The organism is Halolamina pelagica, assembly GCF_900115675.1.
In the GTDB taxonomy this organism is placed as follows: domain Archaea; phylum Halobacteriota; class Halobacteria; order Halobacteriales; family Haloferacaceae; genus Halolamina; species Halolamina pelagica.
In genome coordinates this window covers 1-104,570 of the sequence record NZ_FOXI01000006.1, presented here as the reverse complement: position 1 = coordinate 104,570, position 104,570 = coordinate 1, and the positions used below count along the sequence as shown (strand labels likewise).

The 104,570-nt window shown below is 69.8% G+C and carries 124 protein-coding genes, 2 tRNA genes and 1 pseudogene; 65 read left to right on the top strand and 62 right to left on the bottom strand.

All coding sequences use genetic code 11. The features are described 5' to 3' along the window. Positions 1 to 2 precede the first annotated feature (2 nt). The 7 genes from BMZ83_RS09950 to BMZ83_RS09920 all read left to right on the top strand — a co-directional run bounded on the left by BMZ83_RS09950 (position 3) and on the right by BMZ83_RS09920 (position 5,015). Positions 3 to 944 carry an RNA-guided pseudouridylation complex pseudouridine synthase subunit Cbf5 gene (locus BMZ83_RS09950; RefSeq protein ID WP_074878185.1) on the top strand — a complete coding sequence of 314 codons (942 nt, stop codon included), beginning with the start codon at positions 3 to 5 and terminating at the stop codon, positions 942 to 944. A 59-nt stretch (positions 945 to 1,003) separates the two neighbouring features. Then, positions 1,004 to 2,077, top strand: a complete 1,074-nt coding sequence (locus tag BMZ83_RS09945) for a succinylglutamate desuccinylase/aspartoacylase family protein (protein WP_074878183.1) — start codon at positions 1,004 to 1,006, stop codon at positions 2,075 to 2,077. A 102-nt stretch (positions 2,078 to 2,179) separates the two neighbouring features. Then, positions 2,180 to 2,250: transfer RNA gene (locus BMZ83_RS09940), tRNA-Pro, on the top strand. 594 nt (positions 2,251 to 2,844) lie between these two features. Continuing rightward, complete coding sequence (locus tag BMZ83_RS09935) at positions 2,845 to 3,309, top strand: type IV pilin (RefSeq protein ID WP_074878181.1); 465 nt, start codon at positions 2,845 to 2,847, stop codon at positions 3,307 to 3,309. A gap of 82 nt (positions 3,310 to 3,391) precedes the next feature. Further along, the gene (locus tag BMZ83_RS09930) at positions 3,392 to 3,739 is read left to right on the top strand and encodes a type IV pilin (RefSeq protein ID WP_394327197.1); all 348 of its coding nucleotides are present in this window, start codon (positions 3,392 to 3,394) and stop codon (positions 3,737 to 3,739) included. A 4-nt stretch (positions 3,740 to 3,743) separates the two neighbouring features. Beyond that, positions 3,744 to 4,139 (top strand): type IV pilin, encoded by a 396-nt coding sequence (locus BMZ83_RS09925; RefSeq protein ID WP_074878179.1) that lies wholly within the window; start codon positions 3,744 to 3,746, stop codon positions 4,137 to 4,139. 75 nt (positions 4,140 to 4,214) lie between these two features. After that, on the top strand, positions 4,215 to 5,015 hold the full coding sequence (locus tag BMZ83_RS09920) for a hypothetical protein (protein WP_074878176.1): 801 nt from the start codon (positions 4,215 to 4,217) through the stop codon (positions 5,013 to 5,015). Positions 5,016 to 5,073: 58 nt separating this feature from the next. On the opposite strand, the gene BMZ83_RS09915 is transcribed toward BMZ83_RS09920, so the two are convergent. Both BMZ83_RS09915 and BMZ83_RS09910 read right to left on the bottom strand, forming a co-directional pair. After that, positions 5,074 to 5,580, bottom strand: a complete 507-nt coding sequence (locus BMZ83_RS09915) for a universal stress protein (RefSeq protein ID WP_074878174.1) — start codon at positions 5,578 to 5,580, stop codon at positions 5,074 to 5,076. 89 nt (positions 5,581 to 5,669) lie between these two features. Further along, entirely contained in the window at positions 5,670 to 6,044 is a 375-nt protein-coding gene (locus tag BMZ83_RS09910) for a DUF192 domain-containing protein (protein ID WP_074878172.1), read from the bottom strand. Positions 6,045 to 6,117: 73 nt separating this feature from the next. Here BMZ83_RS09910 and BMZ83_RS09905 point away from each other — a divergent pair, with 73 nt between their 5' ends. The 3 genes from BMZ83_RS09905 (at position 6,118) to BMZ83_RS09895 (ending at position 9,310) form a co-directional block, all read left to right on the top strand. Continuing rightward, on the top strand, positions 6,118 to 6,699 hold the full coding sequence (locus tag BMZ83_RS09905) for a DUF7097 family protein (RefSeq protein WP_074878170.1): 582 nt from the start codon (positions 6,118 to 6,120) through the stop codon (positions 6,697 to 6,699). An 82-nt stretch (positions 6,700 to 6,781) separates the two neighbouring features. After that, the gene (locus tag BMZ83_RS09900; protein ID WP_074878167.1) at positions 6,782 to 7,336 is read left to right on the top strand and encodes a GMP synthase subunit A; all 555 of its coding nucleotides are present in this window, start codon (positions 6,782 to 6,784) and stop codon (positions 7,334 to 7,336) included. Between the two features lie 69 nt (positions 7,337 to 7,405). Then, positions 7,406 to 9,310 carry a DUF2070 family protein gene (locus BMZ83_RS09895; protein ID WP_074878165.1) on the top strand — a complete coding sequence of 635 codons (1,905 nt, stop codon included), beginning with the start codon at positions 7,406 to 7,408 and terminating at the stop codon, positions 9,308 to 9,310. 119 nt (positions 9,311 to 9,429) lie between these two features. Here the strand turns inward: BMZ83_RS09895 and BMZ83_RS09890 are convergent, their stop codons facing one another. Together BMZ83_RS09890 and BMZ83_RS09885 are read right to left on the bottom strand one after the other, a co-directional pair. Further along, positions 9,430 to 9,672, bottom strand: coding sequence for a DUF3194 domain-containing protein (locus BMZ83_RS09890; protein ID WP_074878163.1), 243 nt, complete (start codon positions 9,670 to 9,672; stop codon positions 9,430 to 9,432). After that, a complete protein-coding gene (locus BMZ83_RS09885; protein ID WP_174955847.1) occupies positions 9,673 to 10,065 on the bottom strand; it encodes a prefoldin subunit beta in 393 nt (130 codons plus the stop codon). Positions 10,066 to 10,275: 210 nt separating this feature from the next. Between BMZ83_RS09885 and BMZ83_RS09880 the strand changes: the two genes are divergently transcribed. From BMZ83_RS09880 to BMZ83_RS09855, 6 genes are all read left to right on the top strand, one after another. Next, positions 10,276 to 10,815 (top strand): CDP-2,3-bis-(O-geranylgeranyl)-sn-glycerol synthase, encoded by a 540-nt coding sequence (locus BMZ83_RS09880; protein ID WP_074878161.1) that lies wholly within the window; start codon positions 10,276 to 10,278, stop codon positions 10,813 to 10,815. 46 nt (positions 10,816 to 10,861) lie between these two features. Next, positions 10,862 to 11,380, top strand: a complete 519-nt coding sequence (gene pyrE, locus BMZ83_RS09875; RefSeq protein WP_074878159.1) for an orotate phosphoribosyltransferase — start codon at positions 10,862 to 10,864, stop codon at positions 11,378 to 11,380. 91 nt (positions 11,381 to 11,471) lie between these two features. Then, the gene (locus BMZ83_RS09870) at positions 11,472 to 12,191 is read left to right on the top strand and encodes a phosphoribosyltransferase family protein (RefSeq protein WP_074878157.1); all 720 of its coding nucleotides are present in this window, start codon (positions 11,472 to 11,474) and stop codon (positions 12,189 to 12,191) included. Positions 12,192 to 12,344: 153 nt separating this feature from the next. Further along, positions 12,345 to 13,772 (top strand): NCS2 family permease, encoded by a 1,428-nt coding sequence (locus tag BMZ83_RS09865; protein WP_074878152.1) that lies wholly within the window; start codon positions 12,345 to 12,347, stop codon positions 13,770 to 13,772. A 47-nt stretch (positions 13,773 to 13,819) separates the two neighbouring features. After that, on the top strand, positions 13,820 to 15,226 hold the full coding sequence (locus tag BMZ83_RS09860) for an aryl-sulfate sulfotransferase (protein ID WP_074878150.1): 1,407 nt from the start codon (positions 13,820 to 13,822) through the stop codon (positions 15,224 to 15,226). A gap of 76 nt (positions 15,227 to 15,302) precedes the next feature. Next, entirely contained in the window at positions 15,303 to 15,560 is a 258-nt protein-coding gene (locus BMZ83_RS09855) for a glutaredoxin family protein (RefSeq protein WP_074878148.1), read from the top strand. 37 nt (positions 15,561 to 15,597) lie between these two features. Here the strand turns inward: BMZ83_RS09855 and BMZ83_RS09850 are convergent, their stop codons facing one another. Next, the gene (locus BMZ83_RS09850) at positions 15,598 to 16,578 is read right to left on the bottom strand and encodes a transcriptional regulator (RefSeq protein ID WP_074878146.1); all 981 of its coding nucleotides are present in this window, start codon (positions 16,576 to 16,578) and stop codon (positions 15,598 to 15,600) included. A gap of 147 nt (positions 16,579 to 16,725) precedes the next feature. On the opposite strand from BMZ83_RS09850, the gene BMZ83_RS09845 reads away from it, so the two are divergent. After that, entirely contained in the window at positions 16,726 to 18,006 is a 1,281-nt protein-coding gene (locus tag BMZ83_RS09845) for a tRNA(Ile)(2)-agmatinylcytidine synthase (RefSeq protein WP_074878144.1), read from the top strand. A gap of 317 nt (positions 18,007 to 18,323) precedes the next feature. After that, positions 18,324 to 19,604, top strand: coding sequence for a hypothetical protein (locus tag BMZ83_RS09840; protein ID WP_074878142.1), 1,281 nt, complete (start codon positions 18,324 to 18,326; stop codon positions 19,602 to 19,604). 160 nt (positions 19,605 to 19,764) lie between these two features. Here the strand turns inward: BMZ83_RS09840 and BMZ83_RS09835 are convergent, their stop codons facing one another. The 3 genes from BMZ83_RS09835 to BMZ83_RS09825 form a co-directional block, all read right to left on the bottom strand. Further along, positions 19,765 to 20,889 carry a pyridoxal-phosphate dependent enzyme gene (locus BMZ83_RS09835; RefSeq protein WP_143076924.1) on the bottom strand — a complete coding sequence of 375 codons (1,125 nt, stop codon included), beginning with the start codon at positions 20,887 to 20,889 and terminating at the stop codon, positions 19,765 to 19,767. Positions 20,890 to 20,891: 2 nt separating this feature from the next. After that, complete coding sequence (locus tag BMZ83_RS09830) at positions 20,892 to 21,851, bottom strand: succinylglutamate desuccinylase/aspartoacylase family protein (protein ID WP_074878140.1); 960 nt, start codon at positions 21,849 to 21,851, stop codon at positions 20,892 to 20,894. A gap of 288 nt (positions 21,852 to 22,139) precedes the next feature. Beyond that, positions 22,140 to 23,327: a M24 family metallopeptidase gene (locus BMZ83_RS09825; protein WP_074878138.1), complete on the bottom strand. Its 1,188-nt coding sequence runs from the start codon at positions 23,325 to 23,327 to the stop codon at positions 22,140 to 22,142. A 291-nt stretch (positions 23,328 to 23,618) separates the two neighbouring features. On the opposite strand from BMZ83_RS09825, the gene BMZ83_RS09820 reads away from it, so the two are divergent. Further along, positions 23,619 to 23,876 (top strand): hypothetical protein, encoded by a 258-nt coding sequence (locus BMZ83_RS09820; protein ID WP_074878136.1) that lies wholly within the window; start codon positions 23,619 to 23,621, stop codon positions 23,874 to 23,876. A gap of 103 nt (positions 23,877 to 23,979) precedes the next feature. On the opposite strand, the gene BMZ83_RS09815 is transcribed toward BMZ83_RS09820, so the two are convergent. The 3 genes from BMZ83_RS09815 to BMZ83_RS09805 are packed head-to-tail and all read right to left on the bottom strand — an operon-like array spanning position 23,980 to position 26,411. After that, positions 23,980 to 24,579, bottom strand: coding sequence for a hypothetical protein (locus BMZ83_RS09815; protein ID WP_074878134.1), 600 nt, complete (start codon positions 24,577 to 24,579; stop codon positions 23,980 to 23,982). After that, complete coding sequence (locus BMZ83_RS09810) at positions 24,576 to 25,349, bottom strand: nucleotide-binding protein (protein ID WP_074878133.1); 774 nt, start codon at positions 25,347 to 25,349, stop codon at positions 24,576 to 24,578. Before BMZ83_RS09810 ends, BMZ83_RS09815 begins: the two co-directional genes overlap by 4 nt. A gap of 48 nt (positions 25,350 to 25,397) precedes the next feature. Beyond that, positions 25,398 to 26,411: a dipeptidase gene (locus BMZ83_RS09805; RefSeq protein WP_074878131.1), complete on the bottom strand. Its 1,014-nt coding sequence runs from the start codon at positions 26,409 to 26,411 to the stop codon at positions 25,398 to 25,400. Positions 26,412 to 26,493: 82 nt separating this feature from the next. On the opposite strand from BMZ83_RS09805, the gene BMZ83_RS09800 reads away from it, so the two are divergent. Together BMZ83_RS09800 and hisH are read left to right on the top strand one after the other, a co-directional pair. After that, positions 26,494 to 27,090 carry a uracil-DNA glycosylase gene (locus BMZ83_RS09800; RefSeq protein ID WP_074878129.1) on the top strand — a complete coding sequence of 199 codons (597 nt, stop codon included), beginning with the start codon at positions 26,494 to 26,496 and terminating at the stop codon, positions 27,088 to 27,090. A gap of 207 nt (positions 27,091 to 27,297) precedes the next feature. Further along, positions 27,298 to 27,951, top strand: a complete 654-nt coding sequence (hisH, locus tag BMZ83_RS09795) for an imidazole glycerol phosphate synthase subunit HisH (protein WP_074878127.1) — start codon at positions 27,298 to 27,300, stop codon at positions 27,949 to 27,951. 230 nt (positions 27,952 to 28,181) lie between these two features. On the opposite strand, the gene BMZ83_RS09790 is transcribed toward hisH, so the two are convergent. Continuing rightward, complete coding sequence (locus BMZ83_RS09790; protein ID WP_049981878.1) at positions 28,182 to 28,376, bottom strand: cold-shock protein; 195 nt, start codon at positions 28,374 to 28,376, stop codon at positions 28,182 to 28,184. A 122-nt stretch (positions 28,377 to 28,498) separates the two neighbouring features. On the opposite strand from BMZ83_RS09790, the gene BMZ83_RS09785 reads away from it, so the two are divergent. The 4 genes from BMZ83_RS09785 (at position 28,499) to BMZ83_RS09775 (ending at position 30,883) form a co-directional block, all read left to right on the top strand. Beyond that, a complete protein-coding gene (locus tag BMZ83_RS09785) occupies positions 28,499 to 29,179 on the top strand; it encodes a TOBE domain-containing protein (protein ID WP_074878125.1) in 681 nt (226 codons plus the stop codon). A gap of 159 nt (positions 29,180 to 29,338) precedes the next feature. Further along, positions 29,339 to 29,482, top strand: a complete 144-nt coding sequence (locus tag BMZ83_RS16875) for a hypothetical protein (RefSeq protein WP_166623264.1) — start codon at positions 29,339 to 29,341, stop codon at positions 29,480 to 29,482. Between the two features lie 41 nt (positions 29,483 to 29,523). Then, positions 29,524 to 30,372 carry a prephenate dehydratase gene (gene pheA, locus BMZ83_RS09780; protein ID WP_074878124.1) on the top strand — a complete coding sequence of 283 codons (849 nt, stop codon included), beginning with the start codon at positions 29,524 to 29,526 and terminating at the stop codon, positions 30,370 to 30,372. Between the two features lie 73 nt (positions 30,373 to 30,445). After that, positions 30,446 to 30,883: an Hsp20/alpha crystallin family protein gene (locus BMZ83_RS09775; RefSeq protein WP_074878122.1), complete on the top strand. Its 438-nt coding sequence runs from the start codon at positions 30,446 to 30,448 to the stop codon at positions 30,881 to 30,883. A 30-nt stretch (positions 30,884 to 30,913) separates the two neighbouring features. On the opposite strand, the gene BMZ83_RS09770 is transcribed toward BMZ83_RS09775, so the two are convergent. Continuing rightward, a complete protein-coding gene (locus tag BMZ83_RS09770) occupies positions 30,914 to 31,102 on the bottom strand; it encodes a hypothetical protein (RefSeq protein WP_074878121.1) in 189 nt (62 codons plus the stop codon). Between the two features lie 116 nt (positions 31,103 to 31,218). Between BMZ83_RS09770 and BMZ83_RS09765 the strand changes: the two genes are divergently transcribed. Beyond that, complete coding sequence (locus tag BMZ83_RS09765; protein WP_074878118.1) at positions 31,219 to 31,626, top strand: hypothetical protein; 408 nt, start codon at positions 31,219 to 31,221, stop codon at positions 31,624 to 31,626. On the opposite strand, the gene BMZ83_RS09760 is transcribed toward BMZ83_RS09765, so the two are convergent. Then, positions 31,609 to 31,806 carry a hypothetical protein gene (locus BMZ83_RS09760; protein ID WP_074878115.1) on the bottom strand — a complete coding sequence of 66 codons (198 nt, stop codon included), beginning with the start codon at positions 31,804 to 31,806 and terminating at the stop codon, positions 31,609 to 31,611. The two genes, BMZ83_RS09765 and BMZ83_RS09760, sit on opposite strands and share 18 nt — an antisense overlap. A 166-nt stretch (positions 31,807 to 31,972) precedes the next feature. On the opposite strand from BMZ83_RS09760, the gene leuS reads away from it, so the two are divergent. After that, complete coding sequence (gene leuS, locus BMZ83_RS09755) at positions 31,973 to 34,840, top strand: leucine--tRNA ligase (RefSeq protein ID WP_074878113.1); 2,868 nt, start codon at positions 31,973 to 31,975, stop codon at positions 34,838 to 34,840. Between the two features lie 517 nt (positions 34,841 to 35,357). Here leuS and BMZ83_RS09750 read toward each other — a convergent pair. From BMZ83_RS09750 to trpC, 5 genes are all read right to left on the bottom strand, one after another. Continuing rightward, positions 35,358 to 36,347 carry an ornithine cyclodeaminase family protein gene (locus tag BMZ83_RS09750; protein ID WP_074878111.1) on the bottom strand — a complete coding sequence of 330 codons (990 nt, stop codon included), beginning with the start codon at positions 36,345 to 36,347 and terminating at the stop codon, positions 35,358 to 35,360. Positions 36,348 to 36,425: 78 nt separating this feature from the next. Next, positions 36,426 to 37,232, bottom strand: a complete 807-nt coding sequence (locus tag BMZ83_RS09745) for a 2-amino-3,7-dideoxy-D-threo-hept-6-ulosonate synthase (protein WP_074878109.1) — start codon at positions 37,230 to 37,232, stop codon at positions 36,426 to 36,428. Between the two features lie 82 nt (positions 37,233 to 37,314). Continuing rightward, positions 37,315 to 38,187 (bottom strand): tryptophan synthase subunit alpha, encoded by an 873-nt coding sequence (gene trpA, locus BMZ83_RS09740; RefSeq protein ID WP_074878107.1) that lies wholly within the window; start codon positions 38,185 to 38,187, stop codon positions 37,315 to 37,317. After that, positions 38,184 to 39,521, bottom strand: a complete 1,338-nt coding sequence (gene trpB / locus BMZ83_RS09735) for a tryptophan synthase subunit beta (RefSeq protein WP_074878105.1) — start codon at positions 39,519 to 39,521, stop codon at positions 38,184 to 38,186. Before trpB ends, trpA begins: the two co-directional genes overlap by 4 nt. Continuing rightward, the gene (trpC, locus tag BMZ83_RS09730; RefSeq protein WP_074878104.1) at positions 39,518 to 40,276 is read right to left on the bottom strand and encodes an indole-3-glycerol phosphate synthase; all 759 of its coding nucleotides are present in this window, start codon (positions 40,274 to 40,276) and stop codon (positions 39,518 to 39,520) included. The genes trpB and trpC overlap by 4 nt, the downstream gene beginning before the upstream one ends. A gap of 104 nt (positions 40,277 to 40,380) precedes the next feature. Here trpC and BMZ83_RS09725 point away from each other — a divergent pair, with 104 nt between their 5' ends. Then, on the top strand, positions 40,381 to 40,848 hold the full coding sequence (locus BMZ83_RS09725) for an MGMT family protein (protein WP_074878102.1): 468 nt from the start codon (positions 40,381 to 40,383) through the stop codon (positions 40,846 to 40,848). A gap of 118 nt (positions 40,849 to 40,966) precedes the next feature. Here the strand turns inward: BMZ83_RS09725 and BMZ83_RS09720 are convergent, their stop codons facing one another. Then, the gene (locus tag BMZ83_RS09720; RefSeq protein ID WP_074878100.1) at positions 40,967 to 41,299 is read right to left on the bottom strand and encodes a hypothetical protein; all 333 of its coding nucleotides are present in this window, start codon (positions 41,297 to 41,299) and stop codon (positions 40,967 to 40,969) included. 63 nt (positions 41,300 to 41,362) lie between these two features. Continuing rightward, complete coding sequence (gene larE, locus BMZ83_RS09715; RefSeq protein ID WP_074878099.1) at positions 41,363 to 42,229, bottom strand: ATP-dependent sacrificial sulfur transferase LarE; 867 nt, start codon at positions 42,227 to 42,229, stop codon at positions 41,363 to 41,365. Between the two features lie 92 nt (positions 42,230 to 42,321). Between larE and BMZ83_RS09710 the strand changes: the two genes are divergently transcribed. Further along, the gene (locus BMZ83_RS09710; protein WP_074878097.1) at positions 42,322 to 44,292 is read left to right on the top strand and encodes a MutS-related protein; all 1,971 of its coding nucleotides are present in this window, start codon (positions 42,322 to 42,324) and stop codon (positions 44,290 to 44,292) included. A 115-nt stretch (positions 44,293 to 44,407) separates the two neighbouring features. Here BMZ83_RS09710 and BMZ83_RS09705 read toward each other — a convergent pair whose 3' ends face one another. Beyond that, the gene (locus BMZ83_RS09705; RefSeq protein WP_074878095.1) at positions 44,408 to 44,920 is read right to left on the bottom strand and encodes a metallophosphoesterase; all 513 of its coding nucleotides are present in this window, start codon (positions 44,918 to 44,920) and stop codon (positions 44,408 to 44,410) included. A 127-nt stretch (positions 44,921 to 45,047) separates the two neighbouring features. Between BMZ83_RS09705 and BMZ83_RS09700 the strand changes: the two genes are divergently transcribed. Next, entirely contained in the window at positions 45,048 to 45,998 is a 951-nt protein-coding gene (locus tag BMZ83_RS09700) for a cation diffusion facilitator family transporter (protein WP_074878093.1), read from the top strand. Between the two features lie 44 nt (positions 45,999 to 46,042). Continuing rightward, a complete protein-coding gene (locus BMZ83_RS09695) occupies positions 46,043 to 46,630 on the top strand; it encodes a DUF7474 family protein (protein WP_074878092.1) in 588 nt (195 codons plus the stop codon). Between the two features lie 12 nt (positions 46,631 to 46,642). Here BMZ83_RS09695 and BMZ83_RS09690 read toward each other — a convergent pair whose 3' ends face one another. Then, complete coding sequence (locus BMZ83_RS09690; protein ID WP_074878090.1) at positions 46,643 to 47,293, bottom strand: HAD family hydrolase; 651 nt, start codon at positions 47,291 to 47,293, stop codon at positions 46,643 to 46,645. A gap of 137 nt (positions 47,294 to 47,430) precedes the next feature. Next, positions 47,431 to 48,174 (bottom strand): DNA polymerase sliding clamp, encoded by a 744-nt coding sequence (locus BMZ83_RS09685; protein WP_074878088.1) that lies wholly within the window; start codon positions 48,172 to 48,174, stop codon positions 47,431 to 47,433. A gap of 145 nt (positions 48,175 to 48,319) precedes the next feature. Between BMZ83_RS09685 and BMZ83_RS09680 the strand changes: the two genes are divergently transcribed. Further along, positions 48,320 to 49,390 (top strand): aminopeptidase, encoded by a 1,071-nt coding sequence (locus BMZ83_RS09680; RefSeq protein WP_074878086.1) that lies wholly within the window; start codon positions 48,320 to 48,322, stop codon positions 49,388 to 49,390. A gap of 60 nt (positions 49,391 to 49,450) precedes the next feature. Here BMZ83_RS09680 and BMZ83_RS09675 read toward each other — a convergent pair whose 3' ends face one another. From BMZ83_RS09675 to lrp, 3 genes are read right to left on the bottom strand one after another with little or no spacing between them, the layout of a single operon-like run. After that, complete coding sequence (locus tag BMZ83_RS09675; protein ID WP_074878084.1) at positions 49,451 to 49,912, bottom strand: type II toxin-antitoxin system VapC family toxin; 462 nt, start codon at positions 49,910 to 49,912, stop codon at positions 49,451 to 49,453. Next, entirely contained in the window at positions 49,905 to 50,177 is a 273-nt protein-coding gene (locus BMZ83_RS09670) for an AbrB/MazE/SpoVT family DNA-binding domain-containing protein (RefSeq protein WP_074878082.1), read from the bottom strand. The genes BMZ83_RS09675 and BMZ83_RS09670 overlap by 8 nt, the downstream gene beginning before the upstream one ends. A gap of 38 nt (positions 50,178 to 50,215) precedes the next feature. Beyond that, positions 50,216 to 50,683, bottom strand: a complete 468-nt coding sequence (gene lrp / locus BMZ83_RS09665) for an HTH-type transcriptional regulator Lrp (RefSeq protein WP_074878080.1) — start codon at positions 50,681 to 50,683, stop codon at positions 50,216 to 50,218. A gap of 126 nt (positions 50,684 to 50,809) precedes the next feature. On the opposite strand from lrp, the gene glnA reads away from it, so the two are divergent. Beyond that, positions 50,810 to 52,168, top strand: coding sequence for a type I glutamate--ammonia ligase (gene glnA / locus BMZ83_RS09660; protein ID WP_074878078.1), 1,359 nt, complete (start codon positions 50,810 to 50,812; stop codon positions 52,166 to 52,168). Between the two features lie 49 nt (positions 52,169 to 52,217). Then, on the top strand, positions 52,218 to 52,655 hold the full coding sequence (locus BMZ83_RS09655) for a universal stress protein (RefSeq protein WP_074878076.1): 438 nt from the start codon (positions 52,218 to 52,220) through the stop codon (positions 52,653 to 52,655). 234 nt (positions 52,656 to 52,889) lie between these two features. Here BMZ83_RS09655 and BMZ83_RS09650 read toward each other — a convergent pair whose 3' ends face one another. Both BMZ83_RS09650 and BMZ83_RS09645 read right to left on the bottom strand, forming a co-directional pair. Next, positions 52,890 to 53,789: a phosphatase PAP2 family protein gene (locus BMZ83_RS09650; protein WP_074878074.1), complete on the bottom strand. Its 900-nt coding sequence runs from the start codon at positions 53,787 to 53,789 to the stop codon at positions 52,890 to 52,892. After that, on the bottom strand, positions 53,790 to 55,076 hold the full coding sequence (locus BMZ83_RS09645) for a YihY/virulence factor BrkB family protein (protein ID WP_074878072.1): 1,287 nt from the start codon (positions 55,074 to 55,076) through the stop codon (positions 53,790 to 53,792). A 101-nt stretch (positions 55,077 to 55,177) separates the two neighbouring features. On the opposite strand from BMZ83_RS09645, the gene BMZ83_RS09640 reads away from it, so the two are divergent. Continuing rightward, positions 55,178 to 56,344 carry a lycopene cyclase domain-containing protein gene (locus BMZ83_RS09640; protein WP_074878070.1) on the top strand — a complete coding sequence of 389 codons (1,167 nt, stop codon included), beginning with the start codon at positions 55,178 to 55,180 and terminating at the stop codon, positions 56,342 to 56,344. A gap of 3 nt (positions 56,345 to 56,347) precedes the next feature. Here BMZ83_RS09640 and BMZ83_RS09635 read toward each other — a convergent pair whose 3' ends face one another. Continuing rightward, positions 56,348 to 57,520 carry a tRNA (guanine(26)-N(2))-dimethyltransferase gene (locus BMZ83_RS09635; RefSeq protein ID WP_074878067.1) on the bottom strand — a complete coding sequence of 391 codons (1,173 nt, stop codon included), beginning with the start codon at positions 57,518 to 57,520 and terminating at the stop codon, positions 56,348 to 56,350. 121 nt (positions 57,521 to 57,641) lie between these two features. Between BMZ83_RS09635 and BMZ83_RS09630 the strand changes: the two genes are divergently transcribed. Together BMZ83_RS09630 and ilvA are read left to right on the top strand one after the other, a co-directional pair. Further along, positions 57,642 to 58,082 carry a gamma-glutamylcyclotransferase family protein gene (locus BMZ83_RS09630; protein ID WP_074878065.1) on the top strand — a complete coding sequence of 147 codons (441 nt, stop codon included), beginning with the start codon at positions 57,642 to 57,644 and terminating at the stop codon, positions 58,080 to 58,082. Positions 58,083 to 58,316: 234 nt separating this feature from the next. Beyond that, on the top strand, positions 58,317 to 59,528 hold the full coding sequence (ilvA, locus tag BMZ83_RS09625) for a threonine ammonia-lyase (protein WP_074878063.1): 1,212 nt from the start codon (positions 58,317 to 58,319) through the stop codon (positions 59,526 to 59,528). Here ilvA and BMZ83_RS09620 read toward each other — a convergent pair. Continuing rightward, positions 59,525 to 60,430 carry a hypothetical protein gene (locus BMZ83_RS09620; RefSeq protein ID WP_074878061.1) on the bottom strand — a complete coding sequence of 302 codons (906 nt, stop codon included), beginning with the start codon at positions 60,428 to 60,430 and terminating at the stop codon, positions 59,525 to 59,527. The two genes, ilvA and BMZ83_RS09620, sit on opposite strands and share 4 nt — an antisense overlap. Positions 60,431 to 60,517: 87 nt before the next feature. Between BMZ83_RS09620 and BMZ83_RS09615 the strand changes: the two genes are divergently transcribed. From BMZ83_RS09615 to BMZ83_RS09600, 4 genes are all read left to right on the top strand, one after another. Next, positions 60,518 to 60,898, top strand: a complete 381-nt coding sequence (locus BMZ83_RS09615) for a Rid family detoxifying hydrolase (RefSeq protein WP_074878059.1) — start codon at positions 60,518 to 60,520, stop codon at positions 60,896 to 60,898. Position 60,899: 1 nt separating this feature from the next. Next, positions 60,900 to 61,106, top strand: coding sequence for a hypothetical protein (locus BMZ83_RS09610; protein ID WP_074878057.1), 207 nt, complete (start codon positions 60,900 to 60,902; stop codon positions 61,104 to 61,106). 27 nt (positions 61,107 to 61,133) lie between these two features. Beyond that, positions 61,134 to 61,215, top strand: a tRNA-Ser gene (locus BMZ83_RS09605). A 73-nt stretch (positions 61,216 to 61,288) separates the two neighbouring features. Continuing rightward, positions 61,289 to 61,759 (top strand): hypothetical protein, encoded by a 471-nt coding sequence (locus BMZ83_RS09600; RefSeq protein WP_074878055.1) that lies wholly within the window; start codon positions 61,289 to 61,291, stop codon positions 61,757 to 61,759. 44 nt (positions 61,760 to 61,803) lie between these two features. Here the strand turns inward: BMZ83_RS09600 and BMZ83_RS09595 are convergent, their stop codons facing one another. From BMZ83_RS09595 to BMZ83_RS09580, 4 genes are all read right to left on the bottom strand, one after another. Then, positions 61,804 to 62,052: a hypothetical protein gene (locus BMZ83_RS09595; RefSeq protein ID WP_074878053.1), complete on the bottom strand. Its 249-nt coding sequence runs from the start codon at positions 62,050 to 62,052 to the stop codon at positions 61,804 to 61,806. A 98-nt stretch (positions 62,053 to 62,150) separates the two neighbouring features. Next, the gene (locus tag BMZ83_RS09590) at positions 62,151 to 62,477 is read right to left on the bottom strand and encodes a hypothetical protein (RefSeq protein WP_074878051.1); all 327 of its coding nucleotides are present in this window, start codon (positions 62,475 to 62,477) and stop codon (positions 62,151 to 62,153) included. Between the two features lie 45 nt (positions 62,478 to 62,522). After that, complete coding sequence (locus BMZ83_RS09585; protein ID WP_074878049.1) at positions 62,523 to 63,704, bottom strand: 3-dehydroquinate synthase II; 1,182 nt, start codon at positions 63,702 to 63,704, stop codon at positions 62,523 to 62,525. A 63-nt stretch (positions 63,705 to 63,767) separates the two neighbouring features. Further along, positions 63,768 to 64,976 carry an MFS transporter gene (locus tag BMZ83_RS09580; RefSeq protein ID WP_074878047.1) on the bottom strand — a complete coding sequence of 403 codons (1,209 nt, stop codon included), beginning with the start codon at positions 64,974 to 64,976 and terminating at the stop codon, positions 63,768 to 63,770. Between the two features lie 81 nt (positions 64,977 to 65,057). Here BMZ83_RS09580 and BMZ83_RS16870 point away from each other — a divergent pair, with 81 nt between their 5' ends. After that, positions 65,058 to 65,228, top strand: coding sequence for an HVO_0758 family zinc finger protein (locus tag BMZ83_RS16870; protein WP_166623265.1), 171 nt, complete (start codon positions 65,058 to 65,060; stop codon positions 65,226 to 65,228). A gap of 44 nt (positions 65,229 to 65,272) precedes the next feature. On the opposite strand, the gene BMZ83_RS09575 is transcribed toward BMZ83_RS16870, so the two are convergent. After that, positions 65,273 to 66,184: a PhzF family phenazine biosynthesis protein gene (locus BMZ83_RS09575; RefSeq protein ID WP_074878045.1), complete on the bottom strand. Its 912-nt coding sequence runs from the start codon at positions 66,182 to 66,184 to the stop codon at positions 65,273 to 65,275. 60 nt (positions 66,185 to 66,244) lie between these two features. After that, positions 66,245 to 66,433 (bottom strand): DUF7312 domain-containing protein, encoded by a 189-nt coding sequence (locus BMZ83_RS09570; protein ID WP_074878043.1) that lies wholly within the window; start codon positions 66,431 to 66,433, stop codon positions 66,245 to 66,247. 139 nt (positions 66,434 to 66,572) lie between these two features. Here BMZ83_RS09570 and BMZ83_RS09565 point away from each other — a divergent pair, with 139 nt between their 5' ends. Together BMZ83_RS09565 and BMZ83_RS09560 are read left to right on the top strand one after the other, a co-directional pair. Beyond that, the gene (locus BMZ83_RS09565; RefSeq protein ID WP_074878041.1) at positions 66,573 to 67,181 is read left to right on the top strand and encodes a winged helix-turn-helix transcriptional regulator; all 609 of its coding nucleotides are present in this window, start codon (positions 66,573 to 66,575) and stop codon (positions 67,179 to 67,181) included. A gap of 64 nt (positions 67,182 to 67,245) precedes the next feature. Beyond that, a complete protein-coding gene (locus BMZ83_RS09560; protein WP_074878039.1) occupies positions 67,246 to 67,542 on the top strand; it encodes a DUF7577 domain-containing protein in 297 nt (98 codons plus the stop codon). Between the two features lies 1 nt (position 67,543). Here the strand turns inward: BMZ83_RS09560 and BMZ83_RS09555 are convergent, their stop codons facing one another. Further along, the gene (locus BMZ83_RS09555; RefSeq protein WP_074878037.1) at positions 67,544 to 67,792 is read right to left on the bottom strand and encodes a DUF7123 family protein; all 249 of its coding nucleotides are present in this window, start codon (positions 67,790 to 67,792) and stop codon (positions 67,544 to 67,546) included. A gap of 213 nt (positions 67,793 to 68,005) precedes the next feature. Between BMZ83_RS09555 and BMZ83_RS09550 the strand changes: the two genes are divergently transcribed. Beyond that, positions 68,006 to 69,877 carry a flippase-like domain-containing protein gene (locus BMZ83_RS09550; protein WP_079990155.1) on the top strand — a complete coding sequence of 624 codons (1,872 nt, stop codon included), beginning with the start codon at positions 68,006 to 68,008 and terminating at the stop codon, positions 69,875 to 69,877. A gap of 177 nt (positions 69,878 to 70,054) precedes the next feature. On the opposite strand, the gene yjjX is transcribed toward BMZ83_RS09550, so the two are convergent. Continuing rightward, positions 70,055 to 70,573 (bottom strand): inosine/xanthosine triphosphatase, encoded by a 519-nt coding sequence (gene yjjX, locus BMZ83_RS09545; RefSeq protein ID WP_074878036.1) that lies wholly within the window; start codon positions 70,571 to 70,573, stop codon positions 70,055 to 70,057. A gap of 78 nt (positions 70,574 to 70,651) precedes the next feature. On the opposite strand from yjjX, the gene BMZ83_RS09540 reads away from it, so the two are divergent. Next, entirely contained in the window at positions 70,652 to 70,843 is a 192-nt protein-coding gene (locus tag BMZ83_RS09540) for a hypothetical protein (protein WP_074878034.1), read from the top strand. A 2-nt stretch (positions 70,844 to 70,845) separates the two neighbouring features. Here BMZ83_RS09540 and BMZ83_RS09535 read toward each other — a convergent pair whose 3' ends face one another. Next, positions 70,846 to 71,592 (bottom strand): cobalamin-binding protein, encoded by a 747-nt coding sequence (locus BMZ83_RS09535; protein WP_074878031.1) that lies wholly within the window; start codon positions 71,590 to 71,592, stop codon positions 70,846 to 70,848. 82 nt (positions 71,593 to 71,674) lie between these two features. Between BMZ83_RS09535 and BMZ83_RS09530 the strand changes: the two genes are divergently transcribed. Beyond that, positions 71,675 to 72,367 (top strand): type I 3-dehydroquinate dehydratase, encoded by a 693-nt coding sequence (locus BMZ83_RS09530; protein WP_074878029.1) that lies wholly within the window; start codon positions 71,675 to 71,677, stop codon positions 72,365 to 72,367. A 29-nt stretch (positions 72,368 to 72,396) separates the two neighbouring features. Here BMZ83_RS09530 and BMZ83_RS09525 read toward each other — a convergent pair whose 3' ends face one another. Continuing rightward, a complete protein-coding gene (locus tag BMZ83_RS09525) occupies positions 72,397 to 72,984 on the bottom strand; it encodes a DUF7344 domain-containing protein (RefSeq protein WP_074878027.1) in 588 nt (195 codons plus the stop codon). A gap of 452 nt (positions 72,985 to 73,436) precedes the next feature. On the opposite strand from BMZ83_RS09525, the gene BMZ83_RS16300 reads away from it, so the two are divergent. From BMZ83_RS16300 to BMZ83_RS09485, 7 genes are all read left to right on the top strand, one after another. After that, positions 73,437 to 74,168: a hypothetical protein gene (locus BMZ83_RS16300; protein WP_143076922.1), complete on the top strand. Its 732-nt coding sequence runs from the start codon at positions 73,437 to 73,439 to the stop codon at positions 74,166 to 74,168. A gap of 24 nt (positions 74,169 to 74,192) precedes the next feature. Further along, a complete protein-coding gene (locus BMZ83_RS09510; RefSeq protein ID WP_074878022.1) occupies positions 74,193 to 74,843 on the top strand; it encodes a hypothetical protein in 651 nt (216 codons plus the stop codon). 199 nt (positions 74,844 to 75,042) lie between these two features. Then, positions 75,043 to 75,912: an HVO_0234 family beta-propeller protein gene (locus BMZ83_RS09505; protein ID WP_074878019.1), complete on the top strand. Its 870-nt coding sequence runs from the start codon at positions 75,043 to 75,045 to the stop codon at positions 75,910 to 75,912. Between the two features lie 73 nt (positions 75,913 to 75,985). Beyond that, positions 75,986 to 76,852: a ribose-phosphate diphosphokinase gene (gene prs / locus BMZ83_RS09500; RefSeq protein ID WP_074878016.1), complete on the top strand. Its 867-nt coding sequence runs from the start codon at positions 75,986 to 75,988 to the stop codon at positions 76,850 to 76,852. A gap of 2 nt (positions 76,853 to 76,854) precedes the next feature. Beyond that, positions 76,855 to 77,511, top strand: a complete 657-nt coding sequence (locus BMZ83_RS09495) for a uracil-DNA glycosylase (RefSeq protein WP_074878014.1) — start codon at positions 76,855 to 76,857, stop codon at positions 77,509 to 77,511. A 42-nt stretch (positions 77,512 to 77,553) separates the two neighbouring features. Then, positions 77,554 to 77,976: an HIT family protein gene (locus BMZ83_RS09490; RefSeq protein ID WP_074878012.1), complete on the top strand. Its 423-nt coding sequence runs from the start codon at positions 77,554 to 77,556 to the stop codon at positions 77,974 to 77,976. A gap of 55 nt (positions 77,977 to 78,031) precedes the next feature. After that, a complete protein-coding gene (locus BMZ83_RS09485; protein WP_074878008.1) occupies positions 78,032 to 78,814 on the top strand; it encodes an AAA family ATPase in 783 nt (260 codons plus the stop codon). 1 nt (position 78,815) lies between these two features. On the opposite strand, the gene BMZ83_RS09480 is transcribed toward BMZ83_RS09485, so the two are convergent. After that, positions 78,816 to 79,316 carry a DUF7858 family protein gene (locus BMZ83_RS09480; RefSeq protein WP_074878006.1) on the bottom strand — a complete coding sequence of 167 codons (501 nt, stop codon included), beginning with the start codon at positions 79,314 to 79,316 and terminating at the stop codon, positions 78,816 to 78,818. Positions 79,317 to 79,485: 169 nt separating this feature from the next. Here BMZ83_RS09480 and BMZ83_RS09475 point away from each other — a divergent pair, with 169 nt between their 5' ends. Continuing rightward, complete coding sequence (locus tag BMZ83_RS09475; protein ID WP_074878002.1) at positions 79,486 to 80,340, top strand: transcription initiation factor IIB; 855 nt, start codon at positions 79,486 to 79,488, stop codon at positions 80,338 to 80,340. On the opposite strand, the gene BMZ83_RS09470 is transcribed toward BMZ83_RS09475, so the two are convergent. The 7 genes from BMZ83_RS09470 to BMZ83_RS09440 form a co-directional block, all read right to left on the bottom strand. Beyond that, a complete protein-coding gene (locus BMZ83_RS09470) occupies positions 80,322 to 81,011 on the bottom strand; it encodes a P-loop NTPase (RefSeq protein ID WP_074878001.1) in 690 nt (229 codons plus the stop codon). The two genes, BMZ83_RS09475 and BMZ83_RS09470, sit on opposite strands and share 19 nt — an antisense overlap. Continuing rightward, entirely contained in the window at positions 81,008 to 81,733 is a 726-nt protein-coding gene (locus tag BMZ83_RS09465) for a DUF7857 domain-containing protein (RefSeq protein ID WP_074877999.1), read from the bottom strand. The genes BMZ83_RS09470 and BMZ83_RS09465 overlap by 4 nt, the downstream gene beginning before the upstream one ends. 42 nt (positions 81,734 to 81,775) lie before the next feature. Next, complete coding sequence (locus BMZ83_RS09460) at positions 81,776 to 82,612, bottom strand: DUF7856 family protein (protein WP_074877996.1); 837 nt, start codon at positions 82,610 to 82,612, stop codon at positions 81,776 to 81,778. Beyond that, the gene (locus tag BMZ83_RS09455) at positions 82,612 to 82,950 is read right to left on the bottom strand and encodes a DUF7855 family protein (RefSeq protein WP_074877995.1); all 339 of its coding nucleotides are present in this window, start codon (positions 82,948 to 82,950) and stop codon (positions 82,612 to 82,614) included. The genes BMZ83_RS09460 and BMZ83_RS09455 overlap by 1 nt, the downstream gene beginning before the upstream one ends. A 26-nt stretch (positions 82,951 to 82,976) precedes the next feature. After that, positions 82,977 to 83,621: a DUF7504 family protein gene (locus tag BMZ83_RS09450; protein WP_074877993.1), complete on the bottom strand. Its 645-nt coding sequence runs from the start codon at positions 83,619 to 83,621 to the stop codon at positions 82,977 to 82,979. A 72-nt stretch (positions 83,622 to 83,693) separates the two neighbouring features. After that, complete coding sequence (locus BMZ83_RS09445) at positions 83,694 to 83,969, bottom strand: DUF7854 family protein (RefSeq protein WP_074877991.1); 276 nt, start codon at positions 83,967 to 83,969, stop codon at positions 83,694 to 83,696. Between the two features lie 175 nt (positions 83,970 to 84,144). Beyond that, positions 84,145 to 87,822: an LAGLIDADG family homing endonuclease gene (locus tag BMZ83_RS09440; RefSeq protein WP_074877989.1), complete on the bottom strand. Its 3,678-nt coding sequence runs from the start codon at positions 87,820 to 87,822 to the stop codon at positions 84,145 to 84,147. A gap of 133 nt (positions 87,823 to 87,955) precedes the next feature. Between BMZ83_RS09440 and BMZ83_RS17355 the strand changes: the two genes are divergently transcribed. Continuing rightward, positions 87,956 to 88,087 (top strand): hypothetical protein, encoded by a 132-nt coding sequence (locus BMZ83_RS17355; RefSeq protein ID WP_255458115.1) that lies wholly within the window; start codon positions 87,956 to 87,958, stop codon positions 88,085 to 88,087. A 48-nt stretch (positions 88,088 to 88,135) separates the two neighbouring features. Here BMZ83_RS17355 and BMZ83_RS09435 read toward each other — a convergent pair whose 3' ends face one another. Next, the gene (locus tag BMZ83_RS09435) at positions 88,136 to 89,536 is read right to left on the bottom strand and encodes an MATE family efflux transporter (protein ID WP_074877986.1); all 1,401 of its coding nucleotides are present in this window, start codon (positions 89,534 to 89,536) and stop codon (positions 88,136 to 88,138) included. A gap of 121 nt (positions 89,537 to 89,657) precedes the next feature. Between BMZ83_RS09435 and BMZ83_RS09430 the strand changes: the two genes are divergently transcribed. The 4 genes from BMZ83_RS09430 to BMZ83_RS09415 are packed head-to-tail and all read left to right on the top strand — an operon-like array spanning position 89,658 to position 91,445. After that, on the top strand, positions 89,658 to 89,999 hold the full coding sequence (locus tag BMZ83_RS09430; RefSeq protein ID WP_074877984.1) for an SWIM zinc finger family protein: 342 nt from the start codon (positions 89,658 to 89,660) through the stop codon (positions 89,997 to 89,999). Positions 90,000 to 90,048: 49 nt separating this feature from the next. Then, positions 90,049 to 90,528, top strand: a complete 480-nt coding sequence (locus BMZ83_RS09425; RefSeq protein WP_074877982.1) for a TRAM domain-containing protein — start codon at positions 90,049 to 90,051, stop codon at positions 90,526 to 90,528. A gap of 53 nt (positions 90,529 to 90,581) precedes the next feature. Further along, positions 90,582 to 90,824, top strand: coding sequence for an amphi-Trp domain-containing protein (locus BMZ83_RS09420; protein ID WP_074877980.1), 243 nt, complete (start codon positions 90,582 to 90,584; stop codon positions 90,822 to 90,824). Between the two features lie 48 nt (positions 90,825 to 90,872). Further along, complete coding sequence (locus BMZ83_RS09415) at positions 90,873 to 91,445, top strand: Tfx family DNA-binding protein (protein WP_079990153.1); 573 nt, start codon at positions 90,873 to 90,875, stop codon at positions 91,443 to 91,445. Positions 91,446 to 91,454: 9 nt separating this feature from the next. Here BMZ83_RS09415 and BMZ83_RS09410 read toward each other — a convergent pair whose 3' ends face one another. The 3 genes from BMZ83_RS09410 to BMZ83_RS09400 all read right to left on the bottom strand — a co-directional run bounded on the left by BMZ83_RS09410 (position 91,455) and on the right by BMZ83_RS09400 (position 94,220). Further along, positions 91,455 to 92,480: a mannose-1-phosphate guanylyltransferase gene (locus BMZ83_RS09410; protein ID WP_074877978.1), complete on the bottom strand. Its 1,026-nt coding sequence runs from the start codon at positions 92,478 to 92,480 to the stop codon at positions 91,455 to 91,457. Between the two features lie 54 nt (positions 92,481 to 92,534). After that, positions 92,535 to 93,872, bottom strand: coding sequence for an APC family permease (locus BMZ83_RS09405; RefSeq protein WP_074877976.1), 1,338 nt, complete (start codon positions 93,870 to 93,872; stop codon positions 92,535 to 92,537). 69 nt (positions 93,873 to 93,941) lie between these two features. After that, positions 93,942 to 94,220 (bottom strand): DUF7091 family protein, encoded by a 279-nt coding sequence (locus BMZ83_RS09400; protein WP_074877973.1) that lies wholly within the window; start codon positions 94,218 to 94,220, stop codon positions 93,942 to 93,944. A gap of 165 nt (positions 94,221 to 94,385) precedes the next feature. On the opposite strand from BMZ83_RS09400, the gene BMZ83_RS09395 reads away from it, so the two are divergent. The 3 genes from BMZ83_RS09395 to BMZ83_RS09385 all read left to right on the top strand — a co-directional run bounded on the left by BMZ83_RS09395 (position 94,386) and on the right by BMZ83_RS09385 (position 97,206). Further along, positions 94,386 to 95,315, top strand: a complete 930-nt coding sequence (locus BMZ83_RS09395) for a replication factor A (protein ID WP_074877972.1) — start codon at positions 94,386 to 94,388, stop codon at positions 95,313 to 95,315. Further along, the gene (locus tag BMZ83_RS09390; RefSeq protein ID WP_074877970.1) at positions 95,316 to 95,936 is read left to right on the top strand and encodes an RPA family protein; all 621 of its coding nucleotides are present in this window, start codon (positions 95,316 to 95,318) and stop codon (positions 95,934 to 95,936) included. A gap of 130 nt (positions 95,937 to 96,066) precedes the next feature. Further along, positions 96,067 to 97,206 carry an NAD(P)/FAD-dependent oxidoreductase gene (locus BMZ83_RS09385; RefSeq protein WP_074877968.1) on the top strand — a complete coding sequence of 380 codons (1,140 nt, stop codon included), beginning with the start codon at positions 96,067 to 96,069 and terminating at the stop codon, positions 97,204 to 97,206. A 1-nt stretch (position 97,207) separates the two neighbouring features. On the opposite strand, the gene BMZ83_RS09380 is transcribed toward BMZ83_RS09385, so the two are convergent. Continuing rightward, positions 97,208 to 97,693: an Hsp20/alpha crystallin family protein gene (locus BMZ83_RS09380; protein WP_074877966.1), complete on the bottom strand. Its 486-nt coding sequence runs from the start codon at positions 97,691 to 97,693 to the stop codon at positions 97,208 to 97,210. After that, a complete protein-coding gene (locus BMZ83_RS16865; RefSeq protein WP_166623266.1) occupies positions 97,690 to 97,848 on the bottom strand; it encodes a DUF7559 family protein in 159 nt (52 codons plus the stop codon). Before BMZ83_RS16865 ends, BMZ83_RS09380 begins: the two co-directional genes overlap by 4 nt. Before the next feature lie 129 nt (positions 97,849 to 97,977). Here BMZ83_RS16865 and BMZ83_RS09375 point away from each other — a divergent pair, with 129 nt between their 5' ends. Beyond that, a complete protein-coding gene (locus BMZ83_RS09375; protein WP_074877964.1) occupies positions 97,978 to 98,334 on the top strand; it encodes a DCC1-like thiol-disulfide oxidoreductase family protein in 357 nt (118 codons plus the stop codon). On the opposite strand, the gene BMZ83_RS09370 is transcribed toward BMZ83_RS09375, so the two are convergent. The 5 genes from BMZ83_RS09370 to BMZ83_RS09350 all read right to left on the bottom strand — a co-directional run bounded on the left by BMZ83_RS09370 (position 98,329) and on the right by BMZ83_RS09350 (position 102,484). After that, positions 98,329 to 98,682, bottom strand: coding sequence for a DUF7853 family protein (locus BMZ83_RS09370; protein WP_074877960.1), 354 nt, complete (start codon positions 98,680 to 98,682; stop codon positions 98,329 to 98,331). The genes BMZ83_RS09375 and BMZ83_RS09370 overlap by 6 nt on opposite strands. A gap of 37 nt (positions 98,683 to 98,719) precedes the next feature. After that, complete coding sequence (locus tag BMZ83_RS09365; protein WP_074877958.1) at positions 98,720 to 99,685, bottom strand: phosphotransferase family protein; 966 nt, start codon at positions 99,683 to 99,685, stop codon at positions 98,720 to 98,722. 105 nt (positions 99,686 to 99,790) lie between these two features. Then, positions 99,791 to 100,954, bottom strand: a complete 1,164-nt coding sequence (locus BMZ83_RS09360; RefSeq protein WP_074877956.1) for an acyl-CoA dehydrogenase family protein — start codon at positions 100,952 to 100,954, stop codon at positions 99,791 to 99,793. A 50-nt stretch (positions 100,955 to 101,004) separates the two neighbouring features. Further along, the gene (locus BMZ83_RS09355) at positions 101,005 to 101,730 is read right to left on the bottom strand and encodes a type 1 glutamine amidotransferase (RefSeq protein WP_074877954.1); all 726 of its coding nucleotides are present in this window, start codon (positions 101,728 to 101,730) and stop codon (positions 101,005 to 101,007) included. A gap of 43 nt (positions 101,731 to 101,773) precedes the next feature. Beyond that, positions 101,774 to 102,484 (bottom strand): phosphoribosyltransferase, encoded by a 711-nt coding sequence (locus BMZ83_RS09350; RefSeq protein ID WP_074877953.1) that lies wholly within the window; start codon positions 102,482 to 102,484, stop codon positions 101,774 to 101,776. Positions 102,485 to 102,590: 106 nt separating this feature from the next. Here BMZ83_RS09350 and BMZ83_RS09345 point away from each other — a divergent pair, with 106 nt between their 5' ends. Beyond that, positions 102,591 to 103,412 carry an amidohydrolase family protein gene (locus BMZ83_RS09345; RefSeq protein WP_074877951.1) on the top strand — a complete coding sequence of 274 codons (822 nt, stop codon included), beginning with the start codon at positions 102,591 to 102,593 and terminating at the stop codon, positions 103,410 to 103,412. A 94-nt stretch (positions 103,413 to 103,506) separates the two neighbouring features. Here BMZ83_RS09345 and BMZ83_RS09340 read toward each other — a convergent pair whose 3' ends face one another. Further along, positions 103,507 to 104,430 (bottom strand): glycosyltransferase family 2 protein, encoded by a 924-nt coding sequence (locus BMZ83_RS09340; RefSeq protein WP_074877949.1) that lies wholly within the window; start codon positions 104,428 to 104,430, stop codon positions 103,507 to 103,509. A gap of 55 nt (positions 104,431 to 104,485) precedes the next feature. Beyond that, a pseudogene (locus BMZ83_RS16295) lies at positions 104,486 to 104,570 on the bottom strand (IS6 family transposase); the annotation flags it as partial.

Sequence of the window (104,570 nt, the reverse complement as noted above, 5' to 3'; positions counted from 1 at the left end):
CCGTGACCGACCCACTCCGCGATCCGCCGGGCGAGCGCACCGTCGAGGCGCTCCTCTCCTTCGGCGTCGTCAACCTCGACAAGCCCGCCGGCCCCTCGGCCCACCAGGTGGCGGCGTGGGTCCGGGACCTCGCGGGCGTCGACCGCGCCGCGCACGCGGGCACGCTCGACCCGAAAGTCACGGGCTGTCTGCCGACGATGCTCGGCGACGCGACCCGGCTCGCGCCCGTCTTCCTCGAAGGGGCGAAGGAGTACGTCGCCGTCCTCGAACTCCACGGGTTCCCGCCGACGGACGCCGAAGCCACGCTGGCGGAGTTCGAGACCGAGATCTACCAGAAGCCGCCCCGGAAGAGCGCCGTCGCCCGGCGCCTGCGCTCCCGGGAGATTTACGACCTCGACCTGCTGGAACTCGACGAGCGGCAGGCGCTCCTGCGGATCCGTTGTGAGAGCGGCACGTACATCCGGAAGCTCTGTCACGACATCGGGCTGGCGCTCGGGACCGGCGGGCACATGGGCGCCCTCCGCCGCGTCGCGACCGACCCGTTCGACGACACCGACCTCGTGACCCTGCAGGATCTCGCGGACGGGATCGCGTGGGCGCGCGAGGACGATCACGAGGCGTTCCTCCGCGAGGTGGTCTCGCCCGCCGAGCGCGCCATGGCGCACCTGCCCGCGGTCACGATCGCCCGCAGCGCCGCCCGGGAGGTGGCCGAGGGCGCACCCGTCTACGCGCCGGGGATCGTCGAGGTCGACTGGCGAAGCCAGTCTGCCAATCGGACGCAGTCCGATGATGTCGACGACGCCACAGCGGGCCTCGATCCCGGCGACGACGACCTGCTCGCGTGCTACACGCCCGACGGCAGCGCGGTCTGTCTCGGGAAACTGGTCGGCGACCCGGCGGCCGAGTCGGGCGAGGCCGTGTCGCTGGAGCGCGTGCTCGTCTGACTCCCGGCAACCCCCGCCCGGGCCGTAGCTTCTTCCCCCACCCCGACACAGCCTGGGGTATGGATATCGGCACCGCGAACGCGGCCCCCGGCGAACTGGCACGCGGCCACCTCGAACTCACCGACCTCCCGACCGGGACCCCCGAGAAGCTCCCCGTCGTCGTCGCCAACGGAGAGGAAGACGGCCCGACGCTGTGGATCACCGGCGGCGTCCACGGCGACGAGGCGACCGGCGTCGCGGTCACGCAGGACGTGCTGCGCGCGGACCTACCCGGGCGGATCGCCGGCGCCGTCGTCGCCGTCCCGGTCGTCAACCCCGCCGGCCTGCGCCGGAACGCGCGGCAGTCCTACTACGGCGACGACGACCCGAACCGGAAGTTCCCCGACCCCGAGAGCGAGTCGTCCCGGCCCGCCGAGGTCCAGGAGCGCATCGACGAGCGCCTCTACGACGCCATCGTCGACTCGGCCGACGCGCTGATCGACAACCACACCGCGGGCGTGAACTCCTTCCCGTTCGTGATCCGGGACCGCGTGCTCTACGGCGAGCGCCGGACCGAGGACGAGGCCGAGGAGCTCGCCGAGCGACTGGAGGCGCTGATCGAGGCGACCGGCCTCCCGCTGCTGACGGAGTACCCCGCCGAGGAGTACATCGAGCAGTCGCTCCAGCGCTCGACCGCCGGCGCGGTCTGCAACGCGGCGGGGATCCCGGCGTTCACGACCGAACTCGGCGGCCACAGCGTCGTCACCGAAGCCACTCGGGAGGCGGGCGTCGCGGCGGCCTACGGCGTGATGGACGAGATGGGGATGCTCGATGCGTGGCCCGCGACCGTCGCGGAGCCCGGGAGCTTCGACGCGCCGGTCGACTTCCCCGTCCGGCGGTTCCGCGGGCCGCGAACCGAGACGGCGGGGCTCGTGCGCCACCGCGTCGAAGCCGGCGACGTGGTCGAGGACGGCGAGGTCGTCGCCGACATCGTGAGTTCGACGGGCGAGCAGTTGGACACGGTCGAGAGCGACCACGACGGCTACGTCATCGGGCGGAAGGAGGGGCTGGCAGCGTACGAGGGCGACGCGGTGCTCAGTATGGCGGCCCGCGACGAGGGTCCCCTGGTCGCACCGCGGGACGCCGAGGAGTAGTCCGTCGGCGCGCTCGGTCGGTGTTTGTTCGATCCGTGGTCCCGGGACGGCGGGGTGACGAAACGAAGTGCTTAACTGCCGGACAGCGTTTGTTCAAGGTACGGGACCGTAGGGTAGTGGTATCCTCTGCCGATGGGGTCGGTAGGACCTGAGTTCGAATCTCGGCGGTCCCATCATCTTCGATGTGGGAGCAAGAGAATCAGCCGTGCGGATTCTCCGCGGTCCCATACTCCGTTTTCCTGCACTCGGACAGCCTCTGTCGTCGGTCCTGCGAGGAACTGGTACCCCGTTCCGTGGCAGCGTCGGCGTCCCGTCGACATCGGCGCCCCCGAGGTCGTCGACGCCGCACGCGGCTCGCGTGCGCCGCCGCGGTCAGGAACTTCCGCTCGTCGTGGACGGACAGCTCGTTGGCGCCGTGTGACCAGGGGAGCTGTTGGTCTCACGGGGCAGCGTGGGCTCGGACCGCGGGTCGGGATGTTCGCGATCGGTGCCCCGATCGATACCGCCATCGCCGACGGAGTTTTAGCACCGGGGGTGCGATGATTCAGTGGCCCCAGTAATGGGGTATTTCCTACGACTCGGTGCAGGGGTCGGCGGTGATCCCTGCCGTCGACCCCCGGACACTTGTCGACAATCTAACTGTTTTCGCGTGTGATAATTAGGGCCTACTTCTTTTACCCTCTGCCTAAGTTTGACTGATTAGACGCGGCCGGGCAGGCTCACTCGCGTGTGGTAATGTGTGCCTTCCACCGGGTCGTAGGAAAACAATGAAAGCGAAACTCAAAGCAGTACTCGACGACGATCGTGGCGTATCACCTGTGATAGGTGTTATTCTGATGGTTGCAATCACCGTGATTCTTGCAGCCGTCATCGGGACGTTCGTGCTTGGACTGGGCGACAGTCTCGAGCAGGCACCGCAGGCTCAGCTAGATGCCAGTTCAAGCAGTGGGAGCACAGATATCAGCATTAATCACAACGGCGGAGATACGCTCACTCAAAGCGATATTACGATTCGAGTTGCGAAAAGTGACGGGACTAACGTGACAACCCTATCCATTAGTGGCTGGTCCAGCAACGACGAACTGAGCGTTGGCGGTACGCTTACGATTAGCGATGGTGGTCTCGATGATGGGAGCAGTGATGACTTGGCTGACGGCGGAAACCCGCACACAGTAACTGTGGTGCACGATCCATCTCAGTCAATCCTCCTCGAAACTGAGGTTGACGTCTAAATATTGGTGAATGATGAACATTAAATATTTCCTAACATCCGACGATAATCGCGGCGTAAGCCCGGTCATCGGAGTGATACTGATGGTTGCAATAACCGTCATTCTAGCGGCTGTGATCGGGACCTTCGTACTCGGATTGGGCGACAGCTTGAGTCAGGCTCCACAAGCGCAGCTTGACGCCGAATTAACCGACAGTGACGGCGACGGCAATGACGAAATCGTGCTCAACCATAATGGCGGGGACTCTCTCAGTTGGGGCGAAATTCGCGTTGAATCAAGCGCTGGTACAACATCAGCTCCAACGACTGGTGACTTCACTGTCGGTAATTCTGAGGTGATAGTCGCCAGCGATCAATCTCCGTCAGGAGGAGCCACAGTTACGATCGTTCACGAACCGAGTGAATCCATCCTCCTTGAGACAGAGGTATAAAAAAATGAAGGACGATAAGCGGGCCGTCAGTCCGGTCATCGGAGTGATACTGATGGTTGCAATAACCGTCATTCTGGCGGCTGTCATCGGTGGGTTCGTCCTCGGTCTTGGGGACAGCCTCAACCAGGCACCACAGGCCCAGATCAGCATCGACGCCGCGTCGACAGGGAATGCGGGAGACGTCGAAGTCTCGCACAACGGCGGCGACGCCATCGCTGCTGAAGACCTCCGTATCGCAGGAGACTACAGCGGTGACTTCGAGGCAGAAACGAGCATCACTGACGAATTCAACGTCGGTGAGTCTGCGATAATCAGCACTGGTGCCAGCGGTGAGACTACGATCCGGCTCATTCACGAGCCATCCGATTCGATCATCGCTGAAGCCACAGTCGATCTATAGCCACCGCGGGTCGCAGTCCCGCGATTTCTACCCATTTTGACTGCGTAACTGGCAACAATCAGTACCTACCAACCTATGCCCCTCGTTGACTCCGAAGCCCTCGCCCGGACGTACAAGCACCGCAGCAAGGACCCCTGGGATGCGGTCCGACTCTACCGCGAGGCCGCCGAGAAGCCCGCCGACTGGGGCTCCCAGCGCGTCGCGAGCGCGATCAACGGCGACCAGGGCAACGAGTTCGAGGGGATCTCGCGGGGCGAAGTCCGGGCGTGGGTCGACCACGGCAGCAAGCCCGACGCCGCCCGGGCCGTCGACGTGGCTCGGGAATTGGGCTGGGACGCCGACGTGTGGACCGTTCCGGTGCGTGCGCTCGCGAAGCTCGTCATCGGCGGCTACGCGTTCGGGGCGATCAACGGGCGGAACTACGTACCCTCGTGGAGTCCGGACGACTCCGAGAGCGAGGGGGACATCGAGACCGCGCTCACCCGCGTCGGCGTCGGCTCCCAGCACGTCGAGCGCGAGAGCGACCGGCAGGGCGACGAGATCCGGCCGGGACGGCACGGGACGCGGCTCGGTCGCGCGCTCGTCGTCGCCGGCGCGCCCGTCGGCGACAAGAACGCCGGCTCGGTGCGGGGGCTCCCCGACTGGGTCGACGCGGCGCCGATGGTCGTCAGGATGGACCTCGCAGTGCTGTTGGTTCGCGGCCGGGCGATCGAGTACCCGGCGAAGGCGACGCGACGGATCCAGTCCGATCGCGGGTCGCGGTACTTCGCGGACGTGGCCGCGCTGATCGAGGACGTGAGCGGGAAGGTGGCGACCGCCAGCGGGAGCGGCGTGACCGTCTCCGCCGACGCGGTCCGCGAACTGGGGTTGGCGTAGGAGTCCGCCCCACCCGTTTCCATCGCGATCCGTTTCTGCGGTCGCCCTCCCGCCGAACCTACTCCGTGTTCTCCGGTTTCGACTCGCTCGCGGCCGGCGACGCCGCCTGCACCTTCTCCACCTTCGAGGGCTGCTGGCTCCGGACGATCAGCACGTCGTAGGCGTCGTCGGCCGCGATCCCGCCGCCGATGCTGCTGATCGACACCGTCAGGTGGCCGGCGTTCTCGCTGCCGATCACCACCATCGAGGCGTCCTCGTCCCGGGCGATCTGCCGGACGTGTTTGGTGATCGTGCCCGCCGAGGCGTACTGCCCGACCGTCTCGTACCGGAACCGGGCGTCGGGTGCGAGTTCGTGCACCCGGTCGGCGAGCCGGTCGACGATCGTCGACAGGTCGAAGGACTCGTCCTCCTCGAGCCAGCCGGCCGCGCGGGCGTACTCGATGTTCCCGTTCGGGACGACCGTCACGGCGACGACGCCCTCGTCGAACACCGCGTCGAACGCCGTCGCTCGCACTAACGCGCTCTCCGCGAGGTCGGAACCGTCGAACGGGACGACGAAGGTCATACCGGAACTTCGGGCGGTTCGCTGAAGAGCGATCCGATCGGCCACGGGGCCGTCACGACCGCCGCGACGCCGGTTCCGGCCTGCCAGTCTCACTCCTCGAGTCGGACTGTATCGCCCGGCTCGACGCCCTCGGCGGCGCCGGCGGGGAGTTCGACGACCGTGTCCGCGAGCCCGTGGGCCAGCCCGCGGAACGGGTGCAGGCGCTCGACGCGGATCACCTCGTCGTCGACGAGCCAGAGCACGTCGATCGGTGCGAGGACGAACAGCGTGTGGATCGTCCGGGTCGCCGGCTCGTCGAAGGAGAACACCAGCGCGTACCCCTTGGGGATCGACCGCCGGAACATCAGCCCCCGGGCCTGCGAGAGCAGCCCGTCGGCCCGCTCGACGTCGTCGGCGAGCGTCTCGGTCGCGACGCCGCCTTCGAGCGCTCGCGCCTCCCCGTCGCGGTGGTGGACGAGTCGCACGCCGTCCGCTCCCGCCGCCGCCCTACTAAGCGTTCCCCCGAGCGTTCAAGAGCGCGGGCGCCCCACTCCGGGTATGGAGGAGACGCCCGAGGGGACGCCGGTCGGCGTCGACGACCCCTACGCGGTCGCCGGGCGCTGTGACCACCTCACCGACGACGGCCGATGTCGTTACGCGCTCGAACACGCGGGCCGGGACCCCGAGTTCGCGGCCGACCGCCGCGCCGACGACTACGCCTGCGTCGTCGCCGAGACCGAGGCGGCGGCCGTCGAGGGGGAGGACCCGGACTGGTCGCGCTGTCCCCACTACCGCTCGACCACCGACGCGAAGGAGTGTGCGCGCTGTGGCCTTGCGGAGGTCCGGCTCGCCCACGACGCCGACGCCCGCCCGCTGGTCGAGGAGCACCACCTCTCCTACGGGGCCGCCGGCGACGGTCGGCCGGCGGGCGACGACGGCGACGCGGACGACGACGACCCAGCTCACGAGATCACGGTCGGCCTCTGCCGATGGTGCCACACGAAGGTCCACCGCTCCTTCGCCCGCGTCGACGACGACGCCACCCCCGACCCCGAGGCGCTCGCAGTCCGGGAGACGCGCCGGGGGGAGGAGCTGTCCGAGACGGGCTTTCAGTCCGCCAGCGAGCGTCGAGAGGAGTGAGACGCGCCGGCGCTGATGCACGGACGTGGGTATCTCGCCCCCGTTCCGAGGTGTTTTTGGGCCTCGTCGGCCAACCCAGCCCATGACCCGAATCGTCGTCATCGACAACCACGGGCAGTTCACGCACCTGGAGGGCCGCGCGCTCCGGGACATCGGCGTCGACACCGAGATCCTCGACAACGACACCGACCCCGCAGAGATCGACGCCGACGGCGTCGTGCTCTCGGGCGGCCCCTCGATGGACCGCGTCGGCCGTTGTGCGGAGTATCTGGAGCTGGACGTGCCCGTGCTGGGTATCTGTCTCGGGATGCAGTTCATCGCCGAGGAGCTGGGCGGCAGCACTCACAGCGGCGAGTACGGCGGCTACGCCGACGTGACGGTGGAGATCCTCGACGACGAGGACCCGCTGATCGGCGGCCTCGCCCCCGAGACGCGGGTGTGGGCCAGCCACGCCGACGAGGTCGACGAGGTGCCCGAGGGATTCGCCCGGACGGCCCGGAGCGACGTGTGCGAGATCGAGGCGATGAGCGACCCCGACCGCGGACTCTACGGCGTCCAGTGGCACCCCGAGGTCGCCCACACCGCCGAGGGCGACGCGGTGTTCGAGGCGTTCCGCGAGATCTGCGAGTCGTGGTAAGGCGGCGACGGCGCCCGCCCGCGGACGGAAGTCACGGGTTTTAGGCCGTCCGGGTTTCACGCAGTACTGATGACGGCGTCCCAGAGCAACCTCGCGGGGCTCTCGCGGTTCATCTTCCGGGCCCCGAACTGGTACACCAGCCTCGCCTTCGCCCTGCTGGTGGCCGCCGTCGCGGGCATCGGCGCGTTCGACAGCGGCGAGGCGGACGCGGTGTTCCGCGGCATCTTCTTCCTCGGCCAGGACGCGTGGGAGGGCATCTTCTTCATCGGCATCCCGACCGTCGTCGCCGGGTTCGCGACGCCGTGGGTCGATCGCTACACGGGCGGGCGGCTCACCTACAACCGTGCGTCGCTGCTCGCCTTGATCTGTGAGGTGGTGATCGTCGCCGTCGTGAGCGTCGCCGCGCTGCTCGCGTACCTGGTCTCGTGGCTCGACCAGACGTTCGTCTTCGACGCGCTGGTGTTCGCGCTGGCGTCAGTGTTCGCGCTCCGCCTGCTGGTGGTGATGGCGGTCTCGCGCACCTCCCTGCCCGTCGCGGTCCTCCCCGCGAGCATCCAGAGCGCCGTCGCGGCCGCCCTGCTGTTCGTCTACAGCGGGACGATCCGGTATCTCGCGGACGGCGGGTCGGCGCTCCAGGCGTATCTCACGCCGTACCTGAACGAGTCGGCCGAGGCGCCCGGCGTCCTGAGCACGCTCTCGCCCCAACAGTTCGGCCTGCTGGGCGTGCTCTGCGTGATCTACGCCGCCGCGGTCTGGGTGTTCCTCGTCGCGGTCGACCGGCCGTGGCGCCGCTCGATGGGCGTGTCCATGCTCGACTTCCTCCGTGGGTTCATCGGCCACGTCGCCGAGGGAACCCGGGAGCTGGAGGACTTCTTCGAACAGCTGGGCGAGGAGGCGATCGTCCCGGTCACGGTGCTCGCGTTCCGAACCGACGACGGCGCCGAGAAGGCGCGGTTCGTGCTCCCGATGATCCACCCCGGCCCCATGGGCGAGATCGGCGGCGGCAACCTCCCCGAGCGCGTCGCCGAGACCGCCGAGGGGCTGGCGTTCCCGCCCCACGCCACCGCCGGCCACGACTTCAACCTCGTCACCGAGCGGGAGGTCGAGCGGCTGATCGACGCCGCCGACCGCGCCCACCAGCGGATCGAGTACGGCGACGACGCCACCGGGAGCGTCCGCGTCCAGGCCGGCGACGCGAAGCTGCTGGGGCAGGCCTTCGGCGGCGACGGCCTGCTGGTGAACACGTTCTCCCCGGAATTCGCCGACGACGTGGAGTACGGCGTCGGCCTCACGGCGCGGGAGGGCGCCCGGACCAACGGGCTCGAGGACGTGTTGCTCGTCGACGCCCACAACTGCAACAACGGCCTCGACGGGCCGGACCTGGGCCACGTTACCCCCGGCAGCCCCCGGTCGTTCGACATGATCAACGCCGCCGAGGCGGCGGGCACCCGCCTCGGCGACGCCGACGAGGCGCCCCTGTCGCTCGGGACGGCGTGGGAGGAGACCGAGTGGGAACCCCAGGAGGGGATCGGGCCGCTGGGGATCCGGGCCGCCGTCGTCGAGGTCGGCGGCCAGGAGACCGCGTACGTGCTGGCCGACGGCAACAACATGGAGCCGTGGCTCCGGAACCGGACCGTCGACGAGCTCCTCGAGACCGTCGACGCGGCGGAGGTGATGACCACCGACACCCACATCGTCAACACCGTCGAGGCGGACAACCAGATCGGCGCCGAGATCGACCACGGCGAGTTCATCGACGCGGTGTCCGGCCTCGTCGACCGGGCCCGCGCGGACCTCGAATCGGTCGAGGCGGGGATGGCGACCGAGCGCGCGGAGGTGACGGTGTTCGGCAACGACCGCACCGAGACGCTCGCCTCCCACGCCAACGCGGTGGTCTCGCTGGGCGGCGCGTACGCGCTCGCGGTCAGCCTCGCGGTGATCGCGATCAGCGTGCTGCTCTTTTTCGTGACGTAGGGTCGATCCCGCGCTATCGTCAACGCCGCGCTACCGCCGTCGATCCGCGGGAGCACGGTGCTCACTGGAGGAGAAAGCGGGACGCTAGCGGGCGTAGCGAGCGGCGGCGCGTGCCGCGCTCAGTCGAAAAGCTCCTCGACGGCGTCGTGGGCCGCGCGGGCCGCCTCGTCGGCGACTTCGTCGGCGTCGGCGTCGTCGGGCGGGTTGACGTACACGTCGACTTCGAGTACGCCGTCCTCGAACGTGACCGTCACGTCCAGATCGGTCAGTTCAGACTGCTTGTAGCGATCCAGCACGAGCCCTTCGGCGGCCGCGCTGGCGGTTTCGACGACCTCCTCGTCGGTCGGTTCCGCGTCGTTCATTTACGCGCCGGCGCCGGGGCCGCCGGGGCCCATCGGACCGCCGCCCTCGCCGCCCTGCAGGAGCTGCTGCAGCTCCTCCTGAAGCTCCTCGAACTCCTCCTGGGTCTTCTGCTCGCGCTTCTCGAGCTGGTCGACGCGAACTTCGAGGCTGTCGACTTTCTCCTCGAGGTCCGCCTTGGCGCTCTCGTAGTCCGTGTTGACGAGGAGCTCGCCGATCTCTCGGTACATCGTGGTGTCCTCGTCGATGTCGTCCAGCGCCTCGAGGGCGGTCTGGGCCTCGTTGAGCGAGGTCTCGGCCTGCGTCTTCTGGGCCGCAAGCTGCTCGGTTGTCTCCTGAAGGTCCTGTAGCTCCTCGATCTTCTCTTGTGCCTCGGGCGGCAGACTACCCTGCATACCTCGAAGGAGGTTCTTCGGCCTGAAAAAGGCCCGTATTTAGCCCTGGCGCGGCTTCGATGCCGCACACCCCTCCCCGCTGGCGTTCCTCGCCGTTCGTCCCTCGCTCGGTCCCGCCCGCCTCTCCATTGCCGGGCGGACTCACCTCCCAACTCACTGTTGCCGGGGAGACCCACGGAACTTACGGCCTCCCCCGCCGACGACCCGCCCATGCTCGAACTCATCGCCGGCGCGCTCTGGGCGATGCTCCCGGCGTACGTCCCGAACAACGCGGCCGTGCTGGCCGGCGGCGGCCGCCCCATCGACGGCGGCCGTACGCTCGGCGACGCGCGCCTGCTCGGCGGCGGCAAGACCTGGCGCGGCACCGCGGTCGGTACCGCCGTCGGCGTCGCGCTCGCGCTCGTCCTCGACGCCGCCGCGCCCGCGGTCGGCGACGCGCTGGGGATCACGCTCCCCGGATTCCCGATCAACGCGGGGCTGGGGCTCGCACTCGGGGCGATGCTGGGCGACATCGGCGCCTCGTTCGTCAAACGCCGCAGCGGCCGCGAGCGCGGCGCCGCCTTCCCCGGGCTCGATCAACTCGACTTCGTGGTCGGCGCCCTGCTGCTCGCACTCCTGTTCGCGCCCGACTGGACGCTTCAGGTGTTCACGCCCGCCCGCATCGCCGTCGTGGTCGTCGTCACGCCGCTGCTCCATCTCGCGACCAACGGGATCGCGTACTGGCTGGGCGTGAAGGACGAGCCGTGGTAAGCGCCGCACCGACCAGTTTTTCCCGACCCCACGCCCACCCACAGCCATGACCGACGAGCTCATTCGGGCGCTCCGGGACGCCGACGCGGTCCAGTTCGGCGAGTTCGAACTCTCCCACGGCGGCACCAGCGACTACTACGTCGACAAGTACCTGTTCGAGACCGACCCGCGCTGTCTCCGCCTGATCGCCGAGGCGTTCGCCGAGCGACTCGACGGCGAGAAACTCGGCGGCGTCGCGCTGGGCGGCGTCCCCCTCGCCTCGGCGACGAGCATCACCGCCGACGTGCCCTACGTCATCGCGCGCAAGCAGGCAAAGGAGTACGGCACCGGCAACCGCATCGAGGGCCGCCTCGACGAGGGCGAGGAGGTCGTCGTCGTCGAGGACATCGCGACCACCGGCCAGTCCGCCGTCGACGCCGTTGAGGCCCTCCGTGACGCGGGTGCCGAAGTGAACCGCGCGCTGCTCGTCGTCGACCGCGAGGAGGGCGGCCGCGAGAACCTCGCGGACCACGGCGTCGAGATGGAGGCGCTCGTGACCGCCTCGGACCTGCTCGCCGACCGGTAGCTGCCGATCCGTCGTTCGACGCACCCCACTGTTCGTTTCCCCCGTCGCGGCGCTTCGACGTGTTCATACTTGTGCAACCGTGAGGGTGTCCATGAACCGTGCAGAGAAGGCGGCCCTCCAGCTACGGGCCGTCGCCGTGTTGCGGACGCTGAAGCGCAGTCGAACGTACGACGAACTCGCCGAACTCACCGGACTGCCGGCGGGCGACCTGAACCGCTACGTCAACGGCCACGTGCTCCCGGGCGTCGAACGCGCCCGCGAGACCGTCGAGAGCATCGGCCGCGAGGAACTCGCCGACGAGCTCCGGTCCCGAGTCAGCGTCGACGACGAGGGGTACGTCGACAACAGCGCGATCGTGTTCGACCAGTCCTTCCTGGACCTCGTCGCGCCCGTCGCCGCCGAGTCGTTCGCGTTCGAGCGCCCGGACGTGGTGCTGACCGCCGCGACCGACGGGATCACGCTCGGCGCCGCGATGGCCTCCTACTTCGACGCCGACATCGCCTACGCCAAGAAGCGCAAGGAGACCGCGGTCGAGGAGTTCGTCGAGTCCCGCCAGCGGCTCGCCTCCGGCATCGAGCTCACCTACTACCTCCCCGCCGACGCCGTCTCCGCCGGCGACACGGTGCTGGTCGTCGACGACCTGATCCGCTCGGGCGAGACCCAGGAGCTCCTGCTCGACATCGTCGCCCAGTCCGACGCGACCGTCGGCGGCGTGTTCACCCTCATCGCCGTCGGCGACGAGGGGATGGACCGCGCCCGCCAGATCACCGACGCCCCCGTCGGCGCGCTGACGACGTTCGACGACCGGTAGCGTCGCTCGACGGCCGCCTCGAAACCCACCTTCGTGCATACTCGTTCCGAATAGGCCCGTAGATCGGCCACTCAACCGGCACGTGTGGGCGTATTTGTGCATACCGTACGGAAAGCCTCAAGTACACCACCGTCGCGATATGCACCCATACGGATGGGTCTCACAGAGACGCTGGCCGACTACTTCGACCTGGATAGCCACGACACCACCGTCAGGACCGAACTCCTGGCGGGGTTGACCACGTTCTTGACCATGAGCTACATCGTGGTCGTCAACCCCGCGATCCTCGCGGCGGCGATCGACATCGAGGGGGTCGGGCAGGGTCGCCTCGTCGCGATGCTCGCCGTGGTCACGATCATCTCCGCGGCGACCGCGACGCTGGTGATGGCGCTGTACGCCAACCGGCCGTTCGCGCAGGCGCCGGGGCTCGGGCTGAACGCCTTCTTCGCGTTCACGGTCGTCCTCGGGATGGGCGTCCCCTGGCAGACCGCGCTCGCGGCCGTGGTCGTCGAGGGGATCATCTTCATCGCGCTCACCGCCGTCGGCGCGCGGGAGTACGTGATCCGGCTCTTCCCCGAACCGGTCAAACTCGCTGTCGGCTCCGGGATCGGCCTGTTCCTCGCGCTGATCGGCTTCGAGTCGATGCGGGTCGTCGCGAGCGATCCGGCGACGTTCCTGACGCTCTCGCCGGTGGTCGCGAACGACCCGGTCGCGCTGATCTCGGTCGCCGGCCTGCTGTTCACGTTCGGGCTGTACGCCCGCGGGATCCGCGGTTCGATCGTCATCGGCATCCTCGGGACGACCGTCGCCGGCTACGTCGCCGCGGCGCTCGGCTACACCGCGTACAACCCCGAGAACGTGCCCGGCGGCGCCGCCATCGCGACGAACATCTTCCTCACCGGGTCGACGACGACCTACAGCCTCGCGGCCTACGACATCCGGCCGCTGGCGGGCGCGTTCCTCGAGGGGTTCGCGAACGTCGACGCGTTCACGTTCGCGCTGATCGTGTTCACGTTCTTCTTCGTCGACTTCTTCGACACCGCCGGCACGCTGGTCGGCGTCGGCCAGTCCGCGGGCTTTCTCGACGATGAAGGGAACCTCCCGGACATCGACAAGCCGCTGATGGCCGACGCGGTCGGCACCACCGTCGGCGGGATGCTCGGCACCTCGACGGTGACGACGTACATCGAGTCCGCGACCGGCGTCGAGGAGGGCGGCCGCACCGGCCTGACGGCGCTGACCGTCGCCGGCCTGTTCCTGCTCTCGCTTCTGTTCGTCCCGCTTGCGGCCGCGATCCCGGAGTACGCCTCCCACATCGCGCTGGTAGTCATCGGCGTCGTGATGCTCGGTAACGCCGTCGAGGTCGCGTGGGACGACCTCACCTACGCGATCCCGGCGGGGATGACGATCATGGTGATGCCCTTCACGTTCTCGATCGCCTACGGGATCGCCGCCGGCATCGTCTCCTACCCGGTCGTGAAACTCGCCGCGGGCGAGTTGGACGACATCCACGTCGGCCAGTGGATCCTCGCGGGCGCGTTCGTGGTCTACTTCGCGGTGCGGACCAGCGGCGTGATGTAGTCGCCCGCGACCGCAACACCTTCCCGCTCCCCGCCGTTTTCGCGACCATGCAACGCAGTCTGCCACCCCGGCGCTGGCTGGTCCGCGGGGTGGCCCTCCTGCTCGTCCTCTCGCTGTTGGCGCCCGCGGCGGGCGCCGCTCTCGGCGTCGGCGGCGACTCGGCGGACTCGCCGAGCGAACTCGGCCCCGGGACGATCGACCAGCCCGCCGACAACGCCACGATCGTCGGGATCCAGGGCTACCACTTCCAGGGACAGGGCAACCGCAAGAAGCCCGCCCGCGTCGTCTCGGCCGACGGCAACGGCACCACCAACTGGGTGTACGAGGACGCCCTCGGCGCGCGGTGGTTCTACGACGTGGATCCGCTGCCCAACGGGAACCTGCTCGTCGTCTCGACCAACCCCGACGGGACGACCGTCTACGAACTCAACCGGGACAACCGCGAGCGCGTCTGGCAGGAGACGCTGCCGTACCACGACACCCACGACATCGACGTGTACAACGAGACGCACCTCGCGATCGCCAACATGCGGCAGTGGAACGAGTCCTGCGAGTGCTCGAACGACCGCGTGGTGCTGTACGACCGCACCGAGGGCGAGGTCGACTGGGAGTGGACGTTCCGCAACCACTACCCCAACGGCACGGACGGCGGGTTCGCGAAGGACTGGACCCACGTCAACGACGTCGAGGTGATCCGGGACGGCGAGGAACTGCTGCTCTCGCCCCGGAACTTCGATCAGGTGATCGCCGTCAACATCACCACCAAGGAGATCACCGAACGCCTCGGCGAGGACGGCGACCACTCGACGCTGTACGAACAGCACAACCCCGACTGGCTCACGACCGAGGACGGCGACCCGACGATCCTGGTCGCCGACAGCGAGAACGACCGCGTGATCGAGTACACGAAGAACGACGACGGCGAGTGGGAGCACGTCTGGAGCGCCGGCTCCTCGGCGTCGCTCTCCTGGCCCCGCGACGCGGACCGCCTGCCCAACGGGAACACGATGATCGTCGACTCGATGAACCACCGCGTCATCGAGATCACCCCGGAGGGCGAGATCGTCTGGGAGTACTTCGCCACGTGGGCGCCCTACGACGCCGAGCGCATCGGCACCGGCGACGAGTCGAACGGGCCGACGATGCGTGACCTGGGCGTGAGCGGTCACACGGCCGTCTACGGCTCCGCCGGCGGGCTCTCGGCGACGTTCTCCTCGTGGCTCGCCGCGAGCGCGCAGGGGACGGCCGTCGAGGGACCGGTCACCGAGTTCGCGGGGCTGTGGGGCCGACTCGTCCCGTGGTTCCAGCCGGCCTGGTTGGGCTCCTGGGAGTTCGCCGGCGTCGTCGGCGCCGCCCTGTTGCTGGTTGGCTGGGGCGTCGCGGAGGGGTTCCGCGAGCGCGCCCGCATCGCCGACGGCGTCCGGTCGCTGCGCGAGCGGGCGGGCCGACTGTGACAGCCCGTCGTCCGAGATAGCCGGCGTGCTCGCCGGCGCCGCGGCGTTTTTGAGTGTCAGCCCCCAACCGTAGGTAATGGCGAACATCACGCTCTACGAACTGCCGGGCTGTCCGTTCTGTATCAAGGCCGCCGACAAGCTGGACGAACTCGGGCTCGAGTACGACACGATCGAAGTCCCGTCGGCCCACAGCGAGCGAACCGAGGTACAGGAGGTCTCGGGCCAGACGGGCGTTCCCGTGCTCGTCGACGAGGACCACGGCGTCGAGGGGATGCCCGAGAGCAGCGACATCGTCGCCTACCTGGAGGAGACCTACGGGGACGGCGCGGCGTAGTCGACTTCGGGAAAACCGGCGGCGACGGCTCGACCGATCAGGCTTCGCCGGGCTCGGCCGCGCGCTCGCGGATCAGGTCCCGCACCGCCTCGGGGTCGTCGGTCTCGGCCAACTCCTCACACGACACCAGCGCGGTCCCCTTGACCGACTCGCGTCTGGCGTTGTCCTCGACGAAGTACACCGAGCGCGTCTGGGTGACCTGCCCGAGCGAGGACATGATCCGGGCGCGCTTCTCGGCACTGGGGGTGAACTCCGAGTGGCCGGTCAACAGTTTCGCGCCGTCGCGGCCGCGGCGCTCCTCGTCCTCGGAGACGCTGTTGAACGGCGCCCGGATCGTCGGGTGGACGGTGAACCCCGCCCGCGTCAGGACGCCGACGACGTGCTCGTCGTCGGGATCGGCCTCCGGCGGGTCCGGGGTGGGTTCGGCGTCCCGGACCTCCTCGGCGCCCTCCATCACGTCCATTGGCGCCGTGAACGGGCGGTCGAACAGCTCCTCCAACTTCACCGCCACGTCGATGGAGGCGTTCATCCCGTCCTCGTACTTCGAGACGGTGCGCCGGGAGACGCCGAGCTCCGAGGCGAGCTTCCCGAGGCTCCAGTCCTGCTGCTCGCGGGTCTCCGAGAGCAGGTCGCCGTCGATGTTGACGTAGAGCCCGCCGGGGGCGGCGTAGATCAGCGGCGGCACGTCCTCGACGAACAGGTCGAACGCGGTGTCGGGGTGGATCGCGGGTACGCCGTGGCGGAAGTACACCACCTCGGGCTTGAGCTCCTCGTCGCGGGTCCGCATCCCCACGACCATCGGCGTCGCCGAGAGGTACTCGCCGAGGCGGCGCATCTCCCGCCCGGTCGCGGCGTCGAAGGCGTCGACGTTGCCCAGCACTTTCAGCAGTACGAGCTCCTCGCCGCGGCGCGCGGCCACGTCGAAGCTCTTTGGGCGGATCGCACAGCGCTCGCTGACGAGGAACCCGGCGTCCTGCAGCATCGCCGTAACGTTCTCGATCAGCGCTGTACGGCTCATACAGGGATGTAGGCGACTCGCGGCATATATGCGTTGTGTCCACCTATCCCGCCGCTATCTGTCGATTCACTGCCCGAACGCCCGACCGAGCCGACTCCCGGGCTCCGACGCGAAACCCCCTTGGCCGGCGACCGCCTCCCTCCTGCCGTGACCGTCATCGGCGTCGACGACACCGACTCCCGCCAGCGCGGGATGTGCACGACCTACCTCGCGGCCCGGATCGCGGAGCGGATCGCGGCCGCGGGCGGGTCGATCGACGAGCGACTGCTGGTCCGCCTGAACCCCGCAGTCGAGCGCAAGACCCGCGGGAACGCCGCGCTCGCGATCCACACCGACCTCGACGCCGACCGCGCCGGCGCCATCGCCCGCGACGAACTCGGACCGCTGGCCGAGACCGACGACCCCCGGACGTCGCCGGGACTGGTCGTCGCCGACTGCGACCCCGACGAGATTATCGACTCGGTCGCCCAGTTCGCCCGCGACGCCGTCCGGGAGTTCCACGACCTCGACGCCGCGCTGGAACTGGCCGCCGACGCCGGCTTCGAGGCCGCGGGCTGGGCGGGCGGCCACGGCCGCATCGGCGCGCTCGCGGCCGTCGGCGCCCACCGCGCGTTCGCCGAGTGGACGTACGAACTGATCGCCTACCGGGAGTTCGAGCGCTGTGGAACCCCCCGAGAAGTCGACGACGCGAGCCTGTTCACCGCGGCCGACGACGCCTACCCCGACGCGTGGGACACCGTCGACCGCGCCGAGGACGAGGCGGTCTGCGTGCCCAGCGCGCCCGGCCCGATCCTCTACGGCCTCCGGGGCGACGACCCCGACGCCCTCAGGGGGATGGTTGCGAAAATCGACTCCGAGCCGGTCGAACGGACCGCGCTGTTCCGGACGAATCAGGGGACCGACGCCCACCTCAGCGACGCCGCTGTCGACGACCTCACGACGCTCGACGACGGCCGTGCCTACCGCGTCGACTGCGTCGTCGCCGGCGAGCCCGAAACGCGGGCGGGCGGCCACGTGTTCGTCCCGATTCGGGGCGGATACGGCGACCCCATCGCGGCCGCGGCGTTCGAGCCGACCAAGCGCTTCCGCGACCGCGTGCGCGCGCTGCGTACGGGCGACGAACTCACCGTCTGCGGGGAGGTGAGCGACGGGACGCTCAAGCTCGAGAAGTTCGCCGTCCGCGCGCTGACCCGGACGACGCTGACCACCCCGACGTGCCCGGACTGCGGGAACCGGATGAGTTCGGCAGGCCGGGATCAGGGGTACCGCTGCCGGGACTGCGGGACGAGCGCGCCCGGGAAAGTCGAGGTCGAGGTTGACCGAGCGCTCGAACGCGGCTGGTACGAGGTGCCGCCGTGTGCCCGCCGGCACGTCGCGAAGCCGCTCGTTCGCGGGGGGTTCGACGCGCCGACGCATCCGGAACGGTAGGTACTGGGCCGGTGTCGGTCGTCCGGTGTGGTCCCCGAACGTGCACCGTCGAAGTCCCCACGGTGATCGGTCTCGACAGGCGTGGTGAAACCACGGCGCGTATCGGGGCTCGACTTAGCAGACACGTTATATAACTACGTGTGAAATTACTCTATAGATATGTATAGCGAAAGATTATTACATTATAAATATTATATTTACTGACGACATGTCGGCGATGGTTCGATACGGCGGAACGGGAGAAACACTGGTCAGTCGACATGTCGGAGCCGAAAATGGCCATAGATCTCACGAACACGGCTGACGGAGCGCGCTGGGTGACGGGACAGCTCGTAGACGACCACAACACTCGCGACAGCAACGAGATCCCGTGGAACGGGAGCGCGGGCGACGACCGAGGGTTCGCCCGTCTCGACACCGTGACCATGGAGAACGGGTCCTCGAAATCGGCGCTCAGGACCCACCCCAAGTGGGTCCCGGACGGAACGATCAAGGGATTCTTCCCGTGGGTCACGGCGCCCGACAACGCCGTCTTCACCGCCCAGATCGGGTTCCTCGACGGCGCGAGCGCGAGCGACGGCGCCGAGTTTTGGGTGTTCGAACACCACCGGGAGAACGGCACTCACGTGTGGAACCCGGTTCTCCGCCGCCAGAAGGGGTACACCGGAGAACTGTTGGATGTGAAGGCCGACCTGACCCACCTCTCGGGCGAGGACGTGTTCCTCGAACTGCGCGTCGACGCCGCGGGACGGTCGACCCAGGACTGGGCAGCGTGGGTCGACCCCAAGATCGAGTCCCAGCTGGAGACGGACACACCCATGGAGACGGGGACGATGCCGGTGACGCTGGAACTGTCGCGGGTAGACTGTCGGGACTCCGACGAGGAGGACAGGCTCTTCGCCCCGGATGGGGACGAGCCGTACGTTCTCGCACTTGCCCTGTTCGTCGACGGTCGGTCCATCGACGTCGTGGAGGCGTACCTCAACAACAACTACGACGCCGCCGGGGCGAGGCTTCGGGGAGGTGGTCGACACGGGACCCACGGGAACCTGGGGCAAGGAAACGTCCACGGCGGGGACAGCTTCCCCGTGCCGGACGAAACGGGGACGTTCCGAGACCGGATGTCCCCGGTGATACCGGCGATCGCATCGGGGGCGCAGACGGACGCCGACCCGAAGTCGGTGGCACGTGCCGCCCTCATCGTGGTCCTGCTTGAACAAGACAACACCAGCACGCAAGCCGTGGAGGCGGGGTATCGAAAACTACGAACCGAACTCAAATCCGAGATAGAGGAGAAGGTGAGGGAGGTCGCGGAACAGGTCGCCGAGAACAGTTCGAACGACGAGATCGAGTTCACCGAACAGGACGGCAACGACATCGCCGACAACATCAAGGGGAAGGTCACTGATACTGTGAAGAAGAGGACCCTCGACAGGTTCGACCTGTTCGGCATCGTCAACCCCGACGACTTCATCGGGACCGAGTTCGAGGTGTGGACGTTCGACGATATCCAGCAGAACGAGCCACAGTCGTTCCGCATGGAGTTCCGGAGTGACACGGCGCACTACGTCCTGAACGGGAACGCACGCACCGAGTGAGCACTCCCGCCCTCCAGTGCTCGCTTCGCCGCCCTGATTCGGGCCAGGCGGTGGGCCTCCCGGCGTAGTCAGAAGCGGTCCAGCGCCCGCGCCATTGTCTCCCGGTCGTGGGGCAGCGAGGCGCGCCCGTCGTAGGCCGCGGGGAAAACAGTTCGGACCGCTACGCCTTCAGCCCGCTCCCAGTCAGCGGGACGACCACGTCCTCGTCGGCGTCGACGGCACCGCGCTCGCGGTACTCGTCGAGCGCCGCGGGCGCGACCGCACACGTGGGTTCCGTGTAGAAGCCGGCCGCGTGGAGTCGATCGAGTTCGTCGGCGACCGGCGCCTCCGTGAGCGCGATGGCGTCGCCGCCGGTGGCCTCGATGGCATTCAGAATCGCGTCTTTCTGCACCGGATCGCGGATCTGGATCCCGTCGGCCACGTCGTTCGCGCCAGCAGTGTCGCCGTGGAGTTCCGCGGCGATAGGGGCGTAGCCCGCGGCCTGCGCGCCGTACATTCGCGGGACCTCGTCGATCCAGCCCGCTTCTTTCAGGGCGCGGAACCCTCGGTAGGCGCCGAGGAACAGCGTCCCGTGACCCAGCGGCGTCACGACGGCATCGGGCGCCGCCCAGTTACGCTGGAGCGCGGTCTCGTAGGCGAACGTCGCCGTGCCGGCGAAGAAGGCGGGGTTCCAGGCGTGGGAGGCGTACCAGGCGCCGGCGCCCGGCCGACCGTCGCCGGTCGCACCTTCGTCGGCGCCCTCGCCGACCGCGGCGTCGATGCACGCGTCGGTCACGTCCTGTCGCGAGCCCTCGATGCGGACCGGCGTCGCGCCCGCAGCCTCGATCGCTCGAATTTTGCTCTGCTTTACGCTCGCCGGCACGTATATCTCGGCGTCGATCCCCGCCCGGGCGGCGTAGGTCGCGACCGCCGCGCCGGCGTTGCCCGAGGAGTCCTCGACCACTTTCTCGACGCCGAGTTCCAGCGCCCGGGAGAGCGTCGTCGTCGCGCCGCGGTCCTTGAACGAGCCGGTGGGGAACACGTACTCCAGTTTGAACTCGGCGTCCCAGTCGGGCGCGTGCTGGAGCGGCGTCATCCCCTCGCCGAGGCTGACCCGTTTCTCGACGGGGAGGAACGCCGAGAACGCCCACAGCCCCTCGCGGGCGTCGAAGGCGGCAGGGTCGGGTGCTGGCCCGTCCGGGAGCGGCTGGCGGGCGAACTCGAGGGGGTGGCCGCAGGTACAGCGCCAGCGATCCGCGTACTCGGCGCCGCAGTCGGGACAGACGAGTGGGGTGGGGTCAGTCATCGTCAGTAGGCGTCGACGCCGGTCGCCACCGAGCAGACGTACTCGCCGGTCGCGACCTGCGGGAGCCGCCGCGAGCGCCAGAAGACGCCCTCGCAGTCGGCGGTCACCCGGCCCGCGAGCTGGCCGAACGGGTCGGTGATCTCGAACAGCGTGTCGCCGGGATGGATCTCCTCGCCCAGTTCCGCGCGGAACCGGACGAGCCCGCCCGCCGGCGCGCGGTACTGGTCGAACCCCGCGGCGCGGGTCTGTTCGTCCATCGACGCCTCGCCGTCGAGGAAGCCGTAGTGGCGGAGGACGTTGAAAACGCCCTCGACGCCGTACTGGATGCTCTCCTCGTCCCAGCCCACGCAGCCGCCGAGTTCGGGGTCGATCGTGGGGATCCCCTCGCCGGGCGCCGCGCGGGCCAACTGGCCGTCGGGCCCCTTCTGGTCGAGCACGTGGCCCGTGCCGAACGCCTTCGCGAGTTCGAGGCAGTCGCCGTGGAGGCGATGGTGGCGGCCACACCGTACCCGGGCCTCGTTGAGCATCCGCGAGGTCGAGCCCTGGTGGAGGTCGAGCACGTAGTCAGCCCGGCAGGCGGCGTCGAACGTCGCGGCGGCGATGCGCTCGGAGCTGGTCCCGTCCTCGTCGCCGGGGTAGGCCCGGTTCATCTTCGTGTCGTCGATGGGGTTGCGGTGCTCGGCGATCTGGAACGCGTGGACGTTGACGATCCCGACGATCAGGACCGCGCCGGAGAGTTCGGCGGGATCGAGCCGCGGGACGACCCGGGTGAGCACCCCGAGGCCGTTGAGCTCGTCGCCGTCCGAGACCGCCTGCAGATACAGGGTTTCGCCGTCGTCGGCGCCGTTGACCACACAGACCGGTAGGGAGACGGGACTGCCGTCGCGGCGCTCGCCAATCCGGAGCCGCCCGGTGGCCATCTCGCCGGGGGCCGCGCTGGCGTCGCCGAGCGTGAGACTCATTGTACGTTGCTTGCCCGGACTCGCCTTAGTGGGTTCGATACCGGGCGAGGGCGCCGACACCGACCTTTTGCTGCGTCGCTCACTCCGTTCGCTCCCTGGCAAAAGCTCGACCGAGAGCCTGCGAGCCTCCCTTCGGCGAGTGAACCGGCGACCGTCCGGATCCTTCGGACCGGCACCGGAAATCGGAGATATCCGGTTGGCGAACGAGAGCTCCGCTCTCGGTAGCTCGGTCGCCGGACAGGTGTGGTAAATAGTTCGCTGTAACGATTGATCGCCTCATACAGCCGGCTACTCCGTGATGACGTTCGACTCCAGGTCCCGCGGGTAGTAGGTCAGCCACTCGACGCCGTCCTCGGTGATGGCGATGGTGTCGGAGTGGCGGTACCCCTCGTGGTCGGTGTAGATGCCGGGTTCGATGGTGTACACCTGCCCCGGGCGCATCTCGGCGTCGCTCTCGTCGACGTGGTCGTAGTCGCCCCAGCCCTGGTCGATGTACGGCGGCTCGTGGCCGCCGAGGCCGATGTTGTGGCCGACGTGGTGCTGGGCGAGGTCGGTGATCCCCTGCTCCTCGTAGAACGCCCAGACCTGCTCGTCGACGTACGAGAGCGGGACGCCCGGGCCGAGGGCGTCGATGGCGATGTCCTGGGCCTCGAGCATCAGTTCGAAGTAATGCTCCTGCTCGTCGCTGACCTCGCCGACGAACATCGTCCGCTCGAGTTCGGAGCCGTAGCCGTCGACGTTCGCGGAGGCGCCGGTCACCAGCACGTCGCCCCGTTCGAGTCGCTTGTTCGGCGTGTGGCCGTGGGGCAGCGCGGTCTCGTGGGCGGAGATGTAGCCCGCGCGGGCCGGGCCGGAGGCGCGGACGTTCTCGACGAACTGGTCGCCCAGCGTGTCTAGCATCGCCCGCGAGGCCTCCATCGACGCCCGCTGGGAGACGGTTGCCGGGTGGGCCCCGGGCTCGGTGTACTCCGCGAGGTAGCGGTGGGCGAGGTTGCCCCACTTGGCCGACTCCCGGATCAGGTCGACCTCGGCGTCGGTCTTCTCCCAGCGCATCCGCGAGACCCACGACTGCGTCTCCACGTCGACGAACTCCGAGAGTTCGGGACCCTCGTAGCCCATCACGCCCGGCGCGCCGTCGGCGTCGGCGGCGACCGTCTCGGCGCCGAGGCCGTCGAGCATCTCCGCGACGACCTGCATCGGGCGCCCCTGCGGGTAGTCGAAGTAGTGGTGGACGGCGTCGATGCGGTCGACGGTCTCGACGCGCTCGACCTCCAGCCGGGGCACGACGATCTCGATGCGGTCGTCGGTGACCGCGAGACAGACCGGGCGCTCGGTCTGGACGTGCTCGAAGCCGGAGACGTAGTGGATGCTCGTCGCGGAGAACCAGACGGCGGCGTCGGCGTCGGTGTCGTCGAGTTTCCCGCGGACCTCGCGGAGTCGTGACCGGTACTCGGCGTCCGGGAGTTCAGTCGGCATGCGTGCCGAATCCACCCCTGTGAGCAAAAGCCTCCGGGTGTGCCCCGCTCCCTGCCGGGTCGTCGGCGTCGCCGTCCGCCGCGCCGTGGGGATGGCGTCGTGCCGGTCCGGCCGCTGACCGCGGTGATACTCCGAAACGACTCTATATCCGTCGATAAACTGTCTCGGACTCGCTAAGGGCGTCGTAAAACGTCAGTCACACTCCCGGTAGCACCGTAAAACGGGGCGAACCGAGCTGTACGAAGCTGCCGTTATACGTGGTCCCCCGTCATTGGGTAAAGTAGAGTCACCATGTCCACCTCCGAACCCTCCACTCTGTCGCGCGTCCGCGGCAGCGAGCTCCCCCGCTCGGCGGTCTCGTTCGCGGCGTCGATGCTCGGTCCCGTTCGCGCCGCGGCGTTCTGGTCCGCGGTCGCCCTCCCGCTGACGTACGTCCCGATGGTCGCGACTGGCGCCATGTGGGACCTGCCGGTCGTGTTCAGTGTGCTGCTGGCGCTGAACGCCGTCGCGTTCCTCGTCGGCCACGGGCACGACCCCGAGACGGCCTGACCGCTCGGCCACCGCCGTCCGCGTAAACTCCCCCGCGTCCGCGCCCGCGTGACCCGACCCGACCCGTTCTGCGGCTCACAGCCCTGGCCGTGCGGTTTTCGGCCTACTCCAACTGGTCGTCGAGTCCCCACTCGGCGGCCCGCTGTTCGGCCTCCGCCCGGGCCTCCTCCTGGATCGCGGCGATGCGCTCCTCGTCTTCCAGGAACGACTCCAGCGCGCTGGCCTCCCCGTCGTGAGCGTCGGCGGGCGCGCGGTCCCGGGTCCGCTCAGCCAGCGCCGGGTCGTCCGCCAACTCCTCCGCGGGTGCGCCCGGCGGCACCGAGAACTCGGGAGCATCGTGGACCTCCGCGAGCGCGTCCGCGGGCAGTTCGTAGAGTTCGACCGAGCAGGGACCGGGACCCGCGAGGGCGGCGAGGGCGTCGACGCCGCGGCTGTCGCCCCCGATCGGGCGTTCGGGTTCGTGACTGTCGCCGCGCCGTTCCCCGTCCCCGGTGCCACGTTCGCAGTAGGCGGCGCGGGGGACGCCCTCGGCGAACGTGACCACGCCCGGTTCGCCGTCGGCCAGCAGCGAGTCGGGTTCGATCCGGGCGTACCCCGTCAGCTCGCGGGAGAACGCCGCGTCGAGCGCGCTCGCGACGCCGACCCGGGAACGGATCAGTCGCCCTCGTGGGATCTCCAGGTCGGTGGCTCCGGGCCCGTTCATGGGGGCTCGGGGATCACCGCCGAACGGAAGCGGTCGGCGACCGCGTCCTCGTCGCGGTCCTGCAGGTCGAGCCGGTCGGCCGCCCGGCGGTACGCCGCCGCCGCCGCGGAGTCGGGCGCGTACGCGAGCAGGGGCTCGCCCGCCCGCCGGGCCGCCCGCGCGGCGTCGCTCTCCGGGATCGTCGCCAGCGTCGGTCCGCCGAAGTACTGCTCGGCCTGCTCGGCGACGCGGTCGATCGCCTCGTCGTCCTGCACCCGGTTGAACAGCACGCCCGCGGTCTCGGTGCCGTAGGACCGGGCGTACTCCTGCACCTTCAGCCCGTCCGAAAGCGAGGGGATGGTGGGCTGGAGGACGACCACCGTGCGGTCCGCGAGCACGAGGGGGAGGACCGCCGACTGCGACCCCAGCGCGGCCGCGGAGTCGAGCAGGAGCACGTCGGTGTCGGCCGCGAGTTCGGCGACGACCGCCCGCAGGCGCGTCGGATCGGCCTCCCGGAACGCCGCCAGCGAGGTGCCACAGGGGACGAGTGAGAGGCCGAACCGGTCGTAGACGGCGTCCTCGACGGCAGCGTCGGAATCGGCGAGGAGGAGGTCCTGCAGCGTGGTGTCGGCGTCCGCGAGGCCGGTGTGGAAACAGAGGTTCGCCATCCCCGTGTCGGCGTCGACGACGGTCACGTCGTGGTCGGCGGCGAGCGCCATCCCCAGCGCGAGCGTGCTGGTGGTCTTGCCCACCCCGCCCTTGCCGCTCGCGACCGCCAGCGCTTCGACCATACGCTCGTTCTCCCCGTTCTCGGGTTAAAAATTTCGCCCTGAGTGGCGTTAGTTCCACCACGCGGCCAGCACGCGCCGCCAGTTCCCGTACGCGATGGCTTCCCGCTCCGTCCGGTCGTACCCCCGCGCTTCCAGCCCCGCCAGCACGTCGCGGAGTCCCCGAACGTCACCCACCGCCTCGGGGATCGAGGCGCCGTCGAAGTCGGCCCCGAGGCCGACGTGTTCGACCCCCATCCGGTCGGCGAAGTACTCGACGTGGTCCAGCAGCGTCGACAGCGAGGCGTCCTTCCCCCGCTGGCCGTCCGGGCGGAGGTGGGCAGTCCCGAACGTACAGCCGACGATCCCGCCGCTGTCGGCGATCGCGTCGAGCTGGTCGTCGGTCAGGTTCCGCGACGACGGCGAGATGCCGTGGGCGCCGGCGTGGGACACGACCAGCGGCGCGTCGACGGTTTCGGCCACGTCCCAGAACCCCGCGGCGTTCAGGTGCGCCAGATCGACGACGATCCCCATCCCCTCGCAGGCCTCGACCAAGTCGAACCCCGCGTCGGTGAGTCCCGGTCCGATGTCGGGTGTGGCGTCGTGTTCGAAGGGAACGCCGTGGGCGAAGGCGTTCGGGCGCGACCAGACGAGGCCGAGCGACCGTAGCCCGGTTTCGTATAGCGCCTCGAGATTTACGAGATCCGGACTGACGGCCGCTGCCCCCTCGATGTGGGGAACCCCACCGACGGCTGTGCCGTCGATACAGGCGTCGAGAGCGTCGATATCTCGAACTACGAGGAACCGATCGGTCGCGTCGGCCCAGTCGTGGAGGGTCGCGAACTGCTCGTCGACGACGCGGCGGGCGCGCTCGCCGTCGACCGCCGGCGGGAGTTCGTTCCAGTCCAACTCGCCCTCGTTAGGGACGAACATCGCGAAGACGCCCGCCGCGAGCCCGGCTTCTTCGGCGCGAGCCAGGTCGAGATGGCCGTCCGGGTCGTCCGGTTCCCGCAGGAATTCGCCGCCAGCGCGGTCGCTGGTGGCGGCCAGCAGCGTGTCGTTGTGGCCGTCGATGACGGGGAGCACGGATTCCCCCTCAGACGCCGCCGACTCGAAAGTTCCGGCGCGAAGCGCCACCCTTCAAGCCGATCGCCGCCCGGGGTCCGGTATGAACGAGACCGACGGCCTCTGTGTGGGGTCCTGCGAGCGCTGTCCGGCGCTGGTGGAATCCCGGAGCCGTATCGTCGACGGCGTCGGCCCAGACGACGCCGACCTGCTGTTCCTGGGTGAGGCACCCGGCCAGAAGGAGGACGAGGGCGGCGAGCCGTTCGTCGGCCGGTCGGGCGACGTGCTCGACGAGGCGCTGCGGGACGCCGGGCTGGCGCGCTCGGACGTGCGCATCACCAACTGCGTGCGCTGTCGGCCCCCGGACAACCGGGACCCACACGTCGAGGAACTCGAGAACTGCCGCGGGTATCTCGAGGCCGAGATCGCGACCGTCGACCCGGATCTGGTGGTCACGTTGGGAAAAGTGCCCGGCGAGCACCTGCTCGACCGCTCGGTGGCGGTGACGAAGGAGGCCGGCGAGGTCCACGACGCTCGGGTTGGCGAGCGGTCCCAGCGGGTGCTGATCTCGGTCCACCCCGCGGCGACGCTGTACGACGCTTCCCAGCGGGACACGTTCGCCGACGCCATCGCGCACGCGGCCGAACTCTCCGGGCTCGCGGACGCCGACGGTGGCCAGTCCCGACTGGGCGACTACTGACCGGTTTCTCCAGCAGCCGGGTCCCGGCGTTGTCGCGGTCGATCGGGGCTCGGTTCGCTCGCCGCGGTGGAGGTCGCGGATCGCTCGCCGTGGGGGTCGGCCATGGATCGGCGGTGCGGCGGTAAGCCTGAGGGACTATGCGAACGGGGGACGCTATGGCACGCCGCGACGGAAAGTCACTTGAGCGACGGAACCGCAGGCTCGCGTATGGACACGCACGCCGACGTCGTCGTCGTCGACTACGGCCTCGGCAACCTCCGAAGCGTCACGAGGGGGCTCGAACGCGCGGGGGCATCGGTGACGATCACGGACGACCCCGGGCGGTTCGACGACGCCGACGGCGTCGTGCTCCCGGGCGTCGGGGCGTTCCGCGAGGGGATGGAGAACGCCGATCCCTACCGCGACGCGCTGGCAGACGTGGCGGCCTCGGACACCCCGCTGTTCGGCATCTGCCTCGGGATGCAGATGCTGCTCGCCGAGAGCGAGGAGGCCGAGTACGCCGGCCAGGGCGCCGTCGAAGGGCTCGGGTTCGTTCCCGGCACGAACGTGCGCTTCCGCGGCGACCAGAAGATCCCCCACATGGGCTGGAACGAACTCGACGTGGTCCGTGACCACCCGCTCGTGACCGGCGTCGACGGCGGCCGCGGCGGCTCCGTCGACGGCGAGCACGCCTACTTCGTCCACTCCTACTACGCCGATCCCGAGGACGACCACGCGATCGTCGCCGAGACCGAGTACGGCGTCACGTTCCCGGCGGTCGTCGCCAACGACGACGGCACCGTGTTCGGCACGCAGTTCCACCCCGAGAAGAGCGGCGAGACCGGGCTGACCATCCTGAAGAACTTCGTCGACCTCTGCTGAGGCGGGCGATCGTCTCCGCGAGCGATCTCTCCTTTCTCGGCTGCTGACTCTCGGTTCTGTAGCGGTGTCGCAGCTCGTCGGTCGATCGGCCGCTCGCGGAGGAATAAACTAGCTACCGCTATACAGAAATCGTCCCAGTCCCATCAGTTGGCCGTCGCAGGTGTCGAGCGCGAACGCCATCGCTCGTCGGCGTGAAAACGGGTTGTCGCCTCGCAGCGACTGAGAAACCGTTAGTTCCGGACGACGTTCGTCGCGCGCGGACCCTTGTCTGCCTGTTCGATCTCGAACTCTACCTCTTCACCCTCCTCCAGGTCGGGGCCGCCGACGTCTTCCATGTGGAAGAACACGTCGTCGTCCGCGTCCTCAGTCTCGATGAAACCGTAGCCGCCCGTGTCGTTGAAGAAATCAACCGTACCGTTTGCCATTGCAAACAAACGTACACTCTATCCGGGGATAACCCTTCCGAGAGTCGTGGTACCACGGTCTGTGCTCGCCTGGCTGGGCCGGCCCCCAGAACCGTTTTGCCGGTGCTGGCCACAGCAGGCGTATGGACGCAGGGTTCGACGCCACACTCCGGGCCGACGGCGTGGCGTTCGGGGAGCGCGACGCCGAACTGCTCCGGGCCGTCGACGACGCCGGATCGCTGAACGCGGCGGCGTCGACGCTGGGACGGTCCTACTCCCGGGCGCACGACCGACTCACCGACATGGAGGACGCCTTCGGCCCGCTGGTCGAACGCCAGCGCGGCGGCAGCGGCGGCGGCGGAAGCGCACTCACCGCCCGCGCTCGCGACCTGCTGGCGGCGTTCGACCGCCTGCGCGCGGGCTACACCGCCATCGCGGAGACCACGGAGACGGTGCTCGACGGCGACGTGATCGACCGCGAGGGGGAGCTGGGGATCGTCGAGACGGCCGCCGGCGAGGTCCGGGCGCTCGTGCCGCCCGACGCCGACGCCGTCGAGGTCGTCCTGCGCGCCGACGCGGTGACGCTGCACGACCCCGCGGACGCGCCCGAGGGCGGCGCGACGAGTGCGCGCAACCGGTTCTCGGGCCCGGTCGTCGACGTGGAGCGGGGCGAGTCGGTCTGCCGGGTGTCGGTCGACGTGGGCGCCGACGCGCCGCTTTCGGCGCTCGTCACCGAGGAGAGCCGTGAGCGACTGACGCTCGAGCCCGGTCGCGAGGTGGTGGCGTCGTTCAAAGCGACGGCGACGAGAACGACCCCGCGGTGAAGGGCAACCGCGGGGGTGTGAGCGACCCCACGGTGATGGGGAAATTGCGGTGGGTGTGAGCGCACCGGCGTCGACGGGCAACTGGCCGACGTGGAGCGGCGACGCGGTCGACCCCGCCACAAAGTTCTCCTGTGACTGGCCAGTACCGCCTCTCGCGCAATGCTCGACGCCGAGTTCGAGGTGTGTTCCGAGTGTGGCAACCTCCACATGGAGGGCTCCCCCGCCCCGGCACGCGTCGACGAGTGCGCCGTCTGTGGCGGGCGAACCGAGGCGGTCGAACTGGACGACATCGTCGGCCTGTAGCTCCCGACGCGCTTTTCCCGACTCCTCGCGAACGCCGTGGCATGCACGTGGTCACGCTGGGGCCGGCGGGGACGTACTCCCACCGCGCAGCCCAGTCGATCGCCGACGAGGGGGCGGTCAGCTTCCGGGAGTCGGTGACGGAGATCGTCGCGGCCGTTGCCGACGGCGAGTTCGAGCGCGGCGTCGTTCCCGTCGAGAACAGCATCGAGGGCTCGGTCGACGAGAGCCTCGACGCGCTGGCCGACCGCGAGGTGAGTGTCGTCCAGGAGATCGTCTCCCCCATCCGGCACGCCCTCCTCGCACAGGGTCCCGAGTTCGACACCGTCGCGTCCCACCCGCAGGCGCTGGCGCAGTGCCGGGAGTACCTGACCGAGAACTACCCCGACGTGGCCCAGGAGGCGGTGGCGTCGACGGCTCGCGGGGTCGAGCGCGCTCGCGAGAACCCGTCGGTCGCAGCCATCGGCCACCCGGCCAACGCGGGCTCGCCGGAAACGGGAGCCGACGGCGACGACGGCGACCACCCCCTCCAGCGCATCGCCGAGAACATCCAAGACCGGGACTCGAACGCCACTCGCTTCCTCGTCGTCGCCCCCGAGAGCGAGCGCTCCGAGGCCGGCGGGAAGACCAGCCTCGTCGTCTACCCCGGCGCGAACTACCCCGGCCTGCTGCTCGAACTGCTGGCGGCGTTCGCGGACCGGGACATCAACCTCTCCCGGATCGAGTCCCGCCCCAGCGGCCGCCGCCTCGGCGACTACTGCTTCCACTTCGACATCGAGGCCGGGCTGTACGAGACCCGTACCCAGGAGGCGTTGGCGGAGGTCGAGGCGATCTGTGCCGACGGCTGGGTTCGTCGCCTCGGCTCCTACGACACGCACCACGTCGTCGAGTAGCGAACCGACCGCCCGTGACCGTTCGGGTCCGCTGGCGGCAATCCTTAACAGCGCTCGCCCCGTTTATCCACGTATGCCCAACCGACGCGACCCGTTCGAGGAGATCGAGGAACTGTTCGAACAGCTCAACTCCGGGTTCGCCGAGATGAGCCGGGAGTTCGACGCCGGCGGCGCCGGCACCGGCGGCGGCATCCACGTCGACGTGGCCGACGCCGACGACGAGATCGTGGTCACCGCGGACGTGCCCGGCTTCGACCCCGAGGAGATCGACGTGTCCGTCAGCGACCGACAGCTCCGTATCTCGGCCGAGCGCAGCACCGAGACCGAGTCCGAAGACGAGGAGACCCAGTACTACCGCCGCGAGCGCACCCGGCGGGCGGTCAGCCGCACGGTGTCGCTCCCCACGGACGTGGACGAACACGAGGCTGCCGCGAGCTACGAGAACGGCGTGCTCACGGTGGAACTCCCCAAGGCCGGCGGCGAGGACGGCACCGACATCGAGATCAACTGATCGGGTCCGCCCCGTCGCCCGTTCTCCGCTCTACTCCCGCAGCCAGCGCTCGATCCCGAGGTCGACCAGCACCGAGAAGAGGAAGAAAAGCGCCGGTACGAGCAGGTTAACGACCCACTCGACCGACGATCCGGCGGCGTAGTCCCAGACGACGAGCACGACGAACACCGCGAGGGCGGTCAGCACCCGTCGACGCAGCGTCTTGCCGGCGATCTCCATACACGGGGGTCGGTGCTGCGGGAGAAGAAGCTCCCGGTCTCACCCCCGCGACGGTTCGTCCACTGGAGACCGGGGCTACCGGTACCGTTTTGCCACTTTTCGCCCAAGCCGCGACCGTGCCACCCCGGACCACACAGCGCGCCGTCGCCGCGCTCCTGGGAGCGACAGCCGCCTGGCGGGCACTCTCCGGCGTCGCGGCCGTGGTGCGCTGGCTCTGGCTCGGGGAGGTCGTCGGTAACGCGTCGATGGCGCTCTCGTTGATCTCGGTCGTCGTCGGCCCCATCGTCGGCGCCGGGGCGGGCGACGCCGCGCTCCGGCGGGGGTTCTGGTCCCGGAGCGGGGCTGCCCACCGTCGGCGGGCTGCCGCGGTCGCGGCGCTGCTGGTGCTGCCGTTTCTGGTGACGGAGGCCGTTGGCTGGCTGCTCGGCGACGCGCCGGCGTCGCTACTACTGTACGGGGCGGTGACGCTCTCGGTGACGACGCTCGTGCTGCTGGTCGTGTTCGGCTCAGGCCACGACGAGTGAGAGGACGGCGGCGCCGGCGCCGACGGCGAGCACGGGGACGGCGGCGCCGAGCGTGAGATAGCCCGCGAGCGCGCCGAGCGTGACCGGGACCATCGCCAGGAGACAGAGGAGGCCGAGTGCGAACGCCAGCAGGGGTGCATCGTCGCGTACCGTCGAGTGGGTACTGCCGGCGTTGGCCATTCGTGTTCGTGAGAGGGTGGGTTCCGTGCAAAAGCGCTTCGGTCACGAAACGGCCGTGTGACCAGCCAGCACGCCACTCGACCGGTGATCGGCGGCGACGGACTCGCTGCCGGCCGGGCCAGTCAGAACTGATGGGTATTTTTACGCGGGGCCGGGAGACACGGGTATGGACTACGACCCGCAGGCGATCGAGGAGCGCTGGCGGCAGCGCTGGCGGGAGGAGGGCCGGTACGAGGCCGATCCTGCCGAGGGGGCGGACGGCGACGACGCGACGTTCGTCACGGTGCCGTACCCCTACCCCAGCGGCGGGATGCACATCGGGCACGCCCGCACGTACACGGTGCCGGACGCCTACGCGCGCTACCGGCGCCAGCAGGGCGACAACGTGCTGTTCCCGATGGCGTGGCACGTCACCGGGACGCCGATCATCGGCGCCGTCGAGCGCCTGAAGAAGGGCGAGGAGGAACAGCTCTCGGTGCTGCAGGACACGTACAACGTCCCCGAGGAGGACTTGAGCGACCTGGAGACGCCGATGGGCTTCGCGGAGTACTTCATCGAGGAGCACTACAAGAAGGGGATGAAGTCCCTGGGCCTCTCCGTCGACTGGCGCCGGGAGTTCACCACCAACGACGAGCGCTACTCCACGTTCATCGAGTGGCAGTACGAGACGCTGAAGGAGAAGGGGCTGGTCGAGAAGGGGCTGCACCCGGTGAACTACTGCACCGAGGAGGAGCAACCCGTCACCACCCACGACCTGCTGGAGGGCGAGGAGGCGGAGTTCCAGGAGTACACGCTGATCCGCTTCCGCGGTGACTCACCGGACGACGGCGAGGCCGTCTTCCCGATGGCGACCCTGCGCCCCGAGACGGTCCGCGGCGTCACCAACGCCTACGTCGACCCCGAGGCGACGTACGTCCGCGCGAGCGTCGACGGCGAGACGTGGGTCGTCTCGGCGGACGCCGCCGAGAAGTTCGACCTCCAGGACCGCGAGGTCGAGATCGAGACGGAGTTCACGGGCGCGGACGTCGTCGGGACGACCGTCGAGAACCCCGTCACGGGCGACGACGTGCAGATCCTCCCCGCGGGCTTCGTCGACGCCGACAACGCCACCGGCGTCGTGATGTCGGTGCCGGCGCACTCGCCGGACGACTACGTCGCGCTGCAGGAGCTGAAAGACCGCGCGGACGAGCTGACGGAGTACGGTGTCGACCCCGAAACCGTCCGGGAGATCGAGCCGATCCCGATCCTCTCCGTCGAGGGGTACGGCGAGATCCCGGCCCGCGACGCCGTCGACGCCCGGGGCATCGAGTCGAGCGCCGACCCCGAACTGGAGGAGGCCACCAACGACCTCTACAACGCGGAGTTCCACTCCGGGATCCTGAACGACGAGTACGGCGAGTTCGCCGGCGAGGTCGTCGAGGACGTGCGCGACCGCTTCCGCGAGCACCACGCCGGCGACGCCTTCGACACGATGCAGGAGTTCTCCGAGGAGGTCGTCTGTCGCTGCGGCGGCGACGTGGAGGTCGCCTACCAGGAGACGTGGTTCCTGCGCTACAACGACGAACAGTGGCAGCAGCGGACCCTGGAGGCGATCGAGAACCTCGACGCCATCCCGGAGAACACGCGCGGCGAGTACGAACACACCGTCGACTGGCTGAACGAGTGGCCCTGCATCCGGAACTACGGGCTGGGCACGCGCCTGCCGTGGGACGAGGACTTCGTGATCGAGCCGCTGTCGGACTCGACGCTGTACATGTCCTACTACACGGTCGCCCCGCACATCCAGGACGTGCCCGTCGAGGACCTGGACCACGAGTTCTTCGACGCGATGTTCTACGGCGAGGACGCCGTCGACGACCCCGACCCGACGGCGCTGGAACTGGGCGAGGAGTGGGACTACTGGTACCCCGTCGACTACCGGTTCTCGGGCAACGACCTGATCACCAACCACCTGACGTTCTACCTCTACCACCACGCCGAGTTCTTCCCCGAGCCGAAGTGGCCCCAGGGGATCGTCGTGATGGGGATGGGCCTCTTGGAGGGCCAGAAGATGTCCTCCTCGAAGGGTCACGTCGTCCTGCCGGGCGAGGCGATCTCGGAGTACGGTGCCGACACCGTGCGGTTCTTCCTGCTGAACGCCTCCGAGCCGTGGCAGGACTACGACTGGCGCGAGGACGCCGTCGAGAGCACCCACGACCAGCTCCGGCGGTTCTACAACCGCGGCCGGGAGCTGATCGAGGGCCCCGAAGGCGACCGCGACGCCGTCACCGACGTGGACCGCTGGCTGCTGTCGAAGCTCCAGACCACGATCGAGACGGCAACGGATGCGATGGAGCGCTCCGAGACCCGGACCGCGACGCAGGCGGCGTTCTACGGCTTCGACGAGCACCTGAAGTGGTACCGTCGCCGCGCCGACCTCGACCGGCCGGGCGCGCGCTGGACGCTGCGGCACGTGCTGGAGACCCGGCTGCGCCTGCTGGCGCCGTTCACGCCGTTCATGGCGAACGAACTCCACGAGGCGCTGACCGGCACGCCCGCCGAGGACGCGCCGTGGCCCGAGGTCGACGACGACCTGCGCGCCCCCGACCTGGAACTGGGGGAGGAGCGCGTCCAGGCGCTGGTCGACGACATCAACGAGGTCGCCGACGTGACCGACACGGACCCCGAGATCATCCGGATCTACGCCGCCGCCGACTGGAAGCACCAGGTGTTCGACGCCGTCCGCGAGGCCGGCGCCGACGTGGGCGCGGTGATGAGCGAGGTGATGAGCGACCCCGACCTGCGCGAGCGGGGCGACGAGGTCAACGAGGTCGCCCAGGACGCCGTCGAGTTCGCGCGGGACTACGACGACGAGGAGCTCGCGGACCTGCTGGCGATGGACGAGCGCGCGGCCTACGAGAACGCCGCGCCGTTCCTCGCCCGCGAGTTCGACGCCGAGGTCGAGGTGTACGCCGAGGACGACGCGGACGTGGTCGACCCCGCGGACCGGGCCGGGAACGCGATCCCGTTCCGGCCGGCGATCCACCTGGAGTAGAAGGTCAGGGCGTTCGGTTCGTTCCACTCCCGTCGTTCGTTTTCGGGGGTGATCGAGTGTGGGACGGCGATAGCCTCTCGAACAGCGGCTGCGACAGCCCCCCGATCTGTCGGCTACCGCGACGGCATCTCGACGCATGACCACTTGTGACCGCAGTGCGCCGGACACGGGGTCCGGCGCAGCCCGGTTTCCCCACCCCTCCCCCGTGGACGCGACAGTTGCGCCCGCGAGGTGTCCACCGCCGCCACAGTCGGCACGAAGCGTCCGCGTCAACGGACGCGAACCGAGCGCGGGGGGCGAGTGACTGAGCACGAGCGAAGGAACGAGTCGGCTGGGGAGGTCCGTGGGCGTGCGGGGCGGTTGCGGCCGCAAGTGATCATGCTCCTCGGGGTGCTGTTCGCGGTCGCCGTCGTGCGGTCTCCATCGACGACGCTATTTCTGGTTGCCGTCCCACGAACCCCTAACTCCCACCGCAGTTCGAAGAACCGCCACCCGGTCCGCGACTCCCGTAGACGTGTCAGGCCAGGCCGAGCAGGTCGAACTCCGTCCCGTTCTCCCGCTCGTTCGCGTGCTCGTACACGACGTGCGCCGCGGCCACGTCCTGGATCGCGAGCCCGGTCGAGTCGAACACCGTTACGCCGTCCTCGGTCGTTCGACCCGCTTTGTCGCCGACGACGATCTCGCCGATCTCGCCGTAGAGGTCGTCGTCGTCGAGGACGCCGTTAGCCCACGGGACGTTGATCTCGCCGGAGTGGGTACACTGCGCGTAGTCGTCGATCACCAGCTTCGCCGCCCGCAGCACGTCGTCGCCGATCTCGTGTTTCCCCTCGGCGTCGGCGCCCATCGCGTTGATGTGGGTGTGCTCGCCCACGTCCTCGGGGCCGAGGATCGGGTCGCGGACCGGCGTGACCGTCGAGAGCACGTCGCAGTGGCCGGCGTCGCTCGGGGTGCCCGAGCGCACGTCGAAGCGGTCCTCGAACGCGTCGATGAACTCGTTCACGCGGGCCTCGTCGAGGTCCGAGACGACGACCTCCTCGATGTCGCGGATCTCCGCGACGGCCTCCAGTTGGGTGTAGGCCTGCACGCCGGCGCCGACGATCCCCATCGAGCTGGCGCCCTCGACGGCGAGGTGGTCGGTGGCGACGGCGGCGGCGGCGCCGGTGCGCTGCATCGTGAGCTCGGTGCCGTCCATGATCGACAGCGGGAACGCGTTCTCGGGCTCGGAGTAGATCATCGTCCCCATCACCGTCGGCAGGTCGAACTGCTCCTCGTTGTCGGTGTGGACGTTGACCCACTTGATGCCGGCCGCGTCCCACTCGCCCGTGTCGAGGTAGGCGGGCATCGACCGGAAGTCGCCGTTGTACTGCGGCAGGTCGATGTAGGACTTGGCGGGCATCTTCGCGTTCCCGTTCTCGTAGGCGGCGAAGGCCTGTTCGATGGCGGGGATCAGTTCCGCCATCGACGTGTTGTGGTGAACGTCCTCGCTGTTGAGAAGCAGCGTCTCCATAGCCCCGCGTACCGAGGGCGGCCCCTTAATTCTGTCACAATCCGGCGCAGTCGCCGGCAATTCCCGCCGTGAGGGGCCTCAGCCCTCGAAGCCGCCGGCCGCCAGCGCGTCGTCGACGCCGGCGTCGTCGTGGATCACCGCCGACACCGCGGTCGCGATGCGCTCGGGCCGTTCGTGCTGGAAGATCGACCGCCCCATCGAGACGCCCGACGCGCCGGCGTCCATCGCCCCGCGGACCATCTCGACGGTCTGGCGGTTCGTCCCTTTGCTCCCGCCGGCGATGAGAACCGGCAGTTCGGTCGACTCGACGACGCGCTCGAAGGAGTCGGCGTCGCCGGAGTAGCCCGTCTTCACCAGATCCGCGCCGAGTTCCTCGCCGAGTCGGACCGCGTGGCCCAGCGACTCGGGGTCCGTGCTGTCGACGCCCTCGCCGCGGGCGTAGGTCATCGCGAGCACGGGCATCCCGAACTCGCGGGCCTGTTCGGTGACCTCGGCCAACTGCTCGATCTGTTTGGGCTCGTACTGGCTGCCGACGTTGAGGTGGAGCGAGACGGCGTCGGCGCCGGCCTGCACGGCCTCCTTCACGGTCCCGGTGACGCGCTTGTCGTCCTCGTCGGGGCCGATGGTTGTCGAGGCGTTGAGGTGGATCACGTAACCCGCGCCGTTCTTGTTCGGGTGGACGCGCGGCGCGATCCCCTTCTGGGTCAGGACGGCGTCGGCGCCGGCACGGGTGACGGCGTCGATGGTCGATTCGATGTCGGCCAGCCCCTGGACGGCGCCCATGGTGATGCCGTGGTCCATCGGCACCATCAGGACGTTCCCGTCCGTCGAGAGGCGGTCGAGTCGTGCTGCTCTGCCGGCGTCGGTTGGTGTGAGTCGTGTCATTGTGGGAGCGAAATCGGCGCTGTACTGGCTGGTGTGCTACTCTGTGGCAACCGGAGGCTTGAGCGTTGCGTTCCCCGCCGCCCTATTCGCCTTGCGCTTCCGGCGATTCACGGGCCCCGCGCAGGGCACCGTCCTTCAGTTCGCGGGCCTTCTCCCGCAGGTCGTCGGCCACGTCGGCGGTCGCCCGGTCGTTCTCGACGCCGTCGGCGACGATGTCGACGAGCGCGGAGCCGACGATGATGCCGTCGGCGCCCGCCGAGACGACGCGGGCGGCGTGGTCGCCAGTGGAGATGCCGAAGCCGACCGCCTTGGGCACGTCCCAGTTCGCGATCCGGGCGAGGCTCTCGGCGGTCCGGTCGGACACGTCGGCCTGTGCGCCCGTGACGCCCATCCGGGCCTGCACGTACACGTAGCCCGACACCTGCTCGCGGATGGTGTCGAGTCGGTCGTCGGTGGTCGTCGGCGCGACGATGAAGACGAGACCGAGGTCGAACTCGTCGCACGCGTCCCGCAGGTCGCCCGCCTCCTCGGCCGGCAGGTCCGGGACGACGAAGCCGTCGATGCCGACCTCCGCGGCGCGTTTCACGAACGGCCGCGGCCCGGGCGCGGTGTGGTCGCCCTCGCCCGCCGCGGTGCCGGAGTCGGCGCCGTAGCGGAAGATGAGGTTGTAGTAGGTCATACAGACCAGCGGTACGTCCACGTCAAGGTCGTCGACGAACTCGAAGTACGCCTCGGGGGTGATCCCGCCCGAGAGCGAGCGGACGATCGCCTGCTGGATCGTCTGCCCCTCCGCGATGGGTTCGGAGAACGGCAGGCCGAGTTCGACGCAGTCGGCCCCGCCCTCGACGAGGGCTTCGACGTACTGCTTCGAGGACGCGATGTCGGGGTCGCCGACCGCGAGATAGGGGATGAACGCGGGCTCGTCCGTGGCGAACGCCTCGGAGAGCCGGCTCATAGTCCCCCCGCGAACTCGCTCATGTCCGGCGCGTTCGGAATCGACCGCTTGTCGGTCTCCTCGATGACGGTTTCGAGGTCCTTGTCGCCCCGACCGGAGAGGTTGATCACGATGCGGTCGCCGAGTTCGTCGGCGCCGTCGGCGTCAGCCTCCGCGTCCGGCCCGAGAACTTCTTCCACGTACGCCAGCGCGTGGGAGCTCTCCAGCGCCGGGATGATCCCCTCCTCCTGGGAGAGCCGGTGGAACGCTTCGAGCGCGGCGTCGTCGCCGACGTTGACCGCCGAGACGCGGTCCTCGTCGACGAGGTACGCCAGTTCCGGGCCGACGCCCGCGTAGTCCAGCCCCGCGGAGACGGAGTGGGACTCGACGATCTGCCCCCACTCGTCCTGCAGCACCTTCGTGCGGGCGCCGTGGAGCACGCCCTGCCCGCCCGTCGAGAGCGAGGCGGAGTTCGGGGCGACCCCCTCCTCCTCGTCGACGGCCAGCGAGGAGCCCCCCGCCTCGACGGCGAGCAGATTGACTTCGTCGTCGTCTTCTCGCGGGGTCCGCCCGCTCGAACGGCCCGAGGCGCTTCGCGCCTCGCTGTCGACGAACCGCGCGAACGCGCCCATCGTGTTCGACCCGCCGCCCGCGCAGGCGACGACCGAGTCCGGCAGCGTGCCGAACCGCTCCTGGGCCTGGTTCCGGACCTCCTCGCTGATGACCGACTGGAACTCCCGGACCATCTCCGGGAACGGCGCGGGACCGACGACGCTGCCGACGACGTAGTGGGTGTCGTCGACGTTGGTCGCCCAGTCCCGCATCGTCTCGCTGATCGCCTCCTTCAGCGTCCCGCGGCCCGCGGTGACGGGGTTGAGGTCGGCGCCGTTGATCCGCATCCGGAACACGTTGGGGCGCTGGCGCCCGATGTCGGTCTCGCCCATGTAGATCTCGCAGGGCATGTCCAGGTGGGCCGCCGCCATCGCCGTCGCGGTACCGTGCTGGCCGGCGCCGGTCTCGGCGACGATGCGATCCTTGCCCATGTACTTCGCCAGCAGCACCTGGCCCAGCGCGTTGTTGAGCTTGTGGGCGCCGCCGTGGAGGAGGTCCTCGCGCTTGAGGTAGATCTCCCGGCCGTAGCGGTCCGAGAGGTGTTCGGCGTGCTGGAGCGGCGTCGGCCGGCCGCCGAAGTCGCGCAGGCGCTCCCGGAACTCGTCCACGAAGCCGTCCTCGTTCTCCAGCACGTAGCGCTCGTAGGCGTCCCGCAGCTCCTCGATCGCGGGCATCAGCGCCTCGGGCACGTACTGGCCCCCGTACTCCCCGAACTTGCCGTCGGTGGATGAATCAGAACTCATGCGTTGACGAAGCGTGTCGTGTTCTCCCGTGGGTCACCGTCCATGATAGCCGTGCCGATGAGCAGGCCGTCCGCGCCCGCCTCACGCATCCGTCGGGCGTCCGCGGGCGTCGAGATCCCGGACTCGGCCAGCAGCGTCGCGTCCTCGGGTACCGCGGGTGCGACCCGCTCGAACGTCCCCAGATCGACCTCCAGCGCCGCGAGATCGCGGTTGTTGACGCCGATGATCTCCGCGCCGGCGTCGACGGCCCGCTCGAGTTCGTCCTCGCTGTGGACCTCCACGAGCACCTGCATCCCGCGCTCGCGGGCCGCCTCGACCATCGGCGCCAGCTCGTCGCCGAGGAAGCGAGCGATCAGCAGCACCACGTCCGCGGCCACCGCGTCCAGCTGGGCCTCGGTGACGAGGAAGTCCTTGCGGAGGACGGGCACGTCGACGGCCTCGCGGACGCGCTCGTAGTTTTCGACCGAGCCGCCGAAGTGCTCCGGTTCGGTGAGCACCGAGAGCGCGGCGGCGCCGCCGGCGACCATCTCCTCGGCCAGTTCGACCGGGTCGCGGTCGGTCTCGCCCTCGGTGGTGGGGCTCGTCGGCTTCACCTCGGCGACCACCGGCGTCCGACCGTCGGCCTCGGCGGCCGCGAACGCCGCCGGGAGCGACCGGGCGTCGTCGACGGCGACCCGTGAATCTCCGCCGGGGCGCTCGCGGGCGGCGTCGAGGATGGAGCGCACGGCGGGAGCCATCTCCTCTCTGCTGTTCACACTTGTACACTAATGTACGGAACTGTTCAAAAGGCTTGCGAACCCGGCCCCCTCCTCCGGCGCCGCCGCCGGGTTCAAGGCGGCGTACGGCGTCTCTCGGGACGATGGAAGACGCCGGCATCTACGCGCGGGAGTCGGACGTGCTCGGGCGCCCCGTCCAGATCGGGGTCGCCAGCAGCCAGGTCATCGACGTGTCGTTCCCCGACGAAATCCCCAGCGACGCGGACCCGAATCACCCGATCCTCGACCGCCTGTTCGACTACCTCGACGGCGCCGAGGACGACTTCGCGGACGTGGAGATCGCGATCACCGTCCCGACCGGGCAGCGCGCCGTCCTCGACGCGGTCTGCCAGATCCCCTACGGCGAGACAGGGAACACCCGGCAGGTCGCCCACATGGCGAACCTGAACCCGGACGACGAGGACGACGCCGGGACCGTCAGGGCTGCACTCCGGGCGAACCCCGTGCCCATCTTCGTCCCGGATCACCGGGTCGACGACGCGCCCGGCGCGACGCCGAGCGACGTGGCGGCGACGCTCCGGAACGTCGAGCGGTCGCGAGAACTCAAGTAGGAAGGCGCGACCAGCGTCCCCGTGACCTGAGTTCGGCCGTCGACGGGACGGAGAGTGCGGCAACCCGTCGGCGAGCAGTCGTGCCGCCTGTCAGCGCCTGGGCCAGCGGCGGCGCCGGTCAGTACAGCCGAAGCACGAAGTAGACGACGGCGATCAGGAACAGCGCCTGCCCCGCCGTCGCGACCGCCCCGATCCCGGAGTTCACGCCGCCGCCGTAGGCCGCGGCCGCGCCGAGAAACAGCGCGGTGTTCCCCGCGGCGTTCACTCGTGGGCCGGAGTGGACCGCCAGCGAGCGGTAGCCCGCGACGACGGTGACCGCGAGGAAGGCCAGCGCGAGCAGTTCATCGATCGTTCCAGTGCCGTACCGTACGCGATACCCCCCGAACACGACGAGTGCGACGCCGACGAAGCCGGTGAACACGGTGCCGGCCTGCACGAGTCGATCCCCCATTTCGCCCGAAGGGAGACGGGGAGACCACTTAACGGCGACGGGATCCCCGACGCCGGCCGTCGACTACTCGCCGGTTGGGTAGTCGGCCGCGAGGACGTCATCGACGGCCGACTCCGACTCGTCCTCGCTCTCGGGGCTCACGCTCCCCGTCTGGTAGCCGTCCAGATCGAGCGTGACGTGGTCGAACCCGATCTCGGTCAGTCGCTCCCGGGCGGCGGCGGCGAAGTCGGGATCGAGCGCGACGTGGAGCTCGTCCGCCCCCACCTCGATGCGGGCGAGGCCGTCGTGGTCCCGCACCCGGAACTGGGAGAACCCCCACTCCCGGAGCAGCGCCTCCGCGCGCTCGATCCGGGTGAGCTTGTCCTCGGTCACCTCCAGCCCGGTCGGGATCCGCGAGGAGAGACACGCCATCGAGGGCTTGTCGGCGACCGAGAGCCCGTAGCGGTCGGCGGCCTCGCGGACCTCCGCCTTCGTGAGCCCGTGGGCCAGCAGCGGCGAGGTCACGTCGAGTTCGTCGACGGCTTGGAGGCCGGGGCGGTGGCCGCCGTCGGTGTCGTCGGCGTTGGTGCCGTCACAGACGGTCCCGATCCCGAGTTCCTCGGCGGCCTCGTACATCCGGCCCAGCCGCATCGTCCGGCAGTGGTAACACCGATCGCCGTCGTTGGCGACGAACTGCGGGTCCTCGAGTTCGGAGAACTCCACGATCTCGTGGCGGATGCCGATCTCGTCGGCGACCCGCTTGGCCTCGGATAGCTCCGCCTCCGGCAGCGTCTCGCTTTTCGCGGTGCAGGCGACGGCGTCGTCGCCCAGCGCGTCGTGGGCCAGCGCGGCGACGACGCTCGAGTCCACGCCGCCGGAGAAGGCGACGAGCACGCCGTCGCGATCGGCGAGGTCGTCGCGAGCGGCGGCCAGTTTCGCGTCGAGGGACATGGCGGGAGTACCGACCCGCCGGGCAAAAGGCCGTCGTCGCGGGCCCCGACGAACCACACGCTTTTGAGCGATGGCGCGGAACCCCGGCCCGAATGGAGTTCACGGCCATCCCGGGGGTTGGAGAGAAGACGGCCGCCTCGCTGGCCGAACTCGACGACGCCGAGGCGGCGCTCCGTCGCGGCGACGTGGCGGCGATCGCCCGCTCGCCGGACCTCACCGAGGGCCGCGCCGCGGCGATCGTCCGCGGCGCTATCCGCCGGGAGCACGGCGACGACGGCGGCTTCCTCGCCACCGACCGGGCGCGGGAGATCTACGACGACGCGCTCGGCCTGCTGCAGGCGCGCGCGGTCACGACCTACGGCGAGAAGCGACTGGAGACGCTCTTCCCCAGCACCGAACAGTCCCGCATCGAGGAGGTCCGCAGCTTCGCGACGACGGCGATGGAGCGCGACCCGGAGCCGGCGATCATCGACGCGCTCGACGGCGTCGAACCGCTCGAACCGGCCGAGGGGATCCGGGTCCGGGAGCGATGTGTCGCGACCGCCGACGCCGAGCGCTACGCCGAGGCGAAGGACGCGCTCCCGGAACTCCCCGTCGAGGTGATCGACGAGCGCCGGGAGCTCGGCGAACTCGGTCGCTCGTACTCCACGGTGTACGTCCTCGACGCGGAGTTCGCGGGCATCGACGTTGAGGGCGACGTGCGCGTGGTGCCGGACGCGCTCGAACGCCCCGAGGAGTTCGTCCCCGAGCGGACGCTGACCTTCTTCGCGGAGAACCGCGAGCGCCTGCTGGCGGCCGCCGCGGTCCACGACGCCGCCGGGACGGAGCCGGGATGCGATCTCGACTCGCTGCGGGCGGCGCTCGACCGCGTCGACGATGACGGCGGCGTCGTCGGCGACGAGGAACTCGAACGGCTCTCGGTCGCCGTCGACGACCTCGACGCGGCCGTCAGCACCGCGGAGTCGATCGGGAACGACCACCTCCGGGACGCCATCGGCGAGCGGGACGTGACCATCGAGGGCACCGACTTCCTCTCGCTGGTCGAGCAGGGCGCCCGCGTCGACTCGCTGCTCTCCCGGGAGTTGGCCGACGACTACGACCAAGCGGTCGCGTTGGCGCGGGAACACGTCGTCGACAGCCTCGACCTCGATCCGGGGGAGGCGGAGTTCGTCGAGCGCGTCTTCGGCGGCGAACCCGCCTTCCCGCTGGAGCACAACGAGGAGGCCGTCTCCCGACTCCGGACCGAGCTCAGCGCCGACCGGGACCGGCGGGCGAACCAGTTGGAGACCGAACTCGCGGCCGAACTCCGGGAGCTCCGCGAGCCCGCCGAGGCGATGGTCGACGCGGCGCTGGAACTCGACGTGGAGCTCGCGGTGTCGCGGTTCGCCCGGGATTTCGACTGCACGCTGCCCACGATCCAGGGCGAGGGGTTCGAGATCGACGGCGGGCGATCGCCGCTGCTCGACGTGCCCTTCGAGGAGGTCGACCCCGTCGACTACGGCGTTTCGGGCGTGACGCTCCTCTCCGGGGTCAACTCCGGCGGGAAGACGTCGACGCTCGACCTGGTGGGACTGATCGCCGTGCTCGCGCACATGGGCCTGCCCGTGCCTGCGGACCAGGCGCGCGTCGGCCGCGTCTCGGAACTCCATTACTACGCCAAGTCACAGGGCACCCTCGACGCCGGCGCCTTCGAGAGCACGCTCCGGGAGTTCGGCGACCTCGTCGAGGGCGCCGCGGGCCGGCTCGTGCTCGTCGACGAACTCGAGTCGATCACCGAACCCGGCGCCTCGGCCAAGATCATCGCCGGGATCCTCGAAGCGCTCGACGACCAGGGGGCAAGCGCCGTGTTCGTCTCCCACCTCGCCGACGGCATCCGGGAAGCGGCCGGCTTCGAGGTGGCCGTCGACGGCATCGAGGCGGTCGGGCTCGTCGACGGCGAACTCCGGGTCGACCGCTCGCCGAGGAAGGACCACCTCGCGCGGTCGACGCCCGAACTCATCGTGGAGAAACTGGCGGACGAGACCGAATCCGGCTTCTACCGCGACCTGCTTGAGAAGTTCTGAACCGGTCGAGACCGGACGCTAAAACGGCTCTTTGTGTTTACCTAACTACTTTGTCGAGTCCACCCCAACGCTCGAGTGTCCCTGCTTCGGCCCTCCAATCGCCCCCTGCAGGGCACTACTCGTTCCCGATTTCGAAGCGCTCGAACACGTCGCCGTCCACGGTCTCCAGTCGCCCGACGAGTCCGTCCGCGGTCGGTTCGAGCACGGCGAAGGACTGTCTCGCGCCCCGTGGATCGGCGTGGCTCCCGGGGTTGAGTAGCGTCACCGCTCCCTCCTCGTCGACGAGCGGTCGGTGGGTGTGTCCCGAGACGACCAGGTCGGCGCCGCGTTCGCGCCCGAACATCGCCAGCCCCGTCGCGCCACCGCGCCGGCGGTGGGTTGCGGCGATCCGGACGCCCGCGTAGGTGAGCGTCGTCGCCGTCGGCAGCCGTTCGGTCACCGCGTCGCTGTCGCGGTTCCCGTGGACCGCCCGGAGGTCGGCGGCCGCGTCGTGGAACGCGTCGAGCACCGTCTCGGTGGTGAAGTCGCCGGCGTGGAGCACCAGCTCGGCGTCGTCGACGGCGTCCGTCGCGGCGCCGACGAGACTGGGGTCCTCGGTCGCGTGCGTGTCCGAAAGCACGACCAGCATGGTGAGTAATCGACGCCCGGTGGGCAAAAACGGTCGGGTCGGCGATGCCGCGGGCCGACTGTGCCCCGGCCGGGGTGGGCGTCGCCGCTGCGACACCGATAAGGGACTGTCTCGTGAGGGGCTGAGCATGGCAAGTGGCAGTACCGGGGTCGTGCTGGCGGCGCTGTTCGCCAACGGCGCCATCGCGGTCCTCAAGTTCGTCGGCTTTCTGCTCACCGGGAGCCCCTCGATGCTCTCGGAGACGTACCACTCGATCTCCGACACCGGTAACCAGGTGTTCCTCCTCGTCGGGATCCGCTACTCGGGGAAGGCCACTAGCCGCGACCACCCGTTCGGCTACGGGAAGGCCCAGTTCTTCTACGCCTTCCTCGTCGCCGTGCTCCTGTTCGGGATCGCGGGCTGGGAGAGCCTGAACCACGGGATCCACGCGATCCAGACCGCGGGCCACGCCGAGGCCGGAAAGTTCACCGTGCCAGTCGTCGGCGGTAGGTACGAGACGTTCTGGCTCAACGTCGCCATCCTGCTCGCCGCGATCGCGTTCGAGACGTACGCGTTCAGGAAGGCGAACGAGGAACTTCGGCGCCAGATGGAGGAGTTCGGCTGGGGCAGCATCCGGGAGGCGTTCGGCGAGACGAGCGACGCGACGACGCTGACGGCCTTCACCGAGGACGCCATCGCGCTCGCGGGCGCGGCCATCGCGTTGGTCGGGATCGTGCTCACCCGGATCACCGGGAACGGGATCTACGACGCGGTCTCGGCCGCGATCATCGGGGTCCTGCTGATGGGGTTCGCGCTGGCGCTGGCGTGGGAGAACAAGCGGCTGCTGCTAGGCGAGAGCCTCTCCCGGACCGTGGAGCAGGAGCTCCAAACCGCCATCAGTGACCATCCCGAGGTCGTCCACGTCGACTCGTTCCGCTCCGTCTTCTTCGGCCCACAGGAGGCGATGGTCGCCGCCGAGGTGACGTTCGACTCGGACCTCGTGACCGCGGAGATCACCGACCGGATCGACGAGATCGAGGCGGAACTCGAAGCGAGCGACGGCCGGGTGGCGATGATCTACATCGAGCCGTCGGCCTGAGCGTCGACCGCGAGTTCTAAGGGACCCGACTGGCAAGGGGGGCTGTGCCGCGGTTCGACTACCCCTGTCCCGACTGCCACGCCACGAGCAGCCTCCACGACGCCGGCTGTCGGTTCGAGGGGACCGAGTGGCAGACCGTCGAGCGTGCCTACGTCGACGTACTCGCCCCGTTGTCGGCGGGCGCCCGCGACGAGGACGACGTCCGCGATCTCGTCCCCGAGTGGGACGCGCTCCACCAGGCGGCGCTCTCACACCTCCGCCGCAGCGGCCGGATCCAGCCCGACACCAACGGCCGCCTCGAACTCCTGACCGCTGAGGAGTACCGCGAGCAGGTGTCCGAGCCGACGACCGACCCGATGCGGACCATCTACCGGCAGGGCTCCTACCCCGGCTGCCACGACAACGCGGTGTTCGCGATGATCGCGTGGTACGAGATGGTCGGGCTGACGTGGCCCGAGACCCGCGAGAAGGTGCTGGAGTGGCTGGAGGAGTCGGGCACGTGGGCCCGCGGCGGCTTCGAGGAGAACAGCCCGACGGAACTCGTCGACAGCAAGCGTCACGTCTACGAGGCGGGCTACGGCTGGAAGGAGAAGGCGCAGGCGGCGAAGCGGGTCATCCAGCGCCACGGCTGATTCTCGGCGACGCTACCCGCGGCCTGCCAGCGACGCTGCCCGCCCAAGCGTGTCGAGGCCGTCGACGGCGACGACGCCCGGTTCGGCGCCCGAGTCGACGTGCACCGCCAGGAACCCGGCCTCTCGAGCCGGTCGAGCGTCGTGTTCCAGCGAGTCACCCACGTAGACGTACTCCTCGGCGTCGAGTCGGTCCCGGGCGGCGTCGAAGATCGCCGGGTCCGGTTTGTGGGCCCCGACCTCGTAGCTCGGCAGGTACGCGTCGAACCGGTCGAACAGCCCCGCCGCTTCGAGCTTTCGGCGCTGGACCGCGGTGACGCCGTTCGTGAGCACGCCGAGGGCGGTGTCGGCCCCCTCCAACGCGTCGAGCGCGTCGCGGGCGCCCTCGGCGGAGACCGATGCCTCGACTTCGGCGTCGACGTACGCCGCCGCGAGCGCCTCGGGGTCGGCGTCGATCCCGCCCGTTCCGACGGCGGCAGCCATCCCCGCCCGGTACGGGTTCGGGCGGAACTCACTGAACGCCTCGAGGAACCGCTCGCTGTAGGCTGCCTGCGCGTCGGGGGTCGCGTCGACGCCGACCGACTCACAGGCGCGCTCGAACAGGGCGTCGTAGGCGCAGTCGAGGGTGAGGAGGGTTCCGTCGCAGTCGACGTAAACGGCGCGCATGGCCGTAGGTTAGGTGGGCGGGTGAAAAAGTCGCGGTGGGCGTGCGGTCGCGTGCCGTGGCTGCGTTACACCCGGCCACGGCGAAGCCGCCGCGGTGGCGACACGGAGGTCGCCACAGGTCGCGGGCCGTGGCTGCGTTACTCAGACTGGATGCGCGGCGCCAGCATGAACGTCACGGTGCCCAGCCCCTCGGCGAACTCGTAGTGGAGCTTCACCGGGAACTCCTCGCCGAGCTCGACGCGGACCTCGGCGTCGGACGCGATGGCCTTGTTCATGTCCTTGAGGTAGTCGAGGCTGAACAGCGAGTCGGCGGGCCCGGCGGTCAGCGCGATCAGGTCCTCCGACTCGAGCTGGAGGTCCACGTCGTCGGTGTCGCCCTCGGCCTCGATGTGGAACGTCTCGTCGGTCTCGTCGACGCGCAGTCGGATGTGGTCGCTCACCATGTCCGCGGCCGTGATCCCGCGGTTGAGCTGGGCGCCCTCGAGCGTGATCTCCGCCGGTAGGTCCAGGTCCGGGATGTCCGGCTCCTTGCGGATCGAGTCGGGGTCGATCAGCGCCAGCGTGTAGGAGAGCCCCTCGACCTCGATGTGGAGCTTGCGGGTCTCCTCGTCGAGCTCCAGGTGGATGAGGTCGTCGGCGTTGGCCATCCCGGCGACCTCCTCCAGCCGCGTGAGGTTGACGCCGATGACGCCGCCGTCGGCCTCGTAGGACTCGAAGGCCGCGGCCTCCAGCGTGAGATCGACCATGCCCACGTTCGCCGGGTCGACCGCGCGGATCGACAGCTCCTCCTCGTTCAGCCGGATCTTGCACTCGTCGACCAGCACGCTCACGGCGTCGAGGGAGTCCCGGAGCGTCGACGCGCTCACGATGGCCTTGAACATGGACGTGGGTTCCCTCCCACACTCAAAAAGCCTCCCGGTTCCGGGTGCCCGGCCCGTCGGTCGACGGCCGCCAACGCGGCCGCTCCGGGACGCTTCACGGGACGACTCCGCAAGCGGTATTGGCCGGTGTAGTCACGCTCCACCCATGGACCCACGAGTCCGCCAGCACGCGGAAACGATCGTCGAGCACTCCACCGGCATCGAGGCCGGCGACGACGTGATCGTCTACCTCCCCGGCGACGCCGAGGACCTCGCCGTCGCGCTGCACGAACTGCTGGGCGAGAAGGGCGCCAACCCGCTGCTCCTCACCTACTCCGAGCGCGCCGACCGCGCGTACCTCCGCAACAGCGAGGAGTTCGACACGCCCGACCACGAGCTCGCGCTGTACGAGAACGCCGACGCGACCATCATCGCCCGCAGCGGCCCGAACCCCAGCGAGATGGCGGACGTGGATCCCGACACCACGGCCGCGTACAACCGCGCCCACGACCCCGTGAAGAAGGCGCGACTCGACACGACGTGGTGTCTCACGCAGTACCCCAGCTCGGGCTTCGCCCAACTGGCGGGGATGAGCACCGAGGCCTACGAGGAGTTCGTCCACGACGCCGTCACCCTCGACTGGGAGGCCCAGCGGGAGTTCCAGGCGAACCTCGTCGAGATCCTCGACGACGCCAGCGAGGTCCGCATCCGGGCGGGCGAGGAGACGGACGTCACCATGTCCATCGAGGGCAACAGCGCCGAGAACGACTACGGCGAGGCGAACCTCCCCGGCGGCGAGGTGTTCACCGCGCCGGTCAAACACAGCGTCGAGGGCGAGGTGTACTTCGACATGCCGCTCTACCGGCAGGGGCGCGAGGTCGAGGGCGTCCGCCTCACCTTCGAGGACGGGACGGTCACCGAGTTCTCCGCCGAGCGCAACGAGGACGTGCTACAGGGCGTGTTCGACACCGACGAGGCGGCGCGCTACCTGGGCGAACTGGGTATCGGGATGAACGACGCCATCGACCAGTTCACCTACAACATGCTGTTCGACGAGAAGATGGGCGAGACGGTCCACATGGCCGTCGGCAGCGCCTACCCGATGTGCGTCGGCGAGGGCAACGAGGTCAACGACAGCGCCGAGCACGTCGACATGATTCTGGACATGAGCGAGGACTCGGTTATCGAAGTCGACGGCGAGATCGTGCAGGAGGACGGGGAATTCATTTTCGAGTAGCGAGGCGGGAAAACGTCGCGCCTGTGGCGCGGAGGGGAACGGTCCCGAAAACGAACGGGCTCAGTACCCCAGATACTCGTTCAGTTCCGCGAACTCCGCAGGCGTGAGAACGACTTCTGCTTCGACCCCGTCCAATTGCTCGAAGTCATCGTCGATGGTGAGAATCGTCTCGACGCCCTCCGACAGCGCCACCTGCCCGTAGTAGCCGTCCCAGCCGCCGATGTTCTGCTTCCGCGCCAGATCGAATCCCTCCCGGAGGAGTCGTTCGGACATCCCGTCGTACCAGTGGATCTCGCTCGTGTCGAGGAAGTTCTCCATCAGCCGGGAGGCACGCGCGTTCGACAGGCCGTAGTACGTCGCTAGTGCGTTGTGGGCACCGACGACCGACGCGTATGGGACGACGGCGTCGATATCGCCGGAAATCGCCTGTTTGACGTAGGAAAGCGGCGTCTCCCTGACTGGTGCGTCGGAGTGTGCGAGCGCGATTACGCCCACGTCGAAAAGATACGGGCCGTCACTCATCGCCGTCCTCGGCCTGCCGGCGGATCGTGTCGACGTGCTCTCTCGCCTGTGGGTCAAGTTCCTCGTACGGCGTCGGCTTGCGGTCGGAGATGCCCGCGACCAGTTCCTCCATCCGGTCGATTATCTCCTCGGGGTCCCGCTCCGGTTCCACCACCAGCCGCCCGTTCTCCTCGTGAATGTCGACCTCCTCGCCGGGGCCGATGTCGAGGCGTTCACGCAGCTCCTGCGGGAGGACGACCCGTCCCTTCGAGTCGACTTTCGGCATGTTCCCACGTTCGGTGGGAACAGGAAAAAGCGTTCGCCCTACTCCTCCTCTTCGTCGACGGCCAAGTCGAACTGCTGGTTCTCCACGACCGCGTTCAGCACGACCGAGGTGTTCGACTCGCGGATGTCCTCGTCGGTCAGGATGCGCTTGATCCGCTCGTTCATCTCGTCGGTGTCCTCGAACTTCCCCACGGCGACGACGTCGTGGTCGCCGGTCACCTCGTACACCGAGACCATCCCGCGGAGGTCGGCGAGGCGGTCGGTGATCTCCGGCAGCGCCGCGCCCTCGACTTTCAGGTGCAGGATCGCCGTCACGTCGTAGCCCAGTTCCTGGTAGTTCACGTCGGGGCTGTACCCCTCGATCACGCCGTCGTCCTCCAGGTCCTGCAGGTGGTTCGACACCGTCGTGACCGACACGTCCAGCTCCTCACCCAGACTCCGGAGGCTCGCGCGACCGTTGCCCAGCAGCGAGTTGATCAGGCGCGCATCGAGGTTTTCGTACGTCATGGTACTCCGGTCGGGGCGGGGGCGGCAAGAACTTTACGAACATCCAGTTTTCTCAGAGAGGTCTCGGCAGATACACGTTAGGAGGGGAATATTCTTGTAGTATCAGCCTCTCGACCCCGGTAGAGCATGACGGACAACCCAGCTCCCGACGGCGGGCTCACCGACGAGGAACGCGACGTTCTCGAACGCATCGACCGCGAGGGGATCGACTTCCTGCGGCTCCAGTTCACCGACATCCTGGGGACGGTGAAGAACGTCGCCGTGCCGGCCGATCAGGCCGAGAAGGCGTTCACGGAGGGGATCTACTTCGACGGCTCCTCGATCGAGGGGTTCGTCCGCATCCAGGAGTCGGACATGCGCCTCAAGCCCGACGCGAGCACGTTCGCGGTGCTGCCGTGGCGTGGCACCTCGGCGCGACTCATCTGCGACGTGATCGACACGTCGACGGGCGAGCCGTTCCAGGGCGACCCGCGGGCGGTCCTGAAGGGGGCGCTCGAGCGCGCCGAGGAGCTCGGCTACGAGGTCAACGCCGCGCCCGAACCGGAGTTCTTCCTGTTCGAGGAGGACGAGGAGGGGAAGGCCACCACCGACACCAACGACGCCGGCGGCTACTTCGACGTGGCGCCGAAGGACCTCGCCTCGGACGTGCGCCGGGACATCATCTACGGCCTCGAGGAGATGGGGTTCGACATCGAGGCCTCCCACCACGAGGTCGCCGAGGGACAGCACGAGATCAACTTCGAGTACGACGACGCGCTGTCGACGGCCGACAACGTTGCGACGTTCCGGACGGTGGTCCGGGCGATCGCCGCCCAGCACGACCTCCACGCGACGTTCATGCCCAAGCCCATCGCGAAGGTGAACGGCTCGGGGATGCACACCCACATCTCGCTGTTCACCGAGGACGGCGAGAACGCGTTCCACGACGCCGACGACGAGTTCGACCTGAGCGAGACGGCCAAGCAGTTCACCGCCGGGATCCTGGAGCACGCGCCGGCGCTGGCGGCGGTCACCAACCCCACCGTGAACAGCTACAAGCGGCTCGTCCCCGGCTACGAGGCGCCGGTGTACGTCGCCTGGTCCGACCGCAACCGCTCGGCGCTGATCCGCAAACCCGCCGCGCGCGTACCGGCCGCCTCCCGCATCGAGGCGCGCTTCCCCGACCCCTCGTGTAACCCGTATCTCGCCTTCGCGGTGCTGATCCACGCGGGCTTGGAGGGCATCGAGAACGACATGGAGTGTGAGGACCCCATCCGCGAGAACATCTACGAGTTCGACGAGGAGAAACGCGAGGAGTACGGCATCGACACGCTGCCGAGCAACCTCGGCGAGGCCGTCGACGCCCTCGAGAACGACGAGACCGTGTACGAGGCGCTCGGCCCCCACGTCGGCCCGAAGTTCGTCGAGGCCAAACGCGCGGAGTTCGCCGACTACCTCGTCGACGTGTCCGACTGGGAACTGGACCGCTACCTCGAGAAGTTCTGATCGGCCCGATCACGGTCCCTTTTTGACTGCTGCCGCGCGCTTCCCGGTAGTGACGTTACTCGTACCGTTCGACGGGTCGGCGCTCGCGGAGGCCGCGCTGATCCGAGCGGTGGAGTTCGGCGAGGTGTTCGAGCAGCCGGTGGTCGCGATCGCCGTACTCCCGGAGGAGAACGCGGCGTACGCCCGCGAGCGAGGCTGGATCGAGCCCGACGAGTCGTTCGACACGGGGAGGATCCTCTCGCGGCTACGCGAGCAGGTCCGGGACCGTGCGCCGGAGGCGACGTTCCGCTACGAGCGCGTACCGCGGGTGGCCCGGGCCGGCTCGATCGCCCGGGAGATCCGCCGGACGGCCCGGCGCATCGAGGCCTCGATCGTGTTCGTCGGGAGCGACAACGCGGGCCGGCTGGTGACGGCGCTGAGCAGCGTCGGCGGCAACGTCGCCGCGGATCGGACCTACGACGTGCTGATCGTCCGCCACACCGGCTAGCGCTCGGACGCCGCCGGGTCCACGACGAGGTGATCGGCGGCGTCCGCGAGCGCTGGCAGGGCGATGGGGTCGGCTGTCGACCGCTCGCACACGCCGAGCGCGCCGCGCGGGAAGCGGGCTACGCCACCCCCGACGAACACCCCCTTTTCCGGGTTCTCCCACGCCCACGGTTAGGGAATCACGGGCGACTACCTGCTCTCCTCCAGCGGCCACGACGAGGTCGCCACGGGGAGGTCACTCGAGTAGCGCACGCCGGTCGACCAGCCACGGCAGCGCGATCACCGCCCCGACGGCCAGTGCCGACCCCAGCGCCGTCACCGGGAGCGGCAGTTCGCCGACGTAGATCCCGCCCCAGGCGCCGCCCAGCACCGCCGTGCCGGGCACCGCGATCCGGACCGGGAGCGGCGAGAACTCCCGCCCCACTCGGCGCCACACGACCGCGGCACCGGCGCCGGCGCCGAGGGCGATGGCGGCTTTCAGCGCCTCGTCGGGGTGGGCCGGCGCGAACACCAGCGCCGCGCCGAGCGCGACCACCCCGAACAGGCCGGCGGCGAGGAACGCCCGTTCGGGTCGGCTCCCGGCGAGCCGGGAGACCGCGAGCAGCACCGCGGTGCCGGCGACGGCGCCCCCGAGCACGTCCGGGAGGTGGTGGACGCCGATGACGAGCCGCGAGAGCGAGACGACGCCGACGACGCCCGCGGCGGCGAGGACCCGTTTCCGGCGGGTCCAGAGCCGGTCGAGATAGAGCGCGAGCCCGCCGTAGACGATGGCACTCGAGGTGGCGTGGCCGCTGGGGAAGCCGAACCCGTCGCCGGTCGCGATGCTCCCGTAGACGCCCTCGAACAGCGCCGGGAGCCACGCCGGCGCCGTCGCCGTCCCCGCGCCCGCGGGGCGGTGGACGCCGAAGAAGGTCTTGAGCGCGACCGTCGCCGCGAGCGCACAGATCGCCAGTGCGATCAGGGTCGCGCCGGTCCGTCGCGGCTCGGACGCGAGTCGGCCGTCGGCGAGCAGGTAGAACAGCGCGAGGCCGCCGAAGACGAACCACGCGTCGGCGAGCTGTGTCAGGACGGCGAACAGCAGCGCGACCCAGTCGGGGAGGCCGGCCAGTGCCTCGGTAACGCCCCAGCCGTGCATCTACCGGAGGCGCTCGGCGACGCCGCCTGCGGTTCTCACGGCGCCGATGACGCCGCCGAACAGGACGAACAGGACGTAGAGGCCGAGCGTGGAGGTGAAGGTGACGAGCATCGCCGCGACGGCCGGCCAGCCCTGGAGCCAGTAGAACGCGCCGAGGCTCATCACGGTGCCGTACAGCAACACGAGGTACGGCCCCCAGCCGGTGGCTTTCCCCTGACGCATCCGGGCGCGGACGTACGCCTTGAGGTCGGCCTCCAGCTGTGGCCGGTCGACGGTCCGCTGCTCGACGTCCTCCTCGAAGCCGTCGAGCTCGGACCGGAGCTCCTCGACTTCCTCCGCGAGGTCGGCGACGTCTGGCGCGCCGCGGGGTTCGCGCTCTGCCATGTACTCCGAGGCTGGCTCCCGGTGCCCTTGGAACTGCCGGTCATGGCTCGCCGCTGCACGATGCGCCCCGGCGTCCGGGGGGCTACCGGCACGGCCACCCGCAGCCTCGTCGGGCCCTGCAACCCTGTCCTCCGCGAGCACGACGTTGACGACGGCGCCCAGCATCACGGCGGCGCCGGCGAGGTAGAGCCACGTCACCAGCAGGATCACCCCGCCCACGATGCCGTAGGCGGAAGTACTGGCGACGCTGGCGTAGAGCTGGAACCCCGCCTGCATCGCGGTCCAGACCACGGCGGCGACGAGGGCGCCGGGAAGCACCTCCCGGACGGTGACGGCCGTGTCGGGGAACCGGTAGAAGAGTGGGAGGAAGGCGGCGGTCAGCAGGATCGGCAGCGTGAGCACGCCGAGCGCTTCGACGACGATGCCGAGGCTGAACGCCGCGAACGCGCCGGCCAGCGCGAACATCAGCGTCATCGAGGTGCCGATGCCCACCACGACGACCAGCGAGTCGATCACCTGATCGAGCGCCGTGCCCCCGTGTTCGACGCCGTAGATCTCGCTGAAGGCGGTGTCGAGCGCGCGGAACACCTTGAGCGTCCCCCAGAGCAGGAACGCCAGCCCCAGGAGGGTCGCGCTCCCCCGCCCCTCGCTGGCGGTGAGTGCGGTAGTGAGCACTTCCTGTCCGCTCGGGGTGAGGAACTGGCTGGTCGACTCGAGCAGGACGGTCGCCAGCTGCTCGCCGCCGACGGTGGTGGCGACGATCAGCGCCAACACCGCCGCGGGGATCAGCGAGACGAACGCGTAGTACGCCACCGCCGCCGCGAGGAACGTGAGCTCCTGTTCCTTGGCGACGACGCCGACGCGCTTGCCCGTCCCGAGAGCGCTCCGGAGACGTGATAGCACGACGCCAGATAGGCGAGCGCGTTACAAGAACCCCGTGGAGCGACGGCCCCGTCGACCACCCCCGTCGCGTCACTTATTGGTGATCCTACCTAACACACCACATGGCCATCGCCCGCCACGGGAGCGGCCCCGCCGCCCTCGCCAGCGCGTACGCGTCGCAGGTGCATCCGGTGTTCATGCTCCCGCCGGTCGCGACGGCGGTGTTCGGCGCCGCGCTGGCGGGCCCGTTCGCCCCCCGAACCGCGCTGATCGCCGCCGGCGCCGCCTTCTTCGCCGTCTACACCGCCCACGTGAAGGACGGCTACGTGGACTTCCACCGCCGCGGCGAGGACGACGACCACCCGCTGACCGTGTTCGGCTGTCGGCTCGGCCTCGCCGCGGCGACGGTCGGTTTCCTCGCGTGTCTCGGCGGGCTCGCCGTGCTCGGAAACCTCCTCGCGGCGGCCGTGGCGGCGCCGATGTGGGCGATCGGCTACTTCCACGCACCGCAGTTCGACACCAACCCGGCTACCACCACGCTCGGCTACCCCGTGGGGGTCGGCCTCTGTCTGTTGACGGGCTACGCGGCCCAGACTGGCGTGCTCGCGACTCGGCCGCTCGCGCTGGCGGCGGTGCTCGTGACCGTGCTCGGGGGCGTGAAGGTCGTCGACGACGCGCAGGACTACGCGTACGACCGCTCGATCGAGAAGCGCACCGTGGCCGTCGCGCTGGGGCAGCGTCGCGCCCGCGCGCTCGCCACGGCGGCGCTCGGCGTTGGACTGTTCGCGGTCGTCCCGCTCTCGATCGTCGGGGTGCTCCCGCCGAGTGCCCCGGCGGCGAGTCTCGTCTACGGCGCCGTCGCCGCCGTCGCGCTCGGCCGCGACCCCGAGACGGCGACGATGCTGCTCGTCCGGGGGGCGTACCTCTTCCTCGCGGTGCTGCTCGTGGCGGTCTTCTTCGAACCGCTCGCGGGCGCGTCGCCCCCGGACATCACCGTGCTGGGTTCGTACACCTACCTCGCGACCGAGGTGGTCTTCGGCGCCGCCGCGCTCGCGCTGCTGCGCCGGGCCGGCGACGGCGCGCTCCGCCGGGCCGCACGGACGATTCCGGTGCTGTACCCCGTCGCGTACGTCTGGGACTGGTACACGCTGGAGGTGGGGGTGTTCGCGATCCCGATGCGGACCGGGATCGAGCTACTGGGCATCCCGCTGGAGGAGCACGTCTTCATGCTGGTCGTGCCGGCGCTGGTGCTGGGGATCCACGAGACGGTGAACCCACGGGCGGCGTGAGGGCTACTCCCCGGTCGTGTCGACTGCCGGTTCAGCGGCCTCCCTGATCTCGGTCACGTCGGCGTCGGTCTTGAAACAGGTGCCGCCGTAGTGGGCCGGGCTGGCCTCGTAGCCGGCGTCCCGAAGGTCGTCGAGGAACTCCTCCAGCTTGTTCGCGGGCGCGCCCCACTGCTTGCAGAGCCGGTGCTGGTCGTAGTGCGTCGGCGTGTCGAGCTCCGCGCCGAGCGCGTCGAGCAGCCGGCTCACGCGCTTCCACTCGCCCATGTTCGGCGTCACCTCGTCGGCGACGGCGTCGACGAACTCGTTGTCGACGATCGGGCCGAGCCAGATCGGCCCGGCGGTCGAACAGCGCGCGGAGCCGCAGTTCGGGCAGTCCTCGGGCGGGTGGGCGATCCGGCCGAACTCGTGTTCGCGGTAGAGGCAGTCCTCGCAGTGGTGGACGAACCCCAGCCACTGGAGGGCCTTGTCCGCCGCGGTGGCCTTGTGCGTCAGGTCGAGGTACGTCCGGGCGTAGTGTCGCGTCGCGTGCGAGCAGATCGGTTCGACCGCCACGTCCCGACGGGCGGCGACGCGGGAGAGCGCGCCGATCAGCACGCGCAGCCCCATCTCGCGGTGGAAGTCGGTGTTTCTGGGGACAGTGTCGTACTTCCGTACCCCGGAGTCGAAGTGGGCGCCACAGAGCGGCGCGGTGTCGGTCGCGGTGACACAGAGCAGCTTCCGGGTGCCGGCGACGGCGGCGTCGGCGAAGGGCATCGGGGTCCCGAACGGGTCGAGGTCGACCACGTCGAAGCGCTCGGAGTGCAGCAGCACGTTGGCGTCGGACTCGACGACTTCGCCGGGGAGATCGTTCAGCGCGAGGTTCTCGCGGGCGAGGTCGGCCGCCTCGGGGTCCACGTCGGCGGCGGTCACGTCGTAGCCGGCCTCGGCCGCCCGGGCCGCGCGGACGCCGGTCGCGGTCATCGCGTCGAGGTAGGAGAGGGTGCGTTCCCCGCCGCCGCTGTCGACGTTCGCCGCGCCGGCGTCGGTGCGTTCGGCGTAGGCGCGCAACACCGCCACGGTGAGGTCGCGGTTCAACTCCATCTCGGGGTTGAAGAACACGGCGTCACCGGCGCCCTCGCTGCTGCCGTCCCGGGGATCGGGCGCCTCGACTTCCACGTCGCCCTCGCTGACGCGCATGGCCGCCCCTGGTCGGGCGGCGCGGAAATCGGTTGCGTTCGGGTGTCCGTCGCGGCTCCCCGTCGCCGCGACGGCGCCGAGGGGCCGACGGCGCTTTCCCCGTCGAGTGCGAATCGGTCACATGGACGTGTTCGTCTACGGCACCCTGACCGAACCCGAGCGGGTCGGCTCCGTCGTCGACTCCTTCACCTTTCTCGGCTCGGCGGTGCTGTCGGGGCTCCACCCCGTGCAGGGCGAGTACCCCACGCTCGCGCCCGGCGGCGAGACCGGCGGGCGACTCCTCCGGACCGACGAGATCGGCGCCCTCGACGCCTACGAGGGCGTGAACGACGGGCTCTACGTTCGGGTTCCCGTACCGATCGAGCCCGTCGAGCCACGGGAGGGTGATCGTGAGGGGGGATCCGGACTCGACACGACGGCGGCGGTGTACGTCGGCGATCCCGGGCGGCTCGGCGTCGGAGACGAGGTGAGCTGGCCGGACGGCGGCGACGGATCCGCCGGGTTCGACGACCGCGTTCGGGCGTACCTGCGCGAGCACGACGTGTGTGTCCGGCCGCAGTGACCGCCGCTGCGACCCCGGCTGGCGGCGCCGATGACTGGTGACAGTCGGTTACCGCGTTCGACATTTCCGAGCTGTGGCGGGGATGTCCGTCGATTCCACTTTCACCACGGTCGGGGTAGCCTTATGCCCGGGGACTCCCAACGGGTGAGTGCACGCAGTGTGACGCGTGCGTTTCCCCCTTTCCCCCTTTGCGCACCGAAACTCCTTAGCGATAGCCGTGGAACCGTCGTGGGTATGCTCTCGCTCGCCGACGTGGAGGCGGCCCGCGACCGGGTGACCGAGGTCGCTCGGGTCACGCCGCTGGAGTACTCCCACAGCTTCTCCCGGATGACCGGCGCCGACGTGCGGCCGAAACTGGAGAACTTCCAGCGCACCGGCTCGTTCAAGATCCGTGGCGCGATGAACCGCATCGCCACGCTCTCCGAGGCCGAGAAGGAGGCGGGCGTGATCACTGCCAGTGCCGGCAACCACGCCCAGGGGGTCGCGCTCGCGGCGACCCGCGCGGGCGTCGACGCCAAGATCGTCATGCCCGAGCACGCGCCGATCGCCAAAGTCGAGGCGACCGAGGGGTACGGCGGCGAGGTGATCCTCTCCGGCGCCGACTACAACGACGCCCAGGACCGCGCCCACGAGATCGAGGCGGCGGAGGGGCGGACCTACGTCCACGCCTTCGACGACGAGTACGTGATGGCCGGCCAGGGGACGATCGGCCTCGAGATCGCCGAGCAGTGCCCCGAGGCGGACACGGTGATCGTCCCCATCGGCGGCGGCGGGCTGATCTCGGGGATCGCGACGGCGCTGAAGGCGACACTCGACGACGTGCGCGTGATCGGCGTCCAGGCCGAGGGTGCCTCGAGCGTCGCGCAGTCCCTGGAGAAGGGCTCCCGGCAGGAGATCGATGCCGTCGACACGATCGCCGACGGGATCGCCACGCGCTCGGTCGGCCAGACGCCGTGGGAGGTCATCCAGGAGCGCGTCGACGAGGTGGTGACCGTCTCGGACAACGAGATCGCGCTGGCGCTGACGTACCTGCTCGAGCGCTCGAAGACGCTGGTCGAGGGTGCCGGTGCGGTGCCGCTGGCGGCGGTGCTGGCCGAGACGTTCGACTACGAGGACGACGAGATCATCGTTCCCGCACTCTGTGGCGGCAACATCGACCTCAACGACCTCACCACGGTCGTCGTCCGGGGGCTGGTGCAGATGGGTCGGTACATCAAGATCCGGACCGAGCTCGAGGACAACCCCGGATCGCTCCAGCGACTGGTGGACATCATCGCCGACCACAACGCCAACATCTACGGCATCCAGCACGACCGAACCTCCCGCGACGTGGCGATGAACGCGGCGGACGTGGTGATCGACCTCGAGACTCACGGCCACGATCACGTCGACGAACTGCTCGCCGCGCTGGAGGCACACGGGTACGAGGTCGAGACGCTGGTCTAGGCGCGCTCGATCTCGTACTCGACGGTCAGGAACGGCCGGCCCAGCAGCCACATCTCGTGGGTGGCGCGGAGCGGTTCGTCGTCGTCCACCGGGGGCCACACCTCGAACCGCTGGCCGCCGGGCACCGCGAACGCACCCACCGGCGTCCGGAGGTAGAGTCCGGGGTCGCCGACGGCGTCGGTGGCGAGCCGAATCCCCGTTCGGTCTTCCCGCTCGGCGTCGGGTTCGAGGTTCTCCGGCCGCAACACGGTGTCGACGCCGCCGCCCGGGATCGGGACGGAGATGTTCACGAACCCCTCGCCGTCGCGGTGGTGGGTGGCGTAGAGCGCGACGAACACCGCCTCGCCGGTCTCGGGGTCTGTTCGGACCCACGCCCGCACGTCCTCGCGGGCCGGTTCGGTCGGGTCGTCGCCGACCGCGACGGCGCCGGGCTCCTCGACGTCCAGAAACCGGCTCTCCAGCCGGTGCCACGACTCGTCGCCCGGTCCCGGCAGGTTGAGCTGTTCGATCCGCCCCGTGAGCAGGCTCGCCAGCGCCGCGCCGGTGCGGAACGGCCGGTGCCAGCGTGCCCGGTAGCGCATCCCGTAGTCGGCGGTCCGCTCGTAGAACCGCCGCACTTCCGGATCGAGCCGGTCGGGATCGAACGCCTCGCCGGCGAAGTGGGCCACGTCGGCGACTTCGCCGGCTGGCTCCCCGCCCGTCGTCAGCCCCTCGCGCTCGGCGAACCCCGGACCGACGTACTGGCCGGCCTTGACCGGCGAGAGCGGTACGTCGCGGGCTTGCTCTCGGGAACGCCGGAGCGCGACGGCGAGGCGGGCCAGCGCCGCGGCGGCGACGGCCAGCACGGCGGCGACGATGGCTCCCGTCACCGCGCAGCGAATGCGGGCGAGCGGTCGGTTCACGGTCGTGGTTGGCGCGGCATCGTACTTGAAGCGTCGCCTCGGTTCGGTGTAGTGAGAGTTAAGGGGAGTCCGGCGCCACTCCCGAGCATGAAGGAGACCATCCACACCGAGAACGCCCCCGAGGCGGTGGGCGCGTACAGTCAGGCGACGACCGACGGCGAGATCATGTTCACCGCGGGCCAGATCCCGCTGACGCCCGACGGCGAACTCCTCGACGACGAGGACATCGCCACGCAGGCCGAGCAGTCGCTCGACAACCTCTCGGCCATCGTCGAGGAGGCGGGCGCGTCGATGGACGACGTGCTGAAGACGACGGTGTTCCTCGCCGACATCGACGACTTCGAGGCGATGAACGACACGTACGCGAGCTACTTCGACGACGAACCGCCGGCCCGCAGCGCCGTGCAGGCCGGCGCGCTCCCGAAGGGCGTCGGCGTCGAGATCGAGGCCGTCGTCAGCCTCGAGTAAGGTGCGTCCCCGTGCGAAGTCGGCGCTGCTGTGGGGAGTGGTGGGCCTGCTGGCCTTCCTCGTGGCGGTGCAGGCCTACCAGCTCGGGGTCAGTCCGTTCCCGGCGTCGATCCCGGTCGTCGGCGCCGCCGCGGTCGGCGTCGGCCTGGTAACCGCCGGCGTCGCGTACGCCACTGAGCACCGACTGCGAACGAAAGGAAGGACTTAACCCGCACAGGGCGGTAGATTCGGCCGAGCCAGGATGGCCGAACGGTAAGGCGCACGCCTGGAAAGCGTGTTCCCTTATGGGATTCTGGGTTCAAATCCCAGTCCTGGCGTTTCTGTCGACGCCACCTGCGAGCAGCGGTTGCTGCGGTGACCTTTTTGACGGAGGCCGACACAACGCCGACCGTGTCTCCGCCCCGTCTGATCGCCCTCCTCTCGGTACTCGTCCTGCTCGCCGGCTGTGCCGGGCCGGCGTCGACGCCGGCGGTCGAGGACGAGTCGTCGGTCCTCCGTGACGTGTACGTGACGAACCGCGACGACGTCTCGCACACGGTGGATATCGTGGTGCTGCACAACGAGACGGTGGTCCACTGGACGACGCGAACCCTCTCTGCACGGACCGAACACGCCGTCGACACCGCACGGATCGCGCCGCCGGAGATCGCCAACACGACCCGATCCTACACCGTGATGATCCGCGTCGACAACGGCACCGACGGCGTCCGGTACGATCTCGACGACCGATCGCTGCCGGCGTGTTACAGCATCGGCGCCGACGTCCGCGACGGAACGGTCGAGGGGCCGGCGATCGCCCACTGGAACGACGACCTGTACGACTACTGCGGCCGGCCGTCGAACGGGACGGCTGGAGGCTGATCGCGCTGGATTGGGACGCCGGTTCCGACGCGGGACTGTCCGCGCTACGTGTCCCGCGTCGCCATCGCGATCGTCTCTCGCAGCCCCAGGACGAACAGCAGGGCGCCGACGAGGACGAGCGCGACGACGCCGCCGATCCCGTTCGCCGTCCCGGCCATCCCCAGGTCGTAGCTGTCGAGATAGAGGAGGAAGTCCCGCAGGCCGGCAGTCAGGAGCACGAGCCCGCCCGCGATCCCTGCGGTTGCGACGCCGACGCGTCGGATATCGGGTACTCGGTCGTCCGTGGAGGGCATCAGCGGGAGGTACGGCGCCGGCGGAATAGCGGTTTCGGCGGTATCGTGAACGGGTTCGCGGTTCGTGGGGAGTTCGTGCGCTGCGATCCGTCGGCCCTTCAGGTCCGGTTCGTGCTCTCGACCTCGCCGACTTCACCGAGATCCGTCGACTCCCCGAGCGTCGCGGTCGCGGCGTCCCACGCCCGCGGCCCCCGTTCCTCGGCACCGATCGAGAGTTCGTCGGTCGAGAGCCCGTGGCGGTCGACGGTTTCGGCGTCGAGGTCGACGCTGACGCCGACGTAGCCGGACTCCATGAACGCGCCGGCCAGTTCACACTCCGTGCGGCTCGTGCTCGTCACCGTTCCGCAGTACTCGCGGCCGTCGACGGTCACGGACACGTCGTCGCCCCGCTCGAGTTCGGTCAACCGCTCCCCGATGTCGGTCATCCCTTCGGCGTTCGTGGCCGCGGTGAAACAAGGTGGCGGCCCCGACTACTTCTCGATGATGCTCTCCTCGATCTTCTCGCCGAAGTGGCGCCCACCGGCCTCGTAGTAGAGCAGCACCTCGTCGCCGGCTTCCAGATCCGTCACCGCCTTGCGGCCCTCCTTCGTCGCGACCTTCACCGTCTCGGCGTTCTGCAGCAGCGTCTCGACCACGTCCGGACCCTCCTCGGTCTCGACCTCGGCCTGCACCCGGAACATCGGGCGCTTCTCGATCTTCACGCGGCCGACGATGGCCTCGCGGGTGTGGCCCGCGGTGTCGGCGACCTGCACGCGGTCGCCCGACTGGAGCTCCGCGAGGTACTTCGTCTCACCCTCGGGCGTCCGGACGTAGGCGTGGACCGCGCCGGCGTTGACCCGGAACGGCCGGGACGCGACGTACGGCGAGTCGGCGGTCTCGCCGTGGACGAAAAAGAGGCCCCGCGAGAGCGAGCCGACGAGCATCCCCTCGTCGTCCTCCAGCAGCGATCCCGTGTCGATGCAGACGCGGTCGGCGCCGCCGGTCTCCTCGACCTGCTGGACCTCGGCGTAGCGCAGGTCGAGCCGCTCGCGCTCGCTGCGGTCCCGAACCTCGACCGTCTCGCGGATCACGTCGGGGTCGTCGGTGTCGAGCAGCACGTCGTCGACGCCGATCTCCAGCGTCTCGAACGCGGTCGCGGCCTCCTCGGCGGAGTCGACGCCGGCGACGAGGTCCGTCGCCTCGCCGACGCGGGCGATCAGGTTCTCCAGCGGGATCACCTGCCAGTCCTCGGCGACGACGATCGTGTATTCGGCGTCGCGGGCGGCCTCCTCGGCGAACTCCTCGTAGTCCTCGCCGAACACGCGGACGTACGACGCCTGCGCGCGGTCGTCGGAGCGTCGCAGCGTCGTCAGGTCCGCCGAGCCGGAGAAGTCCGAGGGGAGGTCGACCGTACCGTCGCCCTCGCCCCCCTTCCCGACGACGTAGCTGTCGGGCTCGGTGTCGCGGCTGGCGTCGACGATCTCCTCCTCGTACTCGCCGGTCCCCTTGAACGCGGCGACGTTGACGCTGCCCAGTTCGCGGACGCGGCCCACGTCGGCCTCGTCGACCAGCACCCAGTCGACTCCGGCTTCGAGGCCGGCGGTGATCCGCTGCTTTCGCGCCTCCCAGTCGCCGACGGCGTCGTCGGCTTTCAGCCACACGGAACGGGTCATGTCCGGGTACTCTCCGGCAGGCGGCTTGAACGTGGCGGATGCTGCAGGCCGTGGAGCGGCCGATCAGTTCGGCAGCCGGCCCGCCCGCTGGAGCACGAACAGCACGACGACGACGACGCCGACGACGGCCGCCAGCCCCCGAAACACCGTCACGTACGCCACGCCGGCCTCGGCGAGCGTCCCGACGACCCACGACCCCGGTGCCTGCACGAGCATCATCACGCCGCTGAACACGGCGTAGGCGCTGGCGCGGTTCTGGTCGGGGAACGAGCCGAGCAGGAACGTGTCGACCGCCGGAAAGAGGCTGTGGACGGTGTACCCCAGTGCGACCGAGACGACGAGCAGCCCCACCGTCGAGGTGGCCGCGGTCAGCGTGAACACCAACACGACGAACGTTCCGGCGACGCCGAGCAGGTAGTGTGGCTGCGGAAGCCGGTCGGCCAGCGTGCCGCTGATGGCGAAGGCGGGCACGCCGGCGGCGAACACCAGCGTCAGCGAGTTCCGCGCCACGCCGGCGGCGACGCCTCGGGACTCCATGAACAGTTGGTAGAAGTTGAAGATCCCCTGCCAGGCGAACCCGAGTACGCCCATCACGGCGACTCCGAGGAGGATCGTCTGCCACTCCGCGCGGGCGGCGCCCAGGAAGTCCCGGTCGGCGTCGCCGGCGTCGGGCAGGTCGACGCCGCGGGACAGGACGAACGTCACGGCCGTGATCGTCAGCCCGCCCGCCGCGATCGCGACGAACACGAGGCGCCACGGCTCGTCCGCGGGGAGCCCGAGCGCTACGAGAACGGGGGTCCAGTCCACGGTGGCGCCGACGGCGAGTGTCACGATCGGCGCCGCGGCGGCGGAGGCCACCTGGCTCGCGGTGCCGTGGATGCCGATCATCCGCCCGACGCGCTCGGGGAACAGTTCGCTGACCAGCGTGTTCCCGGTGACGAAGTAGAGCCCCGAGGCCAACCCCGCCATCGCCGCGCCGAGGATCAGCAGCGGGACGCTGCTGGCGATCGCCGCCGCGGTCGCGCCGACGGCCAGGACGAGCCCCGACGCGAGCACGACGGTCAGCCGCGACACTTTCGTCAGGAGGTAGCCGGTCGGGATCCGTGGCGCGGCGCTGCCGTACCACACCGCGGTGGCGACGAGGCCGGCAGTCCCCTCGCCGACGCCGAAGGTGACGATGAACACGCTCACCAGCGGCGCCATCACCACCCGGGTGAGGTTGACGAGGAACACCTGCCCACAGAGCGCACCGAAGAGACGCGAGCGAGACACGCGAGTCGGTTGCCCGCGGGCGGTGTCAAGCGTTCCGGATCCGTGCGGAGTCTTTTAACGTTCGGCCCCGAACCCGGGGCCATGAAGAGCACCCGGAAAGGTCTACGCAGCGACGAACTCTACAAGGACACCTACGAGCGACTCAACTGTGCGGAGTGCGAACAGACCCTCGCCACCGAGAACTTGTCGGACGAAGTGTACAACGTCCGGAAGTGTCCCGATTGCGGGCGCGAGTGGAAGGAACTGCCCTGACCGACGGCGTCGGTGAACGACCGACGGGCGGCTGTCGGGAACCCCTATGCTTCGATGATCTCGTCGTCCTCGTACTCCGGAACCGTCAGCGACCCGTCCAGGGAGACGACCGCGTCGCCGCCCACCTGCACCGTCTGGCCGTCGACGCGCACGCCGACGTGGCCCGGGCGGTCGAGGAAGTGGCCCTGCTCGAACGTCATGCGGTCGGGGAACTCGTCGTCGAACGCCGCGAAGTGATCGAGGTACGCCCCGCAGGCGCCCGAGGCGGTGCCGGTCACGGGGTCCTCGTCGACGCCGAGGCCGGGGACGAACGCGCGGCCGTGCAGCGTCGAGTCCCGGCTCCGGCCGATGGCGTCGAACGTGAACACGTAGATCCCGGCGCAGTCGTGGCTGTCCGCGAGTGCCTCGACGGCCTCCATGTCGGGGTCCATCCCCGAGAGGTGTTCGAGGAAGTTCACGGGGAGGATCAGGAACGGGAGGCCGGTCGAGGCGTAGGCGGGCGGCAGGTCCGCGCCCACGTCCGCGAACGCGGCCTCGTCGATCCCCAGCGCGTCGGCGGCGTCGGCGTAGTCGAGGTCGACCTCGAAGACCTGCGGGGCGTTCTGGGTCATCCACACCGCCCCCGTGTCGGTCACCTGGATGTCGAGCACGCCCACGTCTGTCTCGAGCGTGTGGCTGCCGGCGTCGATGGCGCCGTCCTCGAACAGCGCGCCGTGGGACGCGATGGTGGCGTGCCCGCAGAGATCGACCTCCTGGGTCGGGGAGAAGTAGCGCACCTTCCGGTCGGCCTCCTCGGAGGGGAGGAGGAAGGCGGTCTCAGAGACCGACAGCTCGCGGGCGATCGCCTGCATCTGCTCCCCGCTCAGTCCGGCGGCGTCGGGCACCACGCCGGCGGCGTTGCCGGCCAGTGGCTCCCTGGTGAACGCGTCGACGAGAAGCGTCCGGTAGCTCTCCATGCCCGGAGGTCGGGCCGGGCCGGTTTAGACGTGACGGGGTCCGTGGGGCGGCCGCGTCGGTCAGAGCCCGCCGAGCAGCACCACGAGCGTCAACGCGACGCCGAGGACGACGAACGCGACCCCCTCGACCGTCGGGTCGCCGGGCTCGATCGGTGCGGGCTGGGGACGGGCGCTCTCCCCCTCCTCGAGGTCCTCGAGGCTGATGGCCCACTCGTCGTCGGCCGACTCAGTGCCGCGGTCCTCGCTCATCGTCAGAACGGAGGTGGTCGTCGCGGAAAGCCGTTGTGGGTACCGGCTGCTGACTGTGCGCGACTGGGGAGGGTTCGAGTAGTGTCACGCCGCGCTGGCTGTCGAAACCTCTTTGTCCGAGTGCCGCCCAAGCCAACGCGTGACACGCGGCGTCGACGAGGAGAAGCGGGCGACGCTCAAGCGGTTCGCGGCGGCCGGCGCCGCGGCCCCGTTCGCCGCGTTGGGCGGCGATAGCGACGCCACGGGCGGAAGCGACACCCGCGACGCCATCGTCGGCTACGTCGCGGCGACGCCCGGCGCCCACTTCTCGAAGCTCCGGGACGACCTCCAGCTCGGGACCGGCGAGACCCAGCACCACGTCGACCGCCTGCTCTCGGAGGGAGCGATCGTCTCCTGGCGCGACGGCGACTACCGCCGCTTCTTCCCGGCCGACCGGTTCTCCGCCTTCGAGCGGACCGCACTGGGCTACCTGCGCCGGTCGACGCCACGCGGGATGGTGATCGCGCTGCTCCGGGACCCCGACGCCACGGGCGCCGACCTCGCGGCGGAACTCGGCGTCTCCCGGGCGACGGTCAGCAGCCACGCCGCCGCGCTGGAGTCGGCGGGCCTGCTCTCCCGCGAGGACGGCTACGCGCTGGAGGAACCGGAGACGCTGCTCGCGCTGCTCGTTCGCTACGCCGACTCCTTCGACGCCGCCGCCGACGCGCTGGCGGCCGACGCCGCGGCCCTGATCAGCCACGACCCCTGAGCGGTTCCTCTCTCCATGTGGACAGTTCCCAATCGATAAGGTCTCACAGCCGGTACGTGTGCGTATGCCCGACACAGCCCTGCTCTGGCTGTTGTTGGTGATCCCCATCGCGATACAGATCCCGCTGCTGCTGTTCATGATGTCCCGGATGGAGATCGACGAGGCGCCGGATTACACCGGTTCGGAGATCTGGGGCGGCGAGGACGAGGACGGCGCGGCGTACCGCCGACGGCTCTCCGAGAGCGGCCCCGCCGCCGCCCGCGAGGCGGCCGCGGAGGACGGCACGGTTCGCTGTGGGAACTGCGGGACGGAGAACGATCCGGCCTACCAGTACTGCAGCAGCTGTGCGCGGCGGCTCTGAGCTACTCGGCCCGGGTGACCTTCCACGTCGTGCCCGACGAGTAGCCCCACTTCTCGATGTCGAGGCCGTGGTCGGCCGACAGCAGCGCCCGCATGTTCGCGCCGACCTCCTTGGCGGTCATGTCGAGCTCTTCGGCCACCAGCCGCGACTTGAAGTACGTCTTGTCGGCGGCAGCCTCCCGCAGGTGGTTCAGGATGCGCGCCTGTTTCTCCGAGAGGTCGACCGTCGCCGCTACGCCTGCGTGACTCATACATCGACGGTGGCACCGTACACCCTTCAGGCGTTTGGTACGACGGGTTAATCCGGTTGCAGTCGTGCGGTTTTGTCCCCGATCGCCCCCGGCAGGGGCGGCCTATCACCACCGACAGGTACGGTCGGCTAACGCCGTTCTCGTCGGTGCCCCGCCTGCGGGCCGGCGACCCCCTTCAGAAGCTACTTACACGCGCCGGAGCCAACGTCGATTATGAGTAACCCCGCCGACGGGAGCGACGCCGAGCGAGCGGCGGGGGCAGACGCGGCCGTGACGCCGACGCTCGACTCGAACGCCGTCGCAGTCAGCGTCGTCCTCCCGGCGTACAACGAGGCCGACACCATCGAGGAGACGGTCCGGACCACCCTCGACACGCTGGGCGCGTTCCTGAAACCCGGCACGTACGAGGTCATCGTCGCCGAGGACGGCTGCGACGACGAGACGCCCCAGATCGCCGACCGGCTCGCCGACGAGATCGCGGCCGTCCGGCACTTCCACAGCGACGAGCGACTGGGCCGCGGGGGCGCCCTGGAGCGGGCGTTCGACGCCGCCCACGGCGAGACGCTGGTCTACTTCGACACCGACCTCGCGACCGACATGAAGCACCTGGAGACGCTGGTGAACAAGGTGCGAACCGGCGACGCCGACGTGGCGACGGGGTCGCGCTGGATGCCGGGCAACGTCGCCGACCGCCCCGCCAAGCGGGGGATCCCCTCGAAGGGGTACAACGGCGCCGTCCGGCTGTTCCTCCGAACCGGGCTGCGTGACCACCAGTGTGGCTTCAAGGCCATCTCCCGGGAGGCGTTCGAGGCGGTCCACGACGACGTGGAGGACCGCCACTGGTTCTGGGACACGGAACTGCTCGTGCGCGCCCAGCGCGAGGGGTTCCGGGTCGCGGAGTTCCCGGTCGACTGGGAACCCAAGGGCGACTCGAAGGTCGACCTCGTCCGGGACGTGTTCGGGATGGGGAGCCAGATCGTCCGGACCTGGTGGCAGCTCTCGGTCCAGCCGCGGGTGACCCGCCGGATGACGCTGGCCGCGAGCGCGCTGCTGGTGCTGGTCGCGCTCCTGCTCTCGACGCAGTACCTGGACTTCGAAGCGGTGCTCGAACACATCCGGGACGCCGACCCGGTGCTGGTGGGCGCCGCGACCGTCGTCTACGCGCTCTCGTGGCCGCTGCGCGGGATGCGCTACCGCGACATCCTCGGGGAGTTGGGGTTCGACGAACGGATCGGCTTCCTCACGGGCGCGGTGTTCATCTCCCAGACGGGGAACCTGGTGTTCCCGGCACGTGCGGGCGACGCGGTCCGGGCGTACGTGGTGAAAGCCCGGCGGGGGATCCCGTACCCCTCGGGGTTCGCGTCGCTGGCGGCCGAGCGGGTGTTCGACCTGCTCACGATCACGGTACTCGCCGGGATCGTGCTGCTGAGCTACGCGGCGACGGGCGACCTCGCACGGGTCGCGCAGTCGCTCACGGGCGCCTCCGAGAGCGGCCAGATCGCCGTCATCGTCGCCGTCGGCGTCGCCGTCGTCGCGCTCGCCGCGGTCGCGGGTATCGTCCTCTCGGCGCGCTCGGACCGCAACCACGTCCGGGGGCTAGTGACGCGGGTCTCCTCGGACTCCTACGCCGACTTCGTCGCCGGCGTCCTGGAGCGGTTCGTCGGCGACGTGCAGCAGGTCGGCGGGAACCCGCGGGCGTTCATGCTCGTCGGCGCCTCCAGCCTCGTGATCTGGACGCTCGACGTGGTGACGGCGGCGCTGGTGCTGGCGGCGTTCGAGCCGCCGCTCGAAGCCGCGACGCTGGTGACCATCTGTTTCTTCGCCGTCTCGGTGGGGAACCTCGCGAAGGTGATCCCGCTCACCCCCGGCGGCGTCGGCCTGTACGAGGCGGCGTTCACCCTGCTCGTCGCGGGGCTGACGCCGGTGACGGCCGCCGTCGCGCTGGGGGCGGCGATCGTCGACCACTTCCTGAAGAACGCGGTGACGGTCGTCGGCGGCGTGATCTCGATGCTCGCGCTGAACGTCTCGCTGACGACCGCGGTCGAGGAGGCCGAGGAGATGGAAGAGGCTGAAGAGCCGGCGTAATCGTCGAGATCAGGACGACTTCGCTCACTCGCCGAAGGCGAGGCCGACGAACGACCGCAGTTCCCGCGAACGCAGTGAGCGGGAGCACGGGAGAGCTTCGCTCTCCCGGAGGGAGTGCGGAGGTTTTTGCCCGAGCTTTCGCCAGCGACCGAAGGGAGCGCAGCAAAAGGTCGACGTTCAGTAGCGGTCGGTCACGAACGGCCCCATCGCCGCCGCCACGCCCGCCGCGAGTGCGTCGTCCCGGTCGACTACACCGCCTGACAGCGCGCCTGCAGCGCCCTGCCTTCTCGCGACGCCGTCCTCCCCGAGCACGTCGTCCATCACCGGTCCCAGTTCCTCGCCGGCGGCGACGCGGTCGCCGATCGCGTCGGGAAGCCGGAACGACGGCCCCGACCCGACCCCGACCTGGTCGCCGTCGGTCACGGCGACCCACATGATCAGGAACAGCCCCTCGGCGCCCTCGACCTCGGCGACGCCGCCCTCGAGCCCGACGCCGAGGTCGTACTCGCCGGCCGCGAGCGCGTTCGCGGCGCGAGTTTTCGCCCCCGTGACGGTCTCCTCGCGGCCGGCGGGCTGCTCGGCGACGCCCGAGTCGACCGGGACCGCCTCGACTTCGGGACCGTCGAGCGTCGCCTCGACGGCCTGTTCGACCGCGCGTCGCTTCACCGGATTGCCGCTGCCGACGGCGAGTCGCATACTCGGAGGCGGCGCCGCGCCGGGCCTATCGGTTTCGGTCGCGGTACGTTCTTGCGGCTCGCCCCGGAACGGGAGGGCATGAACGACGCCGTCGAGCGGCCGTCGGAGGGCGAACTGGCCAGCCTGAAGCGAATGGTGTTCGCCGCCCAGCTCACCGTGTTCGCCGTCGTGCTGCTGTTCGTGACGGGGGACGCCCCGGTGTCGACGGTCGGGAGCCTCGTGTTGGTCGTGCTCTCGCTGGGGTGGTCGCTCGCGGAACTTCGCGGGTAGCTTCAGTCGGCGGTGCCGATCCCGTGGAGGACCTCGGCCAGCCGCTCGATCCCGCCGATCAGGTTCGGGCTCGGCTGGTTCAGCAACGAGTCGTCGACGACGTGGATCTCGGCGTCGAGAGCCCAGCCCCGCTCGCGGAACGCGTCGGGATCCGTGCGGTCACCCTTCCCACAGGGGTGGAGGATCACGTAGTCGGGCTTCGCTTGCGCCACCTCCCCCGCCGTCACCTCCGACGACCGCTCGCCCGGTTCGGCGAACGGGTACGCCCCACCCGCGGCGTCGACGGCCTCTGGCACCCAGTTCCCGGCAGCCATCGGCGGGTCGGCCCACTCCTCGCAGTAGACGGTCGGCCGCGGCTCGTCGGCGACGGCCGCGCGCACAGCCCGGAGGCGTTCGCGGGCCTCGGCGGCCAGTTTCGCGCCCGCGTCGGCGTCCCCGACCGCGCGGCCGAGGTCGGCGAACCCCTCGACCGCCTCGTCGAGCGTGCCCGGTTCGGCGTGGTGGACCGCCAGCCCGCGCTCGCGGAGTTCGTCGCGCGTCTCGCGCTGGAGGGCGTCGCTTGTGAGCACCAGGTCGGGCGACAGTGCCTCGACGCGGTCGAGGTCGGCGTTCAGCCAGCCGCCGACGCGCTCCGGGTCGGCGGCCACGCCCGAGAGGTCGCAGTGAACCGTGGCGCCGACCAGGTCGTCGGCGACGGCCATCGCCGACAGGGTCGCGGTCGCGCTCGGGGCCAGCGAGACGAGTCGCATCTGTCGGTGGTGGGGGCGGGCTCGGGAAATACCCCGCGGCCCAGCCCGAATCTGTATGGTCCCCCGCCACTATCTCCTTCCCGTGTTCGACTCGTTCACCCTCGTCACCGCCACCGCCGACCTCGCCGACGAGCGCGCGGCCCGCGGCGTCGCCGACCTCGTGGAGTTCCGGATGGACCTCGCGTCCGACCCCGCCGCACAGCTCGCGGCCTACGACGGCGACCTGCCGCTGCTCGTGACGAACCGCCCCGCGTGGGAGGGCGGGGAGGTCGACGGGAGCGACGCGGCCGCGGAGTCCGCCCGACTCGACGCCCTCGAAGCCGCGCTGGGCAACGACGCCGTCGCGGCGGTCGATATCGAACTGGCCGCACTCCGACGGTCCGAGCGCGCGGTCGCCGTCGCCGAGACGGCCGCGTCGCGGGGGGTCGAGGTGGTGGTCTCGGTCCACGACTTCGCCGGCACGCCCTCCGAGCGCGCGATGGTCTCGCTCCTGTCGGCGGCCGCGTCGGCGGGCGACGTGGGGAAGCTGGCGGTCACCGCCACCGACCGCGAGGACGCGCTGGCGCTGCTGTCGGCGACCCACACCGTCGACGCCGCGGGCTACGCCGTAGCGACGATGGCGATGGGCGAGGCCGGCCGGCACACTCGCGCGGTCGCGCCGGTGTACGGCTCGAAGATCGGCTACGCGCCGGTCCATGCGGAGGACGCCACCGCGCCCGGGCAGTACGATCTGGAGACGCTGGCGGAGTTGGTCGGCCGGCTCCAGAGTGGGTAGTCAGCGTCCGAGAGGGGTCGCCGTCGGCCTCACTCTCGTTTCTGTAGTTCGGGGGGTTTCTCCGTGCTACCGAGGCGGGTGCGCCGGCCGACGAGATAGTGAAAGACGGCCGAGGTTCCGAAGGCCATCGTGACGAACACGCCGAGACCCAACGGACTGAGCGCGGCGAAGGGTGGGATCCCGGTGCTGATCGCGAGCAGGAGTGCGGCGGCGAGGCCCGCGAGCCCGACGTAGTAGAGGCTCCACGGGATCTCCCGACTGCTGAGTACCTCCACGTAGACGTCTAGGTCGTCCAGAGCGGGCGTGGGTTCGACGAGACAGGGATCCTCGCTGATGGTCACGACCTCTTGCTCCGCCAGCTTCGGTAGGTGGTTCCGCTTGAGCGTGCTGTACACGTTCCGCCGGTCGTCGTACGTCACGTCGGCCGGGTCGATTCCGCGCTCCCACGCCGTGACGTCCCGTGAGAGCTCCGAAACATCGACCGGCCCCTCCGCGTGCTTGAGCGCGTGGATGACGTAGCGTCGCCGTCGGTTCGAGAGCATCTCGAAGACGTCGTCTTCTGACAGCTCTTCCCCCGTGGAGCGTGACTCGTCGTCGGTGGCGGTGATTGACATCATCTTTCGGCCCTCTCAGCCCGGATCTCCCCTACCTCGGAATCGGCGAGTCTCGCCAGTACGTGTGTGATAGAGTCCCATAAATTAGTTAGATAGTTAACCTCTTTCTCCCCGTATAGTGAGGGGAGATGGCTCCCCTCGTTGTCCGCGAACGGAGTCGTTGATGGGCGTATGGACCTTCCTAACTGCGTCGCTGTCTGCGGATTCGAACTCACCCGCAGGCTGTGGGCCGCATCGAGCGGCCCCTTCGCGCCGGTTCTCCAAATCATGCTCCCCTCGTCGGCGGCGACGAGGTTGGCCTGTCGTCCAGCGATCAGGCACTGCGATCCATCGAGCACGCCCGGTAAACATGTCGAGCGTCTCATAACCAAGTATCACCCTCCATATGGGTTATCCGAGCGCTCCCGCCCCGGGCGTCCGGGATCGGGGGTGCGCGAACACAGGTGAGATAACCTATGGAACGACGCAAGTTCGTGATCGGAATGGGTGCATTGGCTTCGGGAACAGCGGCTGCGATGGGTACTGGCGCGTTTACGGCTGCAGAACTCGACGGTCGGGAAGCCGACATCAGTGTCGTGGATGATACAAACGGCCTGATCGGTCTTGATGCAGGTACGACCGAACTTGTCTCGAACGATGGAGGAGCCAACAGCAACGAGCTCGTCATCGACTTCAACCCGGATGACCACGACGGAGAAGGTGTTAACCCGAACTCCAAGTATCAGGTCGGTGGAATGGGTGGGATCGGTAACCTAGACGAAGTCCCCGGAAACCCGACGAACGATCTAACTCTCGAGGATCTCGCGATCGACACGACCAGCGACATCGAGGAACACTACGCGTTCAGGTTGCTCAACCAGTCTGGATCCGACCATGCGGTCGAAGTGACGTACCAGGCTAACGAAGACTTGTCGGAGGCTGAAGTGTACATGGTCTCCCAGTACGAGGAGGGAGATGGCGACCCGGAGAAAACGAGCGCGCTGGTGGCGACGGCGACGCCAGACGCTCGAGAGGCGAGTATCATCTACTCCGACGCCACTGACTACTCGACGGACGTGGACCCGGGGACGGACGTCAAGGTCAGCCTCCTCGTCGTCGTCGACGACGCGGATACGGGTGACGAGCTGGGCGGCAGTATCGTCGTCCGCGCCGGGAGCCACGACGACTTCAACACCGCTGATCAGTAGATCCGATAAACCGAGCACAGAACAATGAATCGACGTGACGTCGTGGTCGGGCTGGGAGGGATCGTCGGCGCGGGAGCGCTGGCGTCCGGAACCGGTGCGTTCAGCGCCGCGGAGGTTTCCCGGCAGGCGAAGATCGAAGTCGTCGACGACAGTGATGGGTTGGTCGGACTGGTCGCGAACGAAGAGATCTCGGGCGTTCGGATGGACTCGAACGGCGAACTCACGATCTCGATCGGTGGTGACGACCCCGGAGTGAACGTTAACTCGGTGTATCAGTTCGGCGCGTTCGTCACTGACTCCGGTGTGAGCGACCTCACTGGAGGAACGTTCTCCGTGGTCACGGCCAGCGACCCCTCGGACCTGAGTGACGGACAGAACTCGCTCGAATCCGCGTTCGCCATCGTGAACCAGACCGGGGATGATCTCTCCGTCACGGTCGACTTCGAACTGAACGACGACATCGAGGGCGGGGCTGAGTACGCCTTCGAACTGCAGTCTTCCAAGGACGGCAGCGGGACACGAGAAGGCCTTGCGACGAGTCCGATAACGGGGCAACTGACTGCTCAGTTGGCTACCGGCGAATCGATCGGGGTTTCGTTCATCGTCAACGCGCTTGACGGCGTGACCGACGACGAGATATCGGGAAGTCTGAGTCTCTCGGCGACGCCCCCCTAGCGACACCCATTTTTCCGACTGGGGCTGCGTTTCGCGGATGACCAGCGAGTCCCTCGGCGAAGCATCGCCACCGTTTCGAAAGAGAGGTCCCGGGCAGTCGAGGTAGACGCTGATACAGCGAACGTGCTCGACACCGCCCACTTCCCGATAGTGTGGAAAGAGGGCACCGCTTTTGCCGACCGCGAACCGACCCCCGGCCATGCCCACCATCAGGGAGAAGCGCGTGTACGACGAGGCGGCGACGCCGACACCGGTGTTCGTCGCCGCCGAGCAGGGGCTTGTGGTCGCCCAGCTCTCCGACGACGCGGTCGGCGAGTTCGGACTCGCCCATCCCGGCACCGCCCGGGACGTGGCGGTCGCCCCCGACGGGACGCTCGCGCTCGCGACCGACGAGGCGCTGCTGGTCGCGTCCGGGGCCGACCCGGAACGGCTCACCGAGACCGAGTTCGGCCCGGCGACCGCGGTCTCGGTCGTCGACGGTGCCGAGCGGTCGGTCGTCGCCGTCGACCCGTCCGGGGGAATCGCACGGCTCCCCATCCCCGACGCCGGGTTCCATCCCGAGTCGGGGCCGACGGCGGCCGACTGGGTCGATCTCGGCTCGGTCGACGACGTGCGCGCGGTCGACGGGCGCCTCGTGGCCGCCGCGGACGGCGTCCACCGCATCACGGCGTCGGGGCTGGACGACGCCGGCCTCGACGACGTCCGGGACGTGGCGGCCCGCGGCGCGCCGCTCGCGGCGACGACCGACGGGCTCTACGAACTCGGCAACGGCTGGATGCTCGCCCGCGGGGGCGGCCACGAGACGGTCGCGACCGACGGCGAGCGCGCCCACGCCGTCGCCGCCGACGGGACCGTGCTCGGACGCAGTTCGGGAGGTGGGGACTGGACCGCGCTGGACCTGCCGACCGACGAGGGGATCGTCGACTTCGGCTACACCGACGACGCCGTCGTCGCCGCCACCGACTCGGGATCGCTGCTGGCGACCGTCGGCGATCGCTGGCGCTCGCGGGCGGTCGGCGTGACTGGGGTGGCGTCGATCGCGGCGGGACCGACCCTCGACGTGGCGTAGCGTCGCCGGCGCTGGCGGCGCGGCGCCGCGGCCAACGGAAACGTGTTTACCGGCGCGGGCGCGAGCCTCCGCCATGATACTCCCGGGTTCGCACTCCCAGTCGCTCTCGGCCCGACTGGCGACGGCGACCGACCACGACCTCGCGAGCGTGCGCTACGAGCGGTTCCCCGACGGCGAACTCTGTGCGTCGCTCTCGGGGAGTGACCCCGACGCGCTGGCGGGCGAGCACGCGGTCGTCGTCGCGTCGACGCTCACGAGCGACGCCCACCTCGAACTGCTCCAGCTCCAGGACGCGGCCCGCGAAGCCGGCGCCGACGAGGTGACGACGGTGATCCCGTACATGGGGTACGGCCGGCAGGACGAGGCGTTCAAGCCGGGCCAGCCCGTCTCGGCCCGCGCGGTCGCCCGTGCGGTCTCGACCGGCACCGACCGCGTGCTCCTCGTCTCGCCCCACGAGCCCGACGTGACCGACTTCTTCGACGTGCCCTGCGAACTCGTCGAGGGCGCCGCCCGGTTGGCCGAGCCGCTGCCCGCGGACCTCGACGATCCGGTGTTCGTCTCGCCCGACGAGGGCGCCATCGAGATCGCCGAGCACGCCCGCGATGCCTACGGCGCGGGCACGGTCGACTACTTCGAGAAGGACCGCGACTACGACACCGGCGAGGTCGAGATATCGCCCGGCAACGCCGACGTGGCGGGCCGGGACGTGGTGCTCGTCGACGACATGGTCGCCACGGGGTCGACGATGAGCGAGGCCGTCGACGCGCTCCACGACCGGGACGTGGGGCGGGTGTTCGTGGTCTGTGTCCACCCGCTGCTGGTCGGCGACGCCCGGACCAAGCTCGAGCGCGCCGGGCTGGCGGGCATCTGGGGCACCGACACGGTCGAGCGCGACGTGTCGGCCGTCTCGGTCGCGCCGCTGCTCGCGGATCTGGTCTGAGGATGGTCGCCGACGGCGGCGCCGATCCCGAATTTCCCGACCCCGACTCGGCGCTCGTCCTCGAACCGGACTGCGAGCGCTGCCCAGAACTCGCCGCGTGTCGGAACCGGATCGCGTGGGGGAACGGTCCCGCGGACGCCGACGTGCTGGTCGTCGGCGAGGCGCCCGGCGCGGGCGCCCCGGACGCCGCCCGGTGGCAGGGTGGGAACTGGACCGGCCTCGCCTACACCGCCCAGCACTCCGGTCGGCGGATCCGGGAGACGATGGCCGCCGTGGGCTACCCGGACTCGTTCTACACGAACGCGGTGAAGTGCTTCCCGGCCGATCCCGAGGATCCGTCGACGAACCGCGAACCGACGGCCGCGGAGCGCGAGACCTGCAGGGAGCACCTGCGGACGGAGATCGAGCGCGTCGACCCGGACGCCGTCGTCGCCACCGGCAAGCACGCCACGGCGTCGATGCTGGCGTTCGAGGATCGGTCCGTGGAGGGGTTCGTCGACGGCGTCCTCGAACCGGTCCGACTCGACTCGCTGGGGCTGACGCTGGTGCCGATCCTGCACCCCGCTTACCGGGACATCTGGCTCTCGCGACTGGGGTACGACCGGGGGGCGTACTTCGAGGAACTCGGGGACGTGTTGGACGCGGCCGTCGACGGCTGATCCCCCACCATCTTCATACTCCGACGACCCAAACGGCCGCGTATGGCCGAAGACTGCATCTTCTGTCGCATCGTCGCCGGCGACATCCCCGGCCGCATCGTGGCCGAGACCGACCACGCCGTCGCGTTCCTCGACGCGAACCCGCTGGCGCCGGGGCACACGCTCGTCGTCCCCCGCGAGCACTACGCCCGACTGGACGAGATCCCGAGCGACGAGGCCGCCGACCTCTTCGGCGCGGTCCACGACATCACCGACAGCGTCGAGGCCGCCGTCGACGCCGACGCCGTCTCGATCGGCATCAACGACGGCGAGGCCGCCGGGCAGGAGGTGCCCCACACCCACGTTCACCTCGTCCCGCGGTTCGAGGGCGACGGCGGCGGACCGTTCCACGCGATCAACCCGAACAGCGAGCAGCCCTCCGACGCGGAACTCGACGAGATCGCCGACGCGATCCGCGACGCGTAGTTCGATTCGCCGTCCGACCCAGTGTTTTTCAGTCGGAACGCGGGAAAGGAACCGTATGGCAGCGACGACTGCGGCGCTCGTCGGCGCGACCGGCGGCGCCGGGACGACCCGGACCTGTCTCGAACTCGCGAGCGCGCTCGCCGTAGCGGGCGACGACGTGGCGGTGCTCGACGCCGCCTACGATACGCAGGGGATCGCCCGACGGCTCTCGGGCCGACTCGATCCCGACGCGACGGCGCTGGTGACCGACGAGTCCGACGCGCCGCTCGCGGACGGGCTGGTCGAGTTCGACCCCGACGCCGACCGTGCCGCGCTCGACGCCGAGGCACTCCCCGATCCGGGCCGGATCGCCTGTCTCCCGGCCCGCGCGCCCTTCGAGCGCCTCGCCCGGGCGAAGACCGCCGAGGCCGCACAGGAACTGGAACGCCGGATCGAGGAGGCTGCGAGCACCTTCGACCGCGTGCTCGTCGACGTGCCGCCGCTGGGCTCGAACCCCGGGGTCGCGGCCGCCACCGCGGCCGATCGCGTCGCCGTCGTCACCCCCGTCAGCGAGCGCGGCGTCGACGCCGCCCAGACGGTACGGGGCCGACTGCAGGACGTGGGAACGAACGCGGACGCGATCGTCGCCGTCGACCGCGACGGGACCGGGGGGTTCCCGGAGGCCGATGCCGGGGCGGTGCTCCCACAGTTCTCGGCGGACGCCCCGGCGGCGCTGGAAACGGAGTCCGGGGTCGCAGCGATCGCGGGCGCCGCCGACGCCGTCCTCGATCGACGGCTGGATCTACCGCTCGCCGAGGGCGGACTGGTTGATCGGGTCGCGTCGCTGCGCGAGAACTGAGTCAGAACAGTTCGTCCACGTCGCCGACGGCGTCTGCGAGGGGATCTTTCCTGCCCGTCGGACTCCCCACGTCGGCGACGGCCGCCGAGAGGTCGGGGTCAGGTTCGTGGCTCTCGATGTAGCTCCCCAGCGCGAACTCCGCCTCGCCGACGCCGGCGAGTTCGATCGCCTCGGCGCGCGAGAGCTCACCCGCCTGCCAGTCCCGGACGATCTCCCGAGCGATCGGCGACAGCGGGGTCACGCCCGAGACGCCACAGCGATGTAGCGCCTTCGCGGCCGTCACGGGGGCGATCCCCGCCTCGCGTGCGCTCTCGCCCACGCTGGTCCCCGCGGCGTGGGTCTCGACGACCGTCGCCGCCGCCTCCGGCGTGCAGGGCAGCGCCGCAGCGTGGTCACGCAGCCGTTCGACGAGGTCGGTTCCGGTCTCGTCGACGGCGGCGACGCCGCGGGCCTCCTGCTCGGCGGTCACCTCGATGCCGGCGGCGATCTCGTCGAGGGTCATACGCGACGGTTCTACCCGCGATAGTTTAAAGATTTTCTCGATTGAACCATCTCACTCGGTTCGCTGTCGAAGAACCTACCGATAACCGGTACGTTCGACCGGCGGGATCGGGTCCGGACGACCGCTAGCCACCCGGGTTTATGTATCCGATCGGGAGCGACTTTCGAGTATGAGCACGACGCGTGCTACCGGCTGTCCCGAGTGCGACGGGCGACTGACTGCCGACGGCGACGAGACGGTCTGTGAGGGCTGCGGGCTGGTCGTCTCGACCGACCGGCTGGATCGCGGTCCCGAGTGGCGCAGCTTCGAGGACGACGACCGCAACCCGGCTCGCTGTGGAGCGCCGCTGACGCGCTCCCGGCACGACCGCGGGCTCTCGACGGAGATCGGCCGATCGGGGCGGGGGAAGAACCGCAAGTGGTCGCGCCTGCGCCGCCAGCACCGTCGGACCCAGATCCGCTCGAAGCGCGAGCGCAACCAGGTGTACGGGTTCACCGAGATCCGGCGGCTGATGGGCGCACTCTCGCTGCCCGATCGGATCCGCGATCAGTCCTGCTCGCTGTTCGAGTCCGCACAGGAGGAAGACCTGCTGCGTGGGCGCTCGATCGAGGGGTTCGCGAGCGCGGCGGTGTACGCCGCCTGCCGTGTCGCGGGCGTTTCCCGAACCACGCAGGAGGTTCTCGACGCCGCGAAGGCGACCGCCGACGAGCACCGCGCGGCCTACGACGCGCTGAACCGCGAACTCGGGCTCCCGGTCTCGGCGGCCGAGCCCGCGGAGTTCGTCGCGCGGTTCGCGAGCGAACTCGATCTCGGGCAGGCGGTCCGTCGACGCGCCCGTGACCTCGCCGAGCAGGCGGTCGACTCGGGCCACGCCAACGGGCGCAACCCCGGCGGCGTCGCGGCGGGCGCGATCTACCTCGCGGCCCGCCGGAAGGACGAGGCGGTCACGCAGGCCGAGGCGGCCGACGTGGCCGACGTGACCCCGGTGACGGTGCGGACGACGTATCAGGCGCTGCGGGACTGACCGCGGCCCGCTGGTTTCTCACCCTGTTCGACGCGCTCGGCCAGCGACGCGAACGCGGCCGCCGGCTCGCTCCCCGGCGCGGCGTCGACGACCGGCGCCTCGGCCCCGACCGAGCGCCCGACGCGCGGGTCCGCGGGAATCGACTCGACGGGCGCGCCGAGCGTCAACCGGACCGTCGGCGTCGGTGGATCGTCGACGACCCTGTTGAGCGCGACCGCAGCCAGCGGCGCGCCGAGTTCGCGGGCCAGTTCACGGGTCCGGAGCGCGTCCGCCAGCGCGAACGGTTCCGGCGCGGCGACGAGCACGGCGGCGTCGGCGACCGCGAGCGGCACGCCCGCGTCCGCGCGCATGCCCGCCGGACAGTCGATCACGACCGTCCCGTGCTCGCGTTCGACCGCCGCGAGCGCATCGCCCAGTTTCGACACGTCGGCCGCCCGGGCGCCGGCGAGCGATCGACCGCAGGGGAGGACGGTCACGGGGCCGGCCCGTACCGCCTCGGGGGCCGCAGCGCGCCCTGCCAACACGCCGTGCAGCGTCGGTCCGCGGTCGGCCGGGAGGTTCGCCATCCCGAGGTCGCCGTCGACGACGACCGCGTCCAGCGCGGCCGCGAGGTTGTAGGCGACCGTCGACTTGCCGACGCCGCCTTTCCCGCTGGCGACCGCGAGGATCACGACAGCCTCCGGAGGTCCTCGACCGGCGGTGCCGCCGCCGCTGCGCGGTCGGCGAGCGCCCTCGCGGTTCGGGCCAGCGCGCGCAGCTCTCTCGCGTCGGTATCGAGCTCGGCTGCCAGCGACTCGACGCCTCGGAGCCCGCCGTTCGCGTCGACCAGCGTCGTCGCCTCGACGACGCCGACGGCGGTCAGCGCTTCCGCGGTCCGGATCCGGGTTCGCGGGCGATCGAGTCGAGCCGCGACGCCGTCCGGAAGAGACGTGGCTTCTGGCGTCTCCGTGACCAGGTCGCCCGTGGGGGGATCGCCGTCTGGTGGCTCGCTCCTGGATTCGTCGTCGTCGGCGTCGATCGCCGGGTCGGCTCGCTCACCGCCCAGCACCGCCCGCGGCGGACGATGATCGCCGAGTTCACGGACGGCCGTCTCGGGCGTGTCGTCGCTCGCCGGCGCGTCCGCCGCGGTAACGTCGTCGACGACGACCGGCGGGTCGGCTTCCGGCGCCGGGCAGGCGTAGCCCAGTGCGACGCTCTCGCCCGCGGGGACGACTGCCGTCGTTCCTTCGCGGTCCCAGCCGGCCTCCGGAACCCCGTGCCGGCGCGGCGGGAGAACGGGGCCGTCGAGACGGTTGCGGAGGCGGACGCGGCGGTCGGTCGCGCGCTCGTTCCGGAGGCGTGCGTGGACCAGCGTGACCGGCCCGGCCGCCTCCTGGGTCCAGTTGAGTTCCATCGGCGGCGCTGGCGCGCGACCCCTGAAAACGTCCGGGCCGGCTCAGACCCGGACGACCGGTACGCCGAGGCTGTTCGCGGCCGCCGCCACGCTGTCGAACCGGTCCGTAGTGTCGACGACCGGCGCGTCGAGATCCGCGATCCGGGCCGCCGCCAGCGCGGCCGTCACCTCGCAGCCGACGATCCCGAGCGGGTCCGTCGAGAGCGTCGCCTCGCCCGGCACGGCGTCGACGGCGTCGTCGAACGCCTCGCTCACCTCGGTTGCCAGCGCTCGCCGGGCGTCCCGACGCCGGTTGGCGACGCGGTCCTGTAGGCGGAGGCGTCGCTCGCGGGCTTCTCGGGCTTCGCGGGCGCGTCGCTGCGCGGCGTCGTGGGCCTGCTCGGCGGCGACCAACTCCGTTTCGGCCTCCGAGAGCCGGCGGGTGGCGTCCGCGAGCGCGGCCTCGGCCTCGGTCGTGTCGGCGCCCATCTCCCGCCGGCTCTGGAGCCGACCGCGTGCGGTCGCGACTTCCTCGCGGAGGCGCTCGACCTCGGTTCCGGCGTCGGCGAGACGGCGACGGGTGGGGTCGGTGTCGACCGCCTCGATCGACAGCGAACGGAGCGCCCGCTCGGCGGCGGCCAGTTCGCGTTCGACCGCCGGGTGGTGGCCGCGGGAGCGCGCGGCGGCGACGACTCGATCTAGCGGGTCCGTGCCGTCGCCGGGCGAGCCGAGTCGCTCCCACCACCGCGACGGCGAGGGGCAGTCGACGATCAGTGCCGTGCTCTCTCCGCGGACCGCCGCGCGGACCGCCTCGGCGTCGACCCCCTCGGCGCGGAGGTCGACCGCCCGCCCGTCGCCGAGGAGCCCGCCGTCGTCGCCGTCGCGGACGACGACCCGCATCAGAGCTCCCGGCCCTGCATCGCCGCCGGGTCCGGGTGGTCGGTGCCCGTCGCGAACTTCGCGTACGGCGTGCTCGGCTGCTCGCGCGCCTCGTAGGCCGTCGCCGCCTCGCGGATCGACTCGGGGACCGACTCGTACTCGTTCAGTGGTCGCGTGCGTTCGATCTGTACGTCGTCGCCGTGTTTCTCCCGCAGTCGCAGCGCGAGGAAGGCGCCGAACTCGGTGTCGGCCAGCAGCGCCGCCCGCCCGAACTGCCGGACCGTGGCCGCCTCGTGGCTCCGGCAGACGTTCCGCAGACTCGTCCGTGCGTCACGGGAGTACGTCACGACCAGCAGCATTTGCTTGCTGCTTACGACAGAATGAATTAAAGCTTGCGTGTCCGGACGTTCCGTTCGCCCGTCTCGTCGACTTCGACCACGGCGTCCATCAGCCCCGTCAGGACCTCGATCGTCTGTCGGTCGTGGGCCTCCGGATCCATGTGGAAGTGGGCGAAGGCGTCGACCGTTGCCAGCCGACCGGTGAGGATGTGGAGGAACTCGTAGGCCGTCTCGAGCTCCACGTACTGCAACAGCGCGGTCAGGGAGTCGAAGCAGACGACGGTCCGGTTGTCGTTCTCCGCCCAGTCGGTGAGGAACTCGGTGATGCGGATCCCCAGCCCGGTGAGGTCGTTCGGGCTGGTCACCGTCTCGATGGGTGCGTTGGCGTCCGGGAGCGACGGCCCCCCGGCGCCCCCGCCGCCGGCGTCGGCGGCGACCGAGCGGGTAGAGTCCTCCACGCTGACGATCCCCATCTCCGCCGGTTTGCCGTCGGCGTGTTCCCGCCAGCGGCGGAGCTGTTGGTCCGGCGATTTGGTGAAGGACACCCAGAGGACGTTCGTGTCGGCGGCCGCGTGGGGGTGGAGCAGTTGCGTACAGTTCTCCTCGCCGGCGAACGAGGAGTTAAGGAGCAGCGTGCTGTTCGCACCTGCCAGGCGATCCGGTAGCGTCTCGGCTGTCTGCGTTACTGTCACGGCCGTGCCTCTCTACTACCACGTTGGCTGGTACTACCAAAAGTCTTTTCGACTTTTCAACACTGAGAACGCTCAGAGCGGCTCGACATCGAACGTCGCGTGTTCCGCGTCACTGAGCGATCGTACTCTCGCTTTCGCCGTCTCGGCGTCGGGGGCGACGACGACGACGCCGTCGACGGCCTCGTCGCCGTGTGCGCGGTAGGGGCGGCGCTGTTCGGCCTCGAACTCGGTGGCGTAGCTCTGAAGCACCGACTGCACGCGCCGCTGGGTGGTCGCGAGATCGGCCTCGCCGTCCTCGAACGCCCGCAGCGCCTCCTCGACGTTGCGCAGCGCGGAGATGTGGTCCACGTCGATCGTCGGTGGGGCCCCCGGGCCCATAACGATTGCCGAGCGAGGCGGCCCTACACAGTCACGGCAACACGTTCCTGGCGCCGAGCCGGAGGTCGACGCCGGTCACGAGCCGTCGCCGGACTACGTCCGGCTGGCAGCCGAGAATCAAAGATTCTCGGCGACGTGACTGGCGCTACGTCGTCCGCAGGTGGCCCTGGACGGGCTCGTACAGTTCGCCCTTCTTCCGGAGGCTCTCGATCTCCTTCTCGGCTTTGTCCTCGTCCATGCCGACCTCGCCGGCACGGTCGAGTACCTCCTCGATCGGCGCGCCCTCGTCGTACTCCTCCTCGATGTCGCTGATGAGCGCCTTCACGCTCTTGATGCGGTCCCGCTGGGACTTGCTCGTCCCCGTCTCCACCACGTCGGCGTCGAACTCGCCGGTCTCGGGGTCGACGCCGATGTTCTCCAGGCTGTCCCGGACGATCTCGATCACGCGATCGGCGTCCTTCTCCTCGACCACGTCCGAGAGGCGGACCCGCGCGGAGGCCTCCGCCAGCCGGACGAGCGCCTCCAGCTTCCGGGCGGTGACGGGCACGGGGGCGTCCTCGTCGGCCCCCTTCGCGCGCAGGTCGACGTAGAACTCCTCGATGGCGTCTTTGGCCTCGTCGGACATCGTCGGGTAGACGTTGCGCTTGGCGTAGGCGATGTACTTCCGCAGCAGCTCGGCCTCGATGTCCGGCGCCACTTCCTCGGTGACGTCGTCGACCTCCGCCTGGCTGAACTCCGAGTTGGGGGTCTCCTCGCGCTGGGTGTTGAGTTCCCCCGCGTAGTTCGTCTTCAAGATGTGCTCCGCCAGCCGGCTGTCGTGTTCGGGGTCGGGCTGGTCGGTGACGGTGAAGATCAGGTCGAACCGGGAGATCAGCGCGGGCTCGAGGTCGATCTGCTCGCCGATGGGCTCGTACTGGTCGAACCGGCCGTACTTCGGGTTCGCGGCCCCCAGCAGCGAGCACCGGCTCTTGAGCGTGGCGTTGATGCCCGCCTTGGAGACGGAGATCTGCTGCTGTTCGAGCCCCTCGTGCATCGCCGAGCGGTCCCCCGAGTCCATCTTGTCCAGCTCGTCGATGGCGGCGATCCCCTTGTCCGCGAGCACGAGCGCACCGGCTTCGAGCGTCCACTGCTGACCGTCGCCGAAGTCGTCGCGAACCGCCGCGGCGGTGTTGTGCGTGACGAGACCGTTCCCGAGGAAGTTGTGCGTCTCGGGCACCGTCAGGTCGAACACTTCTTTCTCGCCAGTGTCCTCCGCAGCGACGACTTCGTCCCAGACGAGGTTGGCCTCGACAGCCTCCTCGACGATCGGTTCCACGTCGCCGAGGTCACGGTCGCCGAGCATCTCCCTCGCGCGGGCCCGGCTCGGGTTGTCCCCGCGGTTGAGGTTCTGGTAGAACGGGCCGCCAGCACCGTCGGCACGGAGGAGTGCGTCCCCGACCGGGAGTCGCTCCCCCCGGCGGGGGGGGTCCACGACGATCTCCGAGAGTGCTTCGGATTTCGTGGTCGAACGGAAGCCGATCTCCTCGGCGAACGTGTCCAGTTCCGTGCCGTAGATCGCGAGGTGGGTCTGTACGGAGGTGGACTCGATCTCGTGGCCGTCGGCGCGCTCGTACGTCCCGCGTCGGTCGCGATCGCGCGTCCGCGAACGGACACCGTAGGTCTCGAGCATCAACTGGACCTGCTCGGCGAGCCGTGAGCAGACGGTCGAGAACTGAACGCTCGAACCACCGTCGTCACGGCCACAGACCGACCCGTCGGCGTCGAACAGCCCGCGCAGGAACGCGTCGGCGTGTTCTGCGGTCGTGAGTCGCGGATCGAGTGCGATGTCGTCTTTCGGCGACTCGACGCCGAGGTTGCTGAAGAAGCGAGCGACGGTCGCGCTGTGGAGACGGATACAGGGGACGCGGTCGTCCTGATACTCGATCTCCGGGCGCTTGTCGAACGTCTCAGCCATGATCTCCGCGGCTTCCCGGAGCAGTTCCTCGTCGCTGTTCGAGATCCGGACCTGGCCGCGGTTTCCACCGCGCCGCGAGACCATCACGTCGCCGTCGCCGAACACCAGCCCGACGAGGTACATGAGGTCCGCGTCGAAACGCTCGGGGATAGTGACGCCGCCGCCGTGCCTGAGCATCGCCCGCTCGATGTCGATATCCTCGCGCTTGGCGCCGATCGCGTCGAGCACCGTGTCGAGGCGGTCCTGCGGCAGGTGGCGGTTCCGTAGTGAGTCGTAGACGAAGTCTTCCGTGAGATCGAGCGCCGCGGCCGCGTCCCGAAGGGTTCCGAACTCCTCCCGGAGGCCGTCGACGAGCATCGTCGCCGACTCGTCGCTGGGTTTCAGTTTCTCCTCGGTGAACTCGACGAACGCCATCGGATCGGGCGACGTTCGCTCGACGTTCGTGTACGACGGGACAGCGACGTGATCGCCGGCGCCGATCTCCGAGATCTCCTTCCACTCGAACCCGTCGGCGCCACAGACGAGCAGGGGCGTGTTCGTCGACGCCTCGATCTCCTTCCCGTGGGCCGTCTCGACACGCCGGCAGGGCTTCTCGGGCATCCGCCAGACGTGAGAGCTTTCGGCGGTTTCGACCGTTCCGTCGTCCCGGTTGTACGTGTAGAGATCGCGCTCCATCGGCGCCGCCGTTTCCTCGTCGACCGGCTCGGGATGCTGATCGGCCGTGAGCTCACGGATAGGCGTGAACCCGTCGGTGGTGTGAATCAGCGTGTCGCCGGTGACACACAGGCCCGCCGCGGACGACCCTTTGCCGGAGGTGTAAACTGAACGCGGAGCGACCTGTTCGACATATGATATCATCTGGGACTTCCCCGTACCCGGATCCCCTATCAGCAGCAAGTGGAGGTCACCCCGGATCCGGGACCCGTCCGGCAGGTGTTTCGTCACGCCGGAGAACAGCTGCAGCACCATCGCGAGCTTCTCCTGCTCGTAGCCGTAGATCGCGGGGGCGAGGGAGCCGACCATCTTCTCGTAGACGTCGGGGTCGTTCGAGAGTTCGACGATCTCGGCGATGTCGTCGTCGGTGATGTCCATGTCCTCGAACTCCTCGTCCTCGATCTCGATCGTGACCCCGTCCATGTAGAGGTCGAACAGGGCGGTCTTCTCCTGGCCCTGCGTGACCTGCTCGATGTGGAGCACGCCCGTGACCGTCACGTGGTCGCCGGCGGTCACGTCGCCGGTGATGTCGTCCTCGATGTCGACGTCGATGCTCTGTGGCGTCTCACCGCCGCGGAGCCCCTCCGGGCTCTCCTGGACACGGAGCTTCTGGGAGTCGACGAACTCCGACTGGTCGTGGTTGACGGAGAACGGGCCCTGGCGCTCACAGCCCTGACACTCGTGGGGTTCCTGGAACCCCCCGTCGCTCTGGGGGATGTAGCTCATCGTCCCACAGCGCTGGCACTCGAAGGCGGCCTCGGTGACTTTCGGGCGCACGTCCGTCGCCTTGCGGATGATCCCCTGGATCGCGATCAGCGAGCCGATGTGGTCGTCCTGCACCCGGAGATCCCGGATGTCGACGGTCTGCTCGCTCGGGAGCCCCCGCATGCGGACGTGGGCCTGGCCGAGGCTCACGTCGGCCGGCAGGTCGTAGAGCCGGAGCGCCTCCTCGGCGTACTCCCGCATCTGTTCGGGCTTGGCGAGGTAGTCCTCCGCGAGATCCCGATCGAACGTGAACAGGTCGTTGTAGTCGACGTAGAGCGAGCGGCGCTCGTTGGGGTACTCCTGTGCGAGCCGCCCCACCTCCTCCCGGTAGTAGTTCCGGTAGAACTGGATGAACCGCTCGGTGAGCTCCTGGTTCCCCGTCTGAGCCATCTTACCTTCCCTATCTCCCTCATCGGTTAAGGGTTATCGGCTCCACAACCCTGGGGCCGAACCAGTCACCACGCTTGAACGTTTGGGTTCCGGAGAAAGCTTTATCTCTCCCGACTGCGTGTGTGTGCTTGTCATGGCCATTAGTGCCGAAGACCTGCGACGCAAGACCGGCTTCGAGCGCGTGCTCTCGTGGTTCGAGACCGAGGACGAGGAGGTCGAGGCCGCGACGGCGTACAAGGCGCTCGAGGACGAGTACCTCTACTGAGGCCCACGCTCGCCCGGCCCCGCGAGCGGTGACGTAGCCTGCCGTTTCTCACCCGTAGACCGACACGTCGGAGCCACGCTCCTCCATCATCTCGGCGGCGCGGTCGGCCCAGTCCGTGAAGTGGAACCCGGTGGCGACGACCAGCGCCATCCACACGTACGTGGCGCCGATCCCGACGTAGGCGCCGAGTGCGCCCCAGCCCAAGACGACCCCCAACAGGAAAGTCAGCCCCAACTGGAGGCCGAACACGCCGCTGGTGCGGGCCACGAGGGGGATTCGCGTCTCGCTCGCGCCCTGGAGTCCGCCCGAGAGCACCGAGAACACCACGAGTGCGGCGCCGCAGATGCCGTACACCTGCGCGAACGCGACGGCGTAGCCCACGGTCCCGGGGTTGCTGGTGAACAACGAGACGAACGTGTCGGCGGTGAAGACGAGACCGACGCCGACGCCGCCGACCGTCAGCAGGCCGAGCGCGGCGACGGCCCAGCCCTCGAAGCGCGCGCCGTCGGCGTCGCCCTCGCCGAGTCGCTGGCCGACGACGACGCTGGCGGCGACGTTGTACCCGCGCGAGAGCGGTCCGGTCACCTGCTGGTACATCCGGCGGCCGATCTGGAAGCCGGCGTTGACCGGCTGGCCGAAGCCGAGCAGGATGGCGTTGAACGGGAACTCCGCGGCCGTCGAGGCGAACCCCTCGGCGATCTTGGGCGTGCTGACGACGATCAGCTGTTTGGCGATGATCCAGTCCTCCGGCCACGCGAAGTCGGCCTCGGACCAGTCGGTCGCGATGGCGAGACAGAGCATCGACGCGGTGAACACGTTCGCGGCCGCGGTGGCGAGCCCGACGCCGACGATCTTGAGTCGCGGGATGCCCAGCGGCGCGAACCCCAGCCCGAACGCGAGGCTCCCGGTGATGTTCATCCCGTTGGCGACGACGTTGACGTACATCGGCGTCCGGGTGTCGCCGGTCCCCTGCAGCGCGCGGGCGGCGATCAGCGCGACGTGCCGGGCCGGCGCGGTGGCGAAGATGATCGCGAGGTACGTCGACCCCAGCGTCACCACGCGGTCGAGGTTCTCGACGTTCTGCCCCGTGCCGAACACCCGGATCGCCGGCTCGCTCAGGAAGAACCCGAGCAGTATGAACGGGACGCCGAGCAGCGCGCCGAGCAGGATCCCCTGCGTGATCGCCTCGTCGCGGTTGGCGTCGGCGGCCGCGCCGCTGTCCTGCGAGGAGAGCGCGATGGTGCCGCCGCCGAGGCCGAGCCCGATCCGCAGCGGCAGCCGGGCGTAGAGGTCCGCGAGGCCGATGGCGACGACGCTCGCGGGGTTGAACGTCGCGGTGACGACGATGTCGACGGTCCGCATCAGCGTCCGGAACGTCTGTTCGGCCATCACCGGCCACGCCAGCGAGATGACCCGCTTCCAGACCGCGCGGACGCGGGGCCAGTCCATGGATCGTGGCTTTCGTGGCCGAGGCTTGACGCTGACGGAAGCGGCTAGCCAGCCGCCGGGGCTCGCCGGATCGGGCCCCACAGTCGGTGGCGTTTTGCCCCGTGCCCCCTGAACCCCGTCCGTGCCCGACGAGGACTGGCGCGACCGGCTCGCCGAGGCGGGTGAGCTCACCCCCGAGATAGCCGGCGCCATCCTCGACGCCCACGGCGACCGCGGCTCCCGCGCCATCGAGGCGGTCTCGGAGGGGCGGGTGAAGGAGTACCGCGACTTCACCGTCGTCGTCGGCCACGAGGACGAGTACGTGATCGAGGACGACGGCTGTACCTGCGCGGACTCGGCGTACAACATCGACAGCGAGGCGGGCGAGCGCTGTTGGCACGTGCTCGCGGTTGCGATCGCCGAGCGCGTTGGGGCCGTCGACCACCACGACATGTGGTACTCCGAGGTGCGGGAGTTCATCTGAGCCCTCGCGAACCGGGAACGTTTAGACCGTCGCCTCACTACGTCTCTGTATGCCGAACTGTCCGTTAGCCGACGACTGCCCCAGCTTCTCCGAGCGAATCGAGGGCATGGGCTGTCAGCACTACGGCGACAGAGGGGGTGCCGAGTGGTGCAACCATTACGACATGCCCATCGACGAGCTCAAAGAGCAGCCGGTGAAGCCGGGCGAGGAGATCGTCGTCGACGTGACGGACATCCACGAGAGCGGTGCCGGCGTCGGGCGGACCGAGGACGGGTTCATCGTCCTCATCGACGGCCTGCTGCCGGAGTGTCGGGCCCTGGTCCGCATCGACCGGGTGAAGTCCAGCCACGCCAAGGCGAAGAAAGTCATCGAGAAGATGCCCCTCGAGGAGGAGGAAGGGGAGAGCGGCGAGGGCGACGGGCCGGACGAGGAGGGCGTCGAGCCCGACGACGAGGACGGCCGCCCCAACCGCACCGACCGCGAGCGACTCGGCTCCCGAGACAACTTCTGGGGCGGCGACGGCGCCTGAGACGGTCCCGACTGGGGCAACCTTCTTGCGAACCGGCGGGGAACGCATTCGTGATGCCTGAAGAACAATTGTTCAAGTCTGAGGAATCGCGTTCGCGCGCGGAGATCGCCGACGCCCTCGTCGCCGCGGCCGAACAGATCGAGAGCGGAACCGTCACGCTCGAGAGCGGGACCGATACGCGGGAGGTCACCGTCCCGGAGTCGTCGCAGTTCGAGGTCGAACTCGAACGGCTCACCGACTCCGAGACCGGCGAGCAGCGGTACGAGCTCGAGTACGAGGTCCGGTGGACGGAGTAACCCGCCACGAACTGTAGGTTTTTCTGCCGCCGGCGCCCAGTCCCCTCCATGACCGACGGCGACGCCGAGAACTCGCGGGAAAATCCGCCAGCCGGCGGCGGGGAGTCGAACGACTCCCCCGGTCGGGACGGGTCCGACACCCAGCCCGCGTCCGACGGCTCCGTCGACGCCGACGAACTGCTCGCACAGTCGGGGTTCGACGCCGACAGCAACGTGCTCACGCGCCGGCAGGCGGAGGTGCTCGCGCTCCGGGAGCACGGCCTGCGCCAGTCGGTGATCGCCGACCGCCTCGGGACCTCGCGGGCGAACGTCTCGAGCGTCGAGGCCAGCGCCCGCGAGAACGTCCAGAAGGCCCGGGAGACGGTCTCCTTCGCGGAGGCGCTCTCGGCGCCGGTTCGGGTCCGCGTCGAGAACGGCACCGACCTCTACGACGTGCCCGAACTGGTGTACGACGCCTGCGACGAGGCGGGTGTGAAGGTGGGCTACGCGGCGCCCGAACTGATGAAGATCGTCAGCGACGCCGCCGGCGACGCGATCCACGGCCGGGAGGTGCGCGCCGAACTGCTCGTCGGCGTCACCAGCGACGGCCAGGTCCGGGTGCGCCGGACCCACGAGGAGTAGCGACGGCCGTCAGAACGCGCCGCGATCGGCCAGCACGGAGACCAGTTCTCGCACGCGCTGGGCGTCCTCTTTTGGCACCACCAGCACGCGGTCGTCGTAGACGACGACCGCCAACCCCGAGACGCCGACCAGCGAGACGTGTTTGTCGTCGCTCGCGACCACGTTGTCGGCGGCGTCGACGGCGGTGTACTCGCCGAGCGCGACGTTGCCGTCGTCGTCCGGCGCCAGCACGCGGTCGAGTGCGTCCCACGACCCCAGGTCGTCCCACGCGAAGTCGGCGTCGACGACGGCGACGTTCTCGGCGCCCTCGAACACCGCGTAGTCGACGGAGACCGGTTCGACTGCCTCGAACCCCGCGTCGGGGTCGCCGGCCGCCAGCGCGTCGACCAGCGGCACGAGCGGCGAGTCGGCCGCGGCGTCGAGGAAGCTCGCGGGCGTCCACGCGAACATGCCGCTGTTCCAGCGGTAGCCAGCGTCGACGTACGCCCGGGCGGTTTCGGCGTCCGGTTTCTCGTGGAACTTCGCGACCTCGTGAAACCCGACGCCACCCGTTTCCCGGGCGGCGCCGGGTTCGACGTAGCCGTAGCCGGTCTCGGGCCGGTCGGGCGTGACGCCGAAGGTGACGAGCCGGCCGGTCTCGGCGGCGACGCGGGCGCCCGCGGTCATCGTCCCCTGGAACGCCGCGTCGTCGTCGACGCGGTGATCGCTCGGGAGCGCGACGATCACGAGCTGTTCGTCGGCGTCCCCGTACTCCTCCCGGATCCGGTGGGTCGCGTAGGTCAGCGCCGGGCCGGTGTCTTTTCCGTCCGGCTCGACCAGTACGTCGGCGTCGGGCGCGTGGTCGCCGATCTCGTCGGCGAAGCGCGGCCGGGTGGCGACGATCGTCTCGTCGGCGAAGCCGGCGCGCTCGACTGTCTGACTGAGCAGCGAGCGGTCACCACTGATCGGGAGGAACTGCTTGGGGCGATCGGACCTGCTGGCCGGGTAGAGTCGCGAGCCGATGCCGCCCGCGAGGACGAGCGCGACGACGTGCATAGGTGGAGGTCGGCGGCGAGCGTGTTCAACCCGGTGGCTCCGGTCGGCGGCCAGTTAGCGCAGCCCCTCGACGCCGTCGGGTACGTGGGTATCGAGCGTTCCCCGTTCGAAGTAGAGCAGTTCGGCGCTCACGACGAACGCGCCGATGACGAGCACCATCCAGAACGTCTCGGGCTCGCGGTCGTAGAGGTTCCACAGCATCACGGGGGCGAACGCGAACCCGCCGACGACGCCGACCAGCGGCGGCAGGGGGTTGATCGCCTCCCGGTCCCGCTCGCGGAACGCGAGCAGGCTCGTCGCGCCGAAGACGACGATGAACGAGAGCGACGCGAAGGAGGTGATGGCCCCGAGGCTGCCCCAGGCGGTGAACGCGGCGGTCATCCCGCCGAGAACGAGCACGGCTTTGGTCGGAACGCCGTCGGCGTCGGCGTCCGCGATCTGGTCGGGCAGCAGGTCGCCCGAGACGAGTTTCTTCGCGAAGTGGCCCGCGGAGAACAGCGTCGCGTTGATGGCGCTCCCCGTCGAGAACAGCGCCGAAACCGAGACGACCAGGAAGCCCAGCGAGCCGAGGCCGAAGTAGCCCAGCATCGCCGACGCCGCGTCCGCGAGCGCGACGTGCGGGCGCTGCTGGATCGCCTCGGGCGCGAGGTTGGTCGTGACGAGCGCGACCAGCACGTAGATACCCACCGCGACGGGGATGGAGATGTAGACCGCCTGCCGGATGGTCCCCGTCGGGTTCTCGATGCGCTCCTGGTCGTAGAACAGCAGCTGCCAGCCCTGGAACGCGACGAAGGAGATCGCGGCGGCGACGACGGGCGTGACGCCGGTGAGCTGGCCGACCCCGAACTGCACCGACTGGGCCGACACCGGGCCGAGGTACGCCAGCCCCCAGACGCCGAAGGCGACCAGGATCCCCACCTTCGCGGCGACGAGGACGTTCTCCGCGGCGCCGGTCGTCTGCGCGCCGGCGACGTTCAGCCCGACGAACAGCGCGACCGCCAGCACCGAGACGACGGGGCGGAGCGGGACGCCACCCACGCCGTCAGGAACGCCCTCGAACCCCAACGCGAACTCCGCGAACGCGAACGCGTACATCGCGATCGAGCCGACGTAGCCGAACAGCAGCGACCAGCCGACCATCCCCGCGAGCGTCGAGTTACCCACGAACTCCTGGACGAACGAGACCGAGCCGCCGCGCTGGTCGCCGACGCGGTTGAGCACGGCGTAGGAGTAGCCCGCACAGATCGCCACCATGCCCGCGGCGACGAAGCCGAACCAGGTGGCGTACATCGAGATCTGGGCGACGACGCCCAGCACCGCGTAGATCCCGCCGCCGATCATCCCGCCGAGCGCGATCGAGACCGCCTCGGTCAGCCCGAACTCGCCGCTCATACCCAAACCCCGTCGACTATCCGCCGAAAGCGTTGCGGCCGTCGCGGCGTCCGCCGTGGATCCCGGGGATCACCACGTCTCGACGACGCCCTCGCGCACGTCCTCGGCACAGCCCCGGCAGTCCGGGTGGTCGGCGTCGAAGCAGGCCGGTCGCCCCTCGGCGTCGATCTCGACGGCGCGGCGGTCGGCGTGGCGCCGGCAGACGATCTTCGCCCGGCCCTCCTCGTCGGTCGGGAGGTCGAACTCGGCGGGTGCACGGCCCGTCTCGTACGCCTCGCGGGCCTCCTCGAACTGCTTGCCCGCGTTCCGGAGTTTGGTCCGGATGAACCGTTCGAGGCGTTCGTCCATGGCGGAATCTGGCGGGCCGTGCCCAAAGAGGCGTCGCCCCGGCGCGTCGACGCCGCGATCGCTCGCGTTGGGTTTCAGTTCCGCCACGGTGGCGGAATCTTAAATACCGTTAGGAACCAACCTGCGTACGCCTCCCAACGAAACACAGGCGGAGGCAGGCAACCCATGAGCGAACTCGAGTCACACGCAGCGGCGATCGCCGAACAGTTCTCGGACCACCTAGACATCACCCAGGAGGACGTCGAGGAGCGCCTCGAGACCCTGGTGGAGGAGTACCGCGTCCCCCTCGACGAGGCCCGGCGCAGCGTCGAGAGCCAGTACCTCGACGAGGCCGACCTCGAACGGGACGAGCTCGGCAGCGGCGACAGCGAACTCGTCCAGCTGGGCGAGATCGACGAGGACGAGCAGTGGATCGACCTTCGCGTGAAGGTCGCCGACCTCTGGGAGCCCGGCCACGAGTCCATCGCACAGGTGGGCCTGCTGGGCGACGAGAGCGGGACGATGAAGTTCGTCGCCTTCGACACCTCGGACCTCCCGGAACTGGATGAGGGGACGAGCTACGCCCTCTCGAACGTCGTCACCGACGAGTACGAGGGGAGCTTCTCGGTCAAACTCAACAAGACGACCACGATCACCGAACTCGACGAGGAGGTCGAGGTCGGCGACGACGCCGTCACCGTCGAGGGCGCGCTGGTCGACGTGCAGTCGGGCTCAGGGCTCATCAAGCGCTGCCCCGAGGACGACTGCACGCGCGTGCTCCAGAACGGCCGCTGTTCGGAGCACGGGCAGGTCGACGGCGAGTTCGACCTCCGCATCAAGGCCGTCCTCGACGACGGCCGGGAGGTCCACGAGGTCATCTTCGACAAGGAGACCACCGAGGAACTGACCGGGATCGACCTGGAAGAAGCCAAGCAGATGGCCACCGACGCCCTCGACACGACCGTCGTCGTCGAGGAGATGCAGGGCGACCTGCTGGGCCACTACTTCGAGGTGTCCGGCCCCGTCTTCGGGCGCTACGTGCTCGTCGACGAGTTCGAGCGCCTCGACGGGCCGGCCGATCCCGAGAGCGCGCTGATCAAAGCGAGGTCGATCTAAATGTCCGCAAACGCCCCCATGCGCGAAGTCGCGCGCCGCGTCTTCGCGTCCGAGTTCAACGACGCCAGCCACACGTTCAAGGAGTCCGACGACGAGCGCGCCCCGGCCTACCAGCTCCTCCCGACGGGGGAGAAGGCCAACCGCGTGTTCTTCGTGGGCACCCTGACCGAGAAGGAGGACATCGGCGAGGACAACGAGTACTGGCGCGGTCGCATCGTCGACCCGACGGGGACGTTCTTCGTCTACGCCGGCCAGTACCAGCCCGAGGCCGCCTCCACGCTGCGTGACCTCGACCCGCCTGCCTACGTCGCCGTCGTCGGCAAGCCGCGAACGTACGAGACCGACGACGGGAACGTGAACGTCTCGGTCCGCCCCGAGTCGATCACGGTCGTCGACGCCGCGACCCGGGACCGCTGGGTCGTCGAGACCGCCGAACGCACGGTCGAGCGCGTCGCCGCCTTCGAGGACGAAGGGAACGAGTACGCCCGGATGGCCGCGGACCGCTACGACGCCGACCCCGACCGCTACCGCGAGGTCGCCGTCGAGGCGCTCCGCGGGATGGACGAGGACGGCGACGCGGACGCGACCGACACCGACGGGCAGGCCGAACCGACGCCGTAAGTCGGCCACCCGGCCCGGTTCTCCGTATTTTTCACCCGACCAGCCACAGCACCGGTGACGGCTAAGTGGCTGCAGACGGAGACGGGGGTATGGACCGATCAGCACACACGCGACCCCGGCGGGTGAGTCGATGCGCGTAGCCGTCGTCGGCGGCGGCGCGGTCGGCGTCACGGTCGCCCACGACCTCGCAGCGGGCGGCGCCGACGTGCGCCTCTACGAACGCGACGAGGAGCTGGGCGACGACCGAACCCGGCCCCGCGACCGAATCGAGGGGAGCTCCCACCGCGCGGCGGGGGTGCTCGCCCCGCGCCCGACTGACGGGGTCGGCGCCGAGATCGCGAGCCGGGCGCTGGACCGCTTCGAGTGGCTGAGCGACCGCGACCACCGGTTCTCGGTCCACCCCACGCCGCAGGTCACCCTCGTCGACGCCGAGGCCGGGGGGAAGCAAGCCGCGCTCCGCGAGCAGACCGACGCCGCCCGCGAGCACGGCGTCGACGTGGCCTGCCACGAGCCCGAGGCGATCGCCGACCGGTTCCCCGAACTCGACCTCGGGGGCGTCGGCCTCACGGCCGTGACCGAGCGCGCGGCGTACGCGACGCCCGGGCCGGGCGCGTACGTCGCGGCGATGGCCGATCGCGCGCGCGACGCCGGCGTCGACTGCTGGACGGGCGTCGAAACCAGCGTCTCCCACCGCGGTGACGGCCCGCGCGTCGACGGCGAGCGCTTCGACGCCGTCGTCGTCGCCGCCGGCGGCTGGACCAAGCGCGTGCTGGCGCCGACGGGCATCCAGCTCCCGCTCAAGCCCTACCGCGTGCAGGCGCTCGTCTCCGGGGCGGACTACGACGGGCCGATGGTCCTCGACACCGAGGCCGGCGTCTACTTCCGCCCACACCCGGCGGGCCTGCTCGCGGGCGACGGCACCGTGCCCGAGGAGTGCGACCCGGACGGCTGGGAGCCCGGCGGCGACGACTGGTTCGTCGACGGCGCGCTCGATGCGGTCGCGAACCGGACCGGCCACGACGCGGGTGCCGACGCCGCGTGGGCGGGGATCGCGACGGCGACGCCCGACGGCGAGCCGCTACTGGGGGAAGTGGAGTCGGGCCTCCACGTCGCGACCGGCTGGCAGGGCCACGGGTTCCTCCGGGCGCCGGCGACGGGCGAAGTGCTCGCGGCGCAGGTGCTCGGGGAGCGTGACCCGATCGAGGCGTACGCCCCCGGACGGTTCGAGGGCGTACCCGAGTTCGCCGTCGAAGAAGGGATGTCGCTGTAGCTTACTCCTCGCTCTCGGCGTCCGCGGCGTCCTCGCTCCCGGTGTCCGCCTCCTCCTCGGAGTCGGACTCGTCCTCGCCCTCGGCGTCGAGCGGCACGTCGGTGGCGTCTTCCTCCTTCGGGATGCGGACCTCGAGCGTCCCGTTCTCGGTGAGCGTCGCGTCGGCGCCGTCGGCGTCGACGACGGCGTCCGGCGGGAGGCGTGCCCGCCCCGAGAGCGCCAGCCCGCGGCCGGGGAACCGCGTCTCGAACTCCTCGTGGAACGAGCGGAACCGGTCGGCCCGGACCTGTACCTCCCCGTCGACGAACCGGACCTGCACGTCCGAGGGCTCGACCCCCGGCGCGTCGAACACGACGAGGTAGGCGTCCTCGCTCTCCAGCAGGTCGTAGGGCAGCGGTTTGCGCTCCTGGACGCGGCTCACGCCGCGGCCGACCCGCTCCATCACCGCGTCGACGGCCGAGCCGCCGATGTCGCCGAGTTTCGTCATAGCTCGATCTCCTCCAGACAGTCGGTCCCCCCACACAGCGGACACGAGAGATCCGCGACGGAGTGGTCGTCGGCGATGTCGTACGTGTAGTGGTTCTCGAACATGTCGAGCTCGCAGTCCTCGCTCGTACACTTGACCTCCTTCGTGGCGGGCATCGTACCCGGTCGTTGGGGCGCCGGCGGCTTAAACGGGCCGGGCACCGGGCCGTTCCGCGGGTGACTGCGGGCTCCCAACCGCCCCCTGACCGGCACAACACCGAAACCGGTGGCCGCCCAACTGTCCGTATGGCCAAGCCGCGGCTGGTGTACGACGACGACTGCGGGTTCTGTACGTGGTGTGCGGCCGTCGGCGCGCGCTACGGCGACGTGGAGCCGGTCGCGTTCTCGGCGCTCTCGCCCGACCAGAAAGCTCGCCTGCCGGCGGACTGGCGCGAGTCGACGCACCTGCTGACCGACGACGCGGTCTACTCCGCCGGCGCCGCCGTCCAGGGCGTGCTGGTCCGAACGAGCGTGCTGTTCGTGGCGGTGTTCTGGCTGCTGGAGCGGGTTCCGGGCTACGACCGCCTGCGCGAGTGGCTCTATCAGTGGGGCGCGAACCGCCGGGCCTGGTGGGGGAAACTCGTCAGCCGCGGGTCGCTATAGCTCGTCGCGAACCGCCGCCAGCACGCTCCGGCAGGTCGCGCGGTCCCGCAGCGGCGCGCCCGCGAGGTACTCGGAGAGCAGTTCCCGGACGAGCAGCAGCGCCTCGCGGTCGAGGCGGAGGGGGTCGTCGCTCTCGAGCGCGTCGAGGAGGTCGAGCGCGGCCGTGCAGTCCCCGTCCACGGTCGGCTCGGCCGCCGACGACTCCGTGAACCCCCCGTCGTCGGCCGTTGGCTCCGTCTTCTCGTCCGTCCGTTCGCCGAGATACTGCAGGAGGGCTGCGTGGAGGACCCACTGTTCCTCGTCGCCGAGATCGAGGCGGGCACCGTCGTCGTGTTTCGGGTCGGCCATCGGCCTTGTCGACTCTCTTTCGTCCAGACGGGTATAGTTACGCATCGGTTAGACCGCGGTTTTCGTCTCGTACTGCGGCGAGCCGATCGCGGATCGAGGCGGCGAGGCGGCGCGCCCGGCGGGCGACGGCGTGGGGCGCGTCCCGATCCCCGCGCTGGAGGTGGAGCGACCGGAGGTAGGAGAGCCCGTTACAGAGCGTCAGCGCCTCGCGGCACCGATCGAATCCCGTCGGGAGCGGCCGGACCGACTCGTACGCCTCGCGGAACACCGCCTCCGGCACGTCGTGGTCGGCCCCGGGGCCGAACACCGGGAGGACGGTCCGGAGGTAGTCCCACTCCGCCGGCGCGGCGAGTGCGTGTTCGAAGTCGATGACGGCGGCGACCTCACCGTCCGTGTCGAGCCCCACATGTTCCCCGAAGTAGTTGCCGTGACACAGCACCGCGTCGCCCGCGGCGTCGAACAGCGCGCGGTCTTCGCGCACCCACCCGAGCACTTCCCGCGCGAGGTCGCCGTAGCCCACGCCGTCGAGGAACCGGGCGCGCCGTTCGAGCAGTGCGATCAGGGTGTCGCTCCAGCGCGGCTCAGTCTCGACTGGCGGTTCCGTCGGATCGTCGACGACACTCGCCGGTTCGAGGCGGCCGGTCCACCCGATCTCGGCCGTGTCAGCGTGCAGCGTCGCCAGCCCGCGTCCGAGCGCACGGATGCGGGCCTCGTCGCGCGTCGGCGTCGCGCGGGGGACGCTGTCGTCCCAGCGCGCCACGAAGTGGTCGTCGCCGACGGCGAGGAGTTCCGGGACGGGGATGCTCGTCGCCGCGTCGACGTACCGCATCGCCGCGGCCTCGCGCCCGAGTTCGGCTTCCGGGTGAATTTCGAGCTTGCAGACCGCGCGCTCGCCCCGGAACCGGACCTCGTAGGTGGCGTGCGGGCGGACGCGGTGGCGTTCGCGAACGATCTCGTACTCGTCGGTGTGGGTCGACAGCGCGTCGTGGATCTCGTCGTGCATGGTGGCGTCGCGTGACGGGCGACGGCCGGCCGAGCCCAGCGCGGTGCTGCAGCTACGGCCGGGAGAAGACGAACGGGACGTGGGAGAACTGCGTAAAAAACGTACCTACTCGAAGGCCGCGATACCCGTCAGATCCTCGCCCAGGATCAGCGTGTGGATGTCGTGGGTGCCCTCGTAGGTGTACACCGTCTCCAGGTTCGCCATGTGGCGCATCGGCGAGTGGTCGGCGACGATGCCGTTGCCGCCGAGCATCTCCCGGGCGACCGGCGCCTGTTCGCGGGCCATCCGGACGTTGTTGCGCTTGGCCATCGAGACGTGCTGGGGCCGGAGGTCGCCGCGCTCCTTCAGCTCGGCGAGGCGGTAGGCCAGCAGCTGGGCGGTGGTGATCTGGGTCGCCATCTCCGCCAGCTTCTGCTGTTGGAGCTGGAACCGCCCGATCGGCCCGCCGAACTGCTCGCGGTCGGTGGCGTACTGGCGGGCGGTCTCGAAGCAGTCCCGCGCGGCGCCGACGGCGCCCCACGCGATCCCGTAGCGCGCCTGGGTGAGACAGGAGAGCGGCCCCTTCATCCCCTCGACGCCCGGCAGCACGGCGTCCTCCGGCACGCGGGCGTCCTGCAGGCTGACCTCGCCGGTGACCGACGCCCGCAGCGAGAGCTTCTCGTCGATCTCGTTGGTCGTCACGCCGTCGCGGTCCGTCTCGACGAGGAACCCGCGGACGGGGTCGCCGTCGGTCGAGCGGTCCTTCGCCCAGACGACCGCCACGTCGGCGATGGGGGAGTTGGTGATCCACGTCTTCGAGCCGTTGAGCACGTACTCGTCGCCGTCCTTCTCCGCCCGGGTCTCCATCGCGGACGGGTTCGAGCCGTGTTCGGGCTCCGTGAGGCCGAAACAGCCGACGGCGTCGCCGGCGCCCAGATCCGGCAGCCAGCGCTCCTTCTGTTCCTCGCTGCCGAAGGCGTGGATGGGGTACATCACCAGCGCGCCCTGCACGGAGGCCATCGAGCGCAGGCCCGAGTCACACGCCTCCAGTTCCTGCATCAGCAGGCCGTAGGCCGTCTCGGAAACGTTCGGCGAGCCGTACCCCTCGAGGTTGGGCGCGTAGAAGCCGAGGTCGCCCATCTCGGAGACGAGGTCGGTCGGGAACGTGCCGTCGATCCAGTGCTGGCCGATGTCGTCCCGCACTTCCTCCTCGACGAAGCGGCGCGCGGTGTCCCGGATCAGCCGCTCCTCCTCGTCGAGGTCGCCCTCCAGTCCGACGTAGTCGAGCATGGTGGTACTCGTATGCAAGGGGGCAAAAGGAGTTCGCTATCCCGGGAACGCTACGCGCTGGCTTCGCCGGCGTCGGCGCCCGCCGCGGCGACTTCCGCGGCGTAGCGCGTGAAGTTCTCGAACAGCCGCTTGGCCTCGCAGGCGGCCTCGTAGTTGGCGGGGGTGATGTCGTCGAGGACGGCGTCGACGCGCTGGTCGCTCAGTTGGTCGCGCTTCCCGTCGGTCACTTCGCGGGCGGTCTCGATGTCGTACTCGGGGTGGAACTGCACGCCCCAGGCGTGCCCCGCCCGGAACGCGTGGACGCCGTGTTCGTTCTCCGCGAGCAGTTCCGCCTCGGCCGGCAGGTCGACCACGGTGTCGCCGTGGGTGGTGAAGGCGAGGAACGAGTCGCCGAGCCCGTCGAGCAGTTCGTCGTCGTCGGCCTCGGGTCGGCGCTCGATCTCGTTGTAGCCGATCTCGAAACCGTCCATCCCGGCGACGCGGCCGCCCAGCGCCTCCGCGAGCACCTGGTGGCCGTAACAGACGCCCAGGATCGGGATGTCGCGTTCGTGGGCCTCGGCGACCCAGTCGACCAGCGGCGGGATCCACGCCTCGTCCCAGTAGACCGAGGCGCGGGAGCCCGTGACGACGACGCCGTCGAACCCGTAGTCGGCGGGGAGTTCGCCGTCGGTCACGTCGAACTCTGCGAGGTCGGCGTCGAGCTCGCGCCGGAAGTTCCGGCTGGTGTTCTCGTCGCCGTGGGCCGCGTGCAGCAGCGCGAAGCGGAGTCGACTCATTACCCGAGGCTCGGGCACGGGGCGAAAAGACGCTTTCGGGGGCTCAGGCGTCGCCGTCCTCAGAGACTAGCCGCCAGGCGTCGCCCTCGCGGTCGAGGTAGCCGCGGTGGACCATCTCCTCGAGCACCTCCTCCAGCCGGTCGGGCTGGGCGATCTCCATCTCGATGCGGTTGATCCCGTGGTGCTCCGAGAGCAGGCCACGGATGTCCTCCTCGTCGAACAGTTCGCCGCCGTCCTCCTGGGCCATGGCGCCGGAGATCAGGTCCACCATGTCCTCGATGAAGTTCCACGGGTAGACCATCCACGTCCACTCCGAGAGGTACTCCCCGACGTAGTCCGGTTCGAACTCGGAGGTGCCCAGCAGCTGCAGCGTCGCGGTCCGAACGGTCCCGGGGTTGCGGTCCCGGACGTACTCGTCGGCGCGCTCGATCGAGCCGCCGGTGTCGGCGATGTCGTCGATGATCAGCACGTCCTTCCCCTCGACGCTGCCCTCGGGCATCGGGTACCGGACCTCGGCGCTGTCGGACTTCTCGGCGGTGCCGACGTAGTGTTCCATCTTCAGGCTCGCGAGGTCGTCGAGGCCGAGGAAGTCACAGAGGCTCCGCCCCGCGAACCAGCCCCCGCGGGCCAGCGCGACGACGACGTCCGGTTCGAACTCGTCCTCGCGTACCTCCTCCGCCACGTCCCGGCAGAGCCCGTATATGTACTCCCAGTCGGTGACCGTACAGTCGAAGTCCTCGGGGAGGTCGCTCATCGGTCGCAATCTCGGGCGGGCGGCAGTTAAGGGTTCAGAACCCCGGACGTGGCGGTGCGCCGCCCGACCCCGCCCTTTTTGCGTCATCGACGGAACAGGCAAACGGATGCTGGAGTTGGAGCACGGCTTCCGGGTCGTCGACGTGCACACGCGACTCGATCCGGACGAGGAGGCCGTCGCAGTCCGGGGCCGGCAGGTCTCTCCCGAGCGCCTGGAGCGGGAGATGCACCAGGCCGGCGTCGAGCGCGCGGCGGTCTCGCCCGGGCGCACCCCGAGGGGCGAGGGCTACCTCCGGGCGAACAACGCGGTCGCCCGCCTGAGCGTCGACCGCCCGCTGCTGCCGTTCGCCCGCCTCGGCGGCCCCCGGCGCATCAGCCGGGTCGTCGGGCCGCTCGTCAACCCCGTCAAACGGGCGAAGTCCCACCACACCACCGCCGGCGACGTGGAGCAGTACGCCTACGACGACCGCTACCACGGGTTCACGCTCGCCCCGGCTCACGACGGCCTGCCGACGGCGGCGGTGATCGACGAACTCGCCGCCGTCGGCGACCCCGTGCTCGTCCACGCCGGCGAGAACTGCCCGCCCCGCGCGGTCGCCGACACGCTGCTCGGCCGGGGGTTCCCGGTCGTGCTGACCTCCTTCGGCGGCTACCCGCTGAACGAGAACCTGATGGACGCGGCCCTCTCGCTGCTGGAGACCCACGACGACCTCTACCTCGACACCGCGTACGTGCCCGACCGGGACGTGCTGGAACGGGGCCTGCTCGAACACCCCGACCGGATCCTGTTCGGCAGCGGGGCGCCGTCGGTCCACCCCAACGTGGGCGTCATGGAGATCCTCACCCTCGACGTGTCGGAGGACGCGATGCGCCGCGCGTTCACGAAGAACCCCGCGCGGGTGGTGCCGGGGCTCCTGCCGGACCGCTGACGCCGTCGGCGAGCAGCTATCGGTGCTGGCGCCGCTGTCGACCCCAGTTCCACGCTGGAGCGCGGGGCGACGCCGGTACGCCGGCTTCCGACGATCACTCCCGCCGGTCGTACGTCGCCACCGCGCGCTGCTTCTCGACCGCGAGCCCGTACGGGTTGCGCGTCTCGCTCCGGTCGCGGGCGCGAGCGACCAGGCCGTCGGCGCTGCCCCGCAGGATCCCGCTGATCACCTCCCGGCCGTTGCCGAACCACGCTGACGGGCTCCCCTCGCCGCGGAGGACCGCCCGTGCGGCGTCGGCGGCGTCGCCCGTGGCGTGTGCGAGCGTGCGCCGCGCGACGGTCGGCCGGGGGCCGTAGTTCTTGGTCAGCCGGTAGCTGAGCGACCGGTACTTCCAGTTCCGGTGCTGCTCGTCCGGCCCGTGGGGGCCGGGGCCGTCGTGCTCGTCGGCCTCCCGGTTCGTCGTCATCCCGTCGCGCCACGCGACCTGGTAGCCCGCGCCGGCGAGGCGGTGGGCGGCGTCGCGGGCGCCGCCGGTCCGGAGGTACTCGTCGAACCCGTCGAGCGTCTCCCGCAGCGTCGCGGTCCGGAACGCGACGTTGTCGCCGTTGAAGTAGCGCACGTCCCGCCCCGCGATCCGTCGGCGTTCGAGGTCGCCCCCGCCGTTCTCGCCGTCGTCGCCGTGGCTGACGGGGCCAGTGACCGCGCTGGCGGCCGCGAGCCCGTCCCGGATGGCGTCGACCCACCCCTCGGCGATGGTGAGGTCGAACCCCAGCAGGGCGATGGCGTCGCCGCTGGAGGCGGCGATGCCCGCGTTCCGGGCGACGTTGATGCAGCGGTCGGCGACTTCCACTAGCACGTCCACGTCGGTGCGTTCCCGCACCATCCCGGTGGTGCCGTCGGCGGAGGGGCCGTTGACGACCACCACCTCCGCGCCGGGCGCACGCGAGGCCAGCGAGTCGAGGCTGGCCGCGAGCCGGTCCCGACCGTTGAGCGTCGGAACCACGACCGAGAGGTCCATACTCCCCCTTCATCCGGCCGAGGGTTAAAAACGTGGTCGGCCCGAACCATCGTGTTTAGTTAAGCGAATTCCACCAGACGGCGAAGGCTTGCAGCCATGTTTCTGCCGTCGTCGGCTGCACGTTGCTGAAACTATTACTA

What these genes read in the sequence shown, in the direction of transcription:
- BMZ83_RS09945 (WP_074878183.1), top strand. Translation starts at nt 1,004, where the DNA reads ATGGATATCGGCACCGCGAACGCGGCCCCCGGCGAACTGGCACGCGGC.
- BMZ83_RS09935 (WP_074878181.1), top strand. Translation starts at nt 2,845, where the DNA reads ATGAAAGCGAAACTCAAAGCAGTACTCGACGACGATCGTGGCGTATCA.
- BMZ83_RS09930 (WP_394327197.1), top strand. Translation starts at nt 3,392, where the DNA reads ATGGTTGCAATAACCGTCATTCTAGCGGCTGTGATCGGGACCTTCGTA.
- BMZ83_RS09925 (WP_074878179.1), top strand. Translation starts at nt 3,744, where the DNA reads ATGAAGGACGATAAGCGGGCCGTCAGTCCGGTCATCGGAGTGATACTG.
- BMZ83_RS09920 (WP_074878176.1), top strand. Translation starts at nt 4,215, where the DNA reads ATGCCCCTCGTTGACTCCGAAGCCCTCGCCCGGACGTACAAGCACCGC.
- BMZ83_RS09915 (WP_074878174.1), bottom strand. Translation starts at nt 5,580, where the DNA reads ATGACCTTCGTCGTCCCGTTCGACGGTTCCGACCTCGCGGAGAGCGCG.
- BMZ83_RS09905 (WP_074878170.1), top strand. Translation starts at nt 6,118, where the DNA reads ATGGAGGAGACGCCCGAGGGGACGCCGGTCGGCGTCGACGACCCCTAC.
- BMZ83_RS09900 (WP_074878167.1), top strand. Translation starts at nt 6,782, where the DNA reads ATGACCCGAATCGTCGTCATCGACAACCACGGGCAGTTCACGCACCTG.
- BMZ83_RS09895 (WP_074878165.1), top strand. Translation starts at nt 7,406, where the DNA reads ATGACGGCGTCCCAGAGCAACCTCGCGGGGCTCTCGCGGTTCATCTTC.
- BMZ83_RS09890 (WP_074878163.1), bottom strand. Translation starts at nt 9,672, where the DNA reads ATGAACGACGCGGAACCGACCGACGAGGAGGTCGTCGAAACCGCCAGC.
- BMZ83_RS09885 (WP_174955847.1), bottom strand. Translation starts at nt 10,065, where the DNA reads ATGCAGGGTAGTCTGCCGCCCGAGGCACAAGAGAAGATCGAGGAGCTA.
- BMZ83_RS09880 (WP_074878161.1), top strand. Translation starts at nt 10,276, where the DNA reads ATGCTCGAACTCATCGCCGGCGCGCTCTGGGCGATGCTCCCGGCGTAC.
- pyrE (WP_074878159.1), top strand. Translation starts at nt 10,862, where the DNA reads ATGACCGACGAGCTCATTCGGGCGCTCCGGGACGCCGACGCGGTCCAG.
- BMZ83_RS09870 (WP_074878157.1), top strand. Translation starts at nt 11,472, where the DNA reads ATGAACCGTGCAGAGAAGGCGGCCCTCCAGCTACGGGCCGTCGCCGTG.
- BMZ83_RS09865 (WP_074878152.1), top strand. Translation starts at nt 12,345, where the DNA reads ATGGGTCTCACAGAGACGCTGGCCGACTACTTCGACCTGGATAGCCAC.
- BMZ83_RS09860 (WP_074878150.1), top strand. Translation starts at nt 13,820, where the DNA reads ATGCAACGCAGTCTGCCACCCCGGCGCTGGCTGGTCCGCGGGGTGGCC.
- BMZ83_RS09855 (WP_074878148.1), top strand. Translation starts at nt 15,303, where the DNA reads ATGGCGAACATCACGCTCTACGAACTGCCGGGCTGTCCGTTCTGTATC.
- BMZ83_RS09850 (WP_074878146.1), bottom strand. Translation starts at nt 16,578, where the DNA reads ATGAGCCGTACAGCGCTGATCGAGAACGTTACGGCGATGCTGCAGGAC.
- BMZ83_RS09835 (WP_143076924.1), bottom strand. Translation starts at nt 20,889, where the DNA reads ATGACTGACCCCACCCCACTCGTCTGTCCCGACTGCGGCGCCGAGTAC.
- BMZ83_RS09830 (WP_074878140.1), bottom strand. Translation starts at nt 21,851, where the DNA reads ATGAGTCTCACGCTCGGCGACGCCAGCGCGGCCCCCGGCGAGATGGCC.
- BMZ83_RS09825 (WP_074878138.1), bottom strand. Translation starts at nt 23,327, where the DNA reads ATGCCGACTGAACTCCCGGACGCCGAGTACCGGTCACGACTCCGCGAG.
- BMZ83_RS09820 (WP_074878136.1), top strand. Translation starts at nt 23,619, where the DNA reads ATGTCCACCTCCGAACCCTCCACTCTGTCGCGCGTCCGCGGCAGCGAG.
- BMZ83_RS09815 (WP_074878134.1), bottom strand. Translation starts at nt 24,579, where the DNA reads ATGAACGGGCCCGGAGCCACCGACCTGGAGATCCCACGAGGGCGACTG.
- BMZ83_RS09810 (WP_074878133.1), bottom strand. Translation starts at nt 25,349, where the DNA reads ATGGTCGAAGCGCTGGCGGTCGCGAGCGGCAAGGGCGGGGTGGGCAAG.
- BMZ83_RS09800 (WP_074878129.1), top strand. Translation starts at nt 26,494, where the DNA reads ATGAACGAGACCGACGGCCTCTGTGTGGGGTCCTGCGAGCGCTGTCCG.
- hisH (WP_074878127.1), top strand. Translation starts at nt 27,298, where the DNA reads ATGGACACGCACGCCGACGTCGTCGTCGTCGACTACGGCCTCGGCAAC.
- BMZ83_RS09790 (WP_049981878.1), bottom strand. Translation starts at nt 28,376, where the DNA reads ATGGCAAACGGTACGGTTGATTTCTTCAACGACACGGGCGGCTACGGT.
- BMZ83_RS09785 (WP_074878125.1), top strand. Translation starts at nt 28,499, where the DNA reads ATGGACGCAGGGTTCGACGCCACACTCCGGGCCGACGGCGTGGCGTTC.
- BMZ83_RS16875 (WP_166623264.1), top strand. Translation starts at nt 29,339, where the DNA reads ATGCTCGACGCCGAGTTCGAGGTGTGTTCCGAGTGTGGCAACCTCCAC.
- pheA (WP_074878124.1), top strand. Translation starts at nt 29,524, where the DNA reads ATGCACGTGGTCACGCTGGGGCCGGCGGGGACGTACTCCCACCGCGCA.
- BMZ83_RS09775 (WP_074878122.1), top strand. Translation starts at nt 30,446, where the DNA reads ATGCCCAACCGACGCGACCCGTTCGAGGAGATCGAGGAACTGTTCGAA.
- BMZ83_RS09770 (WP_074878121.1), bottom strand. Translation starts at nt 31,102, where the DNA reads ATGGAGATCGCCGGCAAGACGCTGCGTCGACGGGTGCTGACCGCCCTC.
- BMZ83_RS09760 (WP_074878115.1), bottom strand. Translation starts at nt 31,806, where the DNA reads ATGGCCAACGCCGGCAGTACCCACTCGACGGTACGCGACGATGCACCC.
- leuS (WP_074878113.1), top strand. Translation starts at nt 31,973, where the DNA reads ATGGACTACGACCCGCAGGCGATCGAGGAGCGCTGGCGGCAGCGCTGG.
- BMZ83_RS09750 (WP_074878111.1), bottom strand. Translation starts at nt 36,347, where the DNA reads ATGGAGACGCTGCTTCTCAACAGCGAGGACGTTCACCACAACACGTCG.
- BMZ83_RS09745 (WP_074878109.1), bottom strand. Translation starts at nt 37,232, where the DNA reads ATGACACGACTCACACCAACCGACGCCGGCAGAGCAGCACGACTCGAC.
- trpA (WP_074878107.1), bottom strand. Translation starts at nt 38,187, where the DNA reads ATGAGCCGGCTCTCCGAGGCGTTCGCCACGGACGAGCCCGCGTTCATC.
- trpB (WP_074878105.1), bottom strand. Translation starts at nt 39,521, where the DNA reads ATGAGTTCTGATTCATCCACCGACGGCAAGTTCGGGGAGTACGGGGGC.
- BMZ83_RS09725 (WP_074878102.1), top strand. Translation starts at nt 40,381, where the DNA reads ATGGAAGACGCCGGCATCTACGCGCGGGAGTCGGACGTGCTCGGGCGC.
- BMZ83_RS09720 (WP_074878100.1), bottom strand. Translation starts at nt 41,299, where the DNA reads ATGGGGGATCGACTCGTGCAGGCCGGCACCGTGTTCACCGGCTTCGTC.
- larE (WP_074878099.1), bottom strand. Translation starts at nt 42,229, where the DNA reads ATGTCCCTCGACGCGAAACTGGCCGCCGCTCGCGACGACCTCGCCGAT.
- BMZ83_RS09710 (WP_074878097.1), top strand. Translation starts at nt 42,322, where the DNA reads ATGGAGTTCACGGCCATCCCGGGGGTTGGAGAGAAGACGGCCGCCTCG.
- BMZ83_RS09705 (WP_074878095.1), bottom strand. Translation starts at nt 44,920, where the DNA reads ATGCTGGTCGTGCTTTCGGACACGCACGCGACCGAGGACCCCAGTCTC.
- BMZ83_RS09700 (WP_074878093.1), top strand. Translation starts at nt 45,048, where the DNA reads ATGGCAAGTGGCAGTACCGGGGTCGTGCTGGCGGCGCTGTTCGCCAAC.
- BMZ83_RS09690 (WP_074878090.1), bottom strand. Translation starts at nt 47,293, where the DNA reads ATGCGCGCCGTTTACGTCGACTGCGACGGAACCCTCCTCACCCTCGAC.
- BMZ83_RS09685 (WP_074878088.1), bottom strand. Translation starts at nt 48,174, where the DNA reads ATGTTCAAGGCCATCGTGAGCGCGTCGACGCTCCGGGACTCCCTCGAC.
- BMZ83_RS09680 (WP_074878086.1), top strand. Translation starts at nt 48,320, where the DNA reads ATGGACCCACGAGTCCGCCAGCACGCGGAAACGATCGTCGAGCACTCC.
- BMZ83_RS09675 (WP_074878084.1), bottom strand. Translation starts at nt 49,912, where the DNA reads ATGAGTGACGGCCCGTATCTTTTCGACGTGGGCGTAATCGCGCTCGCA.
- BMZ83_RS09670 (WP_074878082.1), bottom strand. Translation starts at nt 50,177, where the DNA reads ATGCCGAAAGTCGACTCGAAGGGACGGGTCGTCCTCCCGCAGGAGCTG.
- lrp (WP_074878080.1), bottom strand. Translation starts at nt 50,683, where the DNA reads ATGACGTACGAAAACCTCGATGCGCGCCTGATCAACTCGCTGCTGGGC.
- glnA (WP_074878078.1), top strand. Translation starts at nt 50,810, where the DNA reads ATGACGGACAACCCAGCTCCCGACGGCGGGCTCACCGACGAGGAACGC.
- BMZ83_RS09650 (WP_074878074.1), bottom strand. Translation starts at nt 53,789, where the DNA reads ATGCACGGCTGGGGCGTTACCGAGGCACTGGCCGGCCTCCCCGACTGG.
- BMZ83_RS09640 (WP_074878070.1), top strand. Translation starts at nt 55,178, where the DNA reads ATGGCCATCGCCCGCCACGGGAGCGGCCCCGCCGCCCTCGCCAGCGCG.
- BMZ83_RS09635 (WP_074878067.1), bottom strand. Translation starts at nt 57,520, where the DNA reads ATGCGCGTCAGCGAGGGCGACGTGGAAGTCGAGGCGCCCGATCCCCGG.
- BMZ83_RS09630 (WP_074878065.1), top strand. Translation starts at nt 57,642, where the DNA reads ATGGACGTGTTCGTCTACGGCACCCTGACCGAACCCGAGCGGGTCGGC.
- ilvA (WP_074878063.1), top strand. Translation starts at nt 58,317, where the DNA reads ATGCTCTCGCTCGCCGACGTGGAGGCGGCCCGCGACCGGGTGACCGAG.
- BMZ83_RS09615 (WP_074878059.1), top strand. Translation starts at nt 60,518, where the DNA reads ATGAAGGAGACCATCCACACCGAGAACGCCCCCGAGGCGGTGGGCGCG.
- BMZ83_RS09595 (WP_074878053.1), bottom strand. Translation starts at nt 62,052, where the DNA reads ATGCCCTCCACGGACGACCGAGTACCCGATATCCGACGCGTCGGCGTC.
- BMZ83_RS09590 (WP_074878051.1), bottom strand. Translation starts at nt 62,477, where the DNA reads ATGACCGACATCGGGGAGCGGTTGACCGAACTCGAGCGGGGCGACGAC.
- BMZ83_RS09585 (WP_074878049.1), bottom strand. Translation starts at nt 63,704, where the DNA reads ATGACCCGTTCCGTGTGGCTGAAAGCCGACGACGCCGTCGGCGACTGG.
- BMZ83_RS16870 (WP_166623265.1), top strand. Translation starts at nt 65,058, where the DNA reads ATGAAGAGCACCCGGAAAGGTCTACGCAGCGACGAACTCTACAAGGAC.
- BMZ83_RS09575 (WP_074878045.1), bottom strand. Translation starts at nt 66,184, where the DNA reads ATGGAGAGCTACCGGACGCTTCTCGTCGACGCGTTCACCAGGGAGCCA.
- BMZ83_RS09570 (WP_074878043.1), bottom strand. Translation starts at nt 66,433, where the DNA reads ATGAGCGAGGACCGCGGCACTGAGTCGGCCGACGACGAGTGGGCCATC.
- BMZ83_RS09560 (WP_074878039.1), top strand. Translation starts at nt 67,246, where the DNA reads ATGCCCGACACAGCCCTGCTCTGGCTGTTGTTGGTGATCCCCATCGCG.
- BMZ83_RS09555 (WP_074878037.1), bottom strand. Translation starts at nt 67,792, where the DNA reads ATGAGTCACGCAGGCGTAGCGGCGACGGTCGACCTCTCGGAGAAACAG.
- BMZ83_RS09550 (WP_079990155.1), top strand. Translation starts at nt 68,006, where the DNA reads ATGAGTAACCCCGCCGACGGGAGCGACGCCGAGCGAGCGGCGGGGGCA.
- yjjX (WP_074878036.1), bottom strand. Translation starts at nt 70,573, where the DNA reads ATGCGACTCGCCGTCGGCAGCGGCAATCCGGTGAAGCGACGCGCGGTC.
- BMZ83_RS09540 (WP_074878034.1), top strand. Translation starts at nt 70,652, where the DNA reads ATGAACGACGCCGTCGAGCGGCCGTCGGAGGGCGAACTGGCCAGCCTG.
- BMZ83_RS09535 (WP_074878031.1), bottom strand. Translation starts at nt 71,592, where the DNA reads ATGCGACTCGTCTCGCTGGCCCCGAGCGCGACCGCGACCCTGTCGGCG.
- BMZ83_RS09525 (WP_074878027.1), bottom strand. Translation starts at nt 72,984, where the DNA reads ATGATGTCAATCACCGCCACCGACGACGAGTCACGCTCCACGGGGGAA.
- BMZ83_RS16300 (WP_143076922.1), top strand. Translation starts at nt 73,437, where the DNA reads ATGGAACGACGCAAGTTCGTGATCGGAATGGGTGCATTGGCTTCGGGA.
- BMZ83_RS09510 (WP_074878022.1), top strand. Translation starts at nt 74,193, where the DNA reads ATGAATCGACGTGACGTCGTGGTCGGGCTGGGAGGGATCGTCGGCGCG.
- BMZ83_RS09505 (WP_074878019.1), top strand. Translation starts at nt 75,043, where the DNA reads ATGCCCACCATCAGGGAGAAGCGCGTGTACGACGAGGCGGCGACGCCG.
- prs (WP_074878016.1), top strand. Translation starts at nt 75,986, where the DNA reads ATGATACTCCCGGGTTCGCACTCCCAGTCGCTCTCGGCCCGACTGGCG.
- BMZ83_RS09495 (WP_074878014.1), top strand. Translation starts at nt 76,855, where the DNA reads ATGGTCGCCGACGGCGGCGCCGATCCCGAATTTCCCGACCCCGACTCG.
- BMZ83_RS09490 (WP_074878012.1), top strand. Translation starts at nt 77,554, where the DNA reads ATGGCCGAAGACTGCATCTTCTGTCGCATCGTCGCCGGCGACATCCCC.
- BMZ83_RS09485 (WP_074878008.1), top strand. Translation starts at nt 78,032, where the DNA reads ATGGCAGCGACGACTGCGGCGCTCGTCGGCGCGACCGGCGGCGCCGGG.
- BMZ83_RS09480 (WP_074878006.1), bottom strand. Translation starts at nt 79,316, where the DNA reads ATGACCCTCGACGAGATCGCCGCCGGCATCGAGGTGACCGCCGAGCAG.
- BMZ83_RS09475 (WP_074878002.1), top strand. Translation starts at nt 79,486, where the DNA reads ATGAGCACGACGCGTGCTACCGGCTGTCCCGAGTGCGACGGGCGACTG.
- BMZ83_RS09465 (WP_074877999.1), bottom strand. Translation starts at nt 81,733, where the DNA reads ATGGAACTCAACTGGACCCAGGAGGCGGCCGGGCCGGTCACGCTGGTC.
- BMZ83_RS09460 (WP_074877996.1), bottom strand. Translation starts at nt 82,612, where the DNA reads ATGCGGGTCGTCGTCCGCGACGGCGACGACGGCGGGCTCCTCGGCGAC.
- BMZ83_RS09455 (WP_074877995.1), bottom strand. Translation starts at nt 82,950, where the DNA reads ATGCTGCTGGTCGTGACGTACTCCCGTGACGCACGGACGAGTCTGCGG.
- BMZ83_RS09440 (WP_074877989.1), bottom strand. Translation starts at nt 87,822, where the DNA reads ATGGCTCAGACGGGGAACCAGGAGCTCACCGAGCGGTTCATCCAGTTC.
- BMZ83_RS17355 (WP_255458115.1), top strand. Translation starts at nt 87,956, where the DNA reads ATGGCCATTAGTGCCGAAGACCTGCGACGCAAGACCGGCTTCGAGCGC.
- BMZ83_RS09435 (WP_074877986.1), bottom strand. Translation starts at nt 89,536, where the DNA reads ATGGACTGGCCCCGCGTCCGCGCGGTCTGGAAGCGGGTCATCTCGCTG.
- BMZ83_RS09425 (WP_074877982.1), top strand. Translation starts at nt 90,049, where the DNA reads ATGCCGAACTGTCCGTTAGCCGACGACTGCCCCAGCTTCTCCGAGCGA.
- BMZ83_RS09420 (WP_074877980.1), top strand. Translation starts at nt 90,582, where the DNA reads ATGCCTGAAGAACAATTGTTCAAGTCTGAGGAATCGCGTTCGCGCGCG.
- BMZ83_RS09415 (WP_079990153.1), top strand. Translation starts at nt 90,873, where the DNA reads ATGACCGACGGCGACGCCGAGAACTCGCGGGAAAATCCGCCAGCCGGC.
- BMZ83_RS09410 (WP_074877978.1), bottom strand. Translation starts at nt 92,480, where the DNA reads ATGCACGTCGTCGCGCTCGTCCTCGCGGGCGGCATCGGCTCGCGACTC.
- BMZ83_RS09405 (WP_074877976.1), bottom strand. Translation starts at nt 93,872, where the DNA reads ATGAGCGGCGAGTTCGGGCTGACCGAGGCGGTCTCGATCGCGCTCGGC.
- BMZ83_RS09400 (WP_074877973.1), bottom strand. Translation starts at nt 94,220, where the DNA reads ATGGACGAACGCCTCGAACGGTTCATCCGGACCAAACTCCGGAACGCG.
- BMZ83_RS09395 (WP_074877972.1), top strand. Translation starts at nt 94,386, where the DNA reads ATGAGCGAACTCGAGTCACACGCAGCGGCGATCGCCGAACAGTTCTCG.
- BMZ83_RS09390 (WP_074877970.1), top strand. Translation starts at nt 95,316, where the DNA reads ATGTCCGCAAACGCCCCCATGCGCGAAGTCGCGCGCCGCGTCTTCGCG.
- BMZ83_RS09385 (WP_074877968.1), top strand. Translation starts at nt 96,067, where the DNA reads ATGCGCGTAGCCGTCGTCGGCGGCGGCGCGGTCGGCGTCACGGTCGCC.
- BMZ83_RS09380 (WP_074877966.1), bottom strand. Translation starts at nt 97,693, where the DNA reads ATGACGAAACTCGGCGACATCGGCGGCTCGGCCGTCGACGCGGTGATG.
- BMZ83_RS16865 (WP_166623266.1), bottom strand. Translation starts at nt 97,848, where the DNA reads ATGCCCGCCACGAAGGAGGTCAAGTGTACGAGCGAGGACTGCGAGCTC.
- BMZ83_RS09375 (WP_074877964.1), top strand. Translation starts at nt 97,978, where the DNA reads ATGGCCAAGCCGCGGCTGGTGTACGACGACGACTGCGGGTTCTGTACG.
- BMZ83_RS09370 (WP_074877960.1), bottom strand. Translation starts at nt 98,682, where the DNA reads ATGGCCGACCCGAAACACGACGACGGTGCCCGCCTCGATCTCGGCGAC.
- BMZ83_RS09365 (WP_074877958.1), bottom strand. Translation starts at nt 99,685, where the DNA reads ATGCACGACGAGATCCACGACGCGCTGTCGACCCACACCGACGAGTAC.
- BMZ83_RS09360 (WP_074877956.1), bottom strand. Translation starts at nt 100,954, where the DNA reads ATGCTCGACTACGTCGGACTGGAGGGCGACCTCGACGAGGAGGAGCGG.
- BMZ83_RS09355 (WP_074877954.1), bottom strand. Translation starts at nt 101,730, where the DNA reads ATGAGTCGACTCCGCTTCGCGCTGCTGCACGCGGCCCACGGCGACGAG.
- BMZ83_RS09350 (WP_074877953.1), bottom strand. Translation starts at nt 102,484, where the DNA reads ATGAGCGACCTCCCCGAGGACTTCGACTGTACGGTCACCGACTGGGAG.
- BMZ83_RS09345 (WP_074877951.1), top strand. Translation starts at nt 102,591, where the DNA reads ATGCTGGAGTTGGAGCACGGCTTCCGGGTCGTCGACGTGCACACGCGA.
- BMZ83_RS09340 (WP_074877949.1), bottom strand. Translation starts at nt 104,430, where the DNA reads ATGGACCTCTCGGTCGTGGTTCCGACGCTCAACGGTCGGGACCGGCTC.